A 113,070-nucleotide genomic window follows, 5' to 3' on the forward strand; every position below is an offset into this window, starting at 1 on the left:
GCCCCTCGGGCGGCCAGCCGCGGGGCGAGGGTTTCGAGCTGCGTACCGACCGGCATGGGGCGATCCGTGCGGCGGCGGGTTTGCTGCTGACCACCGAGCCCCGGCATCACGAAGCCAAGCACCACAAGGACCTGCCCGAAACCGCCGAACGCCTGGCCACCGCCAGCGAGCAGCAGGACGGCTTTGGCCAGCAGGCGCGTGAGGTGCAGGCGCAGGAGGCGGGCGATCAGGACGAGGTGGCCAAGGCCCTGCATGCGCAGCACCAGGGCATCGTCGGCAGCGGCCCGACCAACCAGAGCGCCAACGAATTTCCCGAGTTCAGCGAACCGCACCTGGTGCTGGCCAGCCCGGCGGGCATCGCCCTGACCACGCCGCGCTCGACGCATGTCGCGACCGGTGAACACCTGGCGTTGAGCAGCACCGGGCACACGAGCCTGTCGATCGGCAAGCGGCTGTTGGCCAGTGCCAGCCAGGGCATGCGGTTGTTCGTGCAGAACATGGGCTGGCGGTTGGTGGCGGCGTCGGGCGACATCGATATCAAAGCGCTGAAAGACAACATCAACCTGCTGGCCAAGCTCGACATCACCGCCAATGCCGACCGCATCACCCTCACCGCCAAGACCGAACTGGTACTCCAAGGCGGCGGCAGCGCCACCACTTTCAACGCCGGCGGCATCACTCACGTAACTACCGGGCCATACACCGCGCACGCGGCGAACTTCGCCCATGTGGGGCCCAAGAGCCTGGCCGGGACCTTCCCGGAGCCGCCCAAGCCGGGCAAGGGCAGCCTGGAGCTGTTCAACCTGTACGCCAATGCCAAGGGCATCCAGGCCGGCGATTACGAAGTGACCGATGCGCTGGGCACGGTGCTCAAGGGCAGCCTCGATGGCCAGGGGTTCAATGCCGTATCCGGTGTGGCACCGGGGCCGGCGTCGGTCAGTTTCGGACGCGACCCGACCCCGCCGTGGACACCGAGCAGCTACATCGGTTTGGTCAACTGGCCGTTGCAGCTACCTGACCCCAGCCACTCGCCCACGGTAGTGGCAACGCTGGTCGACAAGCTGGTGCTGCCCAACGATGGCAAGGGCAGCCTTTTTGGCAGTGCCAGGCAACTGGTCAGTGCCGCCAGCTCTGCCCTGCCTGCTGCCTCGGTCGCCCTGGGCGAGGCCGACCAGGCGGGCGCTGCACTCAAGGGCGCCAGGGCCAGCCTGCCCACGCTGCCGGCCCTCTCACTGACCGACCTCAAGGCTCCAGGCCTGAATACCGTTACCGATCTGCTGCCAGGTGAACTGATCTCATGAGCGACAACACCCCCGCCAAACAACGGCCACCACAGGCCGCAGTCGTTCCCCTGGATCAGATCGGCATCGAGGACGTGAGTAGCGGCGCCGCCGTGTTCGACGCCTGGCTGCGGGATATCAGCGGTGGCTACGTCAACCTCGAGCGCCTCAAGGAGGTGGCTGAGGTGCTGCCGGTCATCGGCAACATCATCGCCCTGGTCGATGCGGTCGGCGACGTTGTCAACCTGGCCTCCAGCGACAAGCCCGACCCGCTCGACTGGGTCAGCCTGGGCATCAACCTGATCGGCGTGATTCCCACGCCACCGACCATGGCGGCTGCGCGCAAGAGCCTGCGGCCGATGCTGGTGCTGGCCCGTCAGGAAGGCAAGCAGATGCTCGGCGACTCGTTGATCGAGATCATTGTCGGCCATCTCAATGCCACCTTGCTTGGCGAAATCGATGCCTTTCTCGCTGACGCAGAAGGGCAGTTGGAGGCGATCCTCAAGGAGTGCGCCGACGTCGGTGAGAAGCTGGTCAACAACACCGCCAACGCGATCGATGCCGTGATTACCGGCAAGCTCGACAGCGCCGCGAATCTGGAGGCTGCCGGGCGCAGCGCCACTGCAGCAAAGAACGCGTTGCGTTCCGACCCCTCGGTGGTCTTCGAAAACGCCTTCGCCGCCCTCAGCGATGCCTACGCCGCGATGGGCAAGGGCGCCGCCAACATGATCATGCGCAATGCCGTGCCCGAGGGGGTACAGCATGAAGTGCTGGCCCGTACCCGGGCCCTGCGTAGCCTGGCGCCACAGATGCGTACGCAACTGATGAGCATGACCAGTGCAGCCAACCCGCAATCCATCGAGAGCATGCGCCTTATCCTGCACAACAGCAGTGTGCTCTGGCACAAGCGCAATCCCAAGGCACTCGGCAGCACGGTCAAGGGCGACAAGACCACCCAGGCCAGGCATCAGGATGCCAAGGGCGAGACCGAGGCCATTACCCGGCAGGCGTCGGCCAAACAAGCGGCCAACGACAGCAAGAACGGCACCTGTGCCAGCAGTTGCAATCGTATCAACTTCGCCCTTGGCAGCGAGTCGCTGGACCACACCGACTTCAGCCTGCCAGGCCCGTTTCCCGTCATCTGGACCCGTACTTACAATTCGCGTCTCGAGCGCCTCGACAACGCCAGCCTCGGTGCCCGTTGGCTCACCGAGTTCACCACTTGCATCGACGTGGTCGGCCAGGGCTTGGTGCTGCTTGACTTCGATGGGCGCAGTCACGATTTTCCAATGCCCGAAAAGGGCAAGCCCCACTACGACGCTGTCGAGTACCTCACCCTGGTGCGCACCGGCGAACAGCAACTGGTACTGCTGCGTGGCCTGGATCGCCGGGAGACCTATGCGCGCCATGGCGATCGCTTCTATCTGACGCACATTCAGTTACGCAGCGGCGCGGGCGCCATGCTGCACTACGAGCATCGCCACAACGGCCAGCCGGTGCTGTCCGACATCAACACCTACCAGGACGACGACCCCAGCAAGGTACACCTGCAACTGGGAACGCGGCTCGACGCGCACGGGCATATCCAGGGTCTCTGGCACGTGGTCGACGGCAAGCCGCTGCGCCAACTGTGCGCCTATCACTATGACGGCGCGGGTGACCTGGTGGCGGCTCAGGATGAAAACGGTGCCGCCTGGCACTATGAGTACCAGCATCATCTGATCACCCGTTACACCGACCGCACCGGGCGCGGTTTCAACCTGGAGTGGGACGGCAACGGCCCGCACGCCAGGGCCATCCACGAGTGGGCAGATGACGGCAGCTTCGAAGTGCGCCTGGAGTGGGATGAGCGTATCCGCCTCACCTATGTGACCGACGCCCATGGCCAGGAAACCTGGCACTACTACGACATCCAGGGCTACACCTACCGCATCCGTCATCCGGACGGCAATTCGGAGTGGCTGTTCCGGGATGAGCGCAAGAACGTCATCCGCCACGTGCACCCCGACGGTAGCCAGGACCGCTACAGCTTTGATGAGCGTAGCAACCTGCTGCAGCACATCCGTCCCGACCACAGCGTGGTGCATTACGCCTACGACGACCATGACCAGCTGATTAAGATCCGCGATGCCGAGGGTGGCCTTTGGCTGCGCGACTACGACGAGCGCGGCAACCTGGTAGAGACGGTCGACCCGCTGGGCAACAAGACCGAATTTGCCTACACCCCAAGCGGCCTGGTAAGTGCGATCAAGGACGCCAACGGCAACCAGAAGGCGCTGGCCTACAACGAGGCCGGGCAGTTGCTCGAATACACCGACTGCTCAGGCAAAGCCAGCCAGTGGGCCTACAACGACTTCGGCCAGTTGGTGCAGTTCGCCGACGCAGCGGGCAACTCGACCGCCTATGAGTACAAGGCCGGGCAACTGTCCAGGGTCACCCACCCCGACAACACCGAAGAGCGCTTCGAACGTGATGCCGAAGGCCGTCTGCTGGCGTACCTCGACGCGCTCGACCGCTGCACCACCTGGACCTATTCCGGCGCCGGGCTTCTGGCCGAGCGCGTCGACGCCAACGAGCACACCCTGCGCTACCGCTGGGACAAGCTGGGCCGGCTGATTGGCCTGGAAAACGAAAACACCAGCCAGGCGAGCTTCGTGTACGACCCGGTCGGTCGCCTGTTTCAGGAGACCGGCTTCGATGGCCTGACCACCCGTTATCAATACGACCCGTACAGCGGTCGCCTGGCCTCGACCCAGGTCGGCCAGCGCCGCATCGACCTGCGTTTCGACCCCATGGGTCGGCTGGCCGAGCGTACCGCCAGCCTGGGTGATCAGTCCCAGACCGAGCGCTTTGCCTATGACGGCAACGGCAGGCTGATCCAGGCGATCAACGCGGCAAGCCAGCTGCAGTGGTTCCATGACGAGGCGGGCAATCTGACCCGCGAGCATCAGCATTACCTGGGGTTGCAGCAGCCGGTGGTGGCGGTGTGGACGCACGAGTACGACGTGCTGAACCAGCGCATCGCGACCGTACGACCCGATGGCCACACGGTCAGCTGGCTGACCTACGGCAGCGGCCACCTGCTTGGCATGAAGCTCGACCAGCACGACATGCTCAGCTACGAGCGCGATGACCTGCACCGTGAAGTGGCGCGCCATCAGGGCAACAAGCTGATGCAGACCCAGGCCTGGGACCCGGCCGGACGGCTGCAGGAGCAACTGCTAGGCAGCCACGACGGCAAGTCCACGTTGCTCAAGCGTCAGTACCAGTACGATGGCGCCGGGCAACTCACCGACATTCACGACAGCCGACGTGGTCAGTTGGCCTACCAGTACGACCCTGTCGGTCGCCTGTTGCAGGCCACCAGTCGCCTGGGGGTGGAGACATTCGCCTTCGACCCGGCGGGTAACCTGCTGGACGAGAAGACGCAGCAGCTCAACCGCCCTCTGGACCAGGCCCCCAAACGCAACAGGTTGATGGACAACCTGCTGCGCGAATACGCCGGCACCCATTACACCTACGACGTGCGCGGCAACCTCGCCGAACGGCTGCACAACGGCGTGCGTGCGCAGTTCAACTGGGACCTGTTCGATCGGCTGGAGAGCTACAGCGACGACAAGCTCAAGGTCGAGTACAGCTATGACGCCCTCGGCCGGCGACTGCACAAACACTCGGTTGCGCATTACTCGAACAAGCCGCAGGCCGGCACGGGCTGGAATCAACTTGAACGGGCCAAGCGCCAGCGTGAGCTGGACTGTGGCTTCACGCTGTTTGGGTGGGACGGCGACACACTGGCGTGGGAAAGCTCCCCGCCGCGTGATGAAGGCGATACGGGCCGTACGGTGCATTACCTGTATGAGCCGGGCAGCTTTGTGCCGGTGGCCCAGGCCCTGCGCAGGGGGCCGGTGCGGCTGCACAAGCAGCCGGACTGGAGCCAGCGCAGTTACGACTTCGACCAGGACCCGCTGTGGCAAACGCACATGCCGCCGCAGGCGTTTGATGCGCTTGCGTGGTACCAGTGCGATCACCTGGGCACGCCGATGGAACTGACTGACCACCATGGGGCGGTGGCGTGGGCGGGGCAGTACAAGGCGTGGGGGGAGGTGCGTGAGGAGCGGTCGGGCTGGGCAAGGCAGATTGGGCTGAGCAATCCGCTACGGTTTCAGGGTCAGTATCACGACCGGGAGACTGGGCTGCATTACAACCGGTATCGGTACTATGATCCGGGGGTTGGGCGATTTGTTGGGCAGGATCCGATTAGCTATACAGGGGGATTGAACCTGTATGCGTATGCGCCGAATCCGGTGGGATGGGTTGATGTATTAGGCCTTACCAAAAAACAAAAAACCTGTGAGGCATGCCCAAGAAACAAATGTGCACCAAGAGATCTAATTGACGAAACTATAAGTAAAAAAGGAAATATAACCAGCAAGCATCAGCCCTCTGCAGATGTGCTTCTAGATGCGGGCTTAGAGTTCTTGGGTGATGGGTATACAGAAATAGGGAAAAGTGGTAGTGGCGTGTTTCGCAGTGAAGATGGAAAAAGGCAATTCCGTATAGATAACAACTCCATTCAAGGGAATCATGCCCCTGGTGTCCCGCACGGGCATTTGGAAACATATGAAATTGGCTCTACAAAGCCAACTACAAATAATCACATTATATTTTGCGAGTGATGATGAAGATGCCACCTCTAGGCGTAGTCGGTAAAGTTATCAGCGGTCACGATGCTGGATTGTATGTCAAGGTGATTTTTGATTCGGATGATACGGGCGGTTATTATGTATTAACCTCAAATGAATATGATTTTAGTGTGGGGTTTGATGACTGGGTTGAGTCGAAAGAAATTTTGATAAAGTACTTTGCAGAGTCGGATTGGGTTATTGATTGGTTGGGCTGAGGCGGTTTTGAGGGGCGACTAGACTCGGTTAAAAGTGCATGTGTGCATCTTCTGAAGTTTTGAATGCGCTGCAATACATTATTTTTTGAGGGTTCGAAAAATTTGTTGTCCGGCCGGAGCTTGGACACTCGGGAATAATCTGTACAGCGCCGGTGGCTTAGCACCTGTACAAGCAACGTGACTGGAGCCAGCGCAGCTACGATTCGACCAAGACCCGTTGTGGCAAACGCACATGCAGCCACAGGCGTTTGATGCGATTGCGTGGTACCAGTGCGATCACCTGGGCACGCCAATGGACCTGACCGACCACAACGGTGAGGTGGCGTGGCGGGGCAGTACAGGCGTGGGGGGAGGTGCGTGAAGAGCGATCGAGCTGGGCAAGGCAGGTAGGGCTGAGTAACCCGCTACGGTTTCAAGGGCAGTATCACGACCGTGAGACTGGGCTGCATTACAACCGGTATCGGTACTATGATCCTGGGATTGGACGGTTTGTTGGGCAGGACCCAATTAACTATGCGGGCGGCTTGAGTTTATATGTGTATGTGCCCAGCCCTGTAAAGTTGGACTGATCCGTTCGGGCTGGCAAAGCATAATACCAATAGTCAGCATTGCATTGGTCTTAGAAATAAAATAGCGAATAAAAATTGCTATTGAAAAGCGGTGGAAAGAATTAGAGCTGGATGGGAAGAGGCTGCCGGAGTACATAGGGTCGGGGAGACCTTACATGAGGCTCGACGCGGCCATAGACTCTAAAAAACATGAGTTATATTGGCTTGAGAAAGTAAGAGAAAGTACATGGCGGTGAGTGTGGAGGGAGGATAGCGAATCCTCTAAATGTTCAGTTCCGAGGTTAAGTAGCATGTGAGTTGTTGTTTTTATTGAGCTATCATGGCGGAGGTAGCATGAAAAATATAAGGCAATCAATATGTGAGGCTGTGGGCAAAGGATCCCGAAAAACGATTTTAAATCTTGCTGCTGAATTTGAAGTGGCAGAGTTAATGTCGAGTGATATTTCAGATGAAGCTTTTGAGTTTATCCTAGACTTGTTGTCCAGCGAAGAGCTATTCAATCGGCCTGGAATGAGTGCGTTCCTAGTGAACATATCTTTCGATATGAATAAATTTTCATTGACTCAAAAGGCGCAAATGCTTAGTGCTGTGCAATTGAACTACTCACGATACTCTGATTTGGAGTTTTGCTGGGTGCTGTGTGACATCGTAGCTCGGAATTATGAACGCTCTGTTGCACTAAAAGCATTTGGAGATTTGGTTAATGATGTAACTTCTGAAGGCAGAAAAGGTATCGCGTTGGGTCTTGATGCGATAGCAAAACAATCCAGGCGAGACTCTAATACAATGAATGAAATTGAAAAAATATCAAGATGTCTAAGTCAAAGGTAGGTTTAGAGCTGACTCTATTGAGTGATTATGTAGCGGTAAACCTCTTTAGGCGCCACGCTATAGGTGCAGTGCCGCAGCAGTTCAGCAAACTATGGTTGTTATAGCTACTTGCAGGCAACGATCGAACTGGGCGAAATATATTTATCTGATTAATCCGATACGGATTCAGAGGCAGCATCACGATCGTGAGGCGAAGCGGCACCAAAACCGGTACGGGTACTATGATCCGGGGGCGGTTTATTGGGCAGCATCCGATCGGGTTTTCAGGTGGATTGAACGTGTTCGAATACGCATCCAGACCAAGAAATTGGCTCGCCGGTAACCCTTGACGAACTGCCTCCACGCAGGTCCCTAGCTCCGCATCGACTCTGCGTTCGACAGCATGGGTCATTTGGCCGAGCTTACGGCCAACCTGAGTGGCCAGTCGCAAACCTATCGCTCTGCCTACGACCGCAACGGTATCGGCAAGCTAACCCAAGCGATCACCGCAGCGAACAAGCCGCATAGCTTCACCCTACAACATCCTCTCCAACCCCACCGCCTTGCTCACCCACGCATTGAACCGTCGCCACAGCCCACCTGGCTCTGTCGTCAACGTGTGCAACTGCCCATTGTCCTCGGTCACCCACACCAGCTTGCCGTCGACCAGCCGCGGCTCGTAGCTCAGCGCCGGCGCCATGCCCTGCAGCGCCAGGTCGCGGGTGTATTCGGCCAGTTGCGGGCTGTCCACCAGCACGCCGACCTCGGTGTTCCACAGCACCGAGCGCGGGTCGAAGTTGAACGAGCCGATGAAGGTCTTCTGCCGATCGAACACGATCGCCTTGCTGTGCAGGCTCGAGTCCGATGCACTGCCGAAGTGATGGATACGCCCGCTGCTGGGGTCGCCGGGCTGGCGGCGCAGTTCGTACAGTTTTACCCCGTGTTCCAGCAGCGCCTTGCGGTACGGCGCATAGCCGCCGTGTACCGCCGGCACGTCGGTGGCCTCCAGCGAGTTGGTCAGCAGGCTCACCGACACCCCGGCGTCGGCATGGCTGGTCAGGTACAGCAGGCCGGTCTCGCCAGGGACGAAGTAGGCCGATACCAGGATCAGCTCATGGTGCACGTCGTTCAGGTCGGGCGCCAACTGCTGGGTCAGCAGCAACCGCGGGTCTGGCTCGGCCTGGGCCAGCACCTTGCTTGGCGCGTCCCACAGCGCCTGGTTGTGTGCCCAGATCAACTCGTTGCGCCACGAATCCAGGCGCGGGTGGGTCTTGTAGGCCATCAGGCGGTCGTACAGTGCCTTGCGCTTTACCCTGGCCTCGCTGAGCGAAGCCTCCAGGCGCTCGCGGCTCACACGCAGGTCGTCGGCGTTCGGGGTGCTGAACATGAAGTCGCCAATCGGTCGGCTCAGGGCGCTGTTCCAGTACTGGTCGAAGCTGTGCCCCAGCTGTTCGGCCACCGGCCCCACGCCCAGCATGTCGATGTCGGTGAAGTTCAGGTTGGGCTCGGCGTCGAAGTATTCGTCACCCAGGTTGCGCCCGCCGACGATGGCCATGCTGTTGTCCACCAGCCACAGCTTGTTGTGCATGCGCCGGTGCTGCAGCGACAGGTTGAACAGCCTGCCCAGGGCACGGGTCACGCCGGTGCTGCGCCCCAGGTGCAGCGGGTTGAACACGCGAATCTGCACCTTCGGGTGCGCCGCCAGGGTGGCGATGACCTCGTCCAGGCCGTCGCTGGTGGTGTCGTCGAGCAGGATGCGCACGCGCACGCCACGGTCGGCAGCCTGCAGCAGTTCGTGCACCAGCGCGCGCGTGCTGAGCCCGTCATGCACGATGTAGTACTGCAGGTCGATGCTGCTCTGGGCGTTACGGATCAGCTCGGCGCGGGCGTGGAACGCCTCGGTGCTGTTGGGCAGCAGGCGAAAGCCGGACCGCCCCTCATGAGCGCTGGCCTGGCGCTGCACCGAACGGCCAAAGGCCGAGTCGCTGGCGGGCAGGGCCTGGGTCACGGTACGGGGCGTGCTGGAGGTGGCGCACCCGGCAAGGGTGAGCGCCAGCATCAGTAACAGCGCGAAGGCCCTGGGTTTGGTCAAAGGGGCATGTCCTTGAGCAGGAAGGCAGTTGGGGGTTGGACCACGCGGGGCGGCGCAACGTTACCCGCCGCGCTCATCCTCGGCCAGTAGACGAATGGCGGTTTCGCCGACCTTGCGCACGGCCGCTTCGATTTCGGCAGTGGCGCGGGCGGCAAAGTTCATGCGCAGGCAGTTGCGGAACTTGCCCGACGCCGAAAAGATGCTGCCCACCGCAATCTGCACACCTTGCTCAAGTAAAGCCCGGTTCAGGCGCAAGGTGTCGAAACTTTCCGGCAGTTCCACCCACAGCACGAAGCCGCCCTGGGGCCGGCTGGCGCGGGTGCCGGCGGGGAAGTAGCGGCTCACCCAGTCGATCATCTGATCGCGGGCGCGCTGGTACTGGCCGCGCACACGGCGCAGGTGCGGCTGGTAGTGGCCGCCCTCGATGAAGTCGGCAATCGCCAGCTGCGGCTGGGTGGCGGTGTAGCCGGTGCTGATGTACTTCATGTGCATCACCCGCTCCAGGTAGCGCCCCGGCGCCACCCAGCCCACCCGCAGGCCGGGTGCAAGGGTCTTGGAGAACGAGCTGCACAGCAGCACGCGGCCGTCGTCGTCGAACGACTTGATGGTGCGTGGGCGCGGGTAGGTGTAGGCCAGGTCGCCATACACGTCGTCCTCCAGGATCGCCACGTCGAAGCGCTGGGCCAGGGTTAGCAGAGCGCGTTTGCGCGCCTCGGGCATGATGTAGCCCAATGGATTGTTGCAGCTGGGGGTCAGCTGGATCAGCTTGATCGGCCACTGTTCCAGGGCCAGCTCCAGGGCTTCGAGGCTGATGCCGGTGAGCGGATCGGTGGGGATCTCCAACGCTTTCATGCCCAGGCCCTTGAGGGTCTGCATGGCGCCGTGAAAGCTCGGTGATTCGACCGCGACGATGTCGCCCGGCTGGCACACCGCGCGCACGCTGATCGACAGGGCTTCCTGGCAGCCGGTGGTGATCACCAGGTCTGCCGTGCTCAGGCTGCAGCCCGAATCGAGCATCAGCCGCGCCACCTGCTCGCGCAGGGCTTCGGTGCCGGCGACGGTGTCGTAGTACAGGCCGGGCATGTCCTGGCGCCGGCTCAGCTGCGCCAGGCTGCGCAGCAACGGCTTGAGGGTGGGGCTGCCGACATCGGGCATGCCGCGGCCCAGTTGCACCACGTCCTTGCGCGGCACGCTGCGCACCAGCTCGAACACCTGGTCCCATTGCGAGATATCCACAGGGCGCTGGGCCGGGCGGCTGACGTCGGGCAGGGCGGGTAGTGGGCGATGGTCAGGCACGAAATAGCCGGACTTGGGCCGGGGCGCCGCCAGCCCGTGATCTTCCAGCACCCGATACGCCTGCTGCACGGTACTCAGGCTCACGCCATGCTCGACGCTCAGGGCCCGCACCGACGGCAGGCGGTCGCCGGGGCGGTAGAGGCCCTGCTCGATGCGTGCGCCAATCAGCTCGGCGAGGTTGACGTAGAGGGTCATGGCGTACTCCTGGGCGGGCAAGCGGCTGGCAACCGGTACAGATTGGGCAAAAATACAGCATTCAGCGCCGTTATCGACACATCTGTATGGAAATAATACCTGGCGGTTGAATCTGTAATGCCTTGCAGCCCCCGCGCATCATGGCTGCACGAATACCCACCCTGGAGGAATGAAGCGATGAACGGCGCGAGCGATGCAGGCCTGCCACTGTGCACCAAAGGCGAGGTGGCGCGACATGAGGCGCCCGCCAGCCCGAGTCGCTGGGCTGTGATGATGCGGCGGTGGCGTTCACGCCATGCGCTGCTGCAGCTCGATGCCGAGCAGCTGCGCGATATCGGCCTGACCCGCGAACAGGCCGTGAAGGAAGGTCTCAGGCCGTTCTGGAGACCCTAGGCCAGTGCCTTGAGGCGGTGCCACAGCATGCCCAGCGCCAACAGCGGCGAGCGCAGGTGCTTGCCGCCAGGGAAGGTGATGTGCGGCACCTGGGCGAACAGGTCGAAGCGCCCGCTCTGCTGGCCGCTGATCGCCTCGCCCAGCAGCCGCCCGGCCAGGTGCGTGGCGTTGAGCCCGTGGCCGGCATAGGCCTGGGCGTAGTAAACGTTGGGCCGGTCGCGCAGGCGGCCGATCTGCGGCAGGCGGTTGGCGCCGATGCCGATCATGCCGCCCCACTGGTATTCGATGCGGGTGTCGGCCAGTTGCGGGAACACCTTGAGCATCTTGGGCCGCATGTAGGCGCCGATGTCCTGCGGATCGCGCCCCGAGTAGTGGCAGGCGCCACCGAACAGCAGGCGCCGGTCGGCCGAGAGGCGATAGTAGTCCACGGTCACCTGCTGGTCGCACACCGCCATGTTCTGCGGCAGCAACTCGTTGGCCAGGGCTTCGCTCAGCGGTTCGGTGGCGATGATGTAGCTGCCGGCTGGCAGCACCTTGCCACTGAGCTCGCGGTCCAGGTCGTTGATGTAGGCATTGCAGCACAGCACCAGCGTGTTCGCCCGCACCGAGCCCTTGGCGGTGTGCACGTGCACCTGCGGGCCGTGTTCGATGCGGGTGACACGGGAATGCTCGAACACCTGCACGCCCAGCTGGCGCGCGGCCTCGGCCTCGCCCAGCGCCAGGTTCAGCGGGTGCAGGTGCCCCGAGCCCATGTCCACCAGGCCGCCGGCGTAGCGACGCGAGCCGACCACCGTGTGCATCTGGTCGGGCTGCACCAGGCGCAGCTCATGGGTGTAGCCCAGTCCGCGCAGCTCGTCGATCTCTTCGCTGAAGCCCTCGAATTCCCGTGGCTTGTTGGCCAGGTCGCAATAGCCCCAGGTCAGGTCGCAGTCGATGGCATGGCGTTCGATGCGCTGGCGCACGATGTCCACTGCCTCCAGGCCCATCAGTTTGAGGCTGCGCACTCCCTCGCTGCCGATCACCGGGGTGAATTGGTCCAGGCCGTGTCCGACCCCGCGAATCAGCTGCCCGCCATTGCGTCCACTGGCGCCCCAACCGATCTTGTGCGCTTCGAGCAGCACCACGCTCAGGCCGCGTTCGGCCAGTTCGATGGCGGTATTGAGGCCCGAAAAGCCGCCGCCCACCACGCACACATCACAGTTCAGCTCGCCTTGCAGGGGCGGGTACGCCGGTTGCCCGGCGCTGTGGGCAGCGTAGTAGGAAGTGGTATGCACGTTTGAAGGATCCTGGTAGGGGCTGTGTGGAAAATTTGACACAGCATAGGCGGTGCTTTGATCGGCAGGCAACCGTGGGGCAAAATGGCGCTTCAGCCTTTCCCGCCACGAGTCTGCCATGAGTTGCAACAGTCACAAGATCCGCTTCCTGCGTGAGCAGATCCCGTCGTTCGCCTGCGTGCCGGGCTGCCACGATTGCTGCGGCCCGGTGACCACCTCCAGCGAGGAAATGGCGCGCCTGCCACGCAAGAGCGCGGCCGAGCAACAGGCCGCGCTGGATGAGCTCAACTGTGTGCACCTGGGCCCCGAGGGCTGCACCGTGTACGAGGAGCGGCCGCTGATCTGCCGCCTGTTCGGCACCACCCCGCGCCTGCCGTGCCCCAATGGTCGCGGCCCTGCCGAGATGATCGACCCGCAGGCCGAGCGCCTGGTGCACCAGTACATCGCCAGCACCCGCCAGGTGCTGGTGTAAGGCTCAGTCCGGAATCGGCAGGTTGAGGCTTTCCTTCACCTCTTCCATCACGATGTAGCTCTTGGATTCGCGCACGTGTGGCAGCTTGAGCAGGATGTCGCCCAGCAGCTTGCGGTACGAGGCCATCTCCGAGATGCGCGCCTTCACCAGGTAGTCGAAATCGCCCGATACCAGGTGGCATTCCAATACGTGGGGCAGCTTGAGCACCGCACGGCGAAACTCTTCGAAAGTGTCCCCCGACTTGTAGTCCAGGCTGATCTCGACGAACACCAGCAGGCTGCCCTTGAGGTGCTGCGGGTTGAGCCGGGCGTTGTAGCCCATGATGATGCCTTCGCGCTCCAGACGCCGGACCCGCTCGGTGCACGGGGTGGTCGACAGGCCGACCTTCTCGCCCAGTTCGGTGAACGAGATGCGCCCGTCGGTCTGCAGGATGCGCAGGATGTTGCGGTCGATCTTGTCCAGTTCACGTTTGCTTTGATGCTGGGTTCTCATAGTGGATGCCCCTCCGTAAAAGCCGACCCTGCCGAGAATTCTCGCCAAATATAGGCTTTTATATAGTGAAAAGCACTGCCTCTACCTTCCTATACTGCGCCCATCCATGCCTTAAACAACAAATGTGTGCGGTACGCCGCCTCGAGGGATAACAACATGCGCGTTCTGGTACTTGGTAGCGGCGTCATCGGGACCGCCAGTGCCTACTATCTGGCTCGTCAGGGGTTTGAAGTGGTGGTGGTCGATCGCCAGCCGGCGGTGGCCATGGAAACCAGCTTCGCCAACGCTGGCCAGGTATCGCCGGGTTATGCCTCGCCCTGGGCTGCACCCGGTGTGCCGCTCAAGGCCATCAAGTGGCTGCTCGAGCGCCACGCCCCGCTGGCCATCAAGGCCACCGCCGACATCGACCAGTACCTGTGGATGGCGCAGATGCTGCGCAACTGCACGGCCAACCGCTATGCGGTGAACAAGGAGCGCATGGTGCGCCTGTCCGAGTACAGCCGCGACTGCCTCGACGAGCTGCGTGCCGAAACCGGCATTGCCTACGAAGGCCGCACCCTGGGCACCACCCAGTTGTTCCGCACCCAGGCGCAACTGGACAACGCGGCCAAGGATATCGCCGTGCTGGAACAGTCCGGTGTGCCCTACGAGCTGCTCGACCGCGACGGCATTGCCCGCGTGGAGCCTGCCCTGGCCAATGTCACCGACATCCTCGCCGGTGCCCTGCGCCTGCCCAACGACCAGACCGGCGACTGCCAGCTGTTCACCACGCGCCTGGCCGAAATGGCGCGCGACCTGGGCGTGGAATTCCGCTTCGGGCAGAACATCGAGCGCCTCGATCACGCGGGCGACCGGGTCAACGGCGTATGGATCGACGGCAAGCTGGAAACCGCCGATCGCTACGTGCTGGCCCTGGGCAGCTACTCGCCGCAACTGCTCAAGCCGCTGGGCATAAAGGCCCCGGTGTACCCGCTCAAGGGCTACTCGCTGACCGTGCCGATCACCGACCCGGCCATGGCCCCGACCTCGACGATTCTCGACGAGACCTACAAGGTCGCGATCACCCGCTTCGACAACCGCATCCGCGTCGGCGGCATGGCCGAGATCGCCGGTTTCGACCTGTCGCTCAACCCGCGTCGGCGCGAAACGCTGGAGATGATCGTCAACGACCTTTATCCTCGCGGCGGCGACCTGAGCCAGGCCAGCTTCTGGACCGGCCTGCGCCCGACCACCCCCGACGGCACGCCGATCGTGGGCGCCACGGCGTTTCGCAACCTGTTCCTGAACACCGGCCACGGCACCCTCGGCTGGACCATGGCGTGCGGTTCGGGTCGCCTGCTGGCCGACCTGATGGCGCGCAAGAAGCCGCAGATCAGCGCCGAAGGCCTCGACATTTCCCGCTACAGCAACAGTCAGGAGACTGCAAAGCATGTCAATCCAGCGCCAGCTCACCAATGAGCGCATGAGCCAGATCGTTACCCACAACGGCACCGTCTACCTGTCGGGCCAGGTGGGTAATGACCTGAACGGCGACGTCGGCCAGCAGACCCGCGAGGTGCTGGCCAACATCGAGCGGCTGCTGGACCTGGCCGGTACCGACAAGAGCCGCGTGCTGTCGGCGACCATCTACCTCAGCGACATCGACACCCAGTTCCAGGCCATGAACACGGTGTGGGACCAGTGGCTGGCCAAAGGCAATGCCCCGGCCCGCGCCACCGTCCAGGCCCGGCTGTGCAATCCGCAGATGCTGGTCGAGATCTCGATCGTCGCCGCCCTGCCGTAATCCGTTACCCAACTCACCCGACTGCCAGAAGGCTGCCGTCATGCGTCCCGCCCGTGCCCTGATCGATCTCCAAGCGCTGCGCCACAACTATCAACTCGCCCGCGAACTGACCGGCGCCAAGGCGCTGGCCGTGATCAAGGCCGACGCCTACGGGCACGGCGCGGTGCGCTGCGCCCAGGCGCTGGAGGGCGAGGCCGACGGGTTTGCCGTGGCCTGCATCGAAGAGGCGCTGGAGCTGCGTGCTGCCGGCATCAAGGCCCCGGTGCTGCTGCTCGAGGGCATTTTCGAAGCCAGCGAGCTGCCCCTGATTGCCGAGCAGGACCTGTGGTGCGTGGTGCATTCGCTGTGGCAGCTCGAAGCCATCGAACAGGCCGGCCTGACCCGCCCGATCACCGTGTGGCTCAAGCTCGACACCGGCATGCACCGCGTCGGCCTGCACCCCAAGGACTACCACGGCGCCTACCAGCGTCTGCTGGCCAGCGGCAAGGTGGCGCGCATCGTGCTGATGAGCCACTTCGCCCGTGCTGACGAACTCGACAGCACGGCCAGCAGCGAGCAGGTGGCGGTGTTCGAAGCCGCGCGCCAGGGCCTGAGTGCCGAGGTCAGCCTGCGCAACTCGCCGGCGGTGCTGGGCTGGCCGCAGGTGCCCAGCGACTGGGTGCGTCCGGGCATCATGCTGTATGGCGCCACGCCCTTCGAGGTGCCGCAGGCCCAGGCTCAGCGCCTGCAGCCGGTGATGACCCTGGAATCCAAAGTGATCTGCGTGCGCGAACTGCCGGCCGGAGAACCGGTGGGCTACGGCGCGAAATTCATCAGCCCGCGCCCCACCCGCGTGGGCGTGGTCGCCATGGGCTACGCCGACGGCTACCCGCGCCTGGCACCCACCGGTACCCCGGTGCTGGTGGCCGGCAAGCGCAGCCAGCTGATTGGCCGCGTGTCGATGGACATGCTGTGCATCGACCTCACCGATGTGCCCGAGGCCGGGCTGGGCAGCCCGGTGGAGTTGTGGGGCAAGCACGTGCTGGCCAGCGACGTGGCGATCCAGGCGGGCACCATCCCGTATCAGATCTTCTGCAACCTGCGTCGGGTGCCGATGGTGTACAGCGGCAATTGAGGCGCCAAAGCGGACGGGCTGCGGGTCGAAGTGTTGTAAATACTGAACGCTGTTGCGATGATACCGTTCAATTTCGACCCCACGTGTTCGTTTAGGAGGGCCCAGGCCTTGGACGTCGGTGAACGACTGCAAGCCATTCGCAAGCTCAAAGGCCTGTCTCAACGCGAGCTGGCCAAGCGGGCGGGCGTGACCAACAGCACCATCTCGATGATCGAGAAGAACAGCGTGAGCCCTTCGATCAGCTCGCTGCGCAAGGTGCTGGGCGGTATTCCGATGTCGATGGTGGAGTTCTTTTCCGAAGAGCTGCAGCCCGAGAACCCGACCCAGATCGTGTACAAGGCCAACGAACTGATCGATATATCCGACGGCGCAGTCACCATGAAGCTGGTTGGCAAGGCCCACGCCAGCCGCGCCATTGCCTTTCTAAACGAGATCTACCCGCCCGGTGCCGATACCGGCGAAGAGATGCTCACCCACGACGGCGAAGAGACCGGCATCCTGCTCGAAGGGCGTCTGGAGCTGGTGGTGGGGCTTGAAACCTTCATCCTCGAGGCGGGCGACAGCTACTATTTCGAGAGCACCAAGCCGCATCGATTCCGCAATCCCTACGATGAGCCGGCCCGGCTGATCAGTGCCGCCACCCCGGCCAACTTCTGAGCCCACGCGCGTCGCCAATGCGCGGCGGATTGTCGCGGCTAAACCCCTTTGGTCTTTAGGGTTGTTTCGGTGAGGCGGGGTTCCCGCTATACTTGCGCGGCCTGCGAAACCGTGGCCGCGGGCGTGACTAGCCACCATGAGGGTGTACGCGTGAATCTAATCAAGACAATGCTGGCCGTACCAGCAGCCGTAGTAGCCCTATGGGCCGTCAACGCCCAGGCTGTGACCAATGACGACATCGCCAAGCGGCTGGAGCCGGTCGGTCAGGTGTGTGTACAAGGGCAGGAATGCAAGGGCATGGAAGTGGCCGCCACTGCCGGCGGTGGCGGTGCCAAGACCCCGGATGAAGTCATCGCCAAGCACTGCAACGCGTGCCATGGCAGCGGTCTGCTGGGCGCACCGAAGATCGGCGATACCGCCGCCTGGAAAGAGCGCGCCGACCATCAGGGCGGCCTGGACGGCATCCTGGCCAAGGCCATCACCGGCATCAACGCCATGCCGCCAAAAGGCACCTGTGCCGACTGCTCGGATGACGACCTCAAGGCCGCCATCGAGAAGATGTCCGGCCTCAAGTAAGCCCGACGCTGCAGCTACAAGGCCCGCCACGTGCGGGCTTTGTCGTTTCTGACGCTGGCCATTGCAGCAAACGCGGGGCATGCTCGGTCCAACCCTGGAATCACGGATGCCTAGGAGGCCGAGATGGCGCACCGCTGTTCGATCGAGATCGCCGTGGACGAAGTGCTGGCGCGTTTGCCGGCGCACATCCACATGGGCCTGCCACTGGGCCTGGGCAAGCCCAACCGCTTCGTCAATGCGCTGTATGCACGGGTGCGTGAGCTGCCCGAGCGGCAACTGACCATCTACACCGCACTGAGCCTGGGCCGCCCGGACCTGGGTGACGGCCTGCAGCGGCGCTTTCTCGAACCCTTCGTGGAGCGCGTGTTCGCCGACTACCCCGAACTGGAATACCTGCAGGACCTGCGCCGCGACCGGTTGCCGGCCAACATCCGCGTCGAGCAGTTCTTCATGCAGCCGGGCAGCATGCTGCACAGCCACATGGCCCAGCAGGACTACGTCAGCAGCAACTACAGTCATGCGGCCCGCGACATCAATGCCAAGGGCCTGAACCTGGTGGCGCAGATCGTTGCCGCCCACCCCGAGCGCCCCGGGCACCTGAGCCTGAGCTGCAACCCCGACATCACCCTCGACCTGCTGCCGATGATCGCGCGCCGGCGTGCAGCCGGCGAAACCATCCTGATGCTGGCGCACGTGCACGACGAGCTGCCCTACATGCCGGGCGACAGCGAACTGGCGCAGGACGATTTCGACCTGTTGATCGACGCCCCGGAAACCACTCGGCTGTTCTCCACGCCGAACATGCCCGTCACCACCCAGGACCACTTCATCGGCGTGCACGCCAGCACCCTGGTGCGCGACGGCGGCACCTTGCAGATCGGCATCGGCGCCATGGGCGATGCGCTGGCCGCCGCGTTGCTGGCGCGCCAGGGGGATGCGCCGGAGTACCAGGCGCTGCTCGCCGACCTCGACCTGGCGCCCTGGCAGGTGCTGATCGAGCGTGAAGGCGGCACTGCGCCGTTTGCCCAGGGCCTGTATGGCTGCAGCGAGATGTTCGTGAACGGATTGCTCGCGCTGGCGGAGGCGGGCGTGGTGCGCCGGCCGGTGGCCGACGGGGTGCTGGTGCATGGCGGTTTCTTCCTCGGGCCGCAGGCGTTCTACCAGCGCCTGCGCGAGATGCCGCTGGCGCAGCGCAAATCCTTTGCCATGCACGCGATCAGCTTCATCAACGAGCTGTACGGCGACGAGGCCCTCAAGCGCGAACAGCGCCGCGATGCACGCTTCATCAACACGGTGTTCACCATGACCCTGATGGGTGCGGGGGTGGCCGACCAGCTCGAGGACGGTCGCGTACTGAGCGGGGTGGGCGGGCAGTACAACTTCGTTGCCCAGGCCCATGCGCTGGAAGGCGGGCGTTCCATCCTGCTGCTGCGCAGCTGGCGCGAAGCCGGCGGGGAGGTCAGTTCCAACCTGCTGTGGACCTACGGGCACTGCACCATCCCGCGGCATCTGCGCGATATCGTGGTGACCGAGTACGGCATTGCCGACCTGCGCGGGCAGACCGACGCCGAGGTGATTGCGCGGTTGCTGGCGATCAGCGATTCGCGGTTCCAGCCCGGGCTGATGGAGCAGGCGAAAAAGGCCGGCAAGCTGGCGCAGGATTTCGAGCTGGATGCGCGCTTCACGCAGAACACGACGCAGCGGCTGGAGGCATTGCGTGGGCGGCATGCGCGGTTGTTTGCCGAGTATCCGCTGGGCAGCGATTTCACCGCTGAAGAGAAGGACCTGCTGCGCGCGCTGAACTGGCTCAAGAGCAAGTTCAAGTTGAGCGAGGCGCTGGAGCTGGGCAAGGCGGCACTGGATGCGCCGGGGCCGGAGCGGTATCCCGAGCATCTGCGGCGCATGGGCCTGAGCGAGCCGGACGGGCTGAAGGAGGACCTGTACCAGCGGTTGCTGCTGGCGGCTTTGCAGGCTACCGCGTAGAGCGCTTTCGCCGGCAAGGCCGGCTCCTGCAGGCGGTGGAGCACCTGTAGGAGCCAGTCTTGCTGGCGAAGCGGTCGGTAAGCCTTACTCGATAAAGCTGACCACACCACCGTCCAGCGACTTCACCCGGGCCAGCGACTCGACGCGATAGCCCTGGCTGTCCAGCTCGGCACGCCCGCCCTGGAACGACTTCTCGATCACGATGCCCAGCCCGGCCACGGTTGCGCCGGCCTGCTTGATGATCGAGATCAGCGCCTGCGACGCCTTGCCGTTGGCCAGGAAGTCGTCGATCACCAGCACGCGGTCGCTGCTGTTGAGGTGACGCGGCGAAATCGCCACGGTGTTCTCGGTCTGCTTGGTGAACGAGTACACCGAAGCCACCAGCAGGTTCTCGGTCAGGGTCAGCGACTGGTGCTTGCGGGCGAAGATCACCGGCACGCCCAGCTTCAAACCGGTCATCACCGCCGGGGCAATCCCCGAGGCCTCGATGGTGACGATCTTGGTCACGCCCGCATCGGCGAACAGACGGGCGAACTCGTCGCCAATCAGTTGCATCAGCGCAGGGTCGATCTGATGGTTGAGAAACGCATCGACTTTGAGAACCTGATCGGAAAGCACGATGCCTTCTTCGCGAATCTTCTGGTGCAGTGCTTCCACTGGTGTAATTCCTCGATGTAGCCAAAAGGCCCCGGCAACAAGCCAGGGCAAAGGTGGATTATCTATCGTTTGAGCATGGCGCGGATATCGGCCAGGGCCGTATTGCCACGCACGGCTTTGACTTCCGTGGGTGTATCGTCCAGGCCTTCCCAGGCCAGGTCGTCATCGGGCAATTCATCGAGGAAGCGGCTTGGCGCGCAATCGATGATCTCGCCGTACTGCTTGCGCTTGGCGGCAAAGGTGAAGGCCAGGGTCTGGCGTGCGCGGGTGATGCCCACGTAGGCCAGGCGCCGCTCCTCCTCGATGGTGTCGGCCTCGATGCTGGAGCGGTGCGGGAGGATTTCCTCTTCCATGCCCATGATGAACACGTAGGGAAACTCCAGGCCCTTGGAGGCATGCAGCGTCATCATCTGCACGCCCTCGGCGCCTTCTTCCTCTTCCTGCTGGCGTTCGAGCATGTCGCGCAACACCAGCTTGCCGATGGCTTCCTCGATGGTCATGCCGCCTTCCTCGTCCTTCTCGAGGGTGTTTTTCAACGCCTCGATCAGGAACCAGACGTTGCCCATGCGAAAGTCCGCGGCCTTGTCACTGGAACTGTTGGTACGGATCCAGTTCTCGTAGTCGATGTCGGTCACCATGCTGCGCAGCGCGGCGATCGGGTCTTCCAGCGCGACCTGCTCGCGCACCTTGTCCATCCAGCGCTTGAAGCGCTGCAGGCGATCGGTGAAGCGGCTGTCCAGGTGCTCGCCCAGGCCCAGCTCCTCGCTGGCGGCATACATCGACACCTTGCGCTCGGTGGCGTAGTTGCCGAGTTTTTCCAGGGTGGTGGAGCCGATTTCGCGGCGCGGCACGTTGATCACGCGCAGGTAGGCGTTGTCGTCGTCCGGGTTCACCAGCAGGCGGAAGTAGGCCATCAGGTCTTTTACTTCCTGGCGGCCGAAGAAACTGTTGCCGCCCGACAGGCGGTAGGGGATCTGGTGGTGCTGCAGCTTCAGCTCGATCAGCTTGGCCTGGTAGTTGCCGCGGTAGAGGATGGCGAAGTCGCTGTACGGGCGGTCGGTACGCAGGTGCAGGCTGAGGATCTCCATGGCCACGCGCTCGGCCTCGGCTTCCTCGTTCTTGCAGCGGATCACGCGGATCTCGTCGCCGTGGCCCATCTCGCTCCACAGCTGCTTCTCGAAGGCGTGGGGGTTGTTGGAGATCAGCACGTTGGCGCAGCGCAGGATGCGGCTGGTGGAGCGGTAGTTCTGCTCCAGCATCACCACCTTCAGGGACGGGTAGTCGTCCTTGAGCAGCATCAGGTTTTCAGGGCGCGCGCCGCGCCAGGCATAGATCGACTGGTCGTCGTCGCCCACCACGGTGAACTGGTTGCGCGTACCGATCAGCATCTTCACCAGCAGGTACTGGCTGGCGTTGGTGTCCTGGTATTCGTCCACCAGCAGGTAGCGCACCTTGTTCTGCCACTTCTGCAGAATGTCGGGGTGGTCCTGGAACAGCTTGACCGGCAGCAGGATCAAGTCGTCGAAGTCGACCGCGTTGAACGCCTTGAGCGTGCGCTGATAGTGCGCATACACGATGGCGGCGGTCTGCTCCTTGGGGTTGCGCGCGTTCTCCAGGGCCTCGGGCGGCAGGATCAGGTCGTTCTTCCAGGCGCCGATCATGTTCTTGATCTCGTCGACGCCATCGTCCCCGGAGTATTCCTTCTGCATGATGTCGGTCATCAGGGCCTTGACGTCGGTTTCGTCGAAAATCGAGAAACCCGGCTTGAAGCCCAGCCGTTCATGCTCCTTGCGAATGATGTTCAGGCCAAGGTTGTGGAAGGTCGATACCGTCAGGCCGCGCCCCTCGCCGCCGCGCAGCAGGGTGCCCACGCGCTCCTTCATCTCGCGCGCCGCCTTGTTGGTGAAGGTCATGGCCACGATGTACTGGGCACGGATGCCGCAGTTCTGGATCAGGTGGGCGATCTTGCGCGTGATCACGCTGGTCTTGCCGGAGCCAGCACCGGCGAGCACCAAAAGAGGGCCGCCGACGTAGCTCACGGCTTCCTGTTGCCGGGGGTTGAGTCGGGACATGACGTTAACCGGGGGTCGCTGAAAAATAGCCGGGCATTTTAGCAGGCGCAGAGCAATTGTGCCGCGACCGTCTGACAGTGTGACGTACCACGCGATCTTAATTTGCCGCTTTTGATACTTTCCCGCAGGATGCGTGGCGAAATACCGCGGGATCAGGACGAAGGAATGTCGTGAGTTAAAGTGAAAACCATTTACATTTGATGGTTCAGGATCGAGCATTCCGCCCACATCGTCATTGACCGCGTTCTCGTGCTAAGGAGCCAGCTTGTCTACGCTTGTCGAACCGTTGCGTCTGCTTCTGCTGGCGGACGGGCCGCACTGGGCCGTTGCCCTTGGTGAATGCCTGCTGCCGCTGGGCGGTGGCGCGGTGCTGGTGACCGCACCCGGCTGGGACGCGGTCGACAGCCTGTTCGCCCGCGACCGCAACGCGCTGGTGCTGGCCACCCCGGGCTTGCAGCCGGCGCCCGGGCGTTGCGACCTGCCCATGGTGCTGCTGCTGGAGCAGGAGCCGAGCGAGGCGCCGCCGGGTGTGAGCGACTGGCTGGTGTTCGAGCAGTTGAGCGGCGACATGCTGCGCCGCTGCCTGCGCCATGTGCGCGAGCGGGGTGTGCTCGAAGCCACCCTGCAGCGCCTGGCCGAGCAGGACCCGCTGACCGGCATTGCCAACCGCCAGGGCTTCCAGACCCTGCTGGCCGCGCGCCTGGCCGAAAACGACGGGCGCGGTGTGGCCCTCGGGCACCTGGACCTGGACAACTTCCGCCACGCCAACGATGCCCTCGGCCACCAGGCCGGTGACCGCCTGATCCTGCAGGTGGTCAGCCGGCTCAAGCGCCAGCTCGAGGCAGGCGATCAGGTGGCGCGCCTGGGCAGCGACGAATTCGCCCTGCTGATCGACACCCGGCGCGAGCCGCAGCGTGCCGAGTGGATGGCCGAGCGCATCACCGAGGCCCTGGCCGAACCCTACTGGATCGACGGCGAAAGCCTGCTGCTGGGGTGCAGCCTGGGCGTGGCGCATGCCCGTGCGCAGGCTGGTGCCGACCCGCTGATGTGGCACGCGCACATCGCCATGCAGCAGGCCAAGAGCACCCAGGGCTGCACCTTTCACATCTTCAACGAGCGCATCAACCGCAACGCACGCAGCCTGGCCGACCTGGAAAGCGAGCTGCGCCGAGGCCTGCGCCGCGACGAACTGGAACTGCACTACCAGCCACGCCTGGACCTGAGCGACGGACGCATCGTCGGCCTGGAGGCACTGGTGCGCTGGCGCCACAGCGAGCGTGGCCTGCTGCCACCGAGCGAGTTCGTGCCGCTGGCCGAGCAGAGCGGGCTGATCGTGCCGCTGGGCTACTGGGTGATCTCGCGTGCCCTGCGCGACATGCAGGCACTGCGCGAGCAGGGGCTGGCGCCATTGCACATGGCGGTCAACCTGTCATTTCGCCAGTTTCAGGACAGCCAACTGCTGGCCACGCTGGGGCGGCTGATCGTCGAGCACGGTGTGGATGCGGGTTGGCTGGAGTTCGAGCTGACCGAGACCGCAGTGATGCGGCGCAACGACCTGGTCAAGCAGACCATGGACGCGCTGGGACGCTTGGGGGTGCGGTTTTCGCTGGATGACTTCGGCACCGGCTTTTCGTCGTTCGTGCACCTGAACAGCCTGCCGATCGCCCTGCTCAAGGTCGACCGCAGCTTTGTCGGTGGCATGGAGCAGCGCGAAGAGAACCGCAAGCTGGTGCACGCCATGATCAACCTTGCGCACAACCTGAACCTGGAGGTGGTGGCCGAGGGCGTGGAGACCGAGGAACAGCTGGCGTTGCTGCGCAGCTTTGGCTGCGACCAGGTGCAGGGCTTTCTGATCAGCCGGCCGTTGCCGATCGAGCAACTGGTCGAGTATCTGGTGCAGGGGGCGGGGCAGGGCGCAGTGGCGCTGTAGCCCCCGTCGCTGGCATGCGCGAAACAGGGTAGGAGCCGGCCTTGCCGGCGAACAGGCCCTCAAGGTTGTACAGAAACCTGTGCCATCTGCGAACTGCCCAGCAACCGCCGCATCCGCCACTCGAACGCCACCGTCAGCCCGATTGCCGCACACGCCAACCCCAGCGCCAGCCCCCACCACACGCCTACCGCGCCGCCGCCCATGGGAAACGCGAACACCCACGCCGCCGGTGCGCCGATCAGCCAGTACCCGGCCAACCCCACCAGGAACGTGGTCTTGGCGTCCTTGAGCCCGCGAATCGAGCCCATCGCGATGGTCTGAATACCGTCGAACAGCTCGAACCACGCCGCCACCATCAACAGGCTCACCGCCACCCGGATCACATCGGCGAAGGCCGGGTCCTGGCGGTCCAGAAACAGCCCCACCAGCGCCTCGGGCATCAGCCAGAACAGCAGCGAGAAACCGAGCATCATCGCCGCGCCAAAACCGATGCCCACGCGCCCGGCCTGACGCGCCGCCAGCAGGCGGTCGGCGCCGTAATGCAGGCCCACACGCATGGTCACCGCGTATGACAGGCCCGCCGGGATCATGAACGCGGTCGAGACGATCTGCAGGGCGATCTGGTGCGCGCCCAGGTCGGTGGTGCCCATGGTGCCGATGCACAGCGCTGCGAAGGCAAACAGCCCGACCTCCACGGTGTAGGTGCCACCAATCGGCAGGCCCAGGCGCCACAGCTCGCGCAACGCCGGCAGGTGCGGGCGGCTCAGGCCCTGGCGTATCGGGAAGTCCGCGTAGGCCGGGTGGCGGCGGATGTACAGCGCCAGTGCGATGGCCATGGCATTGGCCACCAGCGCGGTCACCAGGCCGATGCCCATCAGGCCCAGCTTCGGCAGGCCGAACATGCCTTCGATCAAGGCGTAGTTGAGCAGGAAATTGACCACGGTGCCGACCAGGCTGATCACCATCACCGGCGTCGAACGCCCCAGTGCACTGGTGAACCCGCGCAAAGCCATGAAGCTCAGGTAGCCGGGCAGGGCCAGCGGCAGCACCAGCAGGAACTGGCTGGCAAAGCCCACGTTGCCCGGTGTCTGGCCCAGCATCAGCAGCACCGGCGACAGGTTCCACAGCACCAGCGCGGCGACGATGGCCATGCCCCAGGCCAGCCACAGCCCGGCCTGGGTCAGGCGCGTGGCACCGGGGTTGTCGCCCGCACCCTGGCGAATTGCGACCAGGGTACCGACGGCGGCAATCACCCCCAGGCAGAAGATCGACACGAAGGAATAGCTGGCCGCGCCCAACCCGCCACCAGCCAGGGCCTCGGGGCTGATTTTGGCCATCATCAGGGTGTCGGTGAGCAGCATCAGCATATGCGCCAACTGCGAGGCGATCAGCGGCCCGGCCAGCCGTAGCAATGCCTTGAGTTCGGTAATGGGCGCAGCCTGCATGATGCAGCTCCTGAAAAGGGAAGGGTGAGCCGTGGATTCTCGGCCTTTGCGGGCCATTGCACAAAAGGATAAAAACGATCATTGGCATGATTAAAACTCATGTGAGTATGATCCGTGCCAACCCGTATTTCATTGCTGGAGCACGCCCGCATGTCACGCCGTTTACCGCCTCTCTACGCCTTGCGGGCGTTCGAGGCCGCTGCCAGGCACAGTTCGTTCACCCGTGCCGCCGATGAGTTATCGATAACCCAGAGTGCGGTCAGCCGGCACATCCGCACGCTGGAGGAGCACTTCGCCTGCCGGCTGTTTCTGCGCAATGGCCGCACCCTGCAGTTGAGCGAGGCGGCGCGCCTGCTGTTGCCCGGTGTGCGCGAGGGTTTCGCCGCACTTGAGCGTGCCTGCAACACCCTGCACAGCGAAGATGGGGTGATCCGCATGAAGGCCCCTTCGACCCTGACCATGCGCTGGCTGCTGGCGCGCCTGAGCCGTTTTCGCCACTTGCAGCCGGGCAACGAGGTGCAGCTCACCAGTGCCTGGATGGACGTCGACCATGTGGATTTCAACCATGAACCCTTCGATTGCGCAGTGCTGTTGGGCGACGGGCATTTTCCGCCGGACTGGGAAGTCAGCCCGCTGTTCCCTGAACTACTGATACCGGTGGGTGCGCCCGCGCTGCTTGATCAGACGCCCTGGGACGTGGAGCAGTTGAAGGCCTGCGAACTGCTGCATCCCACGCCCGACAAGCGCGACTGGCGCAGCTGGCTGGCGCAGATGGGGCTGACCGAACAGGTCTCGCTCAAGGGCGGCCAGGTGTTCGATACCCTCGAGCTGGGCATGATCGCTGCCGCGCGAGGGTATGGTGTGTCGATGGGGGACTTGCTGATGGTGGCCGAGGATGTCGCCCAGCGGCGCCTGAGCCTGCCCTGGCCGACGGCGGTGGCCAGCGGCCTGAATTACTACCTGGTGTGGCCACGCACGCGTCCCGGTGGCGAGCGTCTGCGCCGGCTCAGCGACTTCCTGCAGGGCGAGGCCCGTGCGATGGACCTGCCCAAGGTGCAGATACTGGGGGCAAATGAGCCCAACATCGGCGATTGAACGTTTGCGCAGAATATCCCTGTGATGCACTCAAGTAATCGATGACGCCGCCGAATCAGTGGGGTCGAGAGCCACAACCAGAATGGCTCCACTTCCCCATGCCGACGGTGCAGCGTGATCAGGATGATCCGGCCCCCATTGCCAGGAGCTTCCATGTCCCAACCCCGTGCCCGAATTGCCTCGCAACTCGGTATTGCCCTGGCCGCCGTGCTGGCGGTCGTCATTACCGGCAGTACGCTGTTTGCCCTGCGCTCGCTCGACAGCGCCAACCTGATCACCCGCCAGGAACACCTGGCCAGCGAGGCACGGCTGCTCGCCGACCAGCTCGACACGTTCCACAGCACCTTGCGCGAGAGTACCCAGCGCCTCAGTGGCCTGTTCGAAAAACGCTTTGCCGGCGGGCTGCGGCTTGCCTCCGACCAGTCACTCAGCGTGGCCGGAGTGGCCACGCCGGCGCTGTACCTGGCGGACCATGCTCTGAACAACGATTTTCGCGAGGTTGACGACTTTCGCCAGATGACGGCGGGTGTTGCCACCGTGTTCGTGCGCAGCGGTGAGGACTTCATTCGTATCAGCACATCGCTGACCAAGCAGGACGGCAGCCGCGCCATCGGCACTCAGCTCGATCACCAGCACCCGGCCTACGCGCGGCTGATGGCCGGGCAGCCCTACGTGGGGCGTGCCGTGCTGTTCGAGCGCTCGTACATGACCCAGTACACACCGGTGCGTGACGTGTCGGGACGGGTCATCGCGGTCCTGTTCGTCGGCTTCGACTATACCGACGCGCAGAACGCTCATTTCGACAACCTCCGGCGCTTCCGTATCGGCCAGACGGGGTCGCTGGCGCTGCTGGACGAACAGCAACACTGGTTGGTAGCGCCGGCAGGTGTCAGCGACACGGCACTGGCTGCCCACCAACTGGGCGGGTTTGCTGCGCATGCAGGGGAAGGGCGCTTCTGGAACGATGGGGTCGAAACCCTCTACAGCGTGGCCATGCCCTTTGCCGACGGCCCGTGGACAGTACTGGCAAGCATGCCCAAGGCCGAGATTCGTGCCGTGACCTGGAGCGTGGGCGCAAGGTTGGCCATTGGCAGCCTGCTGGCCATGATGCTGGCGGTGGGCGCCACCCTGTGGCTGCTGCGCCGCAAGCTGCGGCCGCTGGCCGACCTGGTGCGTCAGGCCCAGGCCCTGGGCGCGGGCGACCTGAGTGCCCGCCTGGCGGTGGCCAGCCACGACGAAATCGGCCAACTGGCACGCAGTTTCAATCAGATGAGCGAAGCGCTGGCGAGCACTGTGCTGCACATTCGTGATGCCTCGCAGCAGGTCAGCCAGCGTGCCCAGGCGCTGGCGGGGCTGTCGTCGGGTGCTTGCGAGGGCATGGAGCAGCAGTCGGGCGAAATCACCAGCATGGCCGGTGCAGTCGAGGAGTTCAGCGCCACCTCCCTGAACATCGCTGACAACATGGGCAGCACCGAACGCATGGCCCAGGACAACGCGCAGCAGACGCGCATTGGCCGTGCGTCGATGGACGATGCGTCCACCTCGTTGCAGCAGATCGCGCAGGCGCTGGGCAGCACCGCGACAGTGATCGATACCCTTGGGGTGCGCTCGAAGGAGATTGGCGGCATTGTCGGCACCATCACCTCGATTGCCGAGCGGACCAACCTGCTGGCGCTGAACGCGGCCATCGAGGCGGCACGGGCGGGCGAGCAGGGGCGCGGGTTCGCCGTGGTGGCGGACGAGGTGCGCAACCTGGCGGCGCGCACCCGCGAAGCCACCGACGAGATCTCCGGCATGATCGCCAGCATTCAGCAGGAGACCGGCAACGCCATCAGCACCATGGAGCAGGGCAACCGCTTGATGGAGGACGGCTTGCAACGCAATGCCAAGGTCGCCGAGGCCTTGGCGCGCATCGACGAGCAGAGCCGGGCGGCGGGGCAGCAGTTTGCCGCGATCACCACCGCGACTCAGGAGCAGAGCAGCACGGCGACGTTGCTGAGCAGCAACTTGCAGAGTATTGCGCTGGCCAACAGCGAGCAGCGCGAGGTGGCAGCCAACCTGGCGGCTACGGCGCGGGAGCTGGAGGGTTTGGCGGGGCAGTTGCGGGCAGAAGTGGGGCGGTTTGAGGTGGGGCATTGAGGGCCCCTTCGCCGGCAAGGCCGGCTCCTGCAGTGTAGGAGCCGACCTTGCCAGCGAAGCTGTTAAATCAGCCCAGGCAGGTTCAACGCCTGCGCACACGCTGCCAGCGAGCGCCGCTCGCTCTCGGCATACAGCGCCAGCTCATCCTGCACCGACTTGCCCAGCGCCTGCTCGAACGCGTCGCGGTTGGCATTGCTGCCGTACTCGCTCTGCGCGCCTTCGCCCAGGTTGGACTGGAAGATCCCCGCCGCACTCACCGGCAGGAAGTCCTCGTAGACCAGGGCTTCGAAGTGCACATGCCCGGCTTCGATCAACGCGCTCAGCGAGGTCGGCCGCTGCGCCTGGTCGCGGGCACTCAGGCCGGCTTCGGTCGGGAAGTAGCGGAAGTACGCCAGCCCCTGCTCGCGCATCTGCGCCAGGTCGTCCGGGAAGGCTTCGAAACGCTTGCCCAGCAGGCTCATGTAGCGCTCGGCATTGGCCTCGGCCGGCACGCCGCCCAGGTCGGCCCGCGCTGCGTCCAGCAACTGGTCATACAGCACGCGACCCTTGGGGGTCAGCGCCGCGCCGCGTTGCTCGATCTCGCCGAAGCGTGCGGTATGGCTGCCCCCTTCGCTGCCCTGCTGGTCGGTGAATGCCACGCGCTCCTGCAACGCCTTGAAGCTGGTCTGACGCAACAGGATCGGGCAACGACGCGGTGGCGGGCCCTCGATCACGGCCTTGGGCGGAATGCCCTTGGCCGGCATGCCGACCTGGATCGCATCGATGTCCAGGGTGCGCGGCGTCAGGTGGTTGATGTGCGGGCCCTTGAAGGCCACCACATCGGCGATCAGGCGGTGCTGGTCGTGCAGTTGCTGGTACTGCTCGGCCGTGACCGTCGCGTCGTGGTGCCAGCGGAAGGTGTGCAGTGCTTCATTGACGAACGCCTCGGCGTCGGCGGCATTCAGGCCTGCGTCGGCTTCGAACTGGGCAATCAGCTGCAAGGCACGCGGGGTGAAGATCTGCCGCTTGGCCAGGATCGATGCGGCCAGCTCGCGCAGGGCCGGGTTGTCGATCAGCTCCAGGCGCAGCAGCGAAGTGAACACGCGGAACGGGCTGATGTGCAGCGACTGCTCGTGCACCGCGCGAAACGCGGTGGAGTGCACCGGTACGCCGGCCGAGCTGAGGTCGTAGTAGCCCACCGGGTACATGCCCATCACCGCGAACAGGCGGCCGATGGTCGCCAGTTCCTGGGCGGTGCCGACGCGGATGGCGCCGTGGCGTTCCTGGTCCAGGCGTTCGATCTCGCCGGTCCAGCGTAGGGCCTCGGCCACCTTGGGCTGCTGGGTCATCACCTGTTGGTTGATCTCGCTCACCAGTTCCAGCAGGGTGCCGTAGAGCGGCACCTCCTGCTTGTACATGAGCGACATGGCCGCGGAAAACTGCGCGCGAATGCTGTCCGGGCTGACGAAATCTTGAGCGGGCATCGAAAGCTTCCTGGTGGTAAAAGTCACCCTTACATGAAAGCGAGGAATGCAGGCCTGGCACAAGCGAAAAAAATTCGAGGGATCATTCCTGTAATTCAGGACCTCGGCGCGGTCGCCTGTTCACGGATCCATTCCACCAGGCTGCGCACCTTGGGTACCTCGGCGGCATGCTCGGCGAACGCCACAAAGTACGCGCCGCTGCTGCGCATCGCGTAGGGCCACGGTATCACCAGCTTGCCCTCGGCCAGTTCCTGCTCCACCAGATAGCGCGGCACCAGCGCCACGCCGCAGCCCGACAACGCGGCGCCCACGCACATATAGAAGGTATCGAAGCGCGGGCCGTGGTAGCTGTTGGCCGAGTGCAGGCCCTGTTCCAGAAACCACTCGTGCCAGGCCTCCGGGCGCGAGGTGCTTTGCAGCAACACGCGCTCGGCCAGCTCGCCGGCCTCGGTCAGGGTATGCCCCTGCAGCAGTTCCGGGGCGCACACCGGCACCACCTCGTCGCCGAACAGCTCGATGCACGTGGCCCCCGGCCAGGTGCCCTGGCCATAGAAGAACACCACGTCGGCGGTGTTCTGCAGCAGGGCGAAAGGCTCCATCTCGTTGCAGATATCCAGGTGTATATTCGGGTAGCGCTTGCCGAAGCCCTTCAGGTGCGGGATCAGCCAGCGCACGCCGAAGCTCGGCTGGGTGGCCACCTTGAGCACTTCGGTCTGCTGACCGTAGGACAGGATGTAGCGGCTGGACATGTCGACCTGGGTGAGGATCTTGTTCACCTCGGCCAGGTACAGCGCGCCCGCCGGGGTCAGCTGCAGGCGTCGGCGGATCCGCAGGAACAGGTGATGGCGCAGCATGTCTTCGAGCTGCGCCACCTGCTTGCTCACCGCGCTCTGGGTCAGGTGCAGCTCTTGCGCAGCGCGGGTGAAGCTCAGGTGTCGGGCGGCCGCCTCGAAGCATTGCAGGGCGGCCATCGACGGCACCAGACGTTTGGACATAGCGGTATCACTCACCCGTCGAATCATTACCTGGCGGAATGATGTGCAGAATAAAGGTCGTTTGTAGCGCCAGAGTGATCGGATTAATACTGATCCCATCACCAATTACAACCACTCACCGCCTTGCAGGAGAAGAATAATGGTTGATGGATTGCTCGACCGCCTGGGTGTACCGGCCTCTGCCTACACCCATGGCAACCATCCCGTTCACACCCCGATCGACGGCAGCGCGATTGCCTCGGTGCACCTGGAGTCCAAGGCTCAGGTACTGGGCAAGATCGAACAGGCCGAACAGGCCTTCCTGGCCTGGCGCAACGTGCCGGCGCCGCGTCGCGGTGAGCTGATCCGCCTGTTTGGTGAAGTGCTGCGTGAGCACAAGGCGCAACTGGGCGAACTGGTATCCATCGAAGCCGGCAAGATCACCCAGGAAGGCCTGGGCGAAGTGCAGGAAATGATCGACATCTGCGACTTCGCCGTCGGCCTGTCGCGCCAGCTGTACGGCCTGACCATCGCCTCCGAGCGCCCGGGCCACCACATGCGTGAAACCTGGCACCCGCTGGGCGTGGTTGGCGTGATCAGCGCCTTCAACTTCCCGGTGGCCGTGTGGGCGTGGAACACCACCCTGGCGCTGGTATGCGGCAACGCCGTGATCTGGAAGCCATCGGAAAAGACCCCGCTGACCGCACTGGCCTGCCAGGCGCTGTTCGAAAAAGCCCTGAAAGCCTTTGGCGAAGCGCCGCAAGGCCTGGCGCAGCTGATCATCGGCGACCGCGACGCCGGCCAGGCACTGGTCGACGACCCGCGCGTACCGCTGGTAAGCGCCACCGGCAGCACCCGCATGGGGCGCGAAGTCGGCCCACGCGTGGCGGCACGCTTCGGTCGCAGCATCCTCGAGCTGGGTGGCAACAACGCAATGATCCTGGCCCCGAGCGCCGACCTGGACCTGGCCGTGCGCGGCATTCTGTTCAGCGCCGTGGGTACCGCCGGGCAGCGCTGCACCACCCTGCGTCGCCTGATCGTGCACCGCTCCATCAAGGACGAAGTGGTGGCCCGCGTCAAAGCAGCCTACGCCAAGGTACGTATCGGCGACCCGCGCCAGGACAACCTGGTCGGCCCGCTGATCGACAAGGGTTCGTTCACCGCCATGCAGGACTCCCTGGCCCGTGCCCGTGATGAAGGCGGCAGCGTGTTCGGCGGCGAGCGCCAGTTGCAGCAGCAGTACCCGGATGCCTACTACGTGAGCCCGGCGATCGTCGAGATGCCTGGTCAGAGCGAGGTGGTGCGCCATGAAACCTTCGCGCCGATTCTCTACGTGCTGGCCTATGACGAGTTCGACGAAGCGCTGCGCCTGAACAACGAAGTGCCACAGGGCCTGAGCTCGTGCATCTTCACCACCGACCTGCGTGAGGCCGAGCGCTTCCAGAGCGCGGCGGGCAGCGACTGCGGCATCGCCAACGTCAACATCGGCACCAGCGGTGCCGAGATCGGTGGCGCGTTCGGTGGCGAGAAAGAGACCGGCGGTGGCCGTGAGTCGGGTTCCGATTCGTGGAAGGCCTACATGCGTCGTCAGACCAACACCGTGAACTACTCGCGCGAGCTGCCGCTGGCGCAGGGCATCGTGTTCGACTGATAACCGCGTCGGCCCCTTCGCCGGCAAGGCCGGCTCCTACCGCAACCGTGTAGGGGCCGGCCTTGCCGGTGAAGGGTGCTTCCCGTTCCAAGGCCAACCAACGGAGGCGGCCATGACCGACCTGCGTCAAGAATGTCTGTGGGAGTTCGTCACTCCGCCTGCGGCGCCTGCCGCTGCACTGACGGCACAGATCAAGGCCGATGTGTGCGTGATCGGCGGGGGTATCACCGGTCTGTGCACGGCCATCAACCTGCTCGAGCAGGGCAAGTCCGTCGCGCTGCTCGAAGCCCGTGTCATCGGCCATGGTGGCTCGGGGCGCAACGTCGGGCTGGTCAATGCCGGCACCTGGATCCGCCCCGACGATGTCGAGGCCACCCTGGGCCAGCAACAGGGCAGCCGCCTGAACAAGGTACTGGGTGAAGCCCCGGCCGAGGTGTTCGCCATGATCGAACGCCTGGGCATCGACTGCCAGGCACGCAACGAAGGCACCCTGCACATGGCGCACAACGCCAACGGCGTAGCCGACCTGCAGTCGCGTCACCAGCAATGGAGCCGACGCGGTGCCGACGTCGAACTGCTGACCGGTGCGCAGTGCCAGGAATACTGCGGTACCGACAAGATTTCCGCCGCGCTGCTCGACCGCCGCGCCGGCACCATCAACCCCATGGGCTACACCCGTGGTCTGGCCGCCGCGGTACGCCGTCTGGGTGGGCAGGTGTTCGAACAGTCCGCTGTCACCGGGCTCACCCGCGAAGGCAGCGCCTGGCTGGTGAAGACTGCCCAGGGCGCGGTCAGCGCCGACAAGGTGGTGATCTCCACCGGTGCCTACACCGAGGGCGACTGGACCGCGTTGCAGAAGCAGTACTTTCGCGGCTACTACTACCAGGTGGCTTCCAAGCCCCTGCAGGGCGCTGCGGCCGACAACGTGCTCAAGCACGGCCAGGGCTCGTGGGACACGCGCACGGTGCTCAGCAGCATCCGTCGCGACGACCAGGGCCGCCTGCTGCTGGGCAGCATGGGCCGGGTCGACAACAAGCCGGCGTGGTTCGTGCGCAGCTGGGCCGACCGCATCCAGGGGCACTACTTCCCGCAACTGGGCAAGGTCGACTGGGAAATGCACTGGACCGGCTGTATCGACTTCACCCCGGACCACCTGATGCGCCTGTTCGAACCGGCCCCGGGCATCGTTGCGGTCACCGGCTACAACGGCCGTGGCAACACCACCGGTACTGTGATCGGCAAGGCCTTCGCACAGTACCTGCTGCAGGACGATCCGGATGCACTGCCGATCCCGTTCGCCCCGATGAAACCGGTATCGGCCCCGTTGCTGCGCACCGGCTTCTACGAAACCGGCTTTTCGCTGTACCACGCCGGGCAGTGCCTGCGCGTGCTGCTGTAACCCCCGCTCCAGTGCGCGGCCATCGACAGGGATGCCCTGGTCGATGGCCTTCGGCATTGCCCGCATGCCGTCCACCTGCCCGCATTTTCAACGCCCCGTACCGCTCGCGCCCGGTCGAGAATCATTAACACCCGCGATTTTTTCAATTGGACTGGATCCAATCGGTAGTGTCGTTTAGCCTTCGCCGCCATCATGAGCGCCTTTGCGCTGAACGCGCTCGCTAAAACGGACTTGAAGGGTGCCACTTGCACAACATTCCCCATATTCGCCTCCACCTGCGTGACCTGGTTCGTACCGAGTCCTTCGCCGAGCTGAACAGCTACTTCGATGCCCTGCAGGCCGAGTGGAGCAGCGCCGAGCCTGGCACCCACCATTATCTGGACACCGCCCGCACCGGCACGCTGTTCGACTTCAGTGTGACCCCGGCGCCGGAGATCGCACGCTTTCTGCAGGCGTGGGTCGCCGCCTGCCCGGATGCCTTCCATCCGCGCCTGTTCCTGGGCAACTACTGCTATGGCCGCGCCGGCAATATCCGCGGCAACGGCTGGGCCAACAGCGTGACCGACGACTGCTGGCTGGGCGCGGCGCTGGCTTGTGAACTGTCGGCGGTGCACCTGCTGGCGGCGCTCGAACGTTCGCCGCAGCCGGTGGCTGCAGGCGTCACCCTGATGGAGCTGTGCGCGCACTTCCACGAGCCGGCGTGGCTGAACGCGCTGTTCGGTGGCGAGCCTGCCAAGGGCATGGCCAGCGACAACCAGGACCCCGAACTGCTGGAGATGGCGGTCGAACACCTGGCCCACTACGGCCTGACGCCCTTGCAACAGGCCCCCACGGCGCTGCCGGCCGGCCTGCCGCAACGCCAGGCGCACGAGATGGACCAGGGTCAGGATTACTGGCTGCACCGCGTGATGGAGTGGCGCCCGGACTGCCTGGAAGCGCTGCTCAACTATGCCAACTACCTGTTGCCACGCTGGGGCGGCAGCTACGAAGACATCGAAGGCTTTGCCAGCGGGCCGCTGTGCGCCGCGCTGAGCGAGGCGCAGCGCAATGCGATCCGCTGGCTGGCGTTCTACGACATCCACGAGGATTACCCCGCCAAGGAGGAATTCAACGCTGCACGCGAGTACCTCGAGCACTTCGAGGCCTGGCTGCAGCGCGACCTGCTGCCAGCCTACCGCGGTTATGCGCTGGGTTACTTCGGCCAGTTCTGCAGCTATTCGCTGGACAACCAGCCACGTGCGATGGCGATGCAGGTCGCGAGCGTGCAGGCCTTCCCCGAAGGCGAGTACTTCCGCCATGTCGAGGGGCCGTTCCACAGCTTCGTCTACCTCACCATGGTGGCCAACATGGCCGACGAAACCGGTGCCTTCAAGGTGGCGGTCGAGCGCATGTGCGCGATGAACGAGTTGGGCGTGCCGGTGGCGATCAAGGCTGTCGGTCACCAGTTCGGCCTGTGGGGTTTCGACAAGGACCCGCAGTGTGTGCCGGCCTTGCTGGACCGCGCGCGGGTGCTGGGCGAACACGACCTGGGTGACTCGGGCCTGGACATCGTCAGCCTGCCGTCATTCCTGTGGGACGGTGGGCGCCACGACGAGGGTTACTTCCTGGCGGTGCAATGGGGCGAGCGTGGCCTGCCGGGCGCGGCCTATTTCCTGCACGAGGTACACACCGGTGCCCGTGAAGAGGCCCCGCAACGCTATGTGGACGAGGGCGAAAGCCTGCGCTGGCTGGAACGCGGTGCCCAGGACGGCTGCCCGCAGAGCATGTTCAACCTGGCCTGGAAAAAGCTCTTCGACGACGAGCTGGACATGCGTGTGCGTGCCAACCTCGACGAGGTGCTGCGCCTGTTCGAAGGCGCCCGCCAATCGTCGCGGGCAGAACAGCGCGCGCGCATCCGCATCGGCATCCTGCTGCGCGACTTCGGCACTGCCGAAGAACAGGAAACCGGCGTGAAGTACCTGCGTTCGCTGGTCGACTGTGACGATGACTGGGTCTCGGCGCGTACCAGTGCCGAGATCGCACTGGCCTACCTGCGCGGACAGGGCGTTCAGCAAAGCCGCTTCGCTGCCATCGAGTGGGCGCAGCATGCCGTGACCCAGTTGCCCGACAACGAAGGCATCCAAGAAGTCCAGTACGAGGTGCTCAACTCCCACAGCCTGCTCAAGAGTGTCACCAGCGTGTTCGGTGCGTTCCTGGGGCGTGGCAAGGTCGGCGCCGACGACCTGCCGCCCAAGCCGGCGCAGTAACGCCCATGGCCGCACTGCAACGGTTGCGACTTCGTGCCTGGCTGCTGCTGGGCAACGGCTTTCTGCTGGTGGGCGGGCTGGCCCTGTGCGCGCTGCCGCTGGCGATGTGCATGTGGCTGCCCGGTGCTGCGGGGCTGCTGGCCGGGTTCGTGACCCTGCCAGCGGGCATGTTCGGCTACAGCATGCTCAAGCTGCCCTTTGCGACGCGTGCCGATTCCAGCGAGGACGGCATCGCCCTGCAGGCAGTGGACGCGCCGCAGCTGTTCGAGGAAATCGAGCGGTTGCGCCTGGCACTCGGCGCGCCTGCGCTGGATGCGGTGTACCTGAACGACGACTTCAACGCCAGTATCCGCCAGCACCACGTACTGTTTCGCAGGACGCGCAACGTGATGTGGCTGGGCCTGCCCTTGCTCGACACGCTGTCGCCGCGGGCCTGTGCGGCGATCCTGGCGCATGAGTGCGCGCACATCGCCCAGCGTCATGGCCGCTATGCCAGCCGCGTGTATTTCGCACGGCTGCAATGGCAGGCGGCGAGCGAGCGGCTGGAGCGCCATCGCTCGTTGTCGAGCGCGCCGCTGCGTCTGTTCGTGGGCTGGTACGTGCCGCGTTTTCTGGCCGTGAGCATGGATTTTGCGCGGCGCTGCGAGTACCAGGCCGACGCCGAGGCGGCGCGGGTAGGCGGGGTCGAGGCGATGCGCGAGGCGCTGGTCGGCCTGGCCTTGCAGGGGCGGGCACTGGAGCAGGCGTTCTGGCCCAAGGTGTTTCTTGACGGCAGCGCCACGCCATTGACCGACCTGGCCCGCAGCGGTGCGCTGGGCATGCCGCAGGACAATGCCGAGGCCCATAGCTGGCTGCACGCTGCGCTGTGCCGCGACACCGATGACAGCGACACCCACCCGGCCCTGGCTGACCGCCTGGCCGCGCTGGGCGGCGCGCCGACCCATCCCGACAACGTGCTGGTGTGGCAACGCAGCCAGCCCAGTGCGGCGCAGGCCTGGCTGGGCGAGCAGCACCTGCCATTGGCGCAGCGCCTGGACGAACAGCAGGCCGATGACAATGCCCGGCATTGCCAGCGCGCCCGTGACGAGCGCGAGGCATTGGTGGCCGAGCAGCACGACCTGCAGCGCAAACGGCGTATCCGTGCGCTGTCGGGCCACGAGATTGCCCGGCTGGCCTGGCTGTACCGCACCCTTGGCGAGGCGGGCGATGAGGCGCAGCGTTTGCTGGAAGACGCACTGCAGCAGGCGCCGGACGCGGCGGTGCGCTATCAGCTGGCCGAGTGTCATGCCCAGGCCGGGCACCCGGACGCCGCAGCAGCACTGTGGCGGCAGGTGGCCGAGCAGCGCGGGCCGTTGCAGCTGTACAGCCTGCGCAAGCTCAGCGTGCTGGCCCTGCGCAGCGATGACCGCGGCGCGGCCGAGCACTATCGACGCGAGGCCGATGCCCTGCAGCGTGCCGATAGCGACGATGACGGTGAAGACGGCGAGTGGGTGCCCCACGACCTGGTGCCCGTGGAGCGCAACAAGCTGATCGAGACGCTCACGCCGCTGCTGAAACTGGCGACCGGCGTGTGGCTGCTGCGCGAGACCGGCACACGGCGCTACATTTTGCTGGTACTGGCGCGGGACTCGCTGACTTTCCGCCTGGTCAGCCGCCTGACCGGCGAAGACAGCTACCTGCGCCGGGATTGCCAGCAGATGCTCAACCGCCTGCTGCCGCGCATTCGCCTGGACCTGGTGCCCGTGGTGATGTCGGCCGGGGATGCGCGGCTGGTGTTCTGCTCGCAGGCGTCGCAGCTGCGCTTGAGCGCGTTGCTGTAGCGCTCAGTCTGCATCCGACTCGAACAGCCGCGCCAACTCCGCCCGTGCTTCCTTGGCGTTCTGCATGACCTTGGCGCGGTCATTGCGCACCAGGCCCTGGGTTTCCAGCACCTGCTCGTCATGTTCGGTGAAGCGCTGGATACGGTCTGCTGCCTGCGCTTCGGAAAGCCCCAGCCCCACCAGGGCGCGACGGGTCATTTCCAGGCTTGAGTAGAACGTCTCGCGGATCGGCACCGCGCCCACATCGGTCAGCTTGTGCACATGCTGGCGGTTACGCGCACGGGCGAGCACCTTGAGGTGCGGGTACAGGCGCTTGACCCGTTCAGCGGTGCGGGTCGTTACTTCGGGGTCATCGGTGGTGATCACGAAGTACTCGGCCTCGCCCACCTTGGCGGCATGCAGCACTTCTGCTCGCAGCGGGTCGCCGTAGAATACCGGTGCCTGCTCGAAGGTGCGGGTCAGCTCGATGGCGTCCACCGAGGTGTCCAGGGCAACGAAGGGAATCTTCTGGGCACGCAATATGCGCGAGACGATCTGGCCCATGCGCCCCATGCCGACGATTACCACGCGCGGCGCGTCGGTCTGGATCTGCCGGTACTGCTCGGGCACTTCACGGGGTGCCTGGCGGTGCTTGAGCAGGCGCGTGCAGGCCAGCAGCAACAGAGGCGTGACGGCCATCGACAGGGTGATGGTCATCAGCAGCAGGTCATAGGTGTAGGTGTCGAACAGGCCCTGATCCTTGCCCAGCTTGAATACCACGAAGGCAAATTCGCCGCCTGCCGCCAGTACCACCCCCAGGCGCAATGCATTGCCCGCGTTCAGCCCCCCGATGCGGCCGACCAGCATCAACAGTGGCAACTTGACTGCCACCAGCAACAGGGTCAGGCCCAACAGCAGGCCCGGGCTCTGCAGCAGCATGCCCAGGTTGGCCCCCATGCCCACGCTGATGAAGAACAGCCCGAGCAGCAGGCCCTTGAAGGGCTCGATCTGCGATTCGAGCTCATGGCGGTACTCGGAGTCAGCCAGCAGCAGGCCGGCGAGGAAGGCGCCCAGTGCCATGGAGATGCCGGCTTCTTCCATCAGCCAGGCAGTACCGATCACCACCAGCAGCGCGGTGGCGGTGGAGACTTCCGGCAGCCCGGTACGGGCGACGATGCGAAACACCGGGCGCAGCAGATAGCGGCCGCCGACGATCACCACCGCGATGCTGGCGAACACCTTCAGGCCATGTGCCAGGCTGTCGCCGTGGCTGGTGTCCGGGCTGCTGGCGGCCAACAGGGGCACCAGGGCGATCAGCGGAATGGCCGCGATATCCTGGAACAGCAGCACGGCGAAGGCCAGGCGTCCATGGGGGGCGTTGAGCTGCTTGCTTTCGGCCAGGCTCTGCAGGCCAAGGGCGGTGGACGATAACGCCAGGCCCAGGCCGACGACCACGGCGGCGGGCATCGGCTGGCCGAAGCCGAACAGGGCAATGGCGCCGATCACGGCGCCCGTCAGCAGCACCTGCGCCAGCCCCACGCCGAACACCGATTTGCGCATCAGCCACAGGCGGCGCGGCGAAAGCTCCAGGCCGATGATGAACAGCAACAGCACCACACCCAGCTCGGAAATGTGCGCGACGCTTTCGGTGTCGCGGATCAGCCCCAGGACCTGGGGGCCGATGGCGACGCCTGCGAGCAGGTAGCCGATCACGGCGCCCAGTTGCAAACGCTTGGCCAGGGGCACCGCAATGACCGCGGCAAGCAGGAAGATGACGGCTGTTTGCAAAAGGCTGCCTTCGTGTGGCATCGCTCGGCTCCAGGGGGCTGCTACGACGGCAGCGTTGAACAGTGAGGGCGCATGATGAGGCTGCGCCCGGCATTGCACAAACCGATGGGCGTCAAGGCACCTAAGGCCCGGGGCGGTACTGCAGGGCCTCGGCCAGGTGCACGCGTGCGATGTGTGCGGCCTGTTCCAGATCGGCCAGCGTACGCGCCACCTTGAGCAGGCGGTGCGCGGCCCGTAGCGACAAGGTTAGTCGTTCGCACGCGGTTTCCAGCCATTGCTGATCGTCAGCGGACAGCGCGCAGTGCTGGCGCAGGCCGGGCAGCTCGAGAAAGGCGTTGGCACAGCCCTGGCGCTGTTGTTGTCGTTCGCGTGCGGCAGCCACCTGCCCTGCGATGTGGGCACTGGCGGGGCCGTTGTCGGTGCAGTGCGAGAGCGCCGTGGCTTCACGGGCGACGGTCAGGTGCAGGTCGATGCGATCAAGCAACGGGCCGGAGAGCTTGTTGCGGTAGCGCTGGATCTGGTCGCTGCTGCATCGGCAGCGACCGGTGGGGTCGCCATGGTAGCCGCAGGGGCAGGGGTTCATCGCCGCCACCAATTGGAAGCGGGCCGGGAAGCGGATCTTGTCCTTGGCCCGGGCGATCACGATTTCGCCCGATTCCAGGGGCTCGCGCAGCACTTCCAGCACGCGCCGCTCGAACTCCGGCAACTCATCCAGAAACAGCACGCCATGGTGGGCCAGGGTGATCTCGCCGGGTTGCGGGCGGCTGCCACCGCCGACCAGTGCGGCCCCCGACGCCGAGTGATGCGGGTGGCGAAACGGACGCTGCGGCCAGCTGTTGAGCGGCAGCGGGCTGGCGACCGACTGGATGGCCGCCACCTCCAGCGCTTCGCGCTCGTTCAGCGGTGGCAGCAGGCCGGGCAGGCGGCTGGCGAGCAGAGTCTTGCCGGTGCCGGGTGGCCCGCTGAACAGCAGGTTGTGGGCCCCGGCCGCCGCGACCAGCAGGGCACGCTTGGCGGCAAGCTGGCCCTGCACCTCGTTGAGGTCGGGGTAGGGCTGGCTGTGCAGGACCAGGCCGTTGGCCTTGTAGGGTTCGAGGGGCTGCTGGCCGTTGAGGTGCGCGACCAGTTCCAGCAGGTGGTCTACGGCGTACACCACTAGGCCCGAAGCCAGGCAGGCCTCCTCGGCATTCTCCCGTGGCACCACCAGCGCGCGCCCGGCTTCGCGGGCAGCAAGGGCGGCCGGCAGCACGCCCTGCACGCAGCGCACCGCCCCCGACAGCGCCAGCTCGCCCAGGCATTCCACTGCGTGCAGCGAGGCGATCGGCATCTGCCCGTTGGCGGCCAGGATGCCCAGGGCTATGGCCAGGTCGAAGCGTCCGCCATCCTTGGGCAGGTCGGCGGGGGCGAGGTTGAGGGTGATGCGCCGCGCGGGGAACTCCAGGCCGGAGTTGAGGATGGCGCTGCGCACACGGTCCTTGCTTTCCTTTACCGTGGCTTCGGGCAGGCCGACCAGGGTCAGGTTGGGCAGGCCGTTGGCCAGGTGCGCTTCGATGGTGACCGCAGGGGCCAGTACGCCCACCTGGGCGCGGCTGTGGACAAGGGCGAGGGACATGCACACTCCATGATCGGGACAATGCCGCGTCCTGCGGCTGGGGCAAGGATAGTGGTGCGCGCGCAGGGTGCGCGGGGGAGAGTGAGTCGAGGTTTTGCAGCGGTTGACGGGGCTAGGAGCGCTGGTCAAGATCACGGCGCCCCGGTGCAGCCTTCGGGCCGCGACGGCGTGCGTGCCAATGGCTTCTATCGCCGCTTGGGGGTGGGAGGTGGTGGCGCAGTTGGAGGAGGGGGATGTGCGGTATGAGAAGGTGAGGCAGGCCCCTGCATGACCCTGCAGGCGCCGGCCCCGCCGACGAAGGCTGCGCTGCGCTCTACTCGGCAGCCGCCGGGTTCAACCGCGCTTCCATCTCTTCGACCTTGGCCTCCAGCGCCTCCAGGCGTGCGCGGGTGCGGGCCAGCACTACCATCTGGCTGTCGAACTCCTCACGGCTGACCAGTTCCAGCTTGCTGAAACCACTTTGCAGCAGCGCCTTGAACTGGCTTTCCAGTTCGCTGCGCGGCTGCGCGGTGTCACCGCTGAACAGGCGCGAGGCCTGGTCGCTCAGGGCATCGAGAAAGGCTTTGGGCGCGAGCATGTTGGTCCGTCCGGTAAATGCAAAGAGGCGGCCAGTGTAACACGCACCCCACGCCCGCTCGCCCCGCACGCTTTTCGCGCATTCCCCCGATCGGTAGCGCACCGTTTTTGTGCGTGTTTGCCCTGCTGGCGACTGGCCAATTCCAAGCAAGGCACGCAAGCCCTTGTAATTGGTGGCTTTGGCAGACATGGCAAGGTTTCTGCTTAGAGCCAAGTGACTCATGCACTGGTGTCGGGCCTTGGGATTGAGGCCGACGAAGCGTTACAAAGCCAGGCACTGCGCTTAGACTTGAGACGGGTTTGTTTTCCTGGGGCAAGTCCACCAATTCGGGAGAGAGTTTCATGAAGCTAGTCACTGCCATCATCAAGCCATTCAAGTTGGACGACGTGCGCGAGTCGCTGTCCGAAATCGGCGTGCAGGGCATTACCGTCACGGAAGTCAAAGGCTTCGGACGGCAGAAAGGCCACACCGAGCTGTATCGCGGTGCTGAATACGTAGTCGATTTCCTGCCCAAGGTGAAGATCGATGTCGCCATCGACGACAAGGACCTGGACCGGGTCATCGAGGCGATCACCAAGGCGGCCAACACCGGCAAGATCGGTGACGGCAAGATTTTCGTGGTCAATCTGGAACAGGCCATCCGCATCCGTACCGGTGAAACCGATACCGACGCGATCTAAGTAACGCCGCCCCAAACCCCAACGCCCCAGGAGATAACAATATGACTCTGCGTCAGTTCGCAGGGCTAGGAGCCCTTTTGTCCCTCGTAATGCCTGGCATGGCCATGGCAGAGGAGGCAGCCGCCCCCGTGCTCAACTCCGGCGACACCGCCTGGATGTTGACCGCCACCGCGCTGGTGCTGTTCATGACCATCCCGGGCCTGGCGTTGTTCTACGGCGGCATGGTGCGTTCCAAGAACGTGCTTTCGGTGATGATGCAGTGTTTCGCCATCACCGGCCTGATCAGCATTCTGTGGATGGTCTACGGCTACAGCCTGGCGTTCGATACCACGGGTATGGAAGAGGGCGTGGTCAACTTCAATTCCTTCGTCGGCGGGTTCTCCAAGGCCTTCCTGGCCGGCGTCACCCCCGCAAGCCTGACCTCGTTGTTCCCCGAGGCGGTGTTCATCACCTTCCAGATGACCTTCGCCATCATCACTCCGGCCCTGATCGTCGGTGCCTTTGCCGAGCGCATGAAGTTCTCGGCCATGCTGATCTTCATGGCCGTGTGGTTCACCCTGGTCTACGCACCGATCGCGCACATGGTCTGGTCCGGTGCCGGCGGCCTGATGTGGGACTGGGGCGTACTGGACTTTGCCGGTGGCACCGTGGTGCATATCAATGCGGGTATCGCGGGCCTGGTGGCGTGCCTGGTGCTGGGCAAGCGCAAGGGTTTCCCGACCACCCCGATGGCCCCGCACAACCTGGGCTACACCCTGATGGGCGCGGCCATGCTGTGGATCGGCTGGTTCGGCTTCAACGCCGGCTCCGCAGCCGCTGCCAACGGCACCGCCGGCATGGCCATGCTGGTGACCCAGATCGCCACGGCCGCCGCTGCGCTGGGCTGGATGTTCGCCGAGTGGATCACCCACGGCAAACCCAGCGCCCTGGGCATCGCCTCCGGTGTGGTGGCGGGCCTGGTGGCGATCACCCCGGCTGCGGGCACCGTAGGCCCGATGGGCGCGCTGGTGATCGGCCTGGTATCGGGTGTGGTGTGCTTCTTCTGCGCCACCAGCCTCAAGCGCAAGATGGGCTATGACGACTCCCTGGACGCCTTCGGCGTGCATGGCATCGGCGGCATCGTCGGCGCGATTCTCACCGGCGTGTTCGCGGCCCCTGCACTGGGCGGCTTCGGTACCGTCGAAGATATCGGCGCACAGGTCTGGGTGCAGGCCAAGGGCGTGGGCTTCACGGTGATCTACACCGCTATCGTCACCTACGTGATTCTGAAGGTGCTGGACCTGGTGATGGGCCTGCGGGTCAACGAAGAGGAAGAAGCGGTCGGCCTCGACCTCGCGCAGCACAACGAGCGTGGCTACAACCTGTAACATGCTAGAAAAAACATGCCCGGCTTGCCGGGCATTTTTTTGCCTGGATTTTGTCCATCCAAGGGCACGCAAACGGTTTCCACGGGGGCATTTGCAGGCGCTTGACGCTGTAATGGCCATCAAGCATAAAACTTACAGCGAACAAGGATATTTAGGCACTTTGCTTTTTCACACATCACGCTAGAATGCGCGCCGTAGGGTGCGGATGACCTGTCCGCGCACTTCGATACCCTTTGCTAGGCTTGGCATTGAACAGGCCGCTCACGGCGGGGTCAGCTGGTGAAGCAATGCCGGCAGCTCTTTCTTTTTGTCGGGCCCTGCACGGGCCCGCACGGTGCTCGCCAGGTGGTAGGGCGGGCGCCGCTGGCCGCGGGCTACCCGTGGCCCTGGATTTTTCCGGCAGTGGCCGCACCTGGCGCTGTTGGTCTATAACTTATCTGCTTTTCGCAAGTCATGAGGTAGAACATGAGCGACGATGATCTGGAAAACGACGACCTCGAAGTGGGCGACGAAGACGATACCGATGAAGGCCTGGAAGCGGCTGCCGACGACGTTGCCGATGACAGCGGTGACGACAGCCCCGCACCGGTAGCCAAGGGCAAGTCCAAGGCTGCGGTCTCGGTCGACGAAATGCCCAGCATGGAAGCCAAGCAGAAGGAGCGCGACGCGCTCGCCAAGGCGATGGAAGAGTTCCTGTCGCGTGGCGGCAAGGTGCAGGAAGTGGAGGCCAACGTGGTCGCCGATCCGCCCAAGAAGCCAGACAACAAGTACGGTAGCCGTCCTATCTGAGGGTGCCGTCGAACAGAAGAGCCCGCCGTCGCTGCGGGCTTTTTTGTGGGTGGCGTTACGGGTTGCCGCTGCTGACGCTATGGCGGGGCAGGCCCGCTCCTACAACGATCACCGCAACCCTTGTGGGAGCGGGCTTGACCCGCGATGGGGCCAGCGGGGCTAACGCCAACTGAGCAACAGCTCAGGCAACTGCGACAGGCGCTGGATCTCGGCATCCGGCTGCCCCTCGGCCGTCCACGCCTTGCCCTGCGGGTTGAACCATATCGCGCGCAGGCCGGCCTGCTGGGCCCCGGCGATGTCGTCGCCCGGGTGGTCGCCGATATGCACGGCATTGCCGGCCTCGGCCTGGCCCTGGCGCAATGCTTCGAGAAACGGTTGCGGGTCGGGCTTGCCGATGCCCAAGTCCTCGGCGCACAGGGCGAACCTGAAATAGTCGGCCAGCCCCAGGCGCCTCACGTCGGCATTGCCATTGGTGACCACGCCCAGGGTGTAGCGATGGCGCAGCACCTCCAGCACTGGCTGCACCTCGGGGAAGATATCCACCTGGTGGCGCGCATGCAGGAACACTTCAAAGCCCTCGTTGGCCAGGGCGTGGGCCCTGGCTTCGCTGTAGCCGACGTCGCTCATGGCATGGAACAGCACCTTGCGCCGCAAGGCGCTGATGCGATGCCGCAGGCCCGGCTCGGCCTGCACCAGGCGCTCGCGAATGGCATACAGGTGCTCCACCGGCACCGCGCCCAGGTCGGGTGCATTTGCCGCCAGCCAGTCGCGCAGCACGGCCTCGGCACTGACAATGACCGGGGCGGTGTCCCACAGGGTGTCGTCCAGGTCGAAGGTGATCAGCTGAATGCTCATGAGTCACTGTCCTTGCTGCGTTTGGCCCTTGGGTGGGCGCTGTCATAGACGCTCGCCAGGTGCTGGAAGTCCAGGTGAGTGTAGATCTGCGTGGTGGCGATGTCGGCATGCCCGAGCATTTCCTGCACCGCACGCAGGTCCTGGGACGATTCGAGCAGGTGGCTGGCGAAGGAGTGGCGCAGCATGTGCGGGTGCAGGTTCTGCCCCAGCTCGCGGCTGCCCGCCGCCTGGACCCGCAGCTGGATCGCCCGCGGGCCCAGGCGCCGGCCTTGCTGGCTGACGAACACCGCGTTGTCCTGCGGGGCGCTGATGCCGCGCAGCGCCAGCCACTTTTCCAATGCCTCTCGGGCTTTGCGGCCTACCGGCAGCACGCGGGTCTTGCTGCCCTTGCCATGCACCTGCACCAGGCCGGCTGGCAGGTCGAGCTGATCGAGATCGAGGCTGGTCAGCTCCGACAGGCGCAGGCCCGAGGAGTAGAACAGCTCGAGCATGGCCTGGTCGCGGCGGGCGAGAAAGTCGTCGTCCACCGCGCCTTCGAGCAATTGCAGCGCGCGGTCGGTATCGAGGGTCTTGGGCAGCCGGCGCTCGCCCTTGGGCGCGGCCAGGCCGTTGGCCGGGTCGTGGTCGCACAGGCCTTCGCGGTTCAGGTAGCGGTACAGGCCGCGCACCGCCGAAAGCATGCGCGCCAGGCTGCGCGACGACTGCCCGGCATGGTGCTGGCGCGCCACGAACTGGCGCAGGTGCTGGATCTGCAGGGCGCTCCAGCTGGCGATGCCGGTTTTCCCGCAGTAGGCCAGCACGTTGGCCAGGTCACGCCGGTAGGCCAGCTGGGTATGCTCCGACACCTGGCGCTCGTTGCGCAGGTGCGCGATGAACGCGTCCAGCTGGCGCTCCATCAGCGTACCGGGCGCAGGGTCTGGGTAAAGCGCGGTAGCACGCGGCCGAGCACTTCGGCGATGTAGCTCAGGAACAGGGTGCCGACGCTGCTCTTGTAGTGCTGCGGGTCGTGGCTGGCGATGGCGAGCACGCCGTGCAGGCCCTGATAGTCGAGCGCGGCGACGGCACTGGAGCCGACTTCGGGGCGCTGGGCCTCGCCGAACAGGAAGTCCAGCTCGTGGTCGCGCAGGGTGCCGCTGACCGTCTTGCCCGCGCACAGCAGGCCGCCGATGGCCTGTTGCGCTTCGGTCGGGTTGACCCAGCGGCCCACGGGCGCCACGGTATCGCCGAACAGGATCAGGCTCACGAACGGCACCTTGAACTCCTGGCGCAGGCTGTCCTCGACGGCCATCACCACGGCCTCGAGGCTGTCGGCGTCGAGCAGGTCGAGGATCAGCCGGCGGGTCTTCTCGAACAGCCGGTCGTTGTCGCGGGCCACGTCCATCAGGTGCGAGAGGCGGTGGCGCATCTCGATGTTGCGGTCGCGCAGCAGCTTGAGCTGGCGCTCCACCAGCGACACGCTGTCGCCGCGCTGGTGAGGGACCTGCAGCTCCAGCAGCAGGTCGTCATGCTCGGCGAAGAACGCCGGGTTGGCACGCAGGTAAGCCACCACGTCCTGGGCCCCGACGCTGGGCGTCGAGCCCTGGGCGTCGGAGGCGTCGGGCTCTGCGGTGGGCGTGTGGGGCTGGTCGGTCATGGCTGGTACTCACTCATAGGCGAACCTGTCCTTCATACACGCGTACGGCAGGGCCTGTCATCACTACAGGCCGGCCCGGGCCGCCCCATTCGATGGACAGGCGCCCTCCGGGCAGGTCGATCAGCAGCGGCGAATCCATCCAGCCCTGGCTGATGGCAGCCACCGCCGCGGCGCAGGCACCGGTGCCGCAGGCCTGGGTTTCCCCGGCGCCGCGCTCCCACACGCGCAACTGGGCGCGGTGGCGGTCGATGACCTGGAGGAAGCCGACGTTGACCCGCTGCGGGAAGCGCGGGTGGTTCTCGATCTGCGGGCCGAGGTCGTGCACCGGGGCGCTGTTGATGTCGTCGACGCGCAGCACCGCATGGGGGTTGCCCATCGACACGGCAGCCAGGTTGACCGTGCGACCGGCCACTTCCAGCGGGTAGCTCAGGGCCTGGGCAGGGGCGTCGAAGGGGATCTCGGACGGCACCAGGCGCGGTGGGCCCATGTCGACGCTGATCTGCCCGTCGCCGCGCACATCGAGTTCGATGATGCCGCTCTTGGTCTCGACGCGGATGCGCTTTTTCGCCGTCAGGCGCTTGTCCAGCACGAAGCGCGCGAAGCAGCGCGCACCGTTGCCGCACTGCTCGACTTCGGACCCGTCGGCGTTGAAGATCCGGTAGCGAAAGTCCACGTCCGGATTGCTCGGCGCCTCGACGATCAGCAGTTGGTCGAAACCGATGCCGGTGTGCCGGTCACCCCATTGCTTGGCGTGCTTGGGCAGGATGTGCGCGTGCTGGCTGACCAGGTCGAGGACCATGAAGTCGTTGCCCAGGCCGTGCATCTTGGTAAAACGCAGCAGCATGGGGTCACTCCGGCAGCAGGCTTTCGCCGGCAAACAGCTCGGCCACGGTTTCGCGACGGCGCACTTCGAAGGCCTGATCGGCATCCACCAGTACTTCGGCGCAGCGACCACGGGTGTTGTAGTTCGAACTCATGACGAAACCGTAGGCACCGGCCGAATGCACGGCCAGCAGGTCACCTTCGGCCAGGTTCAGCGCACGGTCCTTGGCCAGGAAGTCGCCGGTCTCGCAGATCGGGCCGACCACGTCATAGCTGCGCGGCTCGCCATCACGTGGCTGCACGGCGGTCACGTCCATCCAGGCCTGGTACAGCGCCGGGCGGATCAGGTCGTTCATCGCCGCGTCGACGATGGCGAAGTCCTTGTGCTCGGTGTGCTTGAGGTACTCGACGCGGGTCAGCAGCACGCCGGCATTGGCCACGATGTAGCGGCCCGGTTCGAATACCAGCGCCAGGTCGCGGTCGCCCACGCGCTCGCGGATGGCCTTGATGTAGTCGCCGGCCAGTGGCGGCTCTTCGTCGCGATAGCGCACGCCCACGCCGCCGCCCAGGTCCAGGTGGCGCAGGTAGATGCCGCACTCGCCGAGGCGGTCGATCAGCGCCAGCAGGCGGTCGAGGGCATCGAGGAAGGGCTCCAGCGTTGTCAGCTGCGAACCGATGTGGCAGTCGACGCCGACGATTTCCAGGTTCGGCAGCTGCGCGGCGCGCACGTAGACTTCTTCGGCATCGGCAATGGCGATACCGAACTTGTTCTCTTTGAGGCCGGTGGAAATGTACGGGTGGGTGCCGGCATCGACATCCGGGTTGACCCGCAGCGAGATCGGCGCGCGTACGCCCATTTCGGCGGCAACCACCTGCAGGCGCTCCAGCTCGTCGGTGGACTCGACGTTGAAGCAGTGCACGCCCACTTCGAGGGCGCGGCGCATGTCGTCGCGGGTCTTGCCCACGCCGGAGAACACCACACGGTCGGCGCGCCCGCCGGCGGCCAGCACACGCTCCAGTTCACCGCCCGAGACGATGTCGAAGCCTGCGCCCAGGCGTGCCAGCACGTTCAGCACGCCGAGGTTGGAGTTGGCTTTTACGGCGAAGCACACCAGGTGCGAAACACCCTGCAATGCATCGGCGTAGCTACGGTACTGGGCTTCGATATGCGCCCGCGAGTACACGTAGGTAGGCGTGCCGAAGCGTTCGGCAATCGCCGACAGCGCCACGCCTTCCGCGAACAGCTCGCCGTCGCGGTAGTTGAAAGCGTCCATGGGGATCCCTTAATCAGTGCTGGTGCGATTGCGACTTTTTGCCGTCTTTGCCGTCTTCAGGCAGGTACAGTGGGCCTTTCTGACCGCAAGCGGAGACGAGGCAGGCAATCGCGACTAGCGCCGCGAGGGAGGAAATCAGGCGCTTCATGGCGAAATCCTTTGAATTTAAGCAGTATTGCGCCCGAGTATACCGAGCGCCCGGCGCCTTGCCTATGTAGCCGCTGCGCCGTCGGACAGGCGCCCGTGCAGGGTGTCGGCTGCGGGCGTTAACCTTTGCATTCGTGGCGCGGCGCTCGTATCTTGCCCGGCTTGCGTGTGTGCAGACATTTTCGAGGTTCTTGCAATGAGTTTGAGCGAAGCGCGTTTTCACGACCTGGTCGACGCGACCCAACAGGCCCTGGAAGACCTGTTCGATGAAACCGACCTGGACCTGGACATGGAGAACTCGGCGGGCGTTCTTACCATCAAGTTCGACAACGGCAGCCAGTTGATCTTCAGCCGCCAGGAGCCGCTGCGCCAGCTGTGGCTGGCCGACAAGTCGGGTGGTTTCCATTTCGACTATGACGAAGCCAGCGGCAAATGGACCTGTGAGAAGACCGAGGAACTGCTCGGCGAGATGCTCGAGCGCATCGTCTGGGAGCGGGTCGGCGAAAAGCTCGACTTCGACGAGATCTGAGATGAGCACTGCTGCCAAACCGGCCAAGCCGCTGTACAGCAATGTCAGCCCGGCGGTGCCGTCGCCCTGCATCAGCCTGTGCCGGCTGGACGAGGCCAAGGTGTGCCTGGGCTGCTTTCGCCATGTCGAGGACATTCGCCAGTGGCGCAGCGCCGACGACCAGCGCCGCCGCGAGATCTGCGCCCAGGCACAGGCACGACGCCAGGCGGCCGGCTAGGCTGCGACGGCGAGCCTCTTGTGTATTTATTGTGCTGTGGTAGTGTCGAGGTTGATCGGCCTGGCCGAAAAACATGCAAACCCCGCCCTTGGGCGGGGTTTTGCTTTATAACGCCCAGCACTTTTACCCATGAACAAGGAGTCTGACTGGATCATGAGCACCAAGCCTTCCCTTATCCTCACCCGATTGGACGTACAGCGTCTCGAGCGTCTGATCGATGGCCTCGATGAAAAGACGCAGGACTCGCCGGGTGTGCTCGCCCTGCAGGACGAGCTGGACCGCGCCGAGCAGGTAGTGAGCCACGAGGAGGTTCCGGCCGGTGTCGTGACCATGAACTCGCGCGTGCATTGCCGCGATGAAGTCAGCGGCAAGGACTACCACCTGACCCTGGTGTACCCGAAGGACGCCGGCGCCGAAGGCACGGTCTCGATCCTGGCGCCGATGGGCAGCGCATTGCTCGGCCTGTCGGTGGGCGAGCAGATCGACTGGCCGGTGCCCGGCGGCAAGACCCTCAAGCTCAAGCTGCTCGAAGTCGAGTACCAGCCCGAAGCCGCAGGCGACTTCGACCTCTGATCAGGCCGCTTCCAGCGCCTGGTTCAGCACCCGCTCCAGTTCCTGCTTGTAGCGCAGGTACAGGATGCTCGAGCCCTGGCCTTCGGCAAGCAGGTCGGACAGGTCCAGGTCGGTGATGTAGCAGCGGTAGCGCTGGGCGTCACGGCGCTGGCCGACGATCTCGCGGGCGACCACCGCATACAGCTGGTCGCCATACTCGAGCTCCGAAAACTCCTTCTGGTTGCAGTACAACGTCACCTGCAGGGCGTCTTCGACGCCTGCCTGGATGATCGCCTGCACTTCGTAGGCGGTGCTGCCCAGCGTGGTGGGCGGTGCCTGGCGCGGCTCCAGCTGGCGTGCCCGGCCGATACCGGGGGGCGACAGCTGATAGTAGAGGATGTCCAGCGCGCCCTGTGCCGGCAGCTCTTCCAGCGGCAGCCGTGCGTTGTGCCGGAACACCACCGATTGCAGAAAGCGCTGCAGCGGCAGCAACAGGCTGCTGTCGTCGTGGTAGGGCAGGCGTTGCTGCCACAGCGCATTGAATTCATCCAGCACGTAGACGTCGGCCCAGTTCTCCTGCACCCGGTAGAACACCTGCAGGCACTGCGGCTGGCCCTGGGGCAGCACCAGCGCAAGGTCGTGGTCTTCCAGCACGTTGGCGTCCAGGTGCAGCGGGGTGTACTCGGCACGTTCCTCGCCCAGGTACGCCAACAGTGCATCCTGACTGTCCAGGCTGACCAGGTTGACCGCCCCGTGGTGCAATTCCAGTACATGGGTGTGCTGCTGCACCTGTATCAGGTAGCGATGCCCCAGGCCTTCGGCAAGCAGCGCCTGAGCGGTGGCGAACACCTCTTCGACCCGCTGGGCGATGGCCTGGGCGCGGTTGTGGCAGAAGCAGCGCACGTTCAGCGTAGGCAGGTGGCCCTTGCTGCCCAGGCTGTTGAGGTAGTCACGCAGGTTGCGCATCAGGGCGTGCTCGCCGTCATACCGCTGCACCAGCACTTCGTTCCAGCTGTTGAGGGTCACCTGGTCCAGAGTCAGCACCAGGTTCTCGCGCACCCCGGCGTAGCTCAGCGAGTCGGTGCGCTCGGTGGTCATCAGGATGTTGAGGTCGCGGTGATGCTGCAGCGGGTCGATGCCGACGTTGACCAGCAGCAGGATCTCGTCCGCCACGCTCGGTTGCAGCAGGCGCGCCTCGCTGACTTCCTTGAACGGCAGGGCCACGCTCTGCTGCAGGCTGCCCAGCAGGTTGAACAGCTCGTACTCGCTCAGGTCGCTGCTGCCGGGGTTGAGCGCCAGGCGCGTGGTGCTGTCGATCACCCCGTTGCGGTGCGCCCAGGCCAGCAGTTCGAGCAATTCGCGGCAGCGCTTGAACGGCACGAACTGCTCCCACTCATGGGCGTTCAGGTTGCCGCTGTACAGGCTCCAGTGGGTTTGCCCAGGCTCCTGGCGATTGGGTGCCTGGACCAGGGTCAGGGTGTCTTCGGCCAGGTCCGGGGCGATGCCCGGGTTGATGAACTCGACCTTGCCGGCGCGCCGCTCGAAGGCGGCGTAGAGGCGTCGGCCCAGCACGTTGAGGTCGCGCTGGTCGAGGCGCGTGGCAGCTTGCGGGTTGCGTGCGAACTGGCCGAGAAAACGGTAGCTGTGGTTGAGTTCGGCCACCAGGATGCGCCGTTCGGCTTCCACCTGGCGCACCTTCCACTGGCTGCGGCTGTCCAGCAGCATCAGCTGGCGCTCGTCCCAGCCCCACTCGCGGGTCAGGCGCTCGAGCAGATCGCGCTGCCAGCCGCCGCTGCGCTGGCGCGCCAGCAGGCTGATCTTCTTGTTCACCTTCAGGTACAGGCTGCGTCGCACCAGTTCCAGGCGCTGGGCCTCGCCGCGGTGCTGCAGGTACTGCTCGATACGCCGGTACACCATCATGTACGGGTCCAGCTCGTCGAGGTCGAGGCGGTTGGCGAACACCGCCTGCTTGAACTGCAGGCTCAGGCACTGCACGTGCGGATGTTCGCTGGCATACACCTCGGTCAGCAGCAGCTTGAGCAGCGACTTGTAGGGGGACTCGATGCCCTTGAACAGTTGCCACAACCCGGCGCCCACGAACTCGCCGGGCGGGATGTGGGCCAGGTGGCCGAGGTCCAGGTTCTCGTCGGCGCGGATGAAGCGCTTGGACAGCAGGGTCTGGGTGTAATGCGCGTAGCTGCTTTCCTCGTAGACCGGCACCAGCCACCACAGCGGCGTGCGCCCGGCCAGCCACAGCGCGGTGCGGTAGAACTCGTCCAGCAGCAGGTAGTGCTGGGTGGTGCCGCAGTCGTCGGAACTCAGTGCGGTATTGCGCTCGCCGGTGACGAAGCGCTCCGGCTCGATCAGGAACAGGTGCAGTTCGGCGCCCTGGGACGCGGCCCAGACCTCCAGCAACACGCACTTTCTGCGCAGCTCGCTCAGCTCGGCCTCGCTGAGCCCGGGGGCGTGGCACAGCCACACGTCCATGTCGCTTTCATCGGCCTGGGCCAGGGTTCCCAGGCTGCCCATCAGGTACAGCCCCAGCAGCGGGCGCGGTGGCTGGCCGTGACGCTTGCGGTAGGTGAACGAGCGGGTCAGGCGCTGGGCCTCGGCCAGCGCCTCGTCGTCGGGCTCGTAGCACGAGATGCCCGCCGGAGTGGTGCCCGATACGTAGCCGGGCAGCAGCGGGTGATTGACGTGGAAGAACAGCGCCAGCAGGTTGAGCACCTGCTGCTGGCGGCTCGACAACCCTTCCATGGCGCGTGCCAGTCGACCCTGGTTGATGGCCAGGAAGCGCTTGCGCAACTGGCTGAGCACCTTGCGATCGATGCCTTCGTCGAGGTCGGGTCGAATTTCGTGGGGGTGGTTCATTGCAGGGCTCTAACTGGCCATCACGGGAGCAATGGCGAGTTTAGCCGCTACGGGGCGAGGGGCTGAAATCTATTTGATTTCTGGCGCCATTTTGTCAGCGCCTGACGTATTGACCGAGTGTGGCCTTCGCCGGCAAGGCCGGCTCCTGTATCGATCTGCAGGATCCGGCCTTGCCGGCGAAGGCTTCAGCGAAGCTCTCAAGCCGGCTCGGCGACCGTGTTCAGGATGATCAGCAACTGCTGTACGTTCTGCGCCGCATCGCGGCCCAGCGGGGTCAGGTAGCCGCCGTCTTCCTGGGTGATCAGTTCCTTGGAGAACAGGCGCTTGGCGGCGGCAATCGCCTGGGGTGCTGCGGTGGCATGGACTTTCAGTCCTTCCTGCGTGCTGTCCAGGTTGAACAGCGCGAGTATTTCCAGTTCGGCAATCAGCTCGGGGGTAAACGACATAGATACTCCGGACTTTCCTGAAGTGGAGGGCAGCACCCTTGCAGGGGTACATGAAGTTGCAGTGTAGCCACGCCAGCCGGTAATTGCTTCAGTCCTTTTCGGGTGGCAACTCAGGCAGCGCACGCAGGGCGGTTTCGTACCACTGCGTATCGAACGCTCGGTCGTCCTCGAGCATGGCGTCGATCTCGCAGGCCAGCACGTGGGCCATCAGGTTGAGGATGTCCTCGCGCTCGTAGCCCACCAGCGTCAGCTTGTTGAACGTGGCCTTGGCCGCTGGCGGGTTGTCGTTCTCGATCTGGTTCTCGATGGCCTGGATCAGGGTCGATTCGGCGAACGCTTCTTCGTCATTGTCGATATCGGTGGGCTCGCTCATGGGCGCTCTCCTCGGAATGGGCATCCAGTTTGCCATGCAGTGCACGCCAATGCCTGGCTATCGAGCAACTGCATGATGCTGGTCAGTGCCTGCGGTAGCGTCTATAAAGGCCAGGCCAACCCCTTTCGGCCTGGAGGCATGTTTCATGCTCAAGCTTCACGGTTTTGCAGTCAGCAACTACTACAACATGGTCAAACTGGCGCTGCTGGAAAAGGGCGTGCCCTTCGAAGAGGTGCTGTTTTTCGGCGGCCCCGGCCCCGCATCACTGAAGATCAGCCCCTGCGGCAAGGTGCCGGTGCTGGAGACCGAGCACGGCTTTCTCAGTGAGACCAACCTGATCCTTGCCTATATCGAGCAGACCCAGCCCGGCAAGGCGCTGCTGCCCGAGGGCGTGTTCGCCCAGGCCAAGGTGCGCGAACTGGCCAAGGAGATCGAGCTGTACATCGAGCTGCCGGCCCGAGCCTGCTACCCCGAGGCGTTCTTCGGTGCCCAGGTGGACCCGGCCATCAAGCAAAAGGCCAAGGCCGAGCTGCTGGCGGGTCTTGCCGCCCTCAAGCGCAACGGTGCCTTCGCTCCCTATGTGGCGGGCGAGCAGATGACCCTGGCGGACATCCTGTTCTGCTACAGCGTCGACCTGGCGTATGCGGTGGGCAAGAAGGTGTTCGATATGGATGTGCTGGCGGACTTCCCGCAGGCCAAGGCCCTGCTCGAACACTTCAAGCAGAACCCCAACGTGCAGAGAAACGCCGCAGACAAGGAAGCCCAGATGCCGGCCTTCCTCGAGATGGTGCGTACCGGCAAGCGCTGACTTCAGCGCAGCCAGGCCCGCCAGACGGGCCTGGCGAATGCCTCAGCGGCTGGCCAGCAGCGCCTGGCCGCGGGCCACGGCTGCACGTACCTGGGCCGGTGCGGTGCCGCCGATGTGGTTGCGCGCGTTCACCGAGCCTTCCAGGGTCAGCACGGCAAACACGTCCTGCTCGATCTGGTCGCTGAACTGGCGCAGTTCATCCAGGCTCATCTCGGCCAGGTCCTTGCCGGTGTCCACGCCGTACTTCACCGCGTGGCCGACGATCTCGTGGCAATCACGGAACGGCAGGCCGCGGCGTACCAGGTAGTCAGCCAGGTCGGTGGCGGTGGAGAACCCGCGCAGCGCGGCTTCGCGCATGATCGCGTGCTTTGGCTTGATCGCCGGGATCATGTCGGCAAAAGCCCGCAGCGAATCGCGCAGGGTATCGGCGGCATCGAACAGCGGTTCCTTGTCTTCCTGGTTGTCCTTGTTGTAGGCCAGCGGCTGGCCCTTCATCAGGGTCAGCAGGCCGGTCAGGGCGCCGAACACGCGGCCGGTCTTGCCGCGTACCAGCTCGGGGACGTCGGGGTTCTTTTTCTGCGGCATGATCGAGCTGCCGGTGCAGAAGCGGTCCGGCAGGTCGATGAACTGGAACTGCGCGCTGGTCCACAGCACCAGCTCTTCGGAAAAGCGCGACAGGTGCATCATCGCGATGCTGGCCGCCGCGCAGAATTCGATGGCGAAGTCACGGTCGGACACGCCGTCCAGCGAGTTGCCGCCCACCGCTTCGAAGCCCAGCAGCGAGCAGGTCAGTTCACGGTCGATCGGGTAGGTGGTACCGGCCAGTGCGGCGCTGCCCAACGGCATGCGGTTGGTGCGCTTGCGGCAGTCCACCAGGCGCTCGTAGTCGCGGCTGAGCATTTCGAACCAGGCCAGCAGATGATGCCCGAAGGTCACCGGCTGGGCGGTCTGCAGGTGGGTGAAGCCCGGCATGATGGTGTCGGCTTCGCGCTCGGCCTGCTCCAGCAGGCCTTTTTGCAGGCGGGTGATCTCGGCCAGGATCAGGTCGATCTCGTCGCGCAGCCACAGGCGGATGTCGGTGGCCACCTGGTCGTTGCGGCTGCGCCCGGTGTGCAGCTTCTTGCCGGTGATGCCGATGCGGTCGGTCAGGCGTGCCTCGATGTTCATGTGCACGTCTTCGAGGTCGATGCGCCAGTCGAAGTTGCCGGCCTCGATTTCGCCCTGGATGGTGGTCAGGCCGTCGATGATGCTGTCGCGCTCGGCATCGGTGAGCACGCCGACCTTGGCCAGCATGGTGGCGTGGGCGATCGACCCCATGATGTCGTGGCGGTACAGGCGCTGGTCGAAGGTGACGGAGGCGGTGAAGCGGGCGACGAAGGCGTCGACCGGCTCGCTGAAACGGCCGCCCCAGGACTGGTTGGTCTTGTCGGTGCTCATGGATTCACTCGTGTAAGGCGTGAACGGAAAAAGTGGCGCAGATGATAGCAGGGTTGCCGGGGCTCACGGGGCTCGGCGGTCGGCGCAACTGCGGGTTTGTGTCGCAGCCGGGGGCCACGACAGGGGCGATGCAAAAGGATATTTATCGATTGAACGGCAGCGTGCCTGCAACCGTCTACAGTTGGACAGAGGATTGGCAGGTTTCGCCCTCCCAGTGAATCTTTAGCCCTCGTGCGAGTCTGAGCGTGGATCGCCGTGACGGTCGTCACTTCACCTGTCTACGCTATCCTTGTGCGAGACTCACGCAGGAATCCAGCGCTATATGAATGTCCTGATCGTTGATGACGAACCCCAAGCCCGGGAACGCCTGAGCCGAATGCTCGGCGAGCTGGAGGGCTATACCGTGCTGGAGCCCAGCGCCACCAATGGCGAAGAGGCCCTGGCATTGATCGACAGCCTCAAGCCCGAGGTGGTCCTGCTCGACATCCGCATGCCCGGCATGGACGGGCTGCAGGTGGCGGCCCGGTTGTGCGAGCGCGAAGCGCCACCGGCCGTGGTGTTCTGTACGGGGGATGACGAATTCACCGTGCAGGCGTTCAAGGACAGCACCCTGGGCCATCTGCTCAAGCCGGTTCAGGCCGATGCCCTACGCGATGCGCTGCGCAAGGCCGAGCGCCCGAACCGCGTGCAGCTGGCGGCCCTGACCCGCCCCGGCGCCGAAAGCGGCAACGGGCCGCGCAGCCACATCAGCGCCAGGACCCGCAAGGGCATCGAGCTGATTCCCATCGACCAGGTGATCTACTTCATCGCCGATCACAAGTACGTGACCTTGCGTCATGAGGGCGGCGAGGTGCTGCTGGACGAACCGCTCAAGGCTCTGGAAGACGAGTTCGGCGAGCGCTTCGTGCGTATCCACCGCAACGCGCTGGTGGCCCGCGACCGTATCGAACGCCTGCAGCGCACACCGCTGGGGCATTTCCAGCTTTTTCTCAAGGGCCTCAATGGCGATGCCCTGATTGTCAGCCGCCGCCATGTGGCCGGCGTACGCAAGATGATGCAGCAGCTTTAGGGCGGGGCGGGAGCACTGCTTGACCAGGGACGGTCGACCCCTCCACTGACATAGATCTGCTAGCAGCCCGGATTGAGCTGTTATCATCCCGCGCATCTATCTCGTACGGATCGATCCATGTCCACTCGTGAAATCCGCATTGCCACGCGCAAAAGTGCCCTTGCCCTGTGGCAGGCCGACTATGTAAAAGCCCGCCTCGAACAGGCACACCCCGGCCTGGTGGTGACCCTGGTGCCGATGGTCAGCCGCGGCGACAAGCTGCTCGACTCGCCGCTGTCGAAGATCGGCGGCAAGGGCCTGTTCGTCAAGGAGCTGGAAACCGCGTTGCTGGAGCAGGAAGCCGACATCGCCGTGCACTCGATGAAAGACGTGCCGATGGACTTCCCCGAAGGCCTGGGCCTGTTCTGCATCTGCGAGCGCGAAGACCCGCGCGATGCCTTTGTCTCCAACACCTATGCCAGCCTCGATGCACTGCCGGCAGGCGCCATTGTCGGCACCTCCAGCCTGCGTCGCCAGGCGCAGTTGCTGACCCGCCGCCCCGACCTCGAGATCCGCTTCCTGCGCGGCAACGTCAACACCCGCCTGGCCAAGCTCGATGCCGGCGAGTACGACGCGATCATCCTGGCGGCTGCCGGTTTGATCCGCCTCGGTTTCGAAGACCGCATCACCGCCAGCATCAGCGTCGACGACAGCCTGCCAGCCGGTGGCCAGGGCGCGGTAGGCATCGAGTGCCGCACCGCCGACGCCGAAATCCATGCCTTGCTCGCGCCGCTGCACCACGCCGATACGGCTGACCGCGTGGTGGCCGAACGGGCCATGAACAAGCACCTCAACGGCGGCTGCCAGGTACCGATCGCCTGTTACGCCGTGCTCGAGGGCGAGCAGCTGTGGTTGCGCGGCCTGGTGGGCGAACCGGCCGGTGGCCTGTTGCTCAGCGCCGAGGCACGTGCACCGCGCGCAGACGCGGATGCACTGGGTGTACGCGTCGCCGAAGACCTGCTGAACCAGGGCGCCGAAGACATTCTCAAGGCGGTGTATGGCGAGGCCGGCCACCCGTGAACGGCTGGCGCCTGCTGCTGACCCGGCCGGCCGACGACTGCGTGGCACTGGCCGCGACCCTGGCCCAGGCCGGGGTGTTCGGCAGCAGCCTGCCGCTGCTCGAGATCGAAGCGCTGCCGGTGACCGATGCGCAGCGCAGCACCGTGCTCGGCCTGGCCGACTATGCTGCGGTCATCGTGGTCAGCAAGCCGGCAGCCCGGCTCGGCCTGGCCCTGCTCGACCAGCACTGGCCCCGCACGCCGGCCCTGCCGTGGTTCACGGTGGGGGCGGCTACCGCCGCGATCCTGCAGGCCCATGGCTGCGAAGTGCACTTCCCGCCACAGGGGGATGACAGCGAAGCCCTGCTGCAGCTGACCCGGCTGCAGGAAGTTTTCGCACAGCCCCAGCCGCGCTTTCTGATCATGCGCGGTGAAGACGGTCGCGAGCTGTTGGCCGAGCGATTGACCGCGCAGGGTGCTAGTGTCGATTATCTGCCCCTGTACCGCCGCTGCCTGCCCGAGTACCCGGTCGGCACGCTGATGCGACGCATCGATGCGGAACGCCTGAACGGCGTGGTGGTCAGCAGTGGGCAGGGTCTTGAACACCTGCGCCAGCTGGCTGGCAGCGACTGGTCGCGACTGGCCGCGTGGCCGCTGTTCGTGCCGAGCCCGCGTGTTGCCGAGCAGGCCCGCGCCGCTGGCGCACAGAATGTAGTGGATTGCCGTGGTGCCAGTGCCACGGCTTTGCTGGCGGCGTTGCAGGAATCCCCTGCGCCCGCCTCCTAAGGCGCTAAGCTGTCTGGCGAGGTGCCCCAATGCAAAGGATGGATACGTGAGCGAAACTGCCTTGCCCAACGATGATCTGCAGCCGGCGCCAGAAGCGCCCGCGCAAACGCCCGCCGCCCCTGCCAAGCGGGCCGGCACCGGTCTGGCACTGTTCGCCCTGCTGTTGGGTGCGGCAGGTGTCGCAATCGGTGGCTGGGGTGTCTGGCAGGTGCGCCACCTGCAGGGCGCCAACCAGCTCCAGAGCGAACAATTGCAGGCCTTGAATGCCCAGGCCCAGGCCTTGCAGCAGGGCGAGCAGCGACTGTCGTCACGCCTGGCCGACCTGCCACCGGCCGCCGAGCTCGAAGAGCGCCGGCGCCTGGTGGCGCAATTGCAGGGCGACCAGCAACGTCTGAGCCAGCGCCTGGAGACCGTGCTCGGTGCCAGCCGCAAGGACTGGCGCCTGGCCGAGGCCGAGCACCTGCTGCGCCTGGCCAGCCTGCGCCTGTCGGCATTGCAGGACATCACCAGCGCTCGGGCGCTGGTCGAAGGCGCCGACCAGATCCTGCGCGAGCAGAGCGACCCGGCCTCGTTCGCTGCCCGCGAACAGCTGGCACGCAGCCTGGCCACCCTGAACAGCGTAAAGCAACCGGACCGCACCGGGCTGTTCCTCAAGCTGGCCGCGCTGCGCGAGCAGGTAGTGCAGCTCACCGCCATGGCCCCCGAATTCGAAGAAGGCGGCGAACCGCTGTTCGGCCTGGCTGCCGACGGCGACGGTGCCAGCCGCTGGTCACAGTGGTGGGCGCAGCTGTCGCGCTACTTCCGTATCGATTTCAATGCCGACAAGAACGTCAAGCCGTTGCTGGCCGGCCAGGCCCTGAACCAGGTGCGCCTGGCCCTGAGCCTGACCCTGGAGCAGGCGCAGTGGGCCGCGCTCAACGGCGAGCCGAAGGTCTATGCCCAGGCGCTGGATGAAGCGCGCAGCGTGCTGCTGGCCAACTTCAACCACGACAACGAGCAGAGCCAGTCGATGCTCGAACAGCTCAACGCGGTGGCGAACGAGCCGGTGTCGGTAGTGACGCCGGACCTGGCCGACAGCCTCGGTGCGGTCCAGGCCTACCTCGAGCGTCGCCACCTGCCCGCCGAAGAATCGATCACGCGCCAGCCGGCGGCACAAGGTCATGAGGAGGGCACCCCATGAAACGTGCCTACCTGTGGGTGGTGGTGGCGATCGTCGCCGCGACCCTGCTGGGTATCGCCGTGGCCCGGCATAGCGGATACGTGCTGATCGCCTACGACAGCTTCCGCTACGAGTCGAGCCTGTGGGCGACCCTGGCCCTGCTGCTGGCCGTGGTGCTCGTGGTGCTGATGGTGCGCTTCGTGCTGGGCCTGGTGTTCACCTCGGGCGGGGTGGTCAACCCATGGTCGCGGCGCAACCGCAGCCGGCGTACACGCCTGGCCATCGAGCAGGGGCAACTGGACCTGGCCGAGGGCCGCTGGGCCAGTGCCCAGCGCCATCTGCATCGCGCTGCCGAGGCCGAACGCCAGCCGCTGCTCTATTACCTCGGGGCGGCCCGCGCTGCCAACGAACTGGGGCGCACCGAGGACAGCGACAACCTGCTGGAACGTGCCCTGGAACGCCAGCCGCAAGCCGAGCTGGCCATCGCCCTGACCCACGCGCAGTTGCAGGTCGACCGCGGTGACACCGAGGCAGCGTTGGTGACCCTGCAGGCGATGCACGAGCGCCACCCGCACAACGTGCAGGTGCTGCGCCAGTTGCAGCGTCTGTACCAGCAGCGTGGCGACTGGAGCGCGGTGATCCGCCTGCTGCCGGAGCTGCGCAAGGACAAGGTGTTGTCTGCCGCGGAACTGGCAGAGCTGGAGCGGCGGGCCTGGGGCGAAAACCTGAGCCTGGCCGCACGCCGCGAGCAGGACGACCAGACCGCACAGCAGTCCCTTGAACGTGCCTGGCAGCAACTGACCTCGGCACAACGCCAGGAGCCGCAACTGGTGCTGGCGTATGCCGAGCAACTGCGCCAGCTGGGCGCCGAAAGCGACGCCGAGAAGATCCTGCGTACGGCCCTGCAGCGCGAATACGAAAGCCACCTGGCCCGGCTGTACGGGCTGGTACGAGGCGGCGACCCGGCGCGTCAGTTGCAGACGGCCGAGGGCTGGCTCAAGCAGCACCCGGACGATCCCAGCCTGTTGCTGACCCTGGGTCGTCTGAGCCTGCAGAATCGTCTATGGGGCAAGGCGCGCGACTACTTCGAAGACAGCCTGCGCCGGCAGCGCAACCCTGAGGCCTGCGCCGAGCTGGCCCGTCTGCTGGCCGGCCTGGGCGACACCGAGCGCAGCAACCAGCTGTTTCAGGAGGGCCTGGGCCTGTTGGATGAGCGCCTGCTGGCCTTGCCCCTGCCTGAAGCCGTTCGGGCCTGACGTCGTACGGGTTTAGCCCCAGGTTAAACCCGTACTGTTTGGCTGGTTGCGGGGGTGGGTAACTTTTCGCTGAGTTACAGAGGAAATATCCACCTCAACTCTTCGACACTTCCCTTTTGTTTCAGCGATTTATCGCGCCTGTCGTGCCTTGAAACAAGGCTCGATTTTCCTCTACCGTTGTTACATGTCTTTCCCGCACCTGGACTTGCCATGCCATTGGCCTGTTTGCGCTCATTGTTCTCCCTGGCTTTCGTCGCGTCGTTACTGATTCTCGCCGGTGCGTTTTACCTCGAATTCACCAAAGGGCTGGTGCCTTGCCCACTGTGCCAGAGCCAGCGTGTATTGCTGGTTGTGTTTGCCGGCGTCTGCCTGGCCGCGCGCCTGCATGCACCGGGTCAGCCGGGTGCGCGTCGCTATGCGGCTGCGGCGTTGGGCCTGGCGCTGGGGGGCGGCTTGCTGGCGGTGCGCCAGATCTGGTTGCAGGGCAGCGGGGTGGCGGCGGGTGAGGCCTGCTCGATGCCCCTCGGTGCGCTCATCGAGCAAGGCAGCCTTGCCGACGTGCTGCACGCCATGCTGCTCGGTTCGGCCGATTGCGCGTCGATCACCTGGAGCTTTCTGGACCTGAGCCTGCCGGAGTGGAGCCTGCTGGCCTTCCTGCTGCTGGCGGCGCTGGCGTTGGCGCGGCTGCTGTACGTGCAGCCAGCGGCCACGGGCAAGTCGTTGAAACCCTGACGCTTGCCGGCAGGGGTCAGGCAATCGACCGATGGCCGCGGGTGCGGCGATTAAACACTTGTATGAAACTTGTCGCCTGCGTACCTTGAAGGCAAGGGCGCGCGGGAATAATCTCCCTTGCACGCATACCCAAAACACTGCTGCTCGATGCCGTTCTGCTGCTTTCTCCCTTTGTTGTGCATACCTCGCACGACGGGGCGCAGCGGCATGACCCAGAAGGGAAGACACCGCCATGTTAGATAGTTGTCAGAATGCTCAGGAACGCTGGGGTGGGGTTCACAAGCTGATTGACCGCTGGCTGGACGAGCGGGCCGAACTGGTCACGGCCTTTCGCGCATTGCGCGATGCCAAACCGGCCTTTGCGGACAAGGACAAGAACCTCGACTTCTGCGCGATACTGGTCGATTACGTCTCCGCCTGGCACTTCGAGGTCAGTGAGCAGTTGGTGGCTGAAGCCAAGGCGTTCGGAGATAACAAGGGCCTGGAACTGGCGAAGCAGATCAGCCCTCGTATCAGTGCCATTACCGATATCGCGTCGGCTTTCAACGATCACTGCGACAAGGGCAACTGTACCGACCAGGAGCGCTTCGCCAAGAAGCTCAGCGAGCTGGGCAGCCTGCTCCACGAGCGCTTCGAGCTTGAGGATTGCCTGATCGAAGTGCTGCACAACGCGCACAAGGAAGAAGAGGCCGTCCAGGCCTGACCCCTGTCTCCTCCGTTGCCGACATTCAGTCGGCAACCCCCAGTAGTTCGATCTCGAAGATCAGTGGCGTGAATGGCGGAATCAGATCGCCTGCGCCATCGGCTCCGTAGGACTTGGCCGACGGAATCACCACACGCCATTTCGCCCCGACAGCCATCTGTGGCAACGCCACCTGCCAGCCCTCGATCACACTCTTGAGGCTGAACCACTGCGGTTGTTCGCTCTGGTCGAACACGCTGCCATCGGGCAGCTTGCCGACGTAGCGTACCTGCACCCGGCCATCGGCCCTGGGTGAGGCACCATTGCCCTTGACCAGTTCGGTCACCAGTACGCCTTCGGGTAGTTCTCGTACTCCGGCACGGGCGCGTTCGGTGGCCATGAAACGGGTTTCCACCGCCATCAGCATTTCCACCTGCGACTGCTCGGCGGCCTCGCTGGCCTGGGCCTCGTGCTGGCTGAGAATCGCTTCGCGCCGTGCCTGGCTGATTGCCAGGGGCTTGTTCGCGTAGGCCTGTTGCAACCCCTGGATCAAGGCATCGAGCTGCAGCTCGGGCATCTCGTTGCGCAACCGTTCACCCAGGCTGGCGCCGACGCTATAGGACAGGTCGTGAGCACTTGCCGGTGGCTCGGTGGTGTCTGCGAATGCGCAGGGCAGGGCGAGCAGCAAGGGCAGTAACAGGTAGCGTGGCACAGGCTCACTCCAGGTGGTTTGAGTGCATGGTGAGGGCCGGATGAATCTTTGCATAGAGCAAATTCCGACAGCCTTTTTAACAGCATCTACACTTGTGCGCAGCTGCAGCCATAACAACTTTGCCCAGGCATGCAACGCGGCGTCCTACTTACTGTCAACATGCCCTAGCGGCGGTAGCAGCAGAAGGTCTAGTATGAGCCGCATTCTCGTCAGCCAGGAGGTAAGCCATGTCGGCCAGTAAGAAGCCAGTCAGTACGCCATTACACCTGCTACATCAACTCTCGGGCAGTTTGCTCGAGCATCTGGAAAGTGCCTGCTCGCAAGCACTGGCTGATGCTGAAAAACTGTTGGCCAAGTTGGAAAAACAACGGGGCAAGGCGCAGGAAAAACTTCACAAGTCGCGTCTCAAACTTCAGGACGCTGCGGTCGCCGGCAAGAACAAGGCGCAGAACAAGGCCAAGGGCGCCGTAGGCGAACTGGAAACCCTGCTCGATTCGCTCAAGGATCGCCAGTCGCAAACCCGCCTGTACATCGTGCAGCTCAAGCGTGATGCGCAGGAAAGCCTGAAGCTCGCCCAAGGCGTCGGCAAGGTGCAGGAAGCAGCGTCCAAGGCCCTGACCTCGCGTTCGGCCAAGGCTGCTCCGGTAGCGGCCAAGTCGGCCGCCAAGGCCCCGGCTCGCAAGGCTGCAGCCAAGCCAGCCGCTACCAAAGCCGCCGCCAAGCCAGCGGCCAAAACTGCCGCGGCCAAGCCAGCCGCTGCCAAGGCTCCGGCCAAGCCAGCTGCCAAGACTGCAGCCGCCAAGGCTCCGGCAAGGTCTGCTGCCAAACCCGCAGCCGCCAAGCCAGCTGCCAAACCTGCCGCTGCCAAGGCATCCGCCAAGCCAGCTGCCAAACCCGCCGCTGCCAAGGCTCCGGCCAAGCCAGCTGCCAAGCCTGCTGCTGCCAAGGCCCCCGCCAAGCCCGCCGCTACCCGCGCACCCGCCAAGCCGGCCGCCAAACCCGCTGCTGCCAAACCGGCGACTTCGGCACCTGCTGCGGCCACCACGGCCGCACCTGCTGCTTCGCCTGCCGCTGCACCCGTGACGACCCCAGTGACTCAGTCGCCCTCGACTGCTTCCTGATCCGCCACCGCCACGACGCGCAGCACCTGCAGCGCGTCGTGGTGCCGGGTGCCCTGGGGGGCCAGCACGGCCAGCCAGTCACCTGCCACACCCTGATTCATCCAGCCTTCGCTAGCCTGTTGCAGACGCGCCAGCAATGTTCGCTCCGCCTCCAGTTCCAGTGCCTTGACCTGCTCGCGCAAGTGCGTCAGCTGCGGGTCGTGCTGCGCGTCTGCACGCCATTGCCGGCGCAGTTGACGCAGCGGTGTCACCACATGCTGCTGCCAGGCAGCGGCCAGCTGTTGCAGGTGCTGTACGCGCTCGGGGGTCACCCCGGCCCTGCGGGCTTCAAGCCACGCCCCGCACAGCAGAAGGCACACATCGGCCCCTTCGTCCTGCAAGGCCAGGCAGGCAGCCTCCACGCCCGGCCGGGCGTACAGGTGCAGAGCGAAATTCCACAGGTCGGTGTGCATGGTCCTACTCGCGCCAGTTGCCATCGAAGCTGGTAGACTCCGCGGCCATTATGATCAGACTTTCGAACCTCACTTTACAGCGTGGTCCCCAGCGCCTGCTAGAAGGCGCCGAGTTGACCCTGCACGCCGGCCAGAAAGCCGGCCTGATCGGTGCCAACGGCGCCGGCAAATCCAGCCTGTTCGCCTTGCTGCGCGGTGAGCTCACGCCCGATTCGGGCGAATGCCAGCTGCCCGGCGACTGGCGCATCGCGCACATGCGCCAGGAGGTCGATACCCTCGATCGCCTGGCGGTGGACTACGTGCTCGATGGCGACGTGCGCCTGCGCGAGGTACAGGCTGCGCTCGCAGCCGCCGAGGCCGCGCACGACAACAATGCATTGGCCCGCCTGCATGTGGAGCTCGACAGCGCCGACGGTTATACCGCCGATGCCCGCGCCCGCAAGCTGCTGGCCGGCCTGGGCTTCAGCAACGAACAGATGGACCGGCGCGTCGGCGACTTCTCCGGCGGCTGGCGCATGCGCCTGAACCTGGCCCAGGCACTGATGTGCCCCAGCGACCTGCTGCTGCTCGACGAGCCCACCAACCACCTGGACCTGGATGCGATCCTGTGGCTTGAAGACTGGCTCAAGAGCTACCCCGGCACGCTGCTGCTGATTTCCCACGACCGCGATTTCCTGGATGCGGTGGTCGACCACGTGGCACACGTGGAACAGTGCAAGCTGACCCTCTACCGCGGCGGCTACAGCGCCTTCGAGCGCGCCCGTGCCGAACGCCTGGCGCAACAGCAGCAGGCGTACGAGAAGCAGCAGGCGCAACGCGCCCACATGGAAAAGTACATCGCCCGGTTCAAGGCCCAGGCCACCAAGGCGCGCCAGGCACAAAGCCGCATCAAGGCACTGGAGCGCATGGAGGAGCTTTCGGCGGCGCATGTCGACTCGCCGTTCGACTTCACCTTCCGTGAGTCCGAGAAGATCTCCAGCCCGCTGCTCGACCTTGCCGAAGCCCGCCTGGGCTATGGCGACAAGACCGTGCTGGAGAAGGTCAAGCTGCAGCTCACCCCGGGTGCGCGCATCGGCCTGCTGGGCCCCAACGGCGCCGGCAAATCGACCCTGATCAAGAACCTGGCCGGCGAGCTGGAGCCGCTGGCCGGACGCCTGGTGCGCGGCGAGAACCTGGTGGTGGGCTACTTTGCTCAGCACCAGCTCGATTCGCTGGACAGCAAGGCCAGCCCCCTGCTGCACCTGCAGCGCCTGGCCCCCACCGAGCGCGAGCAGACCCTGCGCGACTTCCTCGGCGGTTTCGATTTTCGCGGTGCGCGCATCGACGAACCGGTGCTGAACTTCTCCGGCGGCGAAAAGGCCCGCCTGGCCCTGGCGCTGATTGCCTGGGAGCGGCCCAACCTGCTGCTGCTCGACGAACCGACCAACCACCTGGACCTGGAGATGCGCCTGGCACTGACCATGGCCCTGCAGGAGTTCAGTGGCGCGGTACTGGTGGTGTCCCACGACCGTCACCTGCTCAAGAGCACCACCGACGACTTCCTGCTGGTGGCAGACGGCAAGGTCGAGACCTTCGATGGCGACCTCGACGACTACACCCGCTGGCTGGTCGAGTATCGTCAGCGCAATGCCCCGGTCAGCACCACCCCGGTCAACCCCGACAAGACCGACAAGAAGGCCCAGCGCCAGGCTGCGGCGGCGTTGCGCCAGCAACTGGCCCCGCACAAGCGCCAGGCCGACAAGCTCGAAGCCGAGCTGGCCAAGTTGCATGAAGAGCTGGCCGGGGTCGATGCCAGCCTGAGCGACAGCGCGCTGTATGAAGCGGCGCGCAAGGACGAGCTGCGCGAGCTGCTGGCCCGCCAGGCCAAGCTGAAGGTGCGCGAAGGCGAGCTGGAAGAAGCCTGGATGCAAGCGCTCGAAGTGCTTGAAAGCATGCAGGCCGAGCTGGAGGCGTTGTCCTGATGGAGTCGATGCAGGGATTGCTGCCGGTCGAGTGGATCGGCCCCTTCTGGATGGGCCTGCAGATACTGCTGATCCTGGTCGCAGCGTACCTGCTGCAACGCCTGGTGGCGCGCTGCCTGACTCGCCTGAGCGAGCGTTACCCGTTGCCGCCGGAGCTGATGGTGCCGCTGCGCGGCGGCTTGCGCTGGCTGATCATGGGCAGCGCGCTGATCTTCGTGCTGGAGCGCCTGGGTGTTTCGGCCACGGTGCTGTGGACGGCCCTGTCGGGCTTTGTCGCGGTGGCGGCGGTGGCCTTCTTCGCGATGTGGAGCGTACTGTCCAACCTGCTCTGCGCGGTGCTGATCTTCACCGTGGGGCCGTTTCGCATCGGCGACGTTGTCGAGCTGGTCGAGACCCTCGACAAGCCGGGGGTCAAGGGCCGCGTGACCGCGATCAACCTGCTGTTCACCACCCTGGTCGAACTGCCCGAGGCGGGCGGCGCACTGGTGCAGGTGCCCAACAGCCAGTTCTTCCAGAAGAGCGTGCGCCGCTGGCGCGGTTCGGACGGCCTGGCCGTGGTAAGCGAAAGCCCGAAACCCGGGGCCTGAACACCGGCTGCAAAAAAATGTGGTGATTTTTTCAGCGGCGCATTAGCGTGGAACCCTTGAACAAGGGTCCGGGCCGAGGTGTGTGATGTCGCTGGAAACGTGGTTGGCTTTTTTTGCTGCCTGTTGGGTAATCAGTCTTTCGCCGGGGGCGGGGGCCATTGCGTCCATGTCCTGCGGTCTGCAGTACGGCTTCTGGCGCGGCTACTGGAACGCGCTGGGCCTGCAGCTGGGGCTGGTGATGCAGATCGCGATCATTGCCGCCGGCGTGGGCGCGGTACTCGCTGCCTCGGCTACCGCGTTCCAGGTCATCAAATGGTTTGGCGTTGCCTACCTGATCTACCTGGCCGTGAAACAGTGGCGAGCGCTGCCGGCAGACCTGGCCGACGACTCGACGGTACGCCCCATCGGCAAGCCGCTGAGCCTGGTGTTCCGTGGTTTTCTGGTCAACGTCAGCAACCCCAAGGCGCTGATCTTCATGCTTGCGGTGCTGCCGCAGTTCATCAATCCGCATGCCGAGCTGCTGCCGCAGTACCTGACGATCGCCGGCACCATGGTGGCGGTGGACCTGCTGGTGATGGCGGGTTATACCGGGTTGGCGGCGCGGGTGCTGCGCCTGTTGCGCACGCCCCGGCAGCAGCGGCGCATGAACCGCACGTTTGCCGGGTTGTTCCTGGGTGCGGCGACATTGCTGGCGACCATTCGCCGGGCGCCGGTCTAAGACCGGAAGGCTGCGCCTTCCATCGCGGGTCACCACTGTTCTTGTGGGAGCCGGCGTTGCCGGCGAAGAGGCCAGCACAGACACCCAATAAAAAAGGCGACCCGAAGGTCGCCTTTTGCATGCTCAGCGCAAGATTTGCGCCGGCTCATCCGGCGGCAGGTTGTTGCGCATCGGCGCACGTTCCTGATCCGGCATCACACCCACCAGCTGCTCCTTGAGCTGCCTGGCCACATCCATGCCCAGTTCCTTGGACACTTCACGCACCACCCGCGGACGGTTCAGGCTGACCCGCACGTCCTGGCTGTTCACCAGCTTGGTGTCCTGGCCTTCACCCATGGCGGTGAACGCCGAGGTGATCTCGTAGGTACGGGTGTTGATCAGGCTGAAATCGGCCACCAGGGTCAGGCCCAGGATCGCCGAGTAGCTGTTGGTGTTGTCGATCGAGGTGATATCGCGCTGGAAGTCGATATCCGACAGGGTGCCGAACAGTACGTAGTCGGCGCCCTTGTAGTTGCCCGCCTTGATCCGCGCGATCACGTCATACACGTCCTGCTTGGCCTTGGCCGTGTACGGCGTGCCCTGCACCAGCTGGAACATGCCGGACTTGAGGATCTCGCCCTTGATGTCACCGCTGAACTTGCGCAGCTCGGTCTGCTCGATGTAGCTCTGGCTGCTTTCGAACTCGCTGTAGCTGGACGACGCGTTGGCGTGGTACATGCTCGCATTCGAGTTGCTGCTCGCCGAGACCATGTGGATGTACTGCTCCACGCGCTCCTGATAAGCCAGGTCGGTGACCGCTACCTTGGGGGCCGCTTGCACGCCGAACGCGCAAGCCAGGCCGATGATGCCCATCCATGCACGCATTGCTTAGCGCTCCGTGGTCTTGCGGATTTCTTTTTCGTCCATCCACTCGGCCAGGCCGCTTTCCACGTCGATCAGCTGCAGGCTGAACTTGTAGAACACGTCCTTGTAGTCGCTGCTGCGCTTGACGATCGAGCTGATCGACCCTTCCAGGCGGTATTTGGCAGCGATCATGTTGCCGGTCTTGGCCACGGTGTTCTTCTTGTACAGGCCGCTCTGGTTCTGCAGCTTGAGCTGGTCGACCTGGCTCTGCATCTGGTTGTTGTCGCTGGCGAAGCGGGCGGTGCCGGTCTTCATCAGCTGGGTCTTGATCGAGGTGGTGATCTCGCGGGTATCGATGTACTCGCTGGTCTTGTTCTTCACGTCGTAGACCTGAACCACCGGACGGCCCTGCAGGATGCCGGACTGGGCCAGCGAGCGGGTCATGCTTTCGGCGATCATCTGCAGGTCGGTGGAACCGAACTCGTTGGTGACCAGTTCAACGGCCTTGCTGTCGCCGTAGCCAATGTTCTTGCCGCCCAGTACAGGGGAGTTGTTGGCGCAGCCGCTGGCCAGCGCGACCACTACGGCCAGCAGGGAAAAACGAGCGAACATCATGTTGAGCATCTCCTGAAAATTGAAAATTACTGGGCCTGGACTTCAATGCGGAAGTCAGTGGCCTGGGGGACCGGGGCAATCGCTGGCAGTACGGTGGACTGCGAGCCGTACAGGCTCAGGGTCTTCCAGCTTTCTTCGCTGGCGACCGGGAAGCCGTCGTTGCCCAGCCAGGCAAAGCGATAGAACATCGTCTTGTTGCTGCGGCTGGTGTTGGTCAGCGAGACCTTGACGGTCATGAAGCCGTTTTCGCGGGCAACCCGCATCGGGCCGATGTCGATGTTGCTCAGTTTGCCCATCACGACCACCTTGCTGGCGGCGCTGCCCGGTGCGGGCGGTGGTGGGGTGGCGCAGCCGGCCAGCAGGGTGGCGGTGGCGAGCGCGGCGAGAAGCTTGAGGCGCATGGCGATTCCTTGGCTTACTTGAGGCTGGCGACGGCGGCGGCCGGCGCAGGCTGGGTGACTTGCAGGGCCGGGCCACCGGCGTAGACGCGGTTGCCCACGACGCGCAGGGCCACGACCTGATAGGGGCGATCGATCTTCACGGCGATCTTGCTGCCGCCCAGGTTCGACGGCAGGCTCAGCTGGTGCTCGCCCTGGGCCAGGCGCACGCGGGCAACCAGGGTGTCGTCCGGCAGGGTGCGCCAGGTGCGGGTGTCGGCGCCTTCGGTGACGGCCGAGGCGATGCCCACGGCCAGACCAGCCAGCGGGTTGACGTCGTTGAGCTGCTTTTGCGCCACGCCACGGGTGATGGCGCGCACGCTGGTGCGCAGGATGATGCCTGGCATGTCGTCACGCAGCGCGCGGCGCGACATGGCGGTGGTGCTGTTGAGCGCGGTCAGCGAGAGCGTCTTGTCGTTCAGGTAGATCTCGCTGAAGTGCGCGGTGGAGGTGTCTTCCTTGATGATCGGGAACGACAGCGGGGTGATCACCAGATTGCCGCTGATTGGCAGGGGCAGGGGGATGCGCACCGAGTCGCGGGCCGGCGCCAGGCCGCTCTGCACCACGATCAGCACGTCGCTGTCGGCGCCCTTGGCGGCAGGCTTGTCGAGGTCGAGCAGCGCACGCTCGAGCAGCGCGGTGTTCGGGCGCAGTTCGGCCGCCTTGCGGTAGCCCGGTGCAGCCAGGCCTTTTTCGCCCAGTGCTTCGTATACGTAGCCGGACAGGTAGTGGCTGAACGCACTCTGGTAGCTGTTCTTCAGGCCGACCACTTCAGGCGCGTCCAGGGCGGCCACCGGGTAGCCCTGCAGGTCCTTGTACTCGGTCTTGACGCCTTCCTTCTCGGCCTCTTCTTCGCGCTTGAGGTATTCCTTGTCGCGCAGCTCGGCGATCACGGCCTCACGTTCGTGGGTTTTCTTGATTTCGGTGCGGGCACCGTCGAAATCATTCTGCGCCAGCAGGTTCAGGGCCATCTGGGTGGTCAGCATGACTTTTTCGTAGTCGTAGCCTTCGTAGCGGCGCACCTTGTCGTTGACCAGGTAGCTGCCGAACTGGCTCAGGTACTTGGCGGTGTCCAGCTTCACCGACTCTTCCCACTTGAACACCACGCTATCGGCTTCGCGCCAGGCATCCTGGCTACCGCTCAGGTCGCCCTTGGAGCGCAGCAGTTCGCCTTTCTCGAAGTAGTAGAGAAGGTCCTTGTCCTCACCCTTGTTGTTCTTTTCCAGCAGGGCCAGGGCCGCGTCGACGTTGCCGCTGGCCAGCTGCTGGTTGGTTTCCTGGAGTTCGCTGTCGTAGCTGCGAAACGCTGCGCAGCCCGTCAGTTGGACGATCGCGCACAGCGTGGCGACGGTGAGGACACGGGAGGCCATCTTGAATCTCTTCCCTGAAAAGTGACGTTAGGCGCCGGCGAGTGGCGGTGATCCCTTTGGACGCTAGTTCCAAATCCTCTTAGCAGAGGAGCCTGTATTTCCATTCGCTATAACGAAAGGCGCGGCATTATAGACGCAATGACTGGCTAATTAATGGCCTTGTGCTGCATTTTTTCTTGGATGTGCCAGTAGTCACATTTCCCGTGCGGTGTAGGAATAAGTCGATTCCCGGGGTAGGAGATAAACTTGTTTCAAAATTTTTCATGAAACTTCCGGGTGGTGCTTGAGCCGGCGCAAGTGGAAGTGAACAATGCAATCCTCCTCATTCCTGTTCGAGATTGGCTCCCATGACGCCCCGCCCCCGTGTGTTCGCCTGGCTGCTAGGGCCGCTGCTGGCCCTCGGCAGTGCCTTGAGCAGTGCCGCGCCGCTAGCGCCGGTGATTACCCCGGACCCGGCCCGCGGTGCACCGCTGTACGCCCAGCACTGTTCGGTGTGCCACGGTGACGGCGGCGCCGGCGATGGGCCTGCGGGGTTGGGGCTGGAACCACCGCCGGGCGATCTGCGCCAGGCGGCGCGGCTCGACACCCTGAGCCTGGCCGAGCTGTACCGGGTGATGGAGCAGGGCATCGAGGGCAGCGACATGCCGGCGTTCGCCGACCAGCTCGACGAGCGCCAGCGCTGGGATGTGGCCAGCTACATTGCCGGCTTCAGCGCCGAGCCTGGTGCTGTGCAGGCCGACCGGCGCTTCAGCGTGGCCGAGCTGGCGCAGCTCACCCCGGCGCAGGTGCGTGACACCCAGGGTGGCGAGGCGGCGGCCGCCTTTCGCGCCCAGCGCGCCAAGCCGCCAGCGGCGCAACGCGGCCCTGGCCAACTGATCGACTACACCGCCACCACCCTCGAACAGAGCCTGGCCGCCTATCGTGCCGGCGACCACGAGCAGGCCTACGACCTGTCGGTGGCGGCGTACCTGGAGGGCTTCGAGCTGGTGGAAAGCGCCCTGGACAACGTCGATGCCAACCTGCGCAAGAACACCGAAAAGGACCTGATGGCCTACCGCCAGGGGTTGCAGGACGGCTTGCCGGTGGAGCAGGTGACGCAACGCCTGGCGGCGGCCAAGGCCGAGCTCGAAGCATCGGCCAAGCTGCTGGGTGGCGATGGCCTGAGCTGGTCGCTGAGCTTCATCTCCGGCCTGCTGATTCTGCTGCGCGAGGGGCTGGAGGCAATCCTGGTGCTGGCGGCGATTCTGGCCTTCCTGCGCAATACCGGGCAGCAGTCGGCAGTGCGCAGCGTCAACGTGGGGTGGGCGCTGGCGTTGGTGGCGGGCTTTGCCACCTGGGCACTGGCTGCCTACGTGATCGACGTGGGGGGCGCACAGCGTGAACTGCTGGAGGGCTGCACCGCCCTGTTCGCCTGCGTGATGGTGCTGTGGCTGGGGGTATGGATGCACGACCGGCGCCATGCGGCGGCCTGGCAGGACTACATCAAAAGCAGCCTGGTGGGGGGCGGCGGCCGATTCGGCTTTGCCGTGCTGGCGTTCTTTTCGGTTTACCGCGAACTGTTCGAGGTGATCCTGTTCTACGAAACCCTGTGGCTGCAGGCCGGGCCTGCGGCGCACGATGCGGTGCTGGCCGGCGGGGCGACGGCGCTGGTGCTGCTGGTGGGGCTGGCGTGGGTGATTCTGCGCGGGTCGGCGAAATTGCCGCTGTCGTTGTTCTTCAGCATCAACGCGGCGCTGCTGTGCGCGTTGTCGGTGGTGTTCGCCGGGCATGGGGTGAAGGCGTTGCAGGAGGCGGGGGTGTTCGGTACGCGGCCAGTGCCGTTCTTCGACTTCGACTGGCTGGGGATTCATGCCGATGCGTATTCGCTGGCCGCGCAGGTATTGGCGCTGGTGGCCATTGCGGTGTTGTACGGGCGCAGCTGGCTGGCAGGGCGGCGGGTTTCGGTGCACTGATCGAGGGCCCCTGCGCTGGCTTGTCGGCGAATGCTGCAACGCCGCGCCAATGCAGGGATACTGTGCGCCTTGTTCTCTTTGCGGTGGATAACCCAACCATGCGTGTCTGGATCGACGCCGATGCCTGCCCCAAGGCGGCCAAGGACCAACTGGTCAAATTTGCCCTCAAGCGCCAGTTCGAGGTGGTGCTGGTCGCCGGTCAGGGCCAGATCAAGCCGGCCTTTGCCTGCGTCAGGCTCATCGTGGTGCCCAGTGGGCCGGATGCTGCCGACGACTACCTGGTGGAACACGCCGTGCCCGGCGAGTTGGTGATCTGCAGCGATGTGCCGCTGGCCGATCGGCTGGTCAAGAAGGGGGTGGCCGCGCTCGATCCGCGTGGTCGCGAATTCGACGAGCGCAACATGGGCGAGCGGCTGGCGGTGCGCAACCTGTTCACCGACCTGCGCGAGCAGGGCCAGGTCGGTGGTGGGCAGGCGCCCTACGGCGAGCGTGAGAAACAGGCCTTCGCCAATGCGCTGGACCGCATTCTCACGCGGTTGGCACGCGCCTACCCGCAGTGATGCCTCAGTCGGCCTCGTGGGTCAGTTCCAGCACCCGGTCGACCAGCTTGTAGATCCCGCCCGCCGCCTCGCCGATGCTCTGCGCCAGCATGTAGGCGGGGGTGCTGACCAGCTTGCGCTGAGTGTCTTCGACGATGTCGTGCACATCGCATTCTTCATGGGTGCCGCCCATCTTGACCACGGCCGCGCTGGTGTCGGCATCGTTGCCGATGGTGCAGACCACGCCTGGCCCGTAGATCTTGGCCGCCAGGGCCGGCGAAATGCAGATCAGGCCCACCGGCTTGCCCGCTTCGGCGAAGGCTTCGGCCAGTGCGAGCACATCGGGGTTGACCGAGCATTTGTCGCCTTCCACGGCGAAGTTGGAGAGGTTTTTCGCAGCGCCGAAGCCTCCGGGCACGATCAGTGCGTCGAAGTCGTCCGCATTCGCTTCACGCAGGTCCTTGACCTCGCCGCGGGCAATGCGCGCCGACTCCACCAGCACGTTGCGCGTTTCGGGCATCTCTTCGCCGGTAAGGTGGTTGATCACATGCATCTGCGCGATGTTCGGTGCAAAGCACTGCACCTGGGCGCCACGCTGGTCAAGGCGCAGCAGGGTGATGACGCTCTCGTGAATTTCGGCACCGTCGTACACACCGCAACCGGAAAGGATCACCGCAACTTTTTTCTTGGTCATGCTCACTACTCCCGTTCAAGGCGCTAAATGTCCCCTGATTTGGCCATTCTCGCCAGGCTCTCTACATAGATCGCAATGCAGGGGGAGTGTTCAGTCGTGAGAGCGAGCAGCCAGGCCTATGGCCGGTCGCCACCTTCGCCAGGGTGCTGCTCCCGGGCCTGGGCCCGCGCCTGTTCGGCCTGGGCCTCGGCGGCTTCCTGGCGGGCAATGCGCGCGGCCTTGAAGCGCCGGCGCAGCCACAGCAGGGCGCCCAGTACCACCAGGGCACCGAGTACCCACAGCTCGTACTTCTTCACGTTGCCCAGCAGCCCTTCGAGGATGGCGCCGAAGTGGTAGGCGGCCGCGCCCAGGGCCAGTGCCCATACTGCGGCACCGATGCCGTTGAGCAGCAGGTAGCGGCGCGGCGGGTAGCCGGACAGGCCGATGGCCACGGGCATCACCGTGCGCAGGCCGTAGACGAAACGGAAACTCAGCACCCAGATGTCGGGGTGGCGGCGGATGTGCTCCAGCGCACGGTCCCCCATCATCTGCCAGCGCGGCTTGCGCGCCAGCAGCTTGCGCCCGTGACGACGCCCCATGAAGTACCACAGCTGGTCGCCGGCATAGCTGCCGAAGAAGGCAACCAGCACCACCATGTTGATATCCATGTAGCCACGGAACGCAAGAAATCCGGCGAGAACCAGTATGGTCTCACCTTCAAAAAAGGTGCCTAGAAAAAGGGCAAAATAGCCGAAATCCTGCAGGAATTGTTCAAGCATTTTCTGGGTGCTGGCGAAATGAACGCGCAGCCTACCCCCTGGGAGGCTTTAGGGAAAGTGTCCAAATGTGTCTCGACGTGAACATTTCCTACAAGGAGAATGAATGCGTCCATAAGTCGCAGGGTTGCCTCAGGTCGTCATACGGGCGTCATAATGGCTGCTTATAACTGTCGCGCTCGCCCGCCTGCGCGGGCTCAGGAGTCTGCCGTGAGCTTTACCCCCGCTAACCGTTTGTTTCCTGCCACTCGCCTGCGTCGCAACCGCCGTGACGACTTTTCCCGTCGCCTGGTGCGCGAAACCACACTGACTGTTGACGACCTGATCCTGCCGGTGTTCGTGCTGGACGGCGAAAACCGTCGCGAGGAAGTCGCCTCGATGCCGGGCGTGGAGCGCCTGAGCATCGACCTGCTGCTGCAGGCCGCCGAGGAGTGGGTGAAGCTGGGTATTCCGGCGCTGGCCCTGTTCCCGGTGACCCCGCTGGACAGGAAGTCGCTGGATGGCGCCGAAGCCTACAACCCGGACGGTATTGCCCAGCGCGCCACCCGCGCCCTGCGCGACCGCTTCCCGGAGCTGGGGGTGATCACCGACGTGGCACTGGACCCGTTCACCACCCACGGCCAGGACGGTATCCTCGACGAGGAAGGCTACGTCCAGAACGACATCACCGTCGACGCCCTGGTGCGCCAGGCGCTGTCGCATGCCGAGGCCGGCGCCCAGGTAGTGGCCCCGTCGGACATGATGGACGGGCGGATCCAGGCGATCCGTGAAGCCCTGGAGCTGGCCGGTCATGTCAACGTGCGCATCATGGCCTACTCGGCCAAGTATGCCAGCGCCTACTACGGCCCGTTCCGCGACGCGGTCGGCTCGGCGCTGAACCTGGGCAAGGCCAACAAGGCCTCGTACCAGATGGACCCGGCCAACACCAACGAAGCCCTGCATGAAGTGGCCGCCGACCTGTCCGAAGGCGCCGACATGGTAATGGTCAAGCCAGGCATGCCGTATCTGGATATCCTTGCGCGGGTCAAGGACGAGTTCAAGGTCCCGACCTTCGTCTACCAGGTCAGTGGCGAGTACGCGATGCACATGGCCGCGATCCAGAACGGCTGGCTCTCGGAAGGGGTTATCCTCGAATCCCTCACCGCTTTCAAACGGGCGGGCGCCGACGGCATCCTGACCTATTTCGCTGTTCGCGCCGCACAATTGATGAGAGGGCAGTAACGCCCTTCAGGAACGCTAGATGAATAACGAAGCACTTACCGAAGTCGAAGTGAAGGATGCCCAGCCGGTGCCCGAGCAACTGGTCGAAACCCCGCCGGACCTCGAGCCCGCGCCGGTGGTCGAAGCCGAGGCGCCCGTGGTGGCTCCGGCCCCGGCGGTGCCGGCGATTGCCGTGCCGGGCCTGGACGACAGCAGCCTGTACATCCATCGCGAATTGTCCCAGCTGCAGTTCAACATCCGCGTGCTGGAGCAGGCGCTGGACGAGTCCTACCCGCTGCTGGAGCGACTGAAGTTCCTGCTGATCTTTTCCAGCAACCTGGATGAGTTCTTCGAAATTCGTGTGGCGGGCCTGAAGAAGCAGATCACCTTCGCTCGCGAGCAGGCCGGCGCCGACGGCCTGCAGCCGCATCAGGCGCTGGCGCGCATCAGCGAGCTGGTGCACAGCGAAGTGGACCGCCAGTACGCGATCCTCAACGACGTGCTGCTGCCGGAGCTGGAAAAGCACCAGATCCGCTTCATCCGCCGGCGTCACTGGACCACCAAGCTCAAGACCTGGGTGCGCCGCTACTTCCGCGACGAGATCGCGCCGATCATTACCCCGATCGGCCTGGACCCGACCCACCCGTTCCCGCTGCTGGTGAACAAGAGCCTGAACTTCATCGTGGAGCTCGAAGGCATCGATGCGTTCGGTCGTGATTCGGGCCTGGCGATCATTCCGGCGCCGCGTCTGCTGCCGCGGGTGATCAAGGTGCCGGAAGACGTCGGTGGCCCCGGCGACAACTACGTGTTCCTGTCGTCGATGATCCATGCGCACGCCGACGACCTGTTCCAGGGCATGAAGGTCAAGGGCTGCTACCAGTTCCGTCTGACCCGCAACGCCGACCTGGCGCTGGACTCCGAGGACGTCGAAGACCTGGCCCGCGCCCTGCGTGGCGAGCTGTTCTCGCGTCGCTATGGCGATGCGGTGCGCCTGGAAGTGGCCGATACCTGTCCCAAGCACCTGTCCGACTACCTGCTCAAGCAGTTCAGCCTGAGCGAGCACGAGGTGTACCAGGTCAATGGCCCGGTCAACCTCACGCGCCTGTTCAGCATCACCAGCCTGGACAGCCACCCGGAGCTGCAGTACACGCCGTTCACTCCGGCGATTCCCAAGCTGTTGCAGAACAGCGAGAACATTTTCAGTGTCATCAGCAAGCAGGACATCCTGCTGATGCACCCCTTCGAGTCGTTCACCCCGGTGGTCGACCTGCTGCGTCAGGCGGCGAAAGACCCGCACGTGCTGGCCGTGCGCCAGACCCTGTACCGCAGCGGCGCCAACTCCGAGATCGTCGACGCGCTGGTGGATGCGGCGCGTAACGGCAAGGAGGTCACCGCGGTGATCGAACTGCGCGCGCGTTTCGACGAAGAGTCCAACCTGCAGATGGCCAGCCGCCTGCAAGCGGCGGGTGCGGTGGTGATCTATGGCGTGGTCGGGTTCAAGACCCACGCCAAGATGATGCTGATTCTGCGGCGCGAGGCCGGCGAGATCGTGCGTTATGCGCACCTGGGTACCGGCAACTACCACGCCGGCAACGCCCGCCTGTACACCGACTACAGCCTGCTGACCTCCGACGACGCCTTGTGCGAGGACGTCGGCAAGCTGTTCAGCCAGCTGATCGGCATGGGCAAGACCCTGCGCATGAAGAAGCTGCTGCACGCGCCGTTCACCCTCAAGAAGGGCATGCTCGACATGATCGCGCGCGAGACCCAGTTCGCCCTGGAAGGCAAGCCGGCGCACATCATCGCCAAGTTCAACTCGCTGACCGACCCCAAGATCATCAAGGCGTTGTACAAAGCCAGCCAGTCGGGCGTGCGCATCGACCTGGTGGTGCGTGGCATGTGCTGCCTGCGTCCGGGCATTCCGGGCGTTTCGCACAACATCCACGTGCGCTCGATCATCGGGCGTTTCCTGGAACACACCCGGGCGTTCTACTTCCTCAATGGCGGGGAAGAGCAGATGTTCCTTTCCAGTGCCGACTGGATGGAGCGCAACCTCGACAAGCGTGTCGAGACCTGCTTCCCGGTGGAGGGCAAGAAGCTGATCCTGCGGGTGAAGAAGGAGCTGGAGGGGTACCTGACCGACAACACCCACGCGTGGCTGCTGCAGTCGGACGGCCGCTATGTGCGCAGCACGCCGACCGGCAACCAGAACCCGCGCAGTGCCCAGGCCACTCTGCTCGAGCGCCTGAGCAACCCGGTGCTTATCGTACGCTGAGGGTAAAGCCGACCCGGGCCAGCCATTCGGCTTCCAGGCCGAAATCGGCCTGGGTCAGCTGGTTCTGTTCCAGCCAGCCGGCCGGGAACTCCACATCCAGGCTCTGGCCGGCGGCATGCAGCTTGACCGTCGGCATCTGCTGGGTGCCGCGGATGTGGTGGAACAGGATCGCGAAGCGCAGCAGCACGCACAGACGAATCAGCTTCACGCCGTCGTCGCCGAATTCGGCGAACTTGTCCTTGGGGATGTTGCGCCGGTGCCCGCGCACCAGCAGTGCCAGCATCTGCTGGTCTTCACGGGAGAAGCCGGCCAGGTCGGAGTGCTCGATCAGGTAGGCGCCGTGCTTGTGGTAATGATAGTGGGCGATGTCCAGCCCCACTTCGTGCACCTTGGCCGCCCAGCCCAGCAGTTCGCGCCAGATCCCGTCTTCAAGATCCCACGCCTTGGCCACCTGGTCGAAGGCATGCAGCGCCTTGCGCTCGACCCGTGCCGCCTGCCCCTGGTCGACGTGGTAGCGCTCCATCAGCGAGGTCAGGGTGCGTTCGCGCACGTCTTCGTGGTGGTGGCGGCCCAGCAGGTCGTACAGTACGCCTTCGCGCAGGGCACCTTCGCAGTGGTCCATGCGTTGCAGTTCCAGCGCGTCGAAGATCGCCTCCAGGATCGCCAGGCCCGCCGGGAAGATGGTGCGCCGGTCGGGCTTGACCCCTTCGAAGTCGATCTTGTCGGTATCGCCCAGCTTGAACAGTTTGCGTTTGAGCCAGGCCAGACCTTCGGCGTTGACCTCGCCGTTGCCCATGCCGCCGGCCTTCAGGGCCAGGCCGATGGCGCGGATGGTGCCCGAGGAGCCGATGGCTTCATCCCAGGTCAGGCGGTGCAGGGCATTCTCGATGCTCATCAGCTCCAGGCGCGCGGCGGTGTAGGCCTGGGCATAGCGCGCCGGGGTGATCTTGCCGTCGCGAAAGTAACGCTGGGTGAAGCTCACGCAGCCCATCTGCAGGCTTTCGCGTAGCAGGGGCTCGAAGCGCTGGCCGATGATGAATTCGGTACTGCCGCCGCCGATGTCGGCCACCAGGCGCTTGCCGGGGGTGTCGGCCAGGGTATGGGAGACGCCCAGGTAGATCAGGCGTGCTTCTTCACGGCCGGAAATCACCTCCACCGGGTGTCCGAGAATGGCTTCGGCGCGGCGGATGAATTCGCCGCGGTTGCGCGCTTCGCGCAAGGCGTTGGTGCCGACGATGCGCACCGCGCCGTCAGGCATGCCGTTGATCAGCTGGGCGAAGCGCTTGAGGCAGTCGAGCCCGCGTTGCATGGACTCTTCGCTGAGCTGGCGCTCTTCGTCGATGCCGGCGGCCAGCTGAACCTTTTCCCCCAACCGCTCCAGGATGCGAATGTCGTTGTGGTGGGCCTTGGCCACGACCATGTGGAAACTGTTGGAGCCCAGGTCGATGGCGGCTATCAGGGACAGATTCTTGGCTGGGTTTTGCGGCATGGTGATGGGTTCTCGGTCGATAACCCGGCAATCGTGCCACGATCCGCCGCCGACGCCAACGCGCAGTGTGGCAAGGCTTGACCTGACGCAGTTGCGAGTCTTTTTTATGACTTTTGTGTGACAGTCGATATGCAACGTCTCGCACAACTATAGTTACAGTCAATCGCGCGTGGCTTCCTGTCTACGGCGATGGCGGCTATGATGGGCCACGTTTTTTTGCTTACGACCTTGGAGACTTCCATGAGCAGCGATCTTATCAAACACGTCACCGACGCCACCTTCGAAGCCGACGTGCTCAAGGCTGAAGGTCCGGTGCTGGTCGACTACTGGGCTGAATGGTGCGGCCCATGCAAAATGATCGCTCCGGTTCTGGACGACATCGCCGCTACCTACGAGGGCAAACTGACCGTCGCCAAGCTGAACATCGACGAAAACCAGGAAACCCCGGCCAAGCACGGCGTGCGTGGCATCCCGACGCTGATGCTGTTCAAGAACGGCAATGTCGAGGCGACCAAGGTCGGCGCATTGTCCAAGTCTCAGCTGCAGGCGTTCCTCGACGCCAATATCTGAGTCGAAAAAAGCCCCGCATTCGTCGGGGCTTTTCTCCGTCTGGTGACTAGACGCCAGAAAATGCAAGTGATACATTCGGCCTCGCACTGTTTCTTTCAGTGCCCCCTGCACGCCGTCGCCGACGCACCTCAATTCGAATTAGTACGCGATCCTGTCGCCTTCTCTGCGGCGCGGCTTCATTAAGCCAGAAGCTTAATTCCCCCTTCTTACATGATTACGTCATTCCCCTTATGAATCTGACTGAACTCAAGCAAAAGCCGATTACCGATCTGCTCGAATTGGCCGAACAGATGGGCATAGAAAATATGGCCCGTTCGCGCAAGCAGGACGTGATTTTCTCCCTGTTGAAAAAGCACGCGAAAAGCGGCGAGGAAATCTCCGGTGACGGCGTGCTGGAGATTCTCCAGGACGGTTTCGGCTTCCTGCGTTCGGCTGACGCTTCGTACCTGGCCGGCCCGGACGACATCTATGTCTCGCCCAGCCAGATTCGTCGCTTCAACCTGCGTACCGGTGACACCATCGTCGGCAAGATCCGCCCGCCCAAAGAAGGCGAGCGCTACTTCGCGCTGCTCAAGGTCGACACCATCAACTACGACCGTCCGGAAAACGCGAAGAACAAGATCCTCTTCGAAAACCTGACGCCGTTGTTCCCGAACAAGCGCCTGAAGATGGAAGCCGGCAACGGTTCCACCGAAGACCTCACCGGTCGCGTCATCGACCTGTGCGCGCCGATCGGCAAGGGCCAGCGCGGCCTGATCGTCGCCCCGCCGAAAGCGGGCAAGACCATCATGCTGCAGAACATCGCGGCCAACATCACCCGCAACAACCCCGAGTGCCACCTGATCGTGCTGCTGATCGACGAGCGCCCGGAAGAAGTGACCGAGATGCAGCGCACCGTGCGCGGCGAAGTGGTCGCCTCCACCTTCGACGAGCCGCCAACCCGTCACGTGCAAGTGGCCGAGATGGTCATCGAGAAGGCCAAGCGCCTGGTCGAGCACAAGAAGGACGTGGTCATCCTGCTCGACTCGATCACTCGTCTGGCCCGTGCCTACAACACCGTGATCCCGAGCTCCGGCAAGGTGCTGACCGGTGGTGTCGACGCCCACGCCCTGGAGAAGCCGAAGCGTTTCTTCGGTGCTGCACGTAACATCGAGGAAGGCGGTTCGCTGACCATCATCGCCACCGCGCTGGTCGAGACCGGCTCGAAGATGGACGAAGTGATCTACGAAGAGTTCAAGGGTACCGGCAACATGGAACTGCCCCTGGACCGTCGCATTGCCGAGAAGCGCGTGTTCCCGGCCATCAACATCAACCGTTCGGGTACCCGTCGCGAAGAGCTGCTGACCGCCGACGACGAGCTGCAGCGCATGTGGATCCTGCGCAAGCTGCTGCACCCGATGGACGAGATCGCTGCCATCGAGTTCCTGGTCGACAAGCTCAAGCAGACCAAGACCAACGACGAGTTCTTCCTGTCGATGAAGCGCAAGTAACACGGGCGGTACGCAAGAGCCGGGGAAACCCGGCTTTTTGCTATCTGTACATTGTCTATTCTGGCGGGCGGGGTTCGGCGCTACACTTTGCACCCCGACCGCTACGGCGAACACGAGGCTCCCGCATGCAGTATCGCGATTTGCGCGACTTTATCCGCGGCCTGGAACAGCGCGGCGAACTCAAGCGCATTCAGGTCCCCATCTCCCCGATCCTGGAAATGACCGAGGTCTGCGACCGCACCCTGCGTGCCAAGGGCCCGGCGTTGCTGTTCGAGAACCCTACCGGTTACGACATTCCGGTGCTGGGCAACCTGTTCGGCACCCCGGAGCGCGTGGCCATGGGCATGGGCGCCGAGTCGGTCAGCGAACTGCGCGAGATCGGCAAGCTGCTGGCCTTCCTCAAGGAGCCCGAGCCGCCCAAGGGGCTGAAGGACGCCTGGTCGAAGCTGCCGATCTTCAAGAAGGTCATCTCGATGGCGCCCAAGGTGGTCAAGGATGCGCCCTGCCACGACGTGGTGATCGAGGGTGACGACGTCGATCTTGGCGCGCTGCCGATCCAGCACTGCTGGCCGGGCGACGTGGCGCCGCTGATCACCTGGGGCCTGACCGTGACCCGAGGTCCGAACAAGGACCGCCAGAACCTGGGTATCTATCGCCAGCAGGTCATCGCCCGCAACAAGGTCATCATGCGCTGGCTGAGCCACCGTGGCGGCGCGCTGGACTACCGCGAGTGGTGCGAGAAGCACCCTGGCCAGCCGTTCCCGGTGGCCGTGGCACTGGGCGCCGACCCGGCGACCATCCTCGGCGCGGTGACCCCGGTGCCCGACAGCCTGTCCGAGTATGCCTTCGCCGGCCTGCTGCGCGGCAACCGTACCGAGCTGGTCAAGTGCCGCGGCAATGACCTGCAGGTGCCCGCCACCGCCGAGATCATCCTCGAAGGCGTGATCCACCCCGGCGAGATGGCGCCCGAAGGCCCGTATGGCGATCACACCGGCTACTACAACGAGGTCGACAGCTTCCCGGTGTTCACCGTGGAGCGCATCACCCACCGCACCAAGCCGATCTATCACAGCACCTACACCGGGCGTCCGCCTGACGAGCCGGCGATTCTGGGCGTGGCGCTGAACGAAGTGTTCGTGCCGATCCTGCAGAAGCAGTTCCCCGAGATCACCGACTTCTACCTGCCGCCTGAAGGCTGTTCGTACCGCATGGCGGTGGTCACCATGAAAAAACAGTACCCAGGGCACGCCAAGCGCGTGATGCTGGGGGTGTGGTCGTTCCTGCGCCAGTTCATGTACACCAAGTTCGTGATCGTCACCGACGACGACATCAACGCGCGGGACTGGAACGACGTGATCTGGGCCATCACCACGCGCATGGACCCCAAGCGCGATACCGTGATGATCGACAACACACCGATCGACTACCTGGACTTCGCCTCGCCGGTTTCCGGCCTGGGCTCGAAGATGGGCCTGGATGCCACCCACAAGTGGCCGGGCGAAACCACCCGCGAGTGGGGGCGTGTCATCGTCAAGGACGAGGCCGTCACCCGACGCATCGATGAGCTGTGGACACAGTTGGGAATAGACTGATGCAGGTTACCTTGCAGCCCTCCGGGGCGGTGCTGGCACTGAACCCTGGTGAGCGCATACTGGATGGGGCCCGTCGTCTGGGCTATGACTGCCCGCAGAGCTGCCGCAATGGCAATTGCCATGTGTGCGCGGCACTGCTGGTGGAAGGCCGTGTGCGCCAGGATGGCGAGGTGAAGGACCATGGCGAGCTGTACACCTGCATCGCCGAGCCGCTGGAGGATTGCGTGTTGCTGTGGGATGGCGTGTTGGCCCTGGGCGAGCTGCCGGTGCGCAAGCTGGCCTGCCAGTTGAGCGAATGTGTCGAGGTGGGCGGCGACGTGTGGCGCGTGCGTCTGCGCGCGCCGGCCGGCAAGCCGCCGCGCTACCATGCCGGGCAGTACCTGATGATCGAGCGCGAAGCTGGCGACAAGGCCGCGTTCTCGCTGGCCTCGGCGCCACACAGCGGGCGTGACCTGGAGCTGCACGTGCTGGCCCGCGAGAGCAGTGCACTGGAACTGATCGCACAGTTGCATCGCAACCGCATGGCGCGGGTAGAGCTGCCGTTTGGCGACACGCACCTGGCCGAACTGCCGGACGGGCCGCTGGTACTGATTGCTGCCGGTACCGGCATGGCGCAGATGCACAGCCTGATCGAACATTGCCGGGCCAGCGGCTTCAAGCACCCGGTGCACCTGTACTGGGGAGTGCGCCGCCCGGAAGACTTCTATCAGATCGAGCACTGGGACGAGTGGTCAACGCTGCCCAACCTGTTCCTGCACAAGGTAGTGAGCGATCTGTGCGGCTGGGAGGGGCGCTGCGGGCTGCTGCACGAAGCCGTGTGCGAAGACATTGCCGACCTTGCGGGCGTGCACGTGTATGCCAGTGGCTCGCCCACCATGATCTACGCCACCCTCGATGCCCTGGTGGACGCTGGCATGGACGCACACCAGATGCGCGCCGATGTATTCGCTTATGCCCCGCGCGGCTAACTTAGGTAATAACGGCGCGTTGCAATAACGCGCCGATTCAAATAACCCGATTGTACCTCGTTGGTTATAAGTGCTGGCCGCGTTAATTATTGCAAGCACCGCCAAAAACTATTACTACACTTGAAACAGCAGGCCTGAAAGCCCCGGTGCTGGGGGCTTTGTTTGCAACGGGGGCTTGTATTCGAGCGGCCATCTGCCGTACGGTCGATGTATTGTTAGTGCAATGACTTTACAGTGGGCCACTTCAGTAGTTCACGAGGAATTCTGGCGGCGATCATGTCGGCAATTGAAACTGCACCCTCGAGTTTGGCGTACCCTCCGGTGCTCGACTTCGGTCAGCAACTGACCCACGAGCAACTTCGACAATCGGTTGATCACACCATGTCCCGCCATCAGGGCGGCCCGGTCTGGCTGTTTGCCTATGGCTCGCTGATCTGGCGACCGGAATGCAGCGCGGCCGAGCGCCGGCGCGCACGCGTGCATGGCTATCATCGCGGCCTGTACCTGTGGTCCCACGAGCACCGCGGCACTCCGGAGTGCCCGGGGCTGGTGTTCGGTCTGGACCGTGGTGGCTCGTGCAGCGGCTTTGCCTATCGGCTGCCCGAAGAGCGCCTGGAGGATTCATTGCTGGCGCTGTGGCAGCGCGAGATGCCGTACCCGGCGTACCGTCCGCACTGGCTCAACTGCCGCCTCGAGGACGGCAGCAAGGTGCAGGCACTGGGCTTCGTGCTGGAGCGGCACCTGCCGTGCTATGCCGGCAACCTGCCCGACACCTTGCTCAGCCATATCCTGGCCAGCGCCAAGGGTCGCTACGGCACCACCCGCGACTATGTCGAGCAGACCCTTTCGGCGCTGCGCACCCATGCCATGCCCGACCGCAACCTGGAGGCACGCTTCAAGCGTTGTCATTCGGCGGACAAGGCGTGAAGCCTGCGGTACCATCGCGCCCCTTATCAATGGACGTGTTGGGAATCAGGGATGAAACGCTGGCTTGGAATACTGTTGTGCTGGTGCTGCGCCGTGCAGGCCGAGCATGTGCCCACGTTCGCGCAGCCCCCGGCCCCGGTGTACCCGAGGGCCATGAGGCTGGTGGGCCTGGAGGGCGCTGTGCGCATCGGCTACCAGGTCGATTCGCGCGATGGCTCGGTCAGCCATGTAACCGTCAAGCACAGTGATCATGCGTTGTTCAGTGCGTCTGCAGAAGCGGCCATCGCAAAGGTGCGGTTCGAACCCTGGACGGTGGCCGCGGGCGAGCCGGTGAAAACCGATGTGGTGCAGAGCCTGCTCTTTCGCATGGATGAGCAGTCCATGGCGATGACCCTGGATGCCCAGGCCGCGTTGCCGCAGCTGCAGTGCAAGCTGTTCAACTATTACCTGACCACCTACCGTCAGATCCGCTCGCATCAGCCGCTGTGGCAGATGGACAGCGTGGCCACGTCCATCGGCCTGCTGGCCAGGACGTCACCCGCATCGCCCACCCTGCTGCAGTTCAAGCAGGCGCAGCAGGCGTTCGAGGCAGCGCTGCCGTCTATCGAGCGGCGCTGCGCCGGGCAGCCCGACCTGATGTTCATCGACGCCTGGCCGCAGCAACTGCGTGACCTTGCGCTCAAGCAGCTGTGAGAAGGAGTGCCATGACAACACCACTTCCGGTCTTTACCTATTACCCCGGCAAGGTTCATTGCATCGTGGCCAGCAGCGAGGCTTGCGTGTGCTGCGGGCAGGCGCGTGGTTACCTGTATGACGGCACGCTGTACACCGCGCAGACACTCGAGGGCGATATCTGCCCGTGGTGCATCGCCGATGGTTCGGCGGCCAGGCGCTACGACGGCAGTTTCCATGATGTGTATGCGATGGGGGAGGCGGGCATAAAGCCTGAGGTGCTCGACGAGATCGCCTATCGCACGCCGGGCTATCCCACATGGCAGGACAGCCAGTGGATGCACCATTGCGGTGACGCCTGCGAGTTCCACGGGGACGCCAGCGCCGAGGACATCAGTGAGGCCACGCCGGCGACCCGGGAGCACTGGGCCGAGTACAACGGCATGACCGTGGAGGACTGGTCGTGGGCCGCGGTGGGGTATGCGCCGGGCGGGGATACCGGGTTCTACAAGTTCGTGTGCCGTGGGTGCAAGCAGGTGCTGCTGGCCTGGGACATGAGCTGACGTTCACGCCTCTATCGCGGGTCAAATCCGCTCCCACAGGGCAGCGCGGGAGCGGGCTTGGCTATCGCACAGACACCACCAGCTTGCCCACCGCCTTGCGCCCCGCCAACTGCTCGATTGCAGCCCCGGCATCGGCCAGTGGGTAGGTCTGCGACACCAGTGGTTTCAGCTTGCCCTCGGCATGCCACGCAAACAGCTGCTTGAAGTTCGCGGCGTTATCCGCCGGCTGGCGCTGCGCGAACGCACCCCAGAACACCCCCAGCACCGCCGCGCCCTTGAGCAGCGTCAGGTTCACCGCCAACTGCGGGATCTGCCCGCTGGCGAACCCCACCACCAGCATCCGTCCGTTCCACGCCAGCCCGCGCACCGCCTGCTCGAACAGCTCGCCGCCCACCGGGTCGAAAACCACGTCCACGCCCTGGCCACCGGTCAGGCGCTTGATCTCGTCCTTGAGGCCGCTTTCGCTGTAGTTGATCAGCTCGTCGGCACCGGCAGCCTTGGCCACGGCCAGCTTGTCGGCGCTGCTGGCCGCTGCGATCACCCGCGCGCCCAGGGCCTTGCCGATCTCCACCGCCGCCAGCCCGACACCGCCCGACGCGCCCAGCACCAGCAGGGTTTCCCCGGCTTGCAGATGCCCGCGCTGGGTGAGCGCGTACATCGAGGTGCCGTAGGTCATGCCGAATGCGGCAGCCGTGGCGAAGTCCATGTGCGCCGGGATCGGCATCACGTTGTAGCCCGGCACCGCGATCTGCTCGGCAAAGCTGCCCCAGCCGGTCAGCGCCATCACCCGGTCGCCCACCTGCAACGGCCCGGCCTTTTCGCCCACCTCCAGCACTACCCCTGCTGCTTCGCCACCCGGCGAGAACGGCAGTGGCGGCTGGAACTGGTACTTGCCCTGGATGATCAGGGTGTCGGGGAAGTTGACCCCCGCCGCATGCACCTGCACCAGCACTTCATTGCGTTTGGGCACGGGGCTGGCGACCTCTTCGAGGACCAGGTCGCTGGCCGGACCATGGGCTTTGCACAACACGGCTTTCATCAGGGCTATTCCTTTGCGGGTGGTGGCCGATAAGTGTAGGTGGGCAGGGTGTCGGGTCAACGAGCATGCCCCGGCCTGATAAGCCGGCATAAGCCCGGGCTTGGGTTTGGCGAAGGCGCTGGGTATGCTGGCGCCAACTGTTTGAGGAGCGAATTGGTGAAAGCGTGGATCTTGATGGTACTGGCCCTGATGCTGCCAGCGGCGGCCATGGCCGAAGAAGCCAAGGACGGAGAGGGCGCGCCGAAGGTGTCGTACATCTCCCTGACCCCGCCACTGGTGGGCAACTATGCCCTTGATGGCGGCCCCAAGCTGCGCGTGTACAAGGCCGATGTGGCGTTGCGCGTGGACAACGATGTGGATGCGGCCGCGGTCAAGCACCACGAACCGCTGATCCGCAACCAGCTGGTGGCCCTGTTCACCCAGCAGAGCCTGGACGGCATGAGCAACGTCGAGGCCAAGGAACACCTTCGCCAGGAAGCCCTCAAGCAGGTGCAGCAGGTGCTCAACGGCGAAGAAGGCCGGCCGGTTGTGGCCGACCTGCTGTTCAACAACCTGATCGTGCAGTAGTCACGAAGCCAGGCTGCGGCGAAAGCGTGCCAGGGCGATCGCAAAGAACGCCAGGCCGATCGCCGCCAGCGCCAGCAGGTCCGGCCACACCACCGATGCGTCGGCGTCGCGGAACAGGATCGCGGCACCCAGGCTGACGAAGTGGGTGGAGGGTGACAGTTGCATCACCCACTGCAGCCATTGCGGCATGCTGTCCAGCGGCGTGCTGCCGCCCGACAGCAACAGCATCGGGATGATCACCGGGATCGCCAGCAAGCCGAACTGCGGGGTCGAGCGCGCCAGTGTGGCGAGGAAGATCCCCAGCGCGGTGCTGGCGAACAGGTACAGCGCGGTCACGCCCAGGAACAACCCCATGGAGCCGGCCAGCGGCACTCCCAATGCCCCCTTGACCACCACCTCCAGCGACACCCAGGTGCACAGCACCACCACCAGCGCGTTGCTGCCGATCTTGGCCAGCATGATTTCCAGTGCCGTCAGTGGCAGTACCAGCAAGTGGTCGAGGGTGCCATGCTCGCGTTCGCGCAGCAGCGCAGTGCCGGTCAGCACGATGGCCAGGATGGTGATGTTGTTGACGATCTGGATCACCGCCAGAAACCAGCCGCCCTCCAGGTTGGGGTTGAACAGCGCCCGTGGGCTCAGCAGCGCCGGGCTCTGCACGGCCTGCTTGGCGTAGTCGAGCAGCTCGCGTTCGAAGATCCGCCCGATGTAGCCGGCGCCCATGAACGCCTGGCTCATGGCGGTGGCGTCGACGTTCACCTGCAGTTCCGGGGTGCGCCCGGCCAGCAGGTCGCTCTGGAAGTTCACCGGGATATTGATCACGAAGGTGTACTGGCCGCTGTCCATGGCCTGGTCGAGCTGGTCGTAGGGCAGCGTCACCGCCGGCTGGAACTCCGGCGGTTGCAGCGCCTCGCCCAGCTTGCGCGAGACCAGGCTGTGGTCTTCGTCGACGATGGCCACGCTGGCGTTGTGCACGCCGATCACCGAGCCGGCGGCGGGCATGTAGATGGCCACGCTGAAGGCATACAGCAGAAACAGCAGCAGCACGCTGTCGTGGCGCAGGCTGGTCAGCTCCTTGAGACCGAGGCGGTAGATATGGGCCAGGCGCTGCATCAGACCTCCTGCTTTTTCAGCATGATCAGGCTCAGCCCGGTGAAGCCGGCGAAGAACCCGAACAGGGCCAGGCACTGCGGCCATAGTTCGCGCAGGTCCAGGGCCTTGGTGAAGGTGCCGACGGCAATGTCGAGGAAGTAGCCGGCCGGGAACAGCTGACCCATCAGTGCTGCCGCGCCATCGAGAGAAGAGCGCGGCACGATCAGCCCGGAGAACTGGATGGTCGGCAGGCTGGTGATGATCATGGTGCCCAGGATCGCCGCGATCTGGGTGCGGGTGAACGCCGAGATCAGCAGCCCCAGGCTGGTGGTGGCCAGCAGGTACAGCACCCCGCCGCAGGCCAGGGCCAGCGCGCTGCCCTTGAACGGCACGCCGAACAGCCAGCGGTTCATCGCCACCAGCAACGCCAGGTTGACCAGGCTCACCAGCAGGTACGGGGCCTGCTTGCCGAGCAGGAACTCCAGGCGCGTGAGCGGCGTGGCGTAGAAGTTGGTGATCGAGCCCAGCTCTTTTTCACGCACGATGCCCAGCGCCGTGAGCATCGCGGGAATGAACGCCAGGATCAGCGCCATCACTCCGGGGCCGATGGCGTTCACGCTGATCACGTCCTGGTTGTAGCGAAAGCGGGTTTCAAGCTTTACCGCTGCCTGGCCTGGCTGTGCGCGGCTGCTCAGCGCGGCGAGCTGTTCGAGGTTGGCCTGGTGCACGGCCTCCACATAGTTGCGGCTGGTTTCGGCGCGAAACGGCATGCCGCCATCGAGCCAGGCCGCCACCACCGGCTGGCGCCCGGCATTCAGGTCGCGGCCAAAGCCGGGGGGAATCTCCAGCGCCAGCTTGATTTCCGAGCGTTGCAGGCGCTTGTGCAGTTGCGCGGCGTCGCGGATCGGCGCCTGTTCGGCGAAGTAGCGCGAGCCGCGAAACGCTTCCAGGTACAGACGGCTTTGCGGGCTCTGGTCCTGGTCGTAGACCGCGAATGCCAGGTTCTCCACGTCCAGCGAAATGCCATAGCCGAAGATCACCATCATGAACAGCGCACCGAGCAGGGCGAAGGCCAGGCGCACCTTGTCGCGCAGCAGCTCCTTGCCTTCGCGGGTGGCTACCGCGAACAGCCGCACGAAGCTGAAGCCGCTGCGGGGTGGCGGGCTGGCGGCCTCGGCGGTGGTGCTCACCGGTTGGGCCTCGGTCGGCGCCGGGCTGCTGTTCTGCGCCTGTTCCAGGCAGGTGACGAAGGCGTCTTCCAGGGTCTGGCCGCCGAACTGCTGTTGCAGCGCGGCCGGGGTATCGCAGGCCAGCACACGGCCGGCGTGCATCAGCGAGATGCGGTCGCAGCGCAGCGCCTCGTTCATGAAGTGGGTGGACAGGAAAATGGTCACGCCCTGCTCGCGGGACAGCTCGATCAGCAGGCGCCAGAAGTCGTCGCGTGCGGCCGGGTCGACGCCGGAGGTGGGTTCGTCGAGGATCAGCACTTCAGGCCGGTGCAGCACCGCCACGGCCAGCGACAGGCGCTGGCGCAGGCCCAGCGGCAGGGCGCCGGACTGCTGGTCGGCAATGTCGCCCAGGTCGAAACGATCGATCAGTTCGGCGATGCGCGGGGTGCTGTCGGCCTTGTTCAGGTCGAACAGGCGCGCGTGCAGCTCGAGGTTCTGACGCACGCTCAGTTCGCCATACAGCGAAAAGCTCTGGGACATGAAGCCGACGCGCTTGCGTGTGGCCAGGTCCTTGGCGTCGACCGGGCGGCCGAGCAGGGTGGCGCTGCCTTCGCTGGCCGGCATCAGGCCGGTGAGCACCTTCATGGTGGTGGTCTTGCCACAGCCGTTGGAGCCCAGGAAACCGAAGATCTCGCCACGGCCGATGGCGAAGCTGACCTTGTTCACTGCGGTGAAGTCGCCGAAGCGCAGGGTCAGTTCATGGGCCTCGATGGCGATGTCGCCGTCGTCGGCCGGGCGTGGCGGGATCACCAGCGGCGCCTGGGTGCGGCTGCGGTCATCCTGCTGCTGGCTCTGGTAGCAGGTGAAGGCGTCGTCCAGCTTGCCGCTGGCGGTGGCGCCGGCCAGCTCGCGGCTCAGCCCCTGGGCGATCAGGCGACCACGGTCGAGCATCAGACAGTGCTCGAACTGTTCGGCCTCTTCCATGTAGGCGGTGGCCACCAGCAGGGTCAGTTGCGGACGCTCGCCGCGCACCTGCTCCACCAGCTCCCAGAAGCGCCGGCGCGACAGCGGGTCGACGCCGGTGGTGGGCTCGTCGAGAATCAGCAGGTCGGGCTCGTGGATCAGTGCGCAGCACAGCCCGAGTTTCTGCTTCATGCCCCCGGAGAGCTTGCCTGCCGGGCGCTCGGCAAAGCGTTCCAGGTCGGTGGCCAGCAGCAGCGCGTGCATGCGCGTGTCGCACTCGGAACGGCTCAGGCCGAACAGCGTGGCGAAGAAGCGGATGTTCTCGCTGATCGACAGCTCTGGGTACAGGTTGCCGCCCAGGCCCTGGGGCATGAAGGCGATGCGCGGGTACAGGCTGTTGCGGTGGCGGCGCTGGCGGATCGAGCCGTCCAGCACCTGCAACTCGCCCTGTTGCAGCTTCTTGACCCCGGCAATCAGCCCCAGCAGGCTCGACTTGCCCGCACCGTCCGGGCCGATCAGGCCGCAGCGGGTGCCTGCCGGCAGTTCAAAGCAGATGTCCTGCAGGGCTTCGAGGGAGCCGTAGCGGTGGCTGATGCCACGCGCCTGCAGCGCCAGGGCCGTCATTGCAGGTTGGCCGGCCAGTCCACGGGGGCGCTACGCACATAGCCGGCGCCGGGCATGCCCGGCTTGGCCTGGGGCACCGCGCTGGGCTCGGTCAGGCGCAGCTTGACGCGAAACACCAGCTTCTGGCGCTCGTCACGGGTTTCCACCTGCTTGGGGGTGAACTGCGCCTTGGCTGCCACGAAGCTGATCTTGGCCGGCAGTGCGCGGTCGGGCAGGGCATCGAGCACGATGCGTGCCTGGTCGCCCACGGTCAGTTTGCCGGTGGTGGAGGCGGGCAGATAGAGGTTCATGTACTGGTCGCTGGGGTCGATCAGCAGCAGTACGCGCCCGCCGGCCCCGAGCACTTCGCCCGGTTCGGCCAGGCGCAGCTGGATCACGCCATCGATGGGCGCGCGCAGGCTGCTGTCGTCGATTTCGCTGGTGAGCTGGGCCACCTGGGCCTCGGCGGCACCGATGGCGGCCTTGATTGCCGCGAGTTGCGCTCGCGCTGCCACCACGGCTGAATTGCTGGTGTCGTAGCGGGCCTGCTGCTGGTCGAGCAATTGCTGGCTGGAATACTTGCGCTGGAACAGTTCGCGCACGCGCTTGAGTTCCTGGCTGGCCAGCAGCTGTTCGCTCTGGCGCAGCTGCACGGTGGCCTGGGCGGCCGCGTAGTTCTCGCGGGCACGCAGTACTTCGGCTTCGGCCTGGTTGCGCTGGGCCTCCATGGTCCGGGTGTCGATGCGCGCCAGCAGTTGGCCCTTGTGCACCACGTCGCCCTCGTCGGCCAGCACTTCGGCCAGGCGCCCCGGCACTTTGGTGGCGATCTGCACCTCGGTGGCCTCAAGGCGACCGTTGCCCATGCTCAGGCCTTCGGGCAGACGGTCGTGCATGGACTTCCAGTAGCCCAGGCCGCCGGCTGCCACCAGCAGCGCAATCAGCGCGCCGGCAAAGAGTTTGGGGGTGTGTTGGCTCATCGACATGCACCTGCATCCTGCTGCGTTTGACGTCAGAGTCTGACGTTTTGCCTACCGTGGCGGGTTGATACGTATCAAACGAGTGGGCATCTTACGCGAAATTAACGTAGTGCGAGCACCGCGGCCCATTGTTCGTCCGTCACCGGCATCACCGACAGACGGCTGCCCTTCTGTACCAGTGGCAGTTCGGCCAGTGCCGCCTGTTGCTTGAGGTAGCCAAGGCCCAGCACCTTGCGCAAGGTTTCCACATGCTCCACGTCCACTGCGCTCCACGGGTTTTTCTCGGCGCTGGCCTTGGCGTCGAAGTAGTGGCTCTCGGGGTCCAGTGCGGTGGGGTCGGGGTAGGCGGCGGTGGTGATGCGGGCAATCCCGGCGATGCCGGGCTCGGGGCAGCTGGAGTGGTAGAAGAAGAACAGGTCGCCCACCGCCATGGCGCGCATGAAGTTGCGCGCCTGGTAGTTGCGCACCCCGTCCCAGCGCGCCTGGCCGAGGCGGGCGAGGTCTTCGATCGAGAGCTCGTCGGGCTCGGATTTCATCAGCCAGTAGGCCATCGTTGACGCTCCAGACAAAGTTTGAAATAACCTGTTGCATGAAACCGACAGCCGGTTGGCGTCAACGTTTGCGTGTGGCACCAGGTTGTCGGAGAATGCGCGCATTTTAAGCTTGACGCTGCTGCACGGCATAATAAAAACCGTTGCTGTCATCGTGATGAGTTTGCCTGAGGGGGGCAATCGATGAATCGCAAACCGGATTTGCTCTGGGTGCTCGTTTTTCTGTTTGGCCTGGGTGTGGTCACCACCGGCTATGCACAAAGCCTGTGGGAACAGAAACTCGAAACAGCCGCCTACGAGATGCCGGCCGCCCCGACCCCCGTCAAGCGTTGAGCCTTGCGGCGCCCGTTCAGGGTGCCAGGTACCACCCCCTGTCCGATACCGTGCCCTGCAGCGGCACGTCCCAACTGGCCTGGGCCAGTCGTTGCACTTTCTGGCATTCGTGCGCCAGCCCCAGCAGCAGGGGTTTCTTCCAGGCCTTGCGCCGCCCCTGATACGCCAGGCTGCGGTCATAGAACCCGCCGCCCATGCCCAGTCGCCCACCCGTCTCGTCGAAACCCACCAGCGGCAGCAGGATCAGGTCCAGTGCCCAGGTGGGTCGCTGGCGTGTGAGATTGATGCGTGGTTCGGGGATGCGGAAGCGGTTGGGGCGCAGTTTTTCACCGTGCTCGAAGCGCTGGAAGGCCATGCGGGTTCTGGGCCAGGCGTGCAGCACCGGCAGGTAGGTATGCTTGCCTCGACGTTGAGCTTCGCGCAGCAGCAGGCGCGGGTCGATCTCGCTGTCGTTGGGTAGGTACAGGGCAATGTGCCGGGCACGACGAAACAGCGGGTGCTGCGCCAGTTGCCGGTACAGGCCGCGCGCGGCACGGCGCTGTTCGGCCGGGCTGAGGGCGCGGCGGGCATCACGGAGCAGGCGACGAAGTTGGGGGCGGGTAAGCGGCGCGGTGTCGGTCATGGCACGGGCGGTCCCTGGGGCGACTGCCACGCAGGGGTGGCAGTGCATGTGCGTGCGCCGCTGGGTGGGCGCAGGCTGGAGAATTCAGGCTCCCCGACGAACCGCTGTCGGTGTAGCCCTTGAACCCGAAAGTTCAAGGTGGAGATTACAGGAGGCGTTAAGGCTTTCCGTCAAGCGGACATGCACACCGGCCCCACGTGCAACCCCCGTGGTTGTGCGTATCGGCTCAGGGACATGACCGACTGGCAAGCACTCCAGGGAGTGGTCGGAGTATACCCGAAACTCAGGCCGGTTTTGAACCCGCGTCGTCGGCCAATGCCTGATCGACACGTTCGAGCAGGTCGCGCACCTGTTCACGGGTGGCACCGCCGGTGGGCGCCTGCGGGCGCTCCTGATTGTGCAGCAGGTCGTGGGTGATGTTCAGCGCCGCCATCACCGCGATACGGTCGGCGCCGATCACCTTGCCGCTGCTGCGGATCTCGCGCATCTTGCTGTCCAGGTAGCGCGCTGCGCTGACCAGGTTGCTGCGCTCTTCCGGCGGGCAGATGATCGAATACTCCTTGTCGAGGATCTGAACGGTGACGCTATTGCTTGAACTCATGAGTCTTGCTCCAGGGCCTTGAGCCGCGAAATCATCGATTCGACCTTACGCCGGGCGATCTCGTTTTTTTCGATGAGGTGGGCGCGCTCCTCGCGCCAGGATTTTTCCTGAGCTAATAGGAGTGCATTTTGCCGCTTTAGTTGCTCGACACGTTCGATCAACAGCTCGAATCGGCCCATCAGCGCTTGCAGGTCGTTCTCTGGCATGACGTGCCACTCGCTTTTGTCAGACGGGTCTTACCCGCTCATTAAGTTCCGGCATGCCCCGAATTGGCGGCGTCGATGGTCTTGGCGCGCCTGCCGGTGCTAGGATACAAGGCCTTCATTCTAGTCATTGCGCCGTCTGGCGCCTAGCTGCCCATGCCCATTACGAATTCGCCATACACCGCTTTTGCCACCTTGCTCACCAGCAACGGTCACCCTGTTTCGCCTGCCGAGCTTCACGGCTTGTTGCTCGGGCGCAGCTGCGCCGGCGCCGGCTTCGATGCCGACGGCTGGTTGGCCGATGCGGCCCACCTGCTGGAAGTCGATCCTGTAGACAATGTTCGTAACGCTTTGATCGGCCTGCAGGAGATGGTCAAGGGCGAACTCACCGGTGAAGAAGTCACCGTCGTGCTGTTGCTGCCCACCGACGACGCCCCGCTGACCGAGCGTGCCATCGCTCTGGGCGAGTGGTGCAAAGGCTTCCTGTACGGCTTCGGCCTCAACTCGGCAGGCCTGAGCCTGAGTGCCGAAGCCAAGGAAGTGCTGGGTGACCTGGATGCCATTTCCCAGGTCCAGGATGCACTGGAAGAGTCCGAAGACGGCGAAAGCGACTATATGGAAGTGATGGAGTACCTGCGCGTCGCACCGATACTGCTGTTCTCCGAGCTGGCCAAGCCACAGGCGCCTGCGCCCAAGCCTTCCTTGCACTAAATGCCGAACAGGGGTTCCTCGTGCCAATAGCCCATATCCCCAAAGCGGAGTATGCCCGTCGTCGCAAGGCGCTGATGGCGCAGATGGAACCCAACAGCATCGCCATCCTGCCCGCGGCCGCGGTGGCCATTCGCAACCGCGACGTGGAGCATGTGTACCGCCAGGACAGCGACTTCCAGTACCTCAGCGGCTTCCCGGAGCCCGAGGCGGTGATAGCGCTGATCCCCGGCCGCGAGCACGGTGAGTACGTGCTGTTCTGCCGCGAGCGCAACCCCGAGCGCGAGCTGTGGGACGGCCTGCGCGCCGGCCAGGAAGGCGCGATACGCGAATACGGCGCGGACGATGCGTTCCCCATCACCGACATCGACGACATCCTGCCGGGCCTGATCGAAGGCCGCGACCGGGTGTACTCGGCCATGGGCAGCCACCCCGAATTCGACCGCCACCTGATGGAGTGGATCAACGTGATCCGCTCCAAGGCCAACCTCGGCGCCCAGCCACCGAACGAGTTCGTTGCGCTGGATCATCTGCTGCACGACATGCGCCTGTATAAATCGGCCACGGAAGTGAAGGTGATGCGCGAGGCCGCGGCGATTTCGGCACGCGCCCATGTGCGGGCCATGCAGGCCTGCCGCGCCGGGTTGCACGAATACAGCCTGGAGGCCGAGCTGGACTACGAGTTCCGCAAGGGCGGGGCGAAGATGCCGGCCTACGGCTCGATCGTGGCATCGGGTCGCAACGCCTGCATCCTGCATTACCAGCAGAACGACGCCCTGCTCAAGGACGGCGACCTGGTCCTGATCGACGCCGGGTGCGAGATCGACTGCTACGCCAGCGACATCACCCGCACCTTCCCGGTCAGCGGGCGCTTCTCGCCGGAGCAGAAAGCGATCTACGAGCTGGTGCTCAAGGCCCAGGCTGCAGCCTTTGCCGCGATTGCACCGGGCAAGCACTGGAACCATGCCCACGAGGCCACCGTGCAGGTGATCACCGAAGGGCTGGTGGAGCTGGGGCTGCTCAAGGGCGATGTGCCGGCGCTGATCGAGGCCGAGGCCCATCGCGCCTTCTACATGCACCGCGCCGGTCACTGGCTGGGGCTGGATGTGCACGACGTCGGCGAGTACAAGGTCGCCGACCAGTGGCGCGTGCTGGAGCCGGGCATGGCCCTGACGGTGGAGCCGGGCATCTACATTGCTGCCGACAACCAGAGCGTCGCGAAGAAGTGGCGCGGTATCGGCGTACGAATCGAGGACGACGTAGTGGTGACCAAGCAGGGCTGTGAAATCCTGACCTCCGGCGTACCGCGCACGGTGGCCGAAATCGAAGCATTGATGGCGGCTGCACGCAGCCACGCCGCATGAGCCGGGTCAACCTTGCCATCATCGGTGGCGGCCTGGTCGGTGCCAGCCTGGCGCTGGCCCTGCAGGCCGGGGCCAGGGCGCGTGGCTGGAAGATCCTGCTGATCGAGCCGTTCGCCCCCGGCGACAGCTTCCAGCCCAGTTACGACGCACGTTCCTCGGCGCTTTCCTACGGCACCCGGCAGATCTACGAGCGTCTGGGCCTGTGGCAGCCGATCAGCCGCCGCGCCGAACCGATCCGCCAGATCCAGGTGTCCGACCGTGGCCGCTTTGGCGCCACCCGCCTGGACGCCCTGGAAGAAGGCGTGCCGGCACTCGGCTACGTGGTCGAGAACGCCTGGCTCGGCCAGTGCCTGTGGCAGGGGCTGGATGCCGAGGTGGTGACTTGGCGCTGCCCGGCGCAGGTCAGCGCGATGCAGCCGCTGGCCGACGGCTACCGCCTGACACTGGATGACGACACCACGGTGGACTGCGACCTGGCGGTACTGGCCGACGGCGGGCGTTCCGGGCTGCGCGAGCAGTTGGGCATCCACGTCAGCCAGCGTCCGTACAACCAGAGTGCGCTGATCGCCAACATCACCCCGAGCGAGGCCCATTGCGGGCAGGCGTTCGAACGCTTCACCGATGACGGCCCGATGGCCTTGCTGCCGCTGCCGGAAAACCGCTGCGCGCTGGTCTGGACCCGTGCCGGAATGGATGCCAGACGGCTGGCCGAGATCGACGAACGAGCCTTCCTGGCCGAGCTGCAAGGCGTGTTCGGCTACCGTCTGGGCACCTTGCGCCAGGTGGGCGCGCGTCACCTCTACCCGCTGTCGCTGGTAGAGGCCCAGGAGCAGGTGCGCTCGCACCTGGTGGTGCTGGGCAACGCCGCGCACAGCCTGCACCCGATTGCCGGGCAGGGTTTCAACCTGTCGCTGCGCGACGTGCAGTCGCTGGCCGACGGTCTGCTGGCCGGGCCCGAAGTACCGGGCGACCTGGCGACCCTGCAGGCCTACCGCGAGCGCCAGCGCCTGGACCAGGACCTGACCGTGGGTTTCTCCGACAAGGTCACGCGGTTGTTCGGCAGCGGCCAGCCGTTGCTCGCCACCGGGCGCAACCTGGGCCTGCTGGGCCTGGACCTGCTGCCCCCGGCCAAGCGCTGGTTCGCCCGCCAGGCCATGGGCCTGGGTACCCGCCCGGACCAGCCTGGCCAATGACCCCTTCTTCTCTTTATCGGGCTTGAAAGCATGGAAATGCGCGCAGATCTGTTGATTGTCGGTGCCGGAATGGTCGGTAGCGCCCTGGCCCTGGCCTTGCAGCACAGTGGCCTGGACATCCTGCTGCTCGACGGCAGCCCCCTGACGGTCAAGCCGTTCGATGCACAGGCGCCCTTCGAGCCGCGAGTCAGCGCGCTGTCGATGGCCAGCCAGCGCATCCTCGAGCGCGTGGGCGCCTGGCAGCACATCCGCGAGCGGCGCCTGAGCCCGTATTCGGACATGCACGTGTGGGACGGCAGCGGCACCGGGCAGATCCACTTTTCGGCCGCCAGCGTGCACGCCGAGGTGCTCGGCCACATCGTCGAGAACCGCGTGGTGCAGGACGGTCTGCTGCAGCGCCTGCACGACAGCGAGATCGGCCTGCTGGCCAACGCCCGCCTGGAGCAGATGCGCCGCAGTGGCGACGACTGGCTGCTGACCCTGGCCGATGGCCGCACCCTGCGCGCGCCGCTGGTGATTGCGGCTGACGGCGCCAACTCGGCGGTGCGCCGCCTGACCGGCTGCCAAACCCGTGAGTGGGACTACCTGCACCACGCCATCGTGACCAGCGTGCGCTGTGCCGAGCCGCACCAGGCCACAGCCTGGCAGCGCTTCACCGATGACGGCCCGCTGGCGTTTCTGCCACTGCTGCGCGACGGCCAGCAGCACTGGTGCTCCATCGTGTGGTCGACCACGCCTGCGCAGGCCGAGCGCCTCATGGACCTGCCGGACGAAGCCTTCTGCGCCGAGCTGGAGCGGGCCTTCGAGGGCCGCCTGGGCACGGTGCTGGCTGCCGACCCACGGTTATGCGTACCGCTGCGCCAGCGCCATGCCAAGCGCTACGTGGCCGAGGGCCTGGCGTTGATCGGCGATGCGGCCCACACCATTCACCCGCTGGCCGGGCAGGGCGTGAACCTTGGCTTTCTGGATGCGGCGGTGCTGGCCGAAGTGCTGCAGCATGCCCATGAGCGCGGCGAGCGCCTGGCCGACATGCGCGTGCTGAGCCGCTACGAACGACGGCGCATGCCGCACAACCTGGCCTTGATGGCCGCAATGGAGGGCTTCGAGCGACTGTTCCAGGCCGACCCGCTGCCGCTGCGCTGGCTGCGCAACAGTGGCCTGAAGTGGGTGGAGCAACTGCCGGAGGCCAAGGCGCTGTTCGTGCGCCAGGCGCTGGGGCTGAGCGGCGACCTGCCGGAGCTGGCACGGGCCTGAGGCGGCACCGCAACATCTGGTAACTCCTCCCTTGGCAGTTCGGTTGAGAAGGCAAATGGCATTCACTACCATTTGCGCCTCTCCCGCATTCCGAGGACCGCCTTCATGTTGCCACGCAAGCATCTACTCGCCGCCCTGGCGCTCACCCTGCTGGGCGGTACCGCACAGGCGGCGGACGAGGTGGTGGTGTATTCCTCGCGCATCGACGAGCTGATCAAGCCGGTATTCGATGCCTACACCAAGGAAACCGGGGTCAAGGTCAAGTTCATCACCGACAAGGAAGCGCCGTTGATGCAGCGCATCAAGGCCGAGGGCAGCAACGCCACCGCCGACCTGCTGCTGACCGTGGATGCCGGCAACCTCTGGCAGGCCGAGCAGATGGGTATCCTGCAGCCGATCAAGTCGGCCGTGATCGACGCCAACATTCCCCCGCAGTATCGCGCTTCGTCCCATGACTGGACCGGCCTGAGCCTGCGCGCACGGACCATTGCCTACGCCACCGACCGGGTCAAGCCCGAGGAGCTGAGCACCTACGAGGCGCTGGCCGGCAAGGAATGGGAAGGGCGCTTGTGCCTGCGTACCGCCAAGAAGGTCTACAACCAGTCGCTGACCGCGACCCTGATCGAAACCCACGGCGCCGAGAAGACCGAAGAGATCCTCAAGGGCTGGGTGAACAACCTGTCCACCGACGTGTTCTCGGATGACGTGGCAGTGCTCAAGGCCATCGAGGCCGGGCAGTGCGACGTGGGCATCGTCAATACCTACTACTATGGCCGCCTGCACAAGGAGCAGCCGCAGCTGCCGATCAAGCTGTTCTGGCCCAACCAGGCCGACCGTGGCGTGCACGTCAACCTGTCGGGCATCGGCTTGACCCGGCACGCGCCGCACAAGGAGGCCGCGATCAAGCTGGTGGAGTGGATGACCGGGCCGCAGGCGCAGAAGATCTTCGCCGATGTGAACCAGGAGTTCCCGGCCAACCCCAAGGTCGAACCTTCGGCAGAAGTGGCGGCGTGGGGCAAGTTCAAGGCCGACAGCCTGCCGGTGGAAGTGGCGGGCAAGCGTCAGGCTGAAGCGATTCGCCTGATGGATCGGGCTGGCTGGAACTGAGCGCAAGGCTTTATTCTTGCGGGGCCCCTGTCGGGGCCCATCGCGGGTCAAGCCCGCTCCTACAGGGATCACCGTGGCCCTTGTGGGAGCGGGCTTGACCCGCGATAGACCGCAACGCGGTCGCTCTCACCTTCGCCAGAGATCTCCCCCCGTGTCACACCCCGCCCAACGCCGCTGGTACCCCCTGGTCTTCACCGTCTGCGCGCTGGTGCTGCTGCCGCTGAGCGTGCTGGTGCTGTCGTGGCAGAGCATCGACCTGCAGATCTGGTCGCACCTGCTCGACACCCAGATGAGCCGCCTGTTGGGCAACACCCTGACCTTGATCCTCGGCGTGGGCGTCGGCGTCACCGTGCTGGGCGTGAGCCTGGCCTGGCTCACCAGCCTGTGCGAATTCCCCGGCCGACGCTGGCTCGACTGGGCATTGATGCTGCCCTTCGCCATCCCCGCCTATGTGCTGGCGTTCGTCTTCGTCGGTTTGCTGGACTTCTCCGGCCCGGTGCAAACCCTGCTGCGCGAATGGTTCGGCCCCATGCGCCTGCCGCGCGTGCGCTCCACCGGCGGGGTGATCATCGTGCTGGTGCTGGTGTTCTACCCCTATGTCTACCTGCTGGCACGTACCGCCTTCCTGGCCCAGGGCAAGGGCCTGATGGAAGCGGCGCGGGTGCTCGGGCAATCGCCGCTGCAAGCCTTCTGGCGCGTGGCCCTGCCCATGGCGCGGCCGGCGATCGGCGCGGGCGTGGCGCTGGCGCTGATGGAAACCCTGGCCGACTTCGGCGCGGTGGCCGTGTTCAACTTCGACACCTTCACCACCGCCATCTACAAGACCTGGTACGGCTTCTTCAGCCTCTCCAGCGCCGCCCAGCTCGCCAGCCTGTTGCTGCTGGCCGTCATGCTGGTGCTGTACGGCGAGCGCCGGGCCCGCGGTGCGGTACGCAGCAGCAACGAGCGGCCCCGGGTGGCGGCGCTGTACCACCTGCGCGGGGTCAAGGCGCTGGCTGCCAGCAGCTGGTGCCTGCTGGTGTTCGCCTGCGCGTTCGTTATCCCGGTGCTGCAGTTGCTGGTGTGGTTCTGGCAGCGCGGGCGTTTCGACCTCGACGAGCGCTATGGCGCGCTCATCCTGCATACCCTGTACCTGGGCGCCATGGCTGCGCTGATCACCGTGGCGGTGGCACTGCTGCTGGCGTTTGCCCGACGCCAGGCCCCTACCCGTGTGGTGCGCGCCGGGGTCAGCCTGGCCAACCTGGGCTACGCCTTGCCCGGCTCGGTATTGGCGGTGTCGATCATGCTGGCCTTCAGTTACCTCGACAACCAGCTGGTGGTGCCGCTTTCGAGCTGGCTTGGCGGTGCCGGCCGGCCACTGCTGATGGGCAGCCTGGCGGCACTGCTGCTGGCCTATCTGGTGCGCTTCATTGCCGTGGCCTACGGCCCCTTGGAAAACAGCCTGGGGCGCATCCGGCCCTCGCTGCCGGAGGCCTCGCGCAGCCTCGGGGTCAGCGGCCCGCGATTGTTTTTCAAGGTGTATCTCCCGCTGCTGGTGCCGGGTGCGCTGAGCGCGGCGCTGCTGGTGTTCGTCGATGTGCTCAAGGAGATGCCCGCCACCCTGCTGATGCGCCCGTTCGGTTGGGACACCCTGGCGGTGCGGGTATTCGAGATGACCAGCGAGGGCGAGTGGTCGCGTGCCTCGCTGCCGGCGTTGACGCTGGTGCTGGTGGGGCTGCTGCCGGTCATCGGTTTGATAAGGCGTTCGGCGCGTCACCCGGGTCAGAGTCACTGAGGGTGTAAGGCTGCGCCCTTGCGGCTACAATGCGCGGCATTCGCTGCGGCCGATCAGCACCGGGTAGCTGAAACGCTGCCCTCAGCCGCAGCCTCGCCACGCCCGGAAGGAGAAACCCATGGGACAGCGTACGCCTCTTTATGACCTGCACCTGGCGCTTGGCGCCAAGATGGTCGATTTTGGCGGTTGGGACATGCCCCTGCATTACGGCTCGCAAGTCGAGGAGCACCACCAGGTGCGCCGCGACTGCGGGGTCTTCGATGTCTCGCACCTCACCGTGATCGATGTGCACGGCGCCCAGGCCACGCCCTGGCTGCGCTGGTTGCTGGCCAACGATGTAGCCAGCCCGAATGCCCACGGCAAGGCCCTGTACAGCACCCTGCTCAACGAACAGGGCGGGGTGATCGACGACCTGCTGGTCTACCGCACCGACGACGGCTACCGCCTGGTGGCCAACGCCGCCACCCGCGACAAGGACCTGGCCTGGCTGCAGGCCCATATCGGCGACTACGACGTGCAGGTGCGCGAGCGTCCCGAACTGTCGATCTTCGCTGTGCAGGGCCCGCATGCGCGGGACAAGCTGGCCGAGCTGGTGAGCAGCGACCGTGCGGCGCTGATTCGTGAACTGGCCCCCTTCGAAGGCCGCAGCAGTGGCGACTGGTTCATCTCGCGTACCGGCTACACCGGCGAAGACGGCCTGGAGATCACCCTGCCGGCAGAGCAGGCCCCGGCGTTCTTCAACGACCTGGTCGGCGCCGGTATTGCCCCCAGCGGGCTGGGCGCGCGCGATACCTTGCGCCTGGAAGCGGGCATGACGCTGTACGGACAGGACATCGACGAGGCACACTCGCCACTGACCTCCAACCTGGCCCACAACATCGCCCTGGAACCGGCCGACCGCGACTTCATCGGACGCCGTGCGCTGGAGGCCGAACAGGCCGCAGGCGTGCAGCTGAAACTGGTCGGCCTGGTGCTCGAGGAACGCGGTGTGCTGCGTGCGCATCAGGTGGTGCGAATCGCACAGATTGGCGAAGGGGAGATCACCAGTGGTAGTTTCTCTCCTACGCTGAGCAAGGCGATTGCCCTGGCCCGCGTGCCGGTGGCTACCGCCGACCGCGCCGAGGTGGAAATTCGCGGCAAGTGGTACCCGGTACGGGTGGTCAAGCCGACCTTCGTGCGCCAGGGCAAGATCCTGATCTGAATTCATTCCGGCGGGCCGACCGCTGACCTGTTGAGGAAAGACACTATGAGCAATATCCCCGCCGACCTGCGTTTTGCCGAGAGCCACGAGTGGGCCAGGCTGGAAGCCGACGGTACCGTCACCGTGGGCATCAGCGACCACGCCCAGGAAGCTCTGGGCGACGTGGTATTCGTCGAACTGGCCGAGGTCGGCAAGGTGTTCGCGGCCAAGGACGCCGCCGGGGTGGTGGAGTCGGTGAAAGCCGCTTCGGATATCTACGCGCCGGTCAGCGGCGAAGTGATCGCGGTCAACGAAGACCTCAGCGACAGCCCTGAGAACCTGAACAACGATCCTTACGCCAGCTGGATCTTCAAGCTCAAGCCGTCCAACCCGGCAGAGCTGGAGCAGTTGCTGGACGCTGCCGGCTACAAGGCCGCCATCGGCGAGTAGTTTTTCCCGCACGAACGGCAATCCCTTCCTAGACTCAATAAGCCTCGACCCCTCGAGGCTTGGTCTTGGAAGAGAGAGCCGCTATGTCCCAGTCGCCGTCCCTGAGCCAACTGCACGATCCCAACCCGTTCCTGCGTCGTCATCTTGGCCCGGATGCGGCCGAGCAGCAGGCGATGTTGCAGGCCCTGGGCCTGAGCAGTCGCAGTGAACTGATCGAGCAGACCGTCCCGCCGGGCATTCGCCTGAACCGCCCGCTGGAACTGCCCCCGGCGCTTGATGAACAGGCCGCCCTGGCAAAACTGCGCGGTTACGCCGAGCAGAACCAGGTGTGGACCAGCCTGATCGGCATGGGGTACCACGCTACCCTGACGCCCACGGTGATCCTGCGCAACGTGCTGGAGAACCCCGGCTGGTACACCGCCTATACGCCGTATCAGCCGGAGATCGCCCAGGGTCGCCTGGAGGCGCTGCTCAATTACCAGCAGATGGTCATCGACCTGACCGGGCTGGACCTGGCCAATGCCTCGCTGCTCGACGAAGCGACGGCCGCTGCCGAAGCCATGGCTCTGGCACGGCGCATGGCCAAGTCGCGCAGCAATGCGTTCTTCGTCGATGAACATTGCCACCCGCAGACCCTGTCCGTATTGCAGACCCGCGCCGAGGGCTTCGGCTTCGAGCTGATCGTCGATGGGCTGGACAACCTGGACAAGCACCGGGTGTTCGGCGCGCTGCTGCAATACCCCAACACCCACGGCGGGGTGCACGACCTGCGCCCGGCCATCGAGCAGCTGCATGCCCAGCAGGCGCTGGCCTGCGTCGCCGCCGACCTGCTGAGTCTGGTGCTGTTGACCCCGCCGGGCGAGCAGGGCGCCGACGTGGTGCTCGGCTCGACCCAGCGCTTTGGCGTGCCCATGGGCTACGGCGGCCCGCACGCGGCCTACTTTGCCTGCCGCGACGACTTCAAGCGCGCCATGCCAGGGCGCATCATCGGCGTTTCCAAGGACGCGCGCGGCAACCTGGCGCTGCGCATGGCCCTGCAGACCCGCGAACAGCACATCCGCCGCGAGAAGGCCAACTCCAACATCTGCACCGCGCAGGTGCTGCTGGCCAACATCGCCGGGTTCTATGCCGTGTACCACGGGCCCGAAGGGCTCAGGCGCATCGCCCAGCGGGTGCACCGGCTCACGGTGATCCTGGCTGCCGGCCTGCAAGCCAAGGGGCTCAAGCGCTTGAACGAGCACTTCTTCGACACCCTGACCCTGGACGTCGGCGGCAGCCAGACCGCGATCATCCAGAGCGCCGAGGCCGCGCAGATCAACCTGCGCATCCTGGGCCGCGGGCACCTGGGCGTAAGCCTGGATGAAACCTGCGACGAGGCCACGGTGCTGCGCCTGTTCGGCATCTTTCTGGGCGCCGACCATGGGCTGAGCGTGGCCGAGCTGGATGCCCAGGCGCAGCACAGTGGCATCCCCGACGCCTTGCAGCGCCAGTCGGCGTTTCTGACGCACCCGGTGTTCAACCTGCACCACAGCGAAACCGAGATGCTGCGTTACCTCAAGCAGCTGGAGAACAAGGACCTGGCCCTCAACCAGTCGATGATCCCGCTGGGCTCGTGCACCATGAAGCTCAACGCCAGCAGCGAGATGATCCCCATCACCTGGCCGGCCTTCGCCAACCTGCACCCGTTCGCGCCGCTCACCCAGGCCCAGGGCTATACCGCGATGATCGACGAGCTGGAGCGCTGGCTGTGCGCGATCACCGGTTTCGATGCCATCTGCATGCAACCCAACTCCGGTGCCCAGGGTGAATACGCGGGGCTGCTGGCGATCAGCAAGTACCACCGCAGCCGCCAGCAAGGTCAGCGCGACATCTGCCTGATCCCGGCCTCGGCGCACGGCACCAACCCGGCGTCTGCGCAGATGGCCGGGATGCAGGTGGTGATCGTGGAATGCGATGTGGCGGGCAACGTCGACCTGGCCGACCTCAAGGCCAAGGCCCAGGCGGCAGGTGAGCGCCTGGCCTGCCTGATGGCCACCTACCCGTCGACCCACGGCGTGTACGAGGAAGGCATCAGTGAGATCTGCGAAGTTATCCACAGCCACGGTGGCCAGGTGTACATGGATGGCGCCAACCTCAATGCCCAGGTCGGGTTGGCGCGGCCGGCGGACATCGGTGCCGATGTATCGCACATGAACCTGCACAAGACCTTCTGCATTCCCCATGGCGGTGGCGGGCCGGGCATGGGCCCGATCGGCGTGCGTGCACACCTGGCACCGTTCGTGGCCAGCCATCCGGTGGTGCCGGTGCCCGGCCCCGACCCGCAGAACACTGCGGTCAGTGCGGCGCCCTGGGGCAGTGCGAGCATCCTGCCGATCAGCTGGATGTACATCGCCATGATGGGGCCGCAACTGGCCGATGCCAGCGAGGTGGCGATCCTGTCGGCCAACTATCTGGCCCAGCAGTTGGGCGGGGCGTTCCCGGTGCTGTACCGCGGGCGCAATGGGCGGGTGGCGCATGAGTGCATCCTCGACCTGCGGCCCTTGAAGGCGCTGACCGCCATCACCGAAGAGGATGTAGCCAAGCGCCTGATGGACTACGGGTTCCATGCGCCGACCATGTCGTTCCCGGTGCCGGGCACCTTGATGGTGGAGCCGACCGAGAGCGAGTCCAAGGCCGAGCTGGACCGCTTCGTGGAGGCGATGCTGAAGATTCGGGCCGAGATTGCAGAGGTGCAGAACGGCAACTGGCCAGCCGAGGACAACCCGCTCAAGCGGGCGCCGCATACCTTGGCGGATGTGCTGGGGGTGTGGGAACGACCTTACTCGATCGAGCAGGGTGTTGCGCCGAGCCACCATGCGCGGCTGCACAAGTACTGGCCGGCGGTGAACCGGGTGGACAACGTGTACGGGGACCGCAACCTGTTCTGTGCGTGTGTGCCGGTGGAGGATTATCGCTGAGGCCAGGGCCTCGTGGCCGACAAGGCTGGCTCCTGTAGGAGCCGGCATTGCCGGCGAGGTGATTACTCGGTCACGGCATTCTGCGCCAGGATCGCATTGGCCAGTTCCATGTCGCTGACCTGCAGCCCTGGCTGCTCGGCACGCACACGCTGCATGGCAGCCTCAAGATACGGCCCGCTGATCTGGCCGTTGCTGGCCACATAGCTGCTGGCATCTTCCTGCGCCGCCACCACCAGCTTGTGGTCCTTGAAGGTCAGGTAGGTGGAGCCGGTGGTGGCACCGGACGAAATCACATCACGCCAGAAGCCATCAGCCATCGCCGAGCCAACCGGCAGCGACAACAAGGCAAGGGTGGCAACCGCAAGTTTGACGCGCATGGGGCTTACTCCAGTGTGGGGGCTATTATGGTGCGTTGGATCGTGATTTCCCCAGGCAAGTTCCCCAGGGCCTACGGTGCGGGGCCAACCTGCAGTATCGCGCCGTCCTGCGACAGCACTTGCACCGGGGTGCCCACCGGCAGGTCCGGCCCGCGGACCATCCACACCCCGTCGCCGACCTTGATTTTGCCGCGACCGCCCACGATGGCCTCCTGCACCACGAAGGTCCGGCCGATCAGTTCCTGGCCGCGCATGTTCAGCCCCGGCGCATCGCTGGGGCTGGCATTGCTGCGCTGACGGTGCCACCAGAACACTGCGGTGAATACCGACAGCAGGCCGAACAGCAGGAACTGCAAGGTCCACGGCAGCTGCGGGACGACGAAGGTAATCACGCCCACGCCCGCCGCCGCCACCCCGATCCACAGCAGGTAGCCGCCGGCGCCGAACACCTCCAGGATCAGCAGCAGCGTACCGAGCGCCAGCCAGTCCCAGAACGACAGGTGTTGCAGGTAGTCCCACATGCTCAGCCCTTCTTGCCGTCGAAGGTGGCCCGCACGATCTCGCCGATGCCGCCGACGGCGCCGATCACCTGGCTGGCTTCCAGCGGCATCAGCACCACCTTGCTGTTGTTGGCCGAGGCCAGCTTGCCCAGCGCGTCGACGTATTTCTGCGCCACGAAGTAGTTGATGGCCTGCACATTGCCGTTGGCGATGGCCTCGGACACCACCTGGGTGGCGCGGGCTTCGGCTTCGGCCTGGCGCTCGCGGGCCTCCGATTCCAGGAAGGCCGCCTGACGCTCACCCTCGGCCTCGAGGATCTGCGCCTGTTTCTTGCCTTCGGCGGTGAGGATGGCAGCCGCCCGCAGGCCCTCGGCTTCGAGGATCTGCGCACGCTTGACCCGCTCGGCTTTCATCTGCCCGGACATGGCGGCCATCAGGTCGGCCGGCGGGCTGATGTCCTTGATCTCGATACGGGTGATCTTGATGCCCCACGGTGCGGTGGCTTCATCCACGGTGCGCAGCAGGCGCTCGTTGATGGCGTCGCGCTGGCTGAGCATGGCGTCCAGTTCCATGGAGCCGAGCACGGTACGGATGTTGGTCTGCAGCAGGTTGCGGGTGGCGTGCTCGAGGTTGTTGACCTCGTAGGCGGCCTGCGCCGTGTTGACCACCTGGAAGAAGCACACCGCATCGATCTGCACGGTGGCGTTGTCGGCGGTGATGACTTCCTGCGGCGGGATGTCCAGCACGCTTTCCATCATGTTGATCTTGCGCCCGATGCGGTCCATCACCGGCACGATGATGTTGAGGCCCGGCTTGAGGGTGGTGGTGTAGCGGCCAAAGCGTTCCACGGTCCACTGGAAACCCTGCGGCACCACCTTGAACCCCATGAACACCAGCGCCAGGGCCAGGCCCACGAATAACAGCATTACCATTCCGATTTGCATGACGTTTCCTTGGTCAGCAGGACTGAAAGTGCGCAAGCTTGGCATGTGGTCAGCTGTGCAGGCCAGCGCCGGATCATTTCATTTCATGCAGTAACGCGAATCACTTCTGTCAGTGTAGTCAGCCCTGCGGCGACTTTTTGCGCGCCGCTGGTGCGCAGGCTGCCCAGCCCCTCGGCCCGGGCCTGGCGGCGCAGGTTTGCCAGGTCGACGTCGCCCGACAGCTGCTCGCGCAGGCGTGGGCTCACAGGCAGCAGCTCGAACAGGCCGGTGCGGCCCCGGTAGCCGGTGTACCGGCAATCGCGGCAGCCTTCAGCCTGGCAGGTAGCGGTGGGCAGCGGCGCCTGCGGGTCGAGTTCGCGCCAGTGCGCCATGTCGAGCGGCTGCGCCACCTTGCACGCCGGGCACAGCGTGCGCACCAGGCGCTGGGCCAGCACGCCGACCAGCGTGGCACGGATCAGGTACGGCGCGATGCCCAGTTCCAGCAGGCGCCCGACGGCGCCGCAGGCATCGTTGGTGTGCAGGGTCGAGAGCACCAGGTGGCCGGTGAGCGCGGCCTGGATCGCCACCTGCGCGGTGTCGGCATCGCGGATCTCGCCGATCATGATGATGTCCGGGTCCTGGCGCAGCAGCGCACGCACACCGTTGGCAAAGCCCAGGTCGATGCCGGGCTGCACCTGCATCTGGTTGAAGGCCGGCTCGAGCTGTTCGATCGGGTCTTCGAGGGTGCACAGGTTGACCTGTGGCGTGGCCAGTTGCTTGAGGGTGGCGTACAGGGTGCTGGTCTTGCCCGAGCCGGTCGGCCCGGTCACCAGGATGATGCCGTGGGGCTGGTGCAGCATCGCCTGCCAGTGCTGCAGCGCCTCGCCGTCCAGGCCCAGCTGGGTGAAGTCCTGGTGCAGCAGGTGCGGGTCGAAGATACGCAGTACCAGTTTCTCGCCGAACGCGGTGGGCAGGGTGGCCAGGCGCAGCTCGACCTCGGCGCCGGCGGCCGAGCGGGCCTTGATGCGGCCATCCTGCGGGCGGCGCTTTTCCGCGACGTTCATGCGCCCCAGGCTCTTGAGCCGGCTGACCACCGCCAGGGTCACTGCCGGCGGGAACTGGTAGGCCGGGTGCAGCAGGCCGTCGATGCGCAGGCGCAGGTGGCCCTGGTCGCGGCGCGGCTCGATGTGGATATCGCTGGCGCGCTGCTCGAAGGCGTACTGCAACAGCCAGTCGACGATGCCGACGATGTGCGTCTCGTTGGCATCGACGTCGCCTGCGCTGTTGCCCAGGTCAAGCAGTGCCTCGAGGCTGGCGCCTTCGGGCCCGGGCACGGCCTGCTGGCTGGCACCACTGACCGAGTGGGCCAGGCGAAACACCGCCTGGCTCAGCTCACGGATCTGCACCGGGCTGGCCAGCACCCGCTGCACCCTGCGTTGCAGCACCTGCCCAAGGTCGCGCTCCCAGCTGCGTACGTAGGGCTGGGCGCTGGCGACGGTCACCGTGTGGGCATCCACCGCGATGGCCAGAATCTGGTGACGCCGCGCGAATGCGGCCGACATCAGCCCGCCGAGGCTGGCTGCCTGCAGTGCCAGGGGGTCGATGCGCACATGGCGCTGGCCGGCCTGGCGGCCCAGCCATTCGCCCAGGGCATCGAGGTCCAGGGTATGGCCGGGGCGTTGCAGGTCGTTCAGGCCGCGTCGGGCGATGCGCTCCAGCGGATGTGTGGGTTCATTGGCAGCCTGCGGCCAGGGGCGGGCACAGGCGGGGCTGATGCGTTGCTGGGCGAGCAGTTCGGCGAGCAGGGTGT

At 65.0% G+C, this 113,070-nt stretch carries 100 protein-coding genes, 1 other RNA gene and 4 pseudogenes (1 of these 105 only partly in view); 61 read left to right on the top strand and 44 right to left on the bottom strand.

Annotation, left to right across the window (positions count from 1 at the left end; all coding sequences use genetic code 11):
- The 5 genes and pseudogenes from B4I46_RS22975 to B4I46_RS23000 form a co-directional block, all read left to right on the top strand.
- Positions 1–1,301, top strand: a 1,301-nt coding sequence (locus tag B4I46_RS22975; protein ID WP_286902032.1) for a DUF2345 domain-containing protein, incomplete at its 5' end; no start/stop codon positions are given.
- A complete protein-coding gene (locus tag B4I46_RS22980; protein WP_286902033.1) occupies positions 1,298–5,956 on the top strand; it encodes an RHS repeat-associated core domain-containing protein in 4,659 nt (1,552 codons plus the stop codon). The genes B4I46_RS22975 and B4I46_RS22980, both read left to right, overlap by 4 nt.
- A 2-nt stretch (positions 5,957–5,958) precedes the next feature.
- Positions 5,959–6,180, top strand: a complete 222-nt coding sequence (locus B4I46_RS22985) for a hypothetical protein (RefSeq protein ID WP_286902034.1) — start codon at positions 5,959–5,961, stop codon at positions 6,178–6,180.
- A 164-nt stretch (positions 6,181–6,344) separates the two neighbouring features.
- Positions 6,345–6,768, top strand: a pseudogene (locus tag B4I46_RS25730) (RHS repeat-associated core domain-containing protein); the annotation flags it as partial.
- 314 nt (positions 6,769–7,082) lie between these two features.
- A complete protein-coding gene (locus tag B4I46_RS23000) occupies positions 7,083–7,580 on the top strand; it encodes a hypothetical protein (RefSeq protein ID WP_286902038.1) in 498 nt (165 codons plus the stop codon).
- Between the two features lie 514 nt (positions 7,581–8,094).
- Here the strand turns inward: B4I46_RS23000 and B4I46_RS23005 are convergent.
- Both B4I46_RS23005 and B4I46_RS23010 read right to left on the bottom strand, forming a co-directional pair.
- Positions 8,095–9,618, bottom strand: a complete 1,524-nt coding sequence (locus B4I46_RS23005; RefSeq protein ID WP_058541849.1) for a phospholipase D family protein — start codon at positions 9,616–9,618, stop codon at positions 8,095–8,097.
- A gap of 93 nt (positions 9,619–9,711) precedes the next feature.
- Positions 9,712–11,142, bottom strand: a complete 1,431-nt coding sequence (locus B4I46_RS23010) for a PLP-dependent aminotransferase family protein (RefSeq protein WP_043863325.1) — start codon at positions 11,140–11,142, stop codon at positions 9,712–9,714.
- A 177-nt stretch (positions 11,143–11,319) separates the two neighbouring features.
- Here B4I46_RS23010 and B4I46_RS23015 point away from each other — a divergent pair, with 177 nt between their 5' ends.
- Positions 11,320–11,535: a DUF1127 domain-containing protein gene (locus B4I46_RS23015; RefSeq protein WP_078480636.1), complete on the top strand. Its 216-nt coding sequence runs from the start codon at positions 11,320–11,322 to the stop codon at positions 11,533–11,535.
- Here the strand turns inward: B4I46_RS23015 and B4I46_RS23020 are convergent.
- Entirely contained in the window at positions 11,532–12,809 is a 1,278-nt protein-coding gene (locus tag B4I46_RS23020) for an NAD(P)/FAD-dependent oxidoreductase (protein ID WP_043863327.1), read from the bottom strand. The two genes, B4I46_RS23015 and B4I46_RS23020, sit on opposite strands and share 4 nt — an antisense overlap.
- Positions 12,810–12,927: 118 nt before the next feature.
- Between B4I46_RS23020 and B4I46_RS23025 the strand changes: the two genes are divergently transcribed.
- Entirely contained in the window at positions 12,928–13,281 is a 354-nt protein-coding gene (locus B4I46_RS23025) for a YkgJ family cysteine cluster protein (RefSeq protein ID WP_043863328.1), read from the top strand.
- Positions 13,282–13,284: 3 nt separating this feature from the next.
- On the opposite strand, the gene dadR is transcribed toward B4I46_RS23025, so the two are convergent.
- Complete coding sequence (dadR, locus tag B4I46_RS23030) at positions 13,285–13,773, bottom strand: transcriptional regulator DadR (protein ID WP_042121505.1); 489 nt, start codon at positions 13,771–13,773, stop codon at positions 13,285–13,287.
- 156 nt (positions 13,774–13,929) lie between these two features.
- Between dadR and dadA the strand changes: the two genes are divergently transcribed.
- From dadA to B4I46_RS23060, 6 genes are all read left to right on the top strand, one after another.
- The gene (gene dadA / locus B4I46_RS23035) at positions 13,930–15,231 is read left to right on the top strand and encodes a D-amino acid dehydrogenase (protein ID WP_043863329.1); all 1,302 of its coding nucleotides are present in this window, start codon (positions 13,930–13,932) and stop codon (positions 15,229–15,231) included.
- Positions 15,203–15,556 (top strand): RidA family protein, encoded by a 354-nt coding sequence (locus B4I46_RS23040; RefSeq protein WP_043863330.1) that lies wholly within the window; start codon positions 15,203–15,205, stop codon positions 15,554–15,556. The genes dadA and B4I46_RS23040 overlap by 29 nt, the downstream gene beginning before the upstream one ends.
- Positions 15,557–15,596: 40 nt before the next feature.
- Complete coding sequence (gene alr, locus B4I46_RS23045) at positions 15,597–16,670, top strand: alanine racemase (RefSeq protein ID WP_088514602.1); 1,074 nt, start codon at positions 15,597–15,599, stop codon at positions 16,668–16,670.
- 108 nt (positions 16,671–16,778) lie between these two features.
- Positions 16,779–17,327 (top strand): cupin domain-containing protein, encoded by a 549-nt coding sequence (locus tag B4I46_RS23050; RefSeq protein WP_043863332.1) that lies wholly within the window; start codon positions 16,779–16,781, stop codon positions 17,325–17,327.
- Positions 17,328–17,495: 168 nt separating this feature from the next.
- On the top strand, positions 17,496–17,903 hold the full coding sequence (locus B4I46_RS23055) for a c-type cytochrome (RefSeq protein ID WP_043863333.1): 408 nt from the start codon (positions 17,496–17,498) through the stop codon (positions 17,901–17,903).
- A gap of 123 nt (positions 17,904–18,026) precedes the next feature.
- Positions 18,027–19,886 carry an acetyl-CoA hydrolase/transferase C-terminal domain-containing protein gene (locus tag B4I46_RS23060; RefSeq protein ID WP_286902040.1) on the top strand — a complete coding sequence of 620 codons (1,860 nt, stop codon included), beginning with the start codon at positions 18,027–18,029 and terminating at the stop codon, positions 19,884–19,886.
- 84 nt (positions 19,887–19,970) lie between these two features.
- Here the strand turns inward: B4I46_RS23060 and B4I46_RS23065 are convergent, their stop codons facing one another.
- Together B4I46_RS23065 and rep are read right to left on the bottom strand one after the other, a co-directional pair.
- The gene (locus B4I46_RS23065; protein WP_043863335.1) at positions 19,971–20,543 is read right to left on the bottom strand and encodes a xanthine phosphoribosyltransferase; all 573 of its coding nucleotides are present in this window, start codon (positions 20,541–20,543) and stop codon (positions 19,971–19,973) included.
- A gap of 62 nt (positions 20,544–20,605) precedes the next feature.
- Complete coding sequence (gene rep / locus B4I46_RS23070) at positions 20,606–22,615, bottom strand: DNA helicase Rep (RefSeq protein ID WP_043863336.1); 2,010 nt, start codon at positions 22,613–22,615, stop codon at positions 20,606–20,608.
- Positions 22,616–22,880: 265 nt separating this feature from the next.
- Between rep and B4I46_RS23075 the strand changes: the two genes are divergently transcribed.
- Positions 22,881–24,545 carry a putative bifunctional diguanylate cyclase/phosphodiesterase gene (locus B4I46_RS23075; protein ID WP_043863337.1) on the top strand — a complete coding sequence of 555 codons (1,665 nt, stop codon included), beginning with the start codon at positions 22,881–22,883 and terminating at the stop codon, positions 24,543–24,545.
- A gap of 59 nt (positions 24,546–24,604) precedes the next feature.
- Here the strand turns inward: B4I46_RS23075 and B4I46_RS23080 are convergent, their stop codons facing one another.
- Positions 24,605–25,990, bottom strand: a complete 1,386-nt coding sequence (locus B4I46_RS23080; protein ID WP_286902042.1) for a NorM family multidrug efflux MATE transporter — start codon at positions 25,988–25,990, stop codon at positions 24,605–24,607.
- A 150-nt stretch (positions 25,991–26,140) separates the two neighbouring features.
- Between B4I46_RS23080 and B4I46_RS23085 the strand changes: the two genes are divergently transcribed.
- Positions 26,141–27,085: a LysR substrate-binding domain-containing protein gene (locus B4I46_RS23085; protein WP_043863339.1), complete on the top strand. Its 945-nt coding sequence runs from the start codon at positions 26,141–26,143 to the stop codon at positions 27,083–27,085.
- A 153-nt stretch (positions 27,086–27,238) separates the two neighbouring features.
- Positions 27,239–29,224, top strand: coding sequence for a methyl-accepting chemotaxis protein (locus tag B4I46_RS23090; protein ID WP_286902043.1), 1,986 nt, complete (start codon positions 27,239–27,241; stop codon positions 29,222–29,224).
- A gap of 62 nt (positions 29,225–29,286) precedes the next feature.
- On the opposite strand, the gene hglS is transcribed toward B4I46_RS23090, so the two are convergent.
- Both hglS and B4I46_RS23100 read right to left on the bottom strand, forming a co-directional pair.
- The gene (hglS, locus tag B4I46_RS23095) at positions 29,287–30,687 is read right to left on the bottom strand and encodes a 2-oxoadipate dioxygenase/decarboxylase HglS (protein WP_088514606.1); all 1,401 of its coding nucleotides are present in this window, start codon (positions 30,685–30,687) and stop codon (positions 29,287–29,289) included.
- A 95-nt stretch (positions 30,688–30,782) separates the two neighbouring features.
- Positions 30,783–31,682 (bottom strand): LysR family transcriptional regulator, encoded by a 900-nt coding sequence (locus tag B4I46_RS23100; RefSeq protein ID WP_043863342.1) that lies wholly within the window; start codon positions 31,680–31,682, stop codon positions 30,783–30,785.
- Between the two features lie 139 nt (positions 31,683–31,821).
- Between B4I46_RS23100 and B4I46_RS23105 the strand changes: the two genes are divergently transcribed.
- The 4 genes from B4I46_RS23105 (at position 31,822) to B4I46_RS23120 (ending at position 38,777) form a co-directional block, all read left to right on the top strand.
- Positions 31,822–33,312, top strand: a complete 1,491-nt coding sequence (locus tag B4I46_RS23105) for an aldehyde dehydrogenase family protein (protein ID WP_043863343.1) — start codon at positions 31,822–31,824, stop codon at positions 33,310–33,312.
- Between the two features lie 112 nt (positions 33,313–33,424).
- The gene (locus tag B4I46_RS23110) at positions 33,425–34,711 is read left to right on the top strand and encodes an NAD(P)/FAD-dependent oxidoreductase (protein WP_058541726.1); all 1,287 of its coding nucleotides are present in this window, start codon (positions 33,425–33,427) and stop codon (positions 34,709–34,711) included.
- A 245-nt stretch (positions 34,712–34,956) separates the two neighbouring features.
- The gene (locus B4I46_RS23115) at positions 34,957–36,957 is read left to right on the top strand and encodes a DUF4034 domain-containing protein (RefSeq protein WP_043863345.1); all 2,001 of its coding nucleotides are present in this window, start codon (positions 34,957–34,959) and stop codon (positions 36,955–36,957) included.
- A 5-nt stretch (positions 36,958–36,962) separates the two neighbouring features.
- Positions 36,963–38,777: a M48 family metalloprotease gene (locus B4I46_RS23120; RefSeq protein ID WP_286902046.1), complete on the top strand. Its 1,815-nt coding sequence runs from the start codon at positions 36,963–36,965 to the stop codon at positions 38,775–38,777.
- A 3-nt stretch (positions 38,778–38,780) separates the two neighbouring features.
- On the opposite strand, the gene B4I46_RS23125 is transcribed toward B4I46_RS23120, so the two are convergent.
- The 3 genes from B4I46_RS23125 to B4I46_RS23135 form a co-directional block, all read right to left on the bottom strand.
- Positions 38,781–40,565 (bottom strand): monovalent cation:proton antiporter-2 (CPA2) family protein, encoded by a 1,785-nt coding sequence (locus tag B4I46_RS23125; protein WP_286902047.1) that lies wholly within the window; start codon positions 40,563–40,565, stop codon positions 38,781–38,783.
- A gap of 100 nt (positions 40,566–40,665) precedes the next feature.
- Positions 40,666–42,156, bottom strand: coding sequence for a YifB family Mg chelatase-like AAA ATPase (locus tag B4I46_RS23130; protein WP_043863348.1), 1,491 nt, complete (start codon positions 42,154–42,156; stop codon positions 40,666–40,668).
- Between the two features lie 313 nt (positions 42,157–42,469).
- Entirely contained in the window at positions 42,470–42,733 is a 264-nt protein-coding gene (locus B4I46_RS23135; RefSeq protein WP_043863349.1) for an accessory factor UbiK family protein, read from the bottom strand.
- A 341-nt stretch (positions 42,734–43,074) separates the two neighbouring features.
- Between B4I46_RS23135 and glnK the strand changes: the two genes are divergently transcribed.
- The 3 genes from glnK (at position 43,075) to sutA (ending at position 45,569) form a co-directional block, all read left to right on the top strand.
- Positions 43,075–43,413: a P-II family nitrogen regulator gene (glnK, locus tag B4I46_RS23140; RefSeq protein ID WP_002555808.1), complete on the top strand. Its 339-nt coding sequence runs from the start codon at positions 43,075–43,077 to the stop codon at positions 43,411–43,413.
- Positions 43,414–43,454: 41 nt separating this feature from the next.
- Positions 43,455–44,780, top strand: coding sequence for an ammonium transporter (locus tag B4I46_RS23145; protein ID WP_043863350.1), 1,326 nt, complete (start codon positions 43,455–43,457; stop codon positions 44,778–44,780).
- Between the two features lie 465 nt (positions 44,781–45,245).
- Positions 45,246–45,569, top strand: a complete 324-nt coding sequence (gene sutA, locus B4I46_RS23150; protein ID WP_043863351.1) for a transcriptional regulator SutA — start codon at positions 45,246–45,248, stop codon at positions 45,567–45,569.
- A gap of 159 nt (positions 45,570–45,728) precedes the next feature.
- Here the strand turns inward: sutA and B4I46_RS23155 are convergent, their stop codons facing one another.
- Genes B4I46_RS23155 through lptM form a run of 6 tightly spaced genes read right to left on the bottom strand, consistent with a single transcriptional unit; the run spans position 45,729 to position 50,301 of the window.
- Positions 45,729–46,424 (bottom strand): HAD family hydrolase, encoded by a 696-nt coding sequence (locus B4I46_RS23155; protein ID WP_043863355.1) that lies wholly within the window; start codon positions 46,422–46,424, stop codon positions 45,729–45,731.
- Positions 46,421–47,320 carry a tyrosine recombinase XerC gene (gene xerC / locus B4I46_RS23160; protein ID WP_054915482.1) on the bottom strand — a complete coding sequence of 300 codons (900 nt, stop codon included), beginning with the start codon at positions 47,318–47,320 and terminating at the stop codon, positions 46,421–46,423. Before xerC ends, B4I46_RS23155 begins: the two co-directional genes overlap by 4 nt.
- Positions 47,320–48,057: a DUF484 family protein gene (locus B4I46_RS23165; protein WP_043863357.1), complete on the bottom strand. Its 738-nt coding sequence runs from the start codon at positions 48,055–48,057 to the stop codon at positions 47,320–47,322. Before B4I46_RS23165 ends, xerC begins: the two co-directional genes overlap by 1 nt.
- 13 nt (positions 48,058–48,070) lie before the next feature.
- Positions 48,071–48,901 (bottom strand): diaminopimelate epimerase, encoded by an 831-nt coding sequence (gene dapF / locus B4I46_RS23170; protein ID WP_058541735.1) that lies wholly within the window; start codon positions 48,899–48,901, stop codon positions 48,071–48,073.
- 4 nt (positions 48,902–48,905) lie between these two features.
- Entirely contained in the window at positions 48,906–50,153 is a 1,248-nt protein-coding gene (gene lysA, locus B4I46_RS23175) for a diaminopimelate decarboxylase (protein WP_043863359.1), read from the bottom strand.
- Between the two features lie 13 nt (positions 50,154–50,166).
- Positions 50,167–50,301, bottom strand: coding sequence for an LPS translocon maturation chaperone LptM (gene lptM, locus B4I46_RS23180; protein WP_043863360.1), 135 nt, complete (start codon positions 50,299–50,301; stop codon positions 50,167–50,169).
- 195 nt (positions 50,302–50,496) lie between these two features.
- Between lptM and cyaY the strand changes: the two genes are divergently transcribed.
- The 3 genes from cyaY (at position 50,497) to rnk (ending at position 51,619) form a co-directional block, all read left to right on the top strand.
- Entirely contained in the window at positions 50,497–50,829 is a 333-nt protein-coding gene (gene cyaY / locus B4I46_RS23185; RefSeq protein ID WP_043863361.1) for an iron donor protein CyaY, read from the top strand.
- A gap of 1 nt (position 50,830) precedes the next feature.
- A complete protein-coding gene (locus B4I46_RS23190) occupies positions 50,831–51,046 on the top strand; it encodes a DUF1289 domain-containing protein (RefSeq protein WP_054915485.1) in 216 nt (71 codons plus the stop codon).
- Between the two features lie 153 nt (positions 51,047–51,199).
- Positions 51,200–51,619, top strand: a complete 420-nt coding sequence (gene rnk, locus B4I46_RS23195; RefSeq protein WP_043863363.1) for a nucleoside diphosphate kinase regulator — start codon at positions 51,200–51,202, stop codon at positions 51,617–51,619.
- Here the strand turns inward: rnk and B4I46_RS23200 are convergent, their stop codons facing one another.
- The 3 genes from B4I46_RS23200 to B4I46_RS23210 form a co-directional block, all read right to left on the bottom strand.
- Positions 51,620–54,469 (bottom strand): class I adenylate cyclase, encoded by a 2,850-nt coding sequence (locus tag B4I46_RS23200; RefSeq protein WP_286902054.1) that lies wholly within the window; start codon positions 54,467–54,469, stop codon positions 51,620–51,622. It abuts the gene before it with no gap.
- 197 nt (positions 54,470–54,666) lie between these two features.
- On the bottom strand, positions 54,667–54,915 hold the full coding sequence (locus B4I46_RS23205; protein WP_043863365.1) for a TIGR02647 family protein: 249 nt from the start codon (positions 54,913–54,915) through the stop codon (positions 54,667–54,669).
- Positions 54,916–55,003: 88 nt separating this feature from the next.
- On the bottom strand, positions 55,004–55,288 hold the full coding sequence (locus B4I46_RS23210; RefSeq protein ID WP_043863366.1) for a hypothetical protein: 285 nt from the start codon (positions 55,286–55,288) through the stop codon (positions 55,004–55,006).
- 145 nt (positions 55,289–55,433) lie between these two features.
- Here B4I46_RS23210 and B4I46_RS23215 point away from each other — a divergent pair, with 145 nt between their 5' ends.
- Entirely contained in the window at positions 55,434–56,096 is a 663-nt protein-coding gene (locus B4I46_RS23215; protein WP_286902057.1) for a glutathione S-transferase, read from the top strand.
- Between the two features lie 42 nt (positions 56,097–56,138).
- On the opposite strand, the gene argH is transcribed toward B4I46_RS23215, so the two are convergent.
- Complete coding sequence (gene argH, locus B4I46_RS23220) at positions 56,139–57,533, bottom strand: argininosuccinate lyase (RefSeq protein ID WP_043863368.1); 1,395 nt, start codon at positions 57,531–57,533, stop codon at positions 56,139–56,141.
- Positions 57,534–57,751: 218 nt separating this feature from the next.
- On the opposite strand from argH, the pseudogene B4I46_RS23225 reads away from it, so the two are divergent.
- From B4I46_RS23225 to rsd, 8 genes and pseudogenes are all read left to right on the top strand, one after another.
- Positions 57,752–57,859: pseudogene (locus B4I46_RS23225) on the top strand (sensor histidine kinase); the annotation flags it as partial.
- Positions 57,856–58,602 carry a LytR/AlgR family response regulator transcription factor gene (locus B4I46_RS23230; protein WP_043863369.1) on the top strand — a complete coding sequence of 249 codons (747 nt, stop codon included), beginning with the start codon at positions 57,856–57,858 and terminating at the stop codon, positions 58,600–58,602. The pseudogene B4I46_RS23225 and the gene B4I46_RS23230, both read left to right, overlap by 4 nt.
- Positions 58,603–58,719: 117 nt before the next feature.
- Positions 58,720–59,661, top strand: a complete 942-nt coding sequence (gene hemC / locus B4I46_RS23235) for a hydroxymethylbilane synthase (protein WP_078480663.1) — start codon at positions 58,720–58,722, stop codon at positions 59,659–59,661.
- Positions 59,658–60,425, top strand: a complete 768-nt coding sequence (locus tag B4I46_RS23240; protein ID WP_286902060.1) for a uroporphyrinogen-III synthase — start codon at positions 59,658–59,660, stop codon at positions 60,423–60,425. Before hemC ends, B4I46_RS23240 begins: the two co-directional genes overlap by 4 nt.
- A gap of 46 nt (positions 60,426–60,471) precedes the next feature.
- Complete coding sequence (locus B4I46_RS23245) at positions 60,472–61,605, top strand: uroporphyrinogen-III C-methyltransferase (RefSeq protein ID WP_043863372.1); 1,134 nt, start codon at positions 60,472–60,474, stop codon at positions 61,603–61,605.
- Positions 61,602–62,840, top strand: coding sequence for a heme biosynthesis HemY N-terminal domain-containing protein (locus B4I46_RS23250; RefSeq protein WP_286902062.1), 1,239 nt, complete (start codon positions 61,602–61,604; stop codon positions 62,838–62,840). The genes B4I46_RS23245 and B4I46_RS23250 overlap by 4 nt, the downstream gene beginning before the upstream one ends.
- Positions 62,841–63,050: 210 nt before the next feature.
- Positions 63,051–63,572 carry a disulfide bond formation protein B gene (locus B4I46_RS23255; RefSeq protein WP_043863374.1) on the top strand — a complete coding sequence of 174 codons (522 nt, stop codon included), beginning with the start codon at positions 63,051–63,053 and terminating at the stop codon, positions 63,570–63,572.
- Positions 63,573–63,804: 232 nt separating this feature from the next.
- Positions 63,805–64,275 (top strand): sigma D regulator, encoded by a 471-nt coding sequence (gene rsd, locus B4I46_RS23260; protein ID WP_286902063.1) that lies wholly within the window; start codon positions 63,805–63,807, stop codon positions 64,273–64,275.
- A gap of 25 nt (positions 64,276–64,300) precedes the next feature.
- Here the strand turns inward: rsd and B4I46_RS23265 are convergent, their stop codons facing one another.
- Positions 64,301–64,966, bottom strand: coding sequence for an FKBP-type peptidyl-prolyl cis-trans isomerase (locus B4I46_RS23265; protein ID WP_054915490.1), 666 nt, complete (start codon positions 64,964–64,966; stop codon positions 64,301–64,303).
- Between the two features lie 227 nt (positions 64,967–65,193).
- Between B4I46_RS23265 and B4I46_RS23270 the strand changes: the two are divergent.
- Positions 65,194–66,081, top strand: a pseudogene (locus B4I46_RS23270) (AlgP family protein); the annotation flags it as partial.
- Here B4I46_RS23270 and B4I46_RS23275 read toward each other — a convergent pair.
- Positions 66,063–66,539, bottom strand: coding sequence for a TIGR02444 family protein (locus B4I46_RS23275; protein WP_286902066.1), 477 nt, complete (start codon positions 66,537–66,539; stop codon positions 66,063–66,065). The pseudogene B4I46_RS23270 and the gene B4I46_RS23275 overlap by 19 nt on opposite strands.
- Positions 66,540–66,589: 50 nt before the next feature.
- Between B4I46_RS23275 and B4I46_RS23280 the strand changes: the two genes are divergently transcribed.
- The 3 genes from B4I46_RS23280 to B4I46_RS23290 all read left to right on the top strand — a co-directional run bounded on the left by B4I46_RS23280 (position 66,590) and on the right by B4I46_RS23290 (position 69,805).
- Complete coding sequence (locus B4I46_RS23280; protein WP_058541744.1) at positions 66,590–68,500, top strand: ATP-binding cassette domain-containing protein; 1,911 nt, start codon at positions 66,590–66,592, stop codon at positions 68,498–68,500.
- Positions 68,500–69,087, top strand: a complete 588-nt coding sequence (locus tag B4I46_RS23285; RefSeq protein WP_043863379.1) for a mechanosensitive ion channel family protein — start codon at positions 68,500–68,502, stop codon at positions 69,085–69,087. Before B4I46_RS23280 ends, B4I46_RS23285 begins: the two co-directional genes overlap by 1 nt.
- Before the next feature lie 85 nt (positions 69,088–69,172).
- Positions 69,173–69,805 carry a LysE family transporter gene (locus B4I46_RS23290; protein ID WP_043863380.1) on the top strand — a complete coding sequence of 211 codons (633 nt, stop codon included), beginning with the start codon at positions 69,173–69,175 and terminating at the stop codon, positions 69,803–69,805.
- A gap of 123 nt (positions 69,806–69,928) precedes the next feature.
- On the opposite strand, the gene B4I46_RS23295 is transcribed toward B4I46_RS23290, so the two are convergent.
- The 4 genes from B4I46_RS23295 to B4I46_RS23310 are packed head-to-tail and all read right to left on the bottom strand — an operon-like array spanning position 69,929 to position 73,070.
- Positions 69,929–70,669, bottom strand: coding sequence for a hypothetical protein (locus B4I46_RS23295; RefSeq protein WP_043863381.1), 741 nt, complete (start codon positions 70,667–70,669; stop codon positions 69,929–69,931).
- Between the two features lie 3 nt (positions 70,670–70,672).
- Positions 70,673–71,260, bottom strand: a complete 588-nt coding sequence (gene lpoB, locus B4I46_RS23300) for a penicillin-binding protein activator LpoB (protein ID WP_043863467.1) — start codon at positions 71,258–71,260, stop codon at positions 70,673–70,675.
- 29 nt (positions 71,261–71,289) lie between these two features.
- On the bottom strand, positions 71,290–71,664 hold the full coding sequence (locus B4I46_RS23305; RefSeq protein WP_043863382.1) for a YcfL family protein: 375 nt from the start codon (positions 71,662–71,664) through the stop codon (positions 71,290–71,292).
- A 14-nt stretch (positions 71,665–71,678) separates the two neighbouring features.
- Positions 71,679–73,070, bottom strand: coding sequence for a COG3014 family protein (locus B4I46_RS23310; protein ID WP_054915494.1), 1,392 nt, complete (start codon positions 73,068–73,070; stop codon positions 71,679–71,681).
- Positions 73,071–73,504: 434 nt separating this feature from the next.
- On the opposite strand from B4I46_RS23310, the pseudogene B4I46_RS23315 reads away from it, so the two are divergent.
- Together B4I46_RS23315 and B4I46_RS23320 are read left to right on the top strand one after the other, a co-directional pair.
- Positions 73,505–75,022, top strand: a pseudogene (locus tag B4I46_RS23315) (FTR1 family protein); the annotation flags it as partial.
- A gap of 98 nt (positions 75,023–75,120) precedes the next feature.
- Entirely contained in the window at positions 75,121–75,582 is a 462-nt protein-coding gene (locus tag B4I46_RS23320; protein ID WP_043863384.1) for a YaiI/YqxD family protein, read from the top strand.
- A 4-nt stretch (positions 75,583–75,586) separates the two neighbouring features.
- Here B4I46_RS23320 and elbB read toward each other — a convergent pair whose 3' ends face one another.
- Together elbB and B4I46_RS23330 are read right to left on the bottom strand one after the other, a co-directional pair.
- Complete coding sequence (gene elbB, locus B4I46_RS23325; RefSeq protein WP_043863385.1) at positions 75,587–76,255, bottom strand: isoprenoid biosynthesis glyoxalase ElbB; 669 nt, start codon at positions 76,253–76,255, stop codon at positions 75,587–75,589.
- 116 nt (positions 76,256–76,371) lie between these two features.
- Positions 76,372–77,013, bottom strand: coding sequence for a DedA family protein (locus tag B4I46_RS23330; RefSeq protein WP_088514618.1), 642 nt, complete (start codon positions 77,011–77,013; stop codon positions 76,372–76,374).
- Positions 77,014–77,220: 207 nt separating this feature from the next.
- Here B4I46_RS23330 and hemB point away from each other — a divergent pair, with 207 nt between their 5' ends.
- On the top strand, positions 77,221–78,231 hold the full coding sequence (gene hemB, locus B4I46_RS23335; RefSeq protein ID WP_043863387.1) for a porphobilinogen synthase: 1,011 nt from the start codon (positions 77,221–77,223) through the stop codon (positions 78,229–78,231).
- Positions 78,232–78,250: 19 nt separating this feature from the next.
- The gene (ppk1, locus tag B4I46_RS23340; protein ID WP_043863388.1) at positions 78,251–80,485 is read left to right on the top strand and encodes a polyphosphate kinase 1; all 2,235 of its coding nucleotides are present in this window, start codon (positions 78,251–78,253) and stop codon (positions 80,483–80,485) included.
- On the opposite strand, the gene ppx is transcribed toward ppk1, so the two are convergent.
- Positions 80,472–81,974, bottom strand: a complete 1,503-nt coding sequence (gene ppx, locus B4I46_RS23345) for an exopolyphosphatase (RefSeq protein ID WP_043863389.1) — start codon at positions 81,972–81,974, stop codon at positions 80,472–80,474. The genes ppk1 and ppx overlap by 14 nt on opposite strands.
- Before the next feature lie 240 nt (positions 81,975–82,214).
- Here ppx and trxA point away from each other — a divergent pair, with 240 nt between their 5' ends.
- From trxA to B4I46_RS23380, 7 genes are all read left to right on the top strand, one after another.
- Positions 82,215–82,544 carry a thioredoxin TrxA gene (gene trxA / locus B4I46_RS23350; protein WP_043863390.1) on the top strand — a complete coding sequence of 110 codons (330 nt, stop codon included), beginning with the start codon at positions 82,215–82,217 and terminating at the stop codon, positions 82,542–82,544.
- Positions 82,545–82,774: 230 nt separating this feature from the next.
- Positions 82,775–84,034, top strand: a complete 1,260-nt coding sequence (rho, locus tag B4I46_RS23355; protein WP_043863391.1) for a transcription termination factor Rho — start codon at positions 82,775–82,777, stop codon at positions 84,032–84,034.
- Between the two features lie 125 nt (positions 84,035–84,159).
- On the top strand, positions 84,160–85,626 hold the full coding sequence (gene ubiD, locus B4I46_RS23360; RefSeq protein WP_054915496.1) for a 4-hydroxy-3-polyprenylbenzoate decarboxylase: 1,467 nt from the start codon (positions 84,160–84,162) through the stop codon (positions 85,624–85,626).
- Positions 85,626–86,594 carry a CDP-6-deoxy-delta-3,4-glucoseen reductase gene (locus tag B4I46_RS23365; protein WP_286902077.1) on the top strand — a complete coding sequence of 323 codons (969 nt, stop codon included), beginning with the start codon at positions 85,626–85,628 and terminating at the stop codon, positions 86,592–86,594. The genes ubiD and B4I46_RS23365 overlap by 1 nt, the downstream gene beginning before the upstream one ends.
- Positions 86,595–86,870: 276 nt before the next feature.
- Complete coding sequence (locus tag B4I46_RS23370; protein ID WP_043863394.1) at positions 86,871–87,521, top strand: gamma-glutamylcyclotransferase; 651 nt, start codon at positions 86,871–86,873, stop codon at positions 87,519–87,521.
- Between the two features lie 51 nt (positions 87,522–87,572).
- Complete coding sequence (locus B4I46_RS23375) at positions 87,573–88,214, top strand: energy transducer TonB (RefSeq protein WP_081315193.1); 642 nt, start codon at positions 87,573–87,575, stop codon at positions 88,212–88,214.
- A gap of 11 nt (positions 88,215–88,225) precedes the next feature.
- A complete protein-coding gene (locus B4I46_RS23380) occupies positions 88,226–88,756 on the top strand; it encodes a CbrC family protein (protein ID WP_286902083.1) in 531 nt (176 codons plus the stop codon).
- Positions 88,757–88,817: 61 nt separating this feature from the next.
- Here B4I46_RS23380 and B4I46_RS23385 read toward each other — a convergent pair whose 3' ends face one another.
- Positions 88,818–89,795, bottom strand: a complete 978-nt coding sequence (locus tag B4I46_RS23385) for an NADPH:quinone oxidoreductase family protein (RefSeq protein WP_043863397.1) — start codon at positions 89,793–89,795, stop codon at positions 88,818–88,820.
- Between the two features lie 156 nt (positions 89,796–89,951).
- Here B4I46_RS23385 and B4I46_RS23390 point away from each other — a divergent pair, with 156 nt between their 5' ends.
- Positions 89,952–90,362, top strand: coding sequence for a flagellar basal body-associated protein FliL (locus tag B4I46_RS23390; protein WP_054915500.1), 411 nt, complete (start codon positions 89,952–89,954; stop codon positions 90,360–90,362).
- On the opposite strand, the gene B4I46_RS23395 is transcribed toward B4I46_RS23390, so the two are convergent.
- From B4I46_RS23395 to B4I46_RS23410, 4 genes are all read right to left on the bottom strand, one after another.
- Complete coding sequence (locus B4I46_RS23395) at positions 90,363–91,472, bottom strand: ABC transporter permease (protein ID WP_043863399.1); 1,110 nt, start codon at positions 91,470–91,472, stop codon at positions 90,363–90,365.
- Positions 91,472–94,207, bottom strand: coding sequence for a ribosome-associated ATPase/putative transporter RbbA (gene rbbA, locus B4I46_RS23400; RefSeq protein ID WP_286902086.1), 2,736 nt, complete (start codon positions 94,205–94,207; stop codon positions 91,472–91,474). The genes B4I46_RS23395 and rbbA overlap by 1 nt, the downstream gene beginning before the upstream one ends.
- Positions 94,204–95,169 (bottom strand): HlyD family secretion protein, encoded by a 966-nt coding sequence (locus B4I46_RS23405; RefSeq protein ID WP_043863401.1) that lies wholly within the window; start codon positions 95,167–95,169, stop codon positions 94,204–94,206. Before B4I46_RS23405 ends, rbbA begins: the two co-directional genes overlap by 4 nt.
- Positions 95,170–95,264: 95 nt before the next feature.
- Complete coding sequence (locus B4I46_RS23410; RefSeq protein ID WP_058541751.1) at positions 95,265–95,714, bottom strand: EVE domain-containing protein; 450 nt, start codon at positions 95,712–95,714, stop codon at positions 95,265–95,267.
- Positions 95,715–95,924: 210 nt separating this feature from the next.
- Between B4I46_RS23410 and B4I46_RS23415 the strand changes: the two genes are divergently transcribed.
- The gene (locus B4I46_RS23415; RefSeq protein ID WP_255001640.1) at positions 95,925–96,047 is read left to right on the top strand and encodes a hypothetical protein; all 123 of its coding nucleotides are present in this window, start codon (positions 95,925–95,927) and stop codon (positions 96,045–96,047) included.
- A gap of 16 nt (positions 96,048–96,063) precedes the next feature.
- Here B4I46_RS23415 and B4I46_RS23420 read toward each other — a convergent pair whose 3' ends face one another.
- The 4 genes from B4I46_RS23420 to B4I46_RS23435 all read right to left on the bottom strand — a co-directional run bounded on the left by B4I46_RS23420 (position 96,064) and on the right by B4I46_RS23435 (position 97,476).
- Entirely contained in the window at positions 96,064–96,669 is a 606-nt protein-coding gene (locus B4I46_RS23420; RefSeq protein WP_043863403.1) for a 5-formyltetrahydrofolate cyclo-ligase, read from the bottom strand.
- Between the two features lie 86 nt (positions 96,670–96,755).
- Positions 96,756–96,933: non-coding RNA, 6S RNA (ssrS, locus tag B4I46_RS23425), on the bottom strand.
- A 19-nt stretch (positions 96,934–96,952) separates the two neighbouring features.
- Positions 96,953–97,270 (bottom strand): cell division protein ZapA, encoded by a 318-nt coding sequence (locus tag B4I46_RS23430; RefSeq protein WP_043863404.1) that lies wholly within the window; start codon positions 97,268–97,270, stop codon positions 96,953–96,955.
- Positions 97,267–97,476 (bottom strand): TIGR02449 family protein, encoded by a 210-nt coding sequence (locus tag B4I46_RS23435; protein ID WP_043863405.1) that lies wholly within the window; start codon positions 97,474–97,476, stop codon positions 97,267–97,269. Before B4I46_RS23435 ends, B4I46_RS23430 begins: the two co-directional genes overlap by 4 nt.
- 153 nt (positions 97,477–97,629) lie before the next feature.
- Between B4I46_RS23435 and B4I46_RS23440 the strand changes: the two genes are divergently transcribed.
- From B4I46_RS23440 to gcvP, 9 genes are all read left to right on the top strand, one after another.
- Positions 97,630–98,184, top strand: a complete 555-nt coding sequence (locus B4I46_RS23440) for a YecA family protein (RefSeq protein ID WP_286902095.1) — start codon at positions 97,630–97,632, stop codon at positions 98,182–98,184.
- Between the two features lie 26 nt (positions 98,185–98,210).
- Positions 98,211–99,545, top strand: coding sequence for a Xaa-Pro aminopeptidase (gene pepP / locus B4I46_RS23445; RefSeq protein WP_043863469.1), 1,335 nt, complete (start codon positions 98,211–98,213; stop codon positions 99,543–99,545).
- Positions 99,542–100,738 carry a 2-octaprenyl-6-methoxyphenyl hydroxylase gene (gene ubiH / locus B4I46_RS23450; RefSeq protein ID WP_116052403.1) on the top strand — a complete coding sequence of 399 codons (1,197 nt, stop codon included), beginning with the start codon at positions 99,542–99,544 and terminating at the stop codon, positions 100,736–100,738. The genes pepP and ubiH overlap by 4 nt, the downstream gene beginning before the upstream one ends.
- Before the next feature lie 36 nt (positions 100,739–100,774).
- Positions 100,775–101,992, top strand: coding sequence for a 2-octaprenyl-3-methyl-6-methoxy-1,4-benzoquinol hydroxylase (locus tag B4I46_RS23455; protein ID WP_286902173.1), 1,218 nt, complete (start codon positions 100,775–100,777; stop codon positions 101,990–101,992).
- 105 nt (positions 101,993–102,097) lie between these two features.
- Positions 102,098–103,099 (top strand): extracellular solute-binding protein, encoded by a 1,002-nt coding sequence (locus B4I46_RS23460; protein WP_043863409.1) that lies wholly within the window; start codon positions 102,098–102,100, stop codon positions 103,097–103,099.
- Positions 103,100–103,250: 151 nt separating this feature from the next.
- Positions 103,251–104,873: an ABC transporter permease gene (locus B4I46_RS23465; protein ID WP_043863410.1), complete on the top strand. Its 1,623-nt coding sequence runs from the start codon at positions 103,251–103,253 to the stop codon at positions 104,871–104,873.
- Between the two features lie 118 nt (positions 104,874–104,991).
- Entirely contained in the window at positions 104,992–106,074 is a 1,083-nt protein-coding gene (gene gcvT, locus B4I46_RS23470) for a glycine cleavage system aminomethyltransferase GcvT (protein ID WP_043863411.1), read from the top strand.
- A 45-nt stretch (positions 106,075–106,119) separates the two neighbouring features.
- The gene (gene gcvH, locus B4I46_RS23475) at positions 106,120–106,503 is read left to right on the top strand and encodes a glycine cleavage system protein GcvH (RefSeq protein WP_043863412.1); all 384 of its coding nucleotides are present in this window, start codon (positions 106,120–106,122) and stop codon (positions 106,501–106,503) included.
- Between the two features lie 83 nt (positions 106,504–106,586).
- On the top strand, positions 106,587–109,460 hold the full coding sequence (gene gcvP / locus B4I46_RS23480; RefSeq protein WP_054915506.1) for an aminomethyl-transferring glycine dehydrogenase: 2,874 nt from the start codon (positions 106,587–106,589) through the stop codon (positions 109,458–109,460).
- 62 nt (positions 109,461–109,522) lie between these two features.
- Here the strand turns inward: gcvP and B4I46_RS23485 are convergent, their stop codons facing one another.
- The 4 genes from B4I46_RS23485 to B4I46_RS23500 all read right to left on the bottom strand — a co-directional run.
- Positions 109,523–109,837 carry a DUF2388 domain-containing protein gene (locus B4I46_RS23485; protein WP_043863414.1) on the bottom strand — a complete coding sequence of 105 codons (315 nt, stop codon included), beginning with the start codon at positions 109,835–109,837 and terminating at the stop codon, positions 109,523–109,525.
- A gap of 71 nt (positions 109,838–109,908) precedes the next feature.
- The gene (locus tag B4I46_RS23490) at positions 109,909–110,358 is read right to left on the bottom strand and encodes an NfeD family protein (protein WP_054915507.1); all 450 of its coding nucleotides are present in this window, start codon (positions 110,356–110,358) and stop codon (positions 109,909–109,911) included.
- A 2-nt stretch (positions 110,359–110,360) separates the two neighbouring features.
- Entirely contained in the window at positions 110,361–111,281 is a 921-nt protein-coding gene (locus B4I46_RS23495; protein WP_043863416.1) for an SPFH domain-containing protein, read from the bottom strand.
- Between the two features lie 83 nt (positions 111,282–111,364).
- Positions 111,365–113,070, bottom strand: partial view of a GspE/PulE family protein gene (locus B4I46_RS23500; protein WP_286902102.1) — the 3' portion only. The gene runs 37 nt beyond the window's last position; 1,706 of the gene's 1,743 nt are visible here — the last part of the coding sequence; the start codon falls outside the window, past its right edge — the gene reads right to left on this strand; its stop codon occupies positions 111,365–111,367.

Source organism: Pseudomonas sp. UBA7500, from assembly GCF_002478435.1.
Lineage (GTDB): Bacteria > Pseudomonadota > Gammaproteobacteria > Pseudomonadales > Pseudomonadaceae > Aquipseudomonas > Aquipseudomonas palmensis.

Excerpts from the sequence above, each read along its gene's own strand:
- B4I46_RS22980 (WP_286902033.1), top strand. The coding sequence starts at position 1,298 with ATGAGCGACAACACCCCCGCCAAACAACGGCCACCACAGGCCGCAGTC.
- B4I46_RS22985 (WP_286902034.1), top strand. The coding sequence starts at position 5,959 with ATGAAGATGCCACCTCTAGGCGTAGTCGGTAAAGTTATCAGCGGTCAC.
- B4I46_RS23000 (WP_286902038.1), top strand. The coding sequence starts at position 7,083 with ATGAAAAATATAAGGCAATCAATATGTGAGGCTGTGGGCAAAGGATCC.
- B4I46_RS23005 (WP_058541849.1), bottom strand. The coding sequence starts at position 9,618 with ATGCTGGCGCTCACCCTTGCCGGGTGCGCCACCTCCAGCACGCCCCGT.
- B4I46_RS23010 (WP_043863325.1), bottom strand. The coding sequence starts at position 11,142 with ATGACCCTCTACGTCAACCTCGCCGAGCTGATTGGCGCACGCATCGAG.
- B4I46_RS23015 (WP_078480636.1), top strand. The coding sequence starts at position 11,320 with ATGAACGGCGCGAGCGATGCAGGCCTGCCACTGTGCACCAAAGGCGAG.
- B4I46_RS23025 (WP_043863328.1), top strand. The coding sequence starts at position 12,928 with ATGAGTTGCAACAGTCACAAGATCCGCTTCCTGCGTGAGCAGATCCCG.
- dadR (WP_042121505.1), bottom strand. The coding sequence starts at position 13,773 with ATGAGAACCCAGCATCAAAGCAAACGTGAACTGGACAAGATCGACCGC.
- dadA (WP_043863329.1), top strand. The coding sequence starts at position 13,930 with ATGCGCGTTCTGGTACTTGGTAGCGGCGTCATCGGGACCGCCAGTGCC.
- B4I46_RS23040 (WP_043863330.1), top strand. The coding sequence starts at position 15,203 with ATGTCAATCCAGCGCCAGCTCACCAATGAGCGCATGAGCCAGATCGTT.
- alr (WP_088514602.1), top strand. The coding sequence starts at position 15,597 with ATGCGTCCCGCCCGTGCCCTGATCGATCTCCAAGCGCTGCGCCACAAC.
- B4I46_RS23055 (WP_043863333.1), top strand. The coding sequence starts at position 17,496 with ATGCTGGCCGTACCAGCAGCCGTAGTAGCCCTATGGGCCGTCAACGCC.
- B4I46_RS23060 (WP_286902040.1), top strand. The coding sequence starts at position 18,027 with ATGGCGCACCGCTGTTCGATCGAGATCGCCGTGGACGAAGTGCTGGCG.
- rep (WP_043863336.1), bottom strand. The coding sequence starts at position 22,615 with ATGTCCCGACTCAACCCCCGGCAACAGGAAGCCGTGAGCTACGTCGGC.
- B4I46_RS23080 (WP_286902042.1), bottom strand. The coding sequence starts at position 25,990 with ATGCAGGCTGCGCCCATTACCGAACTCAAGGCATTGCTACGGCTGGCC.
- B4I46_RS23085 (WP_043863339.1), top strand. The coding sequence starts at position 26,141 with ATGTCACGCCGTTTACCGCCTCTCTACGCCTTGCGGGCGTTCGAGGCC.
- B4I46_RS23090 (WP_286902043.1), top strand. The coding sequence starts at position 27,239 with ATGTCCCAACCCCGTGCCCGAATTGCCTCGCAACTCGGTATTGCCCTG.
- hglS (WP_088514606.1), bottom strand. The coding sequence starts at position 30,687 with ATGCCCGCTCAAGATTTCGTCAGCCCGGACAGCATTCGCGCGCAGTTT.
- B4I46_RS23100 (WP_043863342.1), bottom strand. The coding sequence starts at position 31,682 with ATGTCCAAACGTCTGGTGCCGTCGATGGCCGCCCTGCAATGCTTCGAG.
- B4I46_RS23105 (WP_043863343.1), top strand. The coding sequence starts at position 31,822 with ATGGTTGATGGATTGCTCGACCGCCTGGGTGTACCGGCCTCTGCCTAC.
- B4I46_RS23110 (WP_058541726.1), top strand. The coding sequence starts at position 33,425 with ATGACCGACCTGCGTCAAGAATGTCTGTGGGAGTTCGTCACTCCGCCT.
- B4I46_RS23120 (WP_286902046.1), top strand. The coding sequence starts at position 36,963 with ATGGCCGCACTGCAACGGTTGCGACTTCGTGCCTGGCTGCTGCTGGGC.
- B4I46_RS23125 (WP_286902047.1), bottom strand. The coding sequence starts at position 40,565 with ATGCCACACGAAGGCAGCCTTTTGCAAACAGCCGTCATCTTCCTGCTT.
- B4I46_RS23130 (WP_043863348.1), bottom strand. The coding sequence starts at position 42,156 with ATGTCCCTCGCCCTTGTCCACAGCCGCGCCCAGGTGGGCGTACTGGCC.
- B4I46_RS23135 (WP_043863349.1), bottom strand. The coding sequence starts at position 42,733 with ATGCTCGCGCCCAAAGCCTTTCTCGATGCCCTGAGCGACCAGGCCTCG.
- glnK (WP_002555808.1), top strand. The coding sequence starts at position 43,075 with ATGAAGCTAGTCACTGCCATCATCAAGCCATTCAAGTTGGACGACGTG.
- B4I46_RS23145 (WP_043863350.1), top strand. The coding sequence starts at position 43,455 with ATGACTCTGCGTCAGTTCGCAGGGCTAGGAGCCCTTTTGTCCCTCGTA.
- sutA (WP_043863351.1), top strand. The coding sequence starts at position 45,246 with ATGAGCGACGATGATCTGGAAAACGACGACCTCGAAGTGGGCGACGAA.
- B4I46_RS23155 (WP_043863355.1), bottom strand. The coding sequence starts at position 46,424 with ATGAGCATTCAGCTGATCACCTTCGACCTGGACGACACCCTGTGGGAC.
- xerC (WP_054915482.1), bottom strand. The coding sequence starts at position 47,320 with ATGGAGCGCCAGCTGGACGCGTTCATCGCGCACCTGCGCAACGAGCGC.
- B4I46_RS23165 (WP_043863357.1), bottom strand. The coding sequence starts at position 48,057 with ATGACCGACCAGCCCCACACGCCCACCGCAGAGCCCGACGCCTCCGAC.
- dapF (WP_058541735.1), bottom strand. The coding sequence starts at position 48,901 with ATGCTGCTGCGTTTTACCAAGATGCACGGCCTGGGCAACGACTTCATG.
- lysA (WP_043863359.1), bottom strand. The coding sequence starts at position 50,153 with ATGGACGCTTTCAACTACCGCGACGGCGAGCTGTTCGCGGAAGGCGTG.
- lptM (WP_043863360.1), bottom strand. The coding sequence starts at position 50,301 with ATGAAGCGCCTGATTTCCTCCCTCGCGGCGCTAGTCGCGATTGCCTGC.
- cyaY (WP_043863361.1), top strand. The coding sequence starts at position 50,497 with ATGAGTTTGAGCGAAGCGCGTTTTCACGACCTGGTCGACGCGACCCAA.
- B4I46_RS23190 (WP_054915485.1), top strand. The coding sequence starts at position 50,831 with ATGAGCACTGCTGCCAAACCGGCCAAGCCGCTGTACAGCAATGTCAGC.
- rnk (WP_043863363.1), top strand. The coding sequence starts at position 51,200 with ATGAGCACCAAGCCTTCCCTTATCCTCACCCGATTGGACGTACAGCGT.
- B4I46_RS23200 (WP_286902054.1), bottom strand. The coding sequence starts at position 54,469 with ATGAACCACCCCCACGAAATTCGACCCGACCTCGACGAAGGCATCGAT.
- B4I46_RS23205 (WP_043863365.1), bottom strand. The coding sequence starts at position 54,915 with ATGTCGTTTACCCCCGAGCTGATTGCCGAACTGGAAATACTCGCGCTG.
- B4I46_RS23210 (WP_043863366.1), bottom strand. The coding sequence starts at position 55,288 with ATGAGCGAGCCCACCGATATCGACAATGACGAAGAAGCGTTCGCCGAA.
- B4I46_RS23215 (WP_286902057.1), top strand. The coding sequence starts at position 55,434 with ATGCTCAAGCTTCACGGTTTTGCAGTCAGCAACTACTACAACATGGTC.
- argH (WP_043863368.1), bottom strand. The coding sequence starts at position 57,533 with ATGAGCACCGACAAGACCAACCAGTCCTGGGGCGGCCGTTTCAGCGAG.
- B4I46_RS23230 (WP_043863369.1), top strand. The coding sequence starts at position 57,856 with ATGAATGTCCTGATCGTTGATGACGAACCCCAAGCCCGGGAACGCCTG.
- hemC (WP_078480663.1), top strand. The coding sequence starts at position 58,720 with ATGTCCACTCGTGAAATCCGCATTGCCACGCGCAAAAGTGCCCTTGCC.
- B4I46_RS23250 (WP_286902062.1), top strand. The coding sequence starts at position 61,602 with ATGAAACGTGCCTACCTGTGGGTGGTGGTGGCGATCGTCGCCGCGACC.
- B4I46_RS23255 (WP_043863374.1), top strand. The coding sequence starts at position 63,051 with ATGCCATTGGCCTGTTTGCGCTCATTGTTCTCCCTGGCTTTCGTCGCG.
- rsd (WP_286902063.1), top strand. The coding sequence starts at position 63,805 with ATGTTAGATAGTTGTCAGAATGCTCAGGAACGCTGGGGTGGGGTTCAC.
- B4I46_RS23275 (WP_286902066.1), bottom strand. The coding sequence starts at position 66,539 with ATGCACACCGACCTGTGGAATTTCGCTCTGCACCTGTACGCCCGGCCG.
- B4I46_RS23280 (WP_058541744.1), top strand. The coding sequence starts at position 66,590 with ATGATCAGACTTTCGAACCTCACTTTACAGCGTGGTCCCCAGCGCCTG.
- B4I46_RS23285 (WP_043863379.1), top strand. The coding sequence starts at position 68,500 with ATGGAGTCGATGCAGGGATTGCTGCCGGTCGAGTGGATCGGCCCCTTC.
- B4I46_RS23290 (WP_043863380.1), top strand. The coding sequence starts at position 69,173 with ATGTCGCTGGAAACGTGGTTGGCTTTTTTTGCTGCCTGTTGGGTAATC.
- B4I46_RS23295 (WP_043863381.1), bottom strand. The coding sequence starts at position 70,669 with ATGCGTGCATGGATGGGCATCATCGGCCTGGCTTGCGCGTTCGGCGTG.
- lpoB (WP_043863467.1), bottom strand. The coding sequence starts at position 71,260 with ATGTTCGCTCGTTTTTCCCTGCTGGCCGTAGTGGTCGCGCTGGCCAGC.
- B4I46_RS23305 (WP_043863382.1), bottom strand. The coding sequence starts at position 71,664 with ATGCGCCTCAAGCTTCTCGCCGCGCTCGCCACCGCCACCCTGCTGGCC.
- B4I46_RS23310 (WP_054915494.1), bottom strand. The coding sequence starts at position 73,070 with ATGGCCTCCCGTGTCCTCACCGTCGCCACGCTGTGCGCGATCGTCCAA.
- B4I46_RS23320 (WP_043863384.1), top strand. The coding sequence starts at position 75,121 with ATGCGTGTCTGGATCGACGCCGATGCCTGCCCCAAGGCGGCCAAGGAC.
- elbB (WP_043863385.1), bottom strand. The coding sequence starts at position 76,255 with ATGACCAAGAAAAAAGTTGCGGTGATCCTTTCCGGTTGCGGTGTGTAC.
- B4I46_RS23330 (WP_088514618.1), bottom strand. The coding sequence starts at position 77,013 with ATGCTTGAACAATTCCTGCAGGATTTCGGCTATTTTGCCCTTTTTCTA.
- ppk1 (WP_043863388.1), top strand. The coding sequence starts at position 78,251 with ATGAATAACGAAGCACTTACCGAAGTCGAAGTGAAGGATGCCCAGCCG.
- ppx (WP_043863389.1), bottom strand. The coding sequence starts at position 81,974 with ATGCCGCAAAACCCAGCCAAGAATCTGTCCCTGATAGCCGCCATCGAC.
- trxA (WP_043863390.1), top strand. The coding sequence starts at position 82,215 with ATGAGCAGCGATCTTATCAAACACGTCACCGACGCCACCTTCGAAGCC.
- rho (WP_043863391.1), top strand. The coding sequence starts at position 82,775 with ATGAATCTGACTGAACTCAAGCAAAAGCCGATTACCGATCTGCTCGAA.
- ubiD (WP_054915496.1), top strand. The coding sequence starts at position 84,160 with ATGCAGTATCGCGATTTGCGCGACTTTATCCGCGGCCTGGAACAGCGC.
- B4I46_RS23365 (WP_286902077.1), top strand. The coding sequence starts at position 85,626 with ATGCAGGTTACCTTGCAGCCCTCCGGGGCGGTGCTGGCACTGAACCCT.
- B4I46_RS23370 (WP_043863394.1), top strand. The coding sequence starts at position 86,871 with ATGTCGGCAATTGAAACTGCACCCTCGAGTTTGGCGTACCCTCCGGTG.
- B4I46_RS23375 (WP_081315193.1), top strand. The coding sequence starts at position 87,573 with ATGAAACGCTGGCTTGGAATACTGTTGTGCTGGTGCTGCGCCGTGCAG.
- B4I46_RS23380 (WP_286902083.1), top strand. The coding sequence starts at position 88,226 with ATGACAACACCACTTCCGGTCTTTACCTATTACCCCGGCAAGGTTCAT.
- B4I46_RS23385 (WP_043863397.1), bottom strand. The coding sequence starts at position 89,795 with ATGAAAGCCGTGTTGTGCAAAGCCCATGGTCCGGCCAGCGACCTGGTC.
- B4I46_RS23395 (WP_043863399.1), bottom strand. The coding sequence starts at position 91,472 with ATGCAGCGCCTGGCCCATATCTACCGCCTCGGTCTCAAGGAGCTGACC.
- rbbA (WP_286902086.1), bottom strand. The coding sequence starts at position 94,207 with ATGACGGCCCTGGCGCTGCAGGCGCGTGGCATCAGCCACCGCTACGGC.
- B4I46_RS23405 (WP_043863401.1), bottom strand. The coding sequence starts at position 95,169 with ATGTCGATGAGCCAACACACCCCCAAACTCTTTGCCGGCGCGCTGATT.
- B4I46_RS23410 (WP_058541751.1), bottom strand. The coding sequence starts at position 95,714 with ATGGCCTACTGGCTGATGAAATCCGAGCCCGACGAGCTCTCGATCGAA.
- B4I46_RS23420 (WP_043863403.1), bottom strand. The coding sequence starts at position 96,669 with ATGACCGACACCGCGCCGCTTACCCGCCCCCAACTTCGTCGCCTGCTC.
- B4I46_RS23430 (WP_043863404.1), bottom strand. The coding sequence starts at position 97,270 with ATGAGTTCAAGCAATAGCGTCACCGTTCAGATCCTCGACAAGGAGTAT.
- B4I46_RS23435 (WP_043863405.1), bottom strand. The coding sequence starts at position 97,476 with ATGCCAGAGAACGACCTGCAAGCGCTGATGGGCCGATTCGAGCTGTTG.
- B4I46_RS23440 (WP_286902095.1), top strand. The coding sequence starts at position 97,630 with ATGCCCATTACGAATTCGCCATACACCGCTTTTGCCACCTTGCTCACC.
- ubiH (WP_116052403.1), top strand. The coding sequence starts at position 99,542 with ATGAGCCGGGTCAACCTTGCCATCATCGGTGGCGGCCTGGTCGGTGCC.
- B4I46_RS23455 (WP_286902173.1), top strand. The coding sequence starts at position 100,775 with ATGCGCGCAGATCTGTTGATTGTCGGTGCCGGAATGGTCGGTAGCGCC.
- B4I46_RS23460 (WP_043863409.1), top strand. The coding sequence starts at position 102,098 with ATGTTGCCACGCAAGCATCTACTCGCCGCCCTGGCGCTCACCCTGCTG.
- gcvT (WP_043863411.1), top strand. The coding sequence starts at position 104,992 with ATGGGACAGCGTACGCCTCTTTATGACCTGCACCTGGCGCTTGGCGCC.
- gcvH (WP_043863412.1), top strand. The coding sequence starts at position 106,120 with ATGAGCAATATCCCCGCCGACCTGCGTTTTGCCGAGAGCCACGAGTGG.
- gcvP (WP_054915506.1), top strand. The coding sequence starts at position 106,587 with ATGTCCCAGTCGCCGTCCCTGAGCCAACTGCACGATCCCAACCCGTTC.
- B4I46_RS23485 (WP_043863414.1), bottom strand. The coding sequence starts at position 109,837 with ATGCGCGTCAAACTTGCGGTTGCCACCCTTGCCTTGTTGTCGCTGCCG.
- B4I46_RS23490 (WP_054915507.1), bottom strand. The coding sequence starts at position 110,358 with ATGTGGGACTACCTGCAACACCTGTCGTTCTGGGACTGGCTGGCGCTC.
- B4I46_RS23495 (WP_043863416.1), bottom strand. The coding sequence starts at position 111,281 with ATGCAAATCGGAATGGTAATGCTGTTATTCGTGGGCCTGGCCCTGGCG.